Source organism: Acinetobacter sp. TW_SC_4 (assembly GCF_054861205.1).
In genome coordinates, this window is the sequence record NZ_CM142174.1 from 2,475,379 (window position 1) to 2,590,721 (window position 115,343).

106 protein-coding genes, 8 tRNA genes, 3 rRNA genes and 4 pseudogenes (2 of these 121 only partly in view) are annotated in these 115,343 nt (G+C 42.9%); 52 read left to right on the plus strand and 69 right to left on the minus strand.

Annotated elements, in window-relative coordinates; genetic code table 11:
* From upp to ndhC, 14 genes are all read right to left on the minus strand, one after another.
* On the minus strand, positions 1–457 hold the 5' portion of the coding sequence (upp, locus tag ACWM1W_RS12130; protein ID WP_004785068.1) for a uracil phosphoribosyltransferase. Its footprint begins 179 nt before the window's first position; 457 of the gene's 636 nt are visible here — the first part of the coding sequence; its start codon is at positions 455–457; the stop codon falls past the left edge of the window.
* Positions 458–580: 123 nt separating this feature from the next.
* The gene (gene nuoN, locus ACWM1W_RS12135; protein WP_004785070.1) at positions 581–2,125 is read right to left on the minus strand and encodes an NADH-quinone oxidoreductase subunit NuoN; all 1,545 of its coding nucleotides are present in this window, start codon (positions 2,123–2,125) and stop codon (positions 581–583) included.
* A gap of 3 nt (positions 2,126–2,128) precedes the next feature.
* Positions 2,129–3,742, minus strand: coding sequence for an NADH-quinone oxidoreductase subunit M (gene nuoM, locus ACWM1W_RS12140; RefSeq protein ID WP_375725627.1), 1,614 nt, complete (start codon positions 3,740–3,742; stop codon positions 2,129–2,131).
* A 1-nt stretch (position 3,743) separates the two neighbouring features.
* Complete coding sequence (gene nuoL / locus ACWM1W_RS12145; RefSeq protein WP_180105232.1) at positions 3,744–5,633, minus strand: NADH-quinone oxidoreductase subunit L; 1,890 nt, start codon at positions 5,631–5,633, stop codon at positions 3,744–3,746.
* Positions 5,630–5,938: an NADH-quinone oxidoreductase subunit NuoK gene (gene nuoK / locus ACWM1W_RS12150; protein WP_004280769.1), complete on the minus strand. Its 309-nt coding sequence runs from the start codon at positions 5,936–5,938 to the stop codon at positions 5,630–5,632. The genes nuoL and nuoK overlap by 4 nt, the downstream gene beginning before the upstream one ends.
* Positions 5,938–6,456: an NADH-quinone oxidoreductase subunit J gene (gene nuoJ / locus ACWM1W_RS12155; RefSeq protein WP_171056685.1), complete on the minus strand. Its 519-nt coding sequence runs from the start codon at positions 6,454–6,456 to the stop codon at positions 5,938–5,940. Before nuoJ ends, nuoK begins: the two co-directional genes overlap by 1 nt.
* Positions 6,456–6,998 carry an NADH-quinone oxidoreductase subunit NuoI gene (nuoI, locus tag ACWM1W_RS12160; protein WP_004785079.1) on the minus strand — a complete coding sequence of 181 codons (543 nt, stop codon included), beginning with the start codon at positions 6,996–6,998 and terminating at the stop codon, positions 6,456–6,458. Before nuoI ends, nuoJ begins: the two co-directional genes overlap by 1 nt.
* Positions 6,999–7,016: 18 nt before the next feature.
* On the minus strand, positions 7,017–8,027 hold the full coding sequence (gene nuoH, locus ACWM1W_RS12165) for an NADH-quinone oxidoreductase subunit NuoH (protein ID WP_004785081.1): 1,011 nt from the start codon (positions 8,025–8,027) through the stop codon (positions 7,017–7,019).
* Positions 8,028–8,030: 3 nt separating this feature from the next.
* On the minus strand, positions 8,031–10,709 hold the full coding sequence (gene nuoG, locus ACWM1W_RS12170; protein WP_375725628.1) for an NADH-quinone oxidoreductase subunit NuoG: 2,679 nt from the start codon (positions 10,707–10,709) through the stop codon (positions 8,031–8,033).
* An 11-nt stretch (positions 10,710–10,720) separates the two neighbouring features.
* Positions 10,721–12,052 carry an NADH-quinone oxidoreductase subunit NuoF gene (gene nuoF / locus ACWM1W_RS12175; RefSeq protein ID WP_004785084.1) on the minus strand — a complete coding sequence of 444 codons (1,332 nt, stop codon included), beginning with the start codon at positions 12,050–12,052 and terminating at the stop codon, positions 10,721–10,723.
* Positions 12,049–12,558 (minus strand): NADH-quinone oxidoreductase subunit NuoE, encoded by a 510-nt coding sequence (gene nuoE / locus ACWM1W_RS12180; protein WP_004785086.1) that lies wholly within the window; start codon positions 12,556–12,558, stop codon positions 12,049–12,051. The genes nuoF and nuoE overlap by 4 nt, the downstream gene beginning before the upstream one ends.
* 14 nt (positions 12,559–12,572) lie before the next feature.
* Positions 12,573–14,360, minus strand: coding sequence for an NADH-quinone oxidoreductase subunit C/D (nuoC, locus tag ACWM1W_RS12185; RefSeq protein WP_008307459.1), 1,788 nt, complete (start codon positions 14,358–14,360; stop codon positions 12,573–12,575).
* Positions 14,361–14,450: 90 nt separating this feature from the next.
* Positions 14,451–15,131 carry a NuoB/complex I 20 kDa subunit family protein gene (locus tag ACWM1W_RS12190; RefSeq protein ID WP_004785090.1) on the minus strand — a complete coding sequence of 227 codons (681 nt, stop codon included), beginning with the start codon at positions 15,129–15,131 and terminating at the stop codon, positions 14,451–14,453.
* A 6-nt stretch (positions 15,132–15,137) separates the two neighbouring features.
* Positions 15,138–15,683, minus strand: coding sequence for an NADH-quinone oxidoreductase subunit A (gene ndhC / locus ACWM1W_RS12195; RefSeq protein WP_461603261.1), 546 nt, complete (start codon positions 15,681–15,683; stop codon positions 15,138–15,140).
* Between the two features lie 573 nt (positions 15,684–16,256).
* Between ndhC and ACWM1W_RS12200 the strand changes: the two genes are divergently transcribed.
* Entirely contained in the window at positions 16,257–16,613 is a 357-nt protein-coding gene (locus ACWM1W_RS12200) for a hypothetical protein (protein ID WP_004785094.1), read from the plus strand.
* Positions 16,614–16,673: 60 nt separating this feature from the next.
* On the opposite strand, the gene bfmS is transcribed toward ACWM1W_RS12200, so the two are convergent.
* Both bfmS and bfmR read right to left on the minus strand, forming a co-directional pair.
* Entirely contained in the window at positions 16,674–18,350 is a 1,677-nt protein-coding gene (bfmS, locus tag ACWM1W_RS12205; protein ID WP_461603262.1) for a sensor histidine kinase BfmS, read from the minus strand.
* A gap of 41 nt (positions 18,351–18,391) precedes the next feature.
* Entirely contained in the window at positions 18,392–19,108 is a 717-nt protein-coding gene (gene bfmR / locus ACWM1W_RS12210; RefSeq protein WP_004785097.1) for a response regulator transcription factor BfmR, read from the minus strand.
* 569 nt (positions 19,109–19,677) lie between these two features.
* Between bfmR and ACWM1W_RS12215 the strand changes: the two genes are divergently transcribed.
* From ACWM1W_RS12215 to ACWM1W_RS12230, 4 genes are all read left to right on the plus strand, one after another.
* The gene (locus ACWM1W_RS12215; protein WP_375725629.1) at positions 19,678–22,512 is read left to right on the plus strand and encodes a ribonucleoside-diphosphate reductase subunit alpha; all 2,835 of its coding nucleotides are present in this window, start codon (positions 19,678–19,680) and stop codon (positions 22,510–22,512) included.
* A gap of 273 nt (positions 22,513–22,785) precedes the next feature.
* Complete coding sequence (locus tag ACWM1W_RS12220; protein ID WP_255209521.1) at positions 22,786–22,914, plus strand: hypothetical protein; 129 nt, start codon at positions 22,786–22,788, stop codon at positions 22,912–22,914.
* Between the two features lie 60 nt (positions 22,915–22,974).
* Positions 22,975–23,106, plus strand: coding sequence for a hypothetical protein (locus tag ACWM1W_RS12225; protein ID WP_005237071.1), 132 nt, complete (start codon positions 22,975–22,977; stop codon positions 23,104–23,106).
* Between the two features lie 138 nt (positions 23,107–23,244).
* Entirely contained in the window at positions 23,245–24,528 is a 1,284-nt protein-coding gene (locus ACWM1W_RS12230) for a ribonucleotide-diphosphate reductase subunit beta (RefSeq protein ID WP_004785102.1), read from the plus strand.
* Between the two features lie 81 nt (positions 24,529–24,609).
* Here ACWM1W_RS12230 and ACWM1W_RS12235 read toward each other — a convergent pair.
* Positions 24,610–25,213: pseudogene (locus ACWM1W_RS12235) on the minus strand (DUF4142 domain-containing protein).
* Between the two features lie 525 nt (positions 25,214–25,738).
* Between ACWM1W_RS12235 and ACWM1W_RS12240 the strand changes: the two are divergent.
* Both ACWM1W_RS12240 and ACWM1W_RS12245 read left to right on the plus strand, forming a co-directional pair.
* Complete coding sequence (locus ACWM1W_RS12240) at positions 25,739–26,347, plus strand: DUF805 domain-containing protein (protein WP_034170083.1); 609 nt, start codon at positions 25,739–25,741, stop codon at positions 26,345–26,347.
* 82 nt (positions 26,348–26,429) lie between these two features.
* On the plus strand, positions 26,430–26,885 hold the full coding sequence (locus tag ACWM1W_RS12245; protein ID WP_286964219.1) for a hypothetical protein: 456 nt from the start codon (positions 26,430–26,432) through the stop codon (positions 26,883–26,885).
* 103 nt (positions 26,886–26,988) lie between these two features.
* Here ACWM1W_RS12245 and ACWM1W_RS12250 read toward each other — a convergent pair whose 3' ends face one another.
* From ACWM1W_RS12250 to ACWM1W_RS12260, 3 genes are all read right to left on the minus strand, one after another.
* Positions 26,989–29,157: a type I secretion C-terminal target domain-containing protein gene (locus ACWM1W_RS12250; protein ID WP_375725630.1), complete on the minus strand. Its 2,169-nt coding sequence runs from the start codon at positions 29,155–29,157 to the stop codon at positions 26,989–26,991.
* Positions 29,121–29,912, minus strand: coding sequence for a BapA/Bap/LapF family prefix-like domain-containing protein (locus ACWM1W_RS12255; protein ID WP_175968093.1), 792 nt, complete (start codon positions 29,910–29,912; stop codon positions 29,121–29,123). Before ACWM1W_RS12255 ends, ACWM1W_RS12250 begins: the two co-directional genes overlap by 37 nt.
* A 449-nt stretch (positions 29,913–30,361) precedes the next feature.
* Positions 30,362–31,009 (minus strand): HAD-IA family hydrolase, encoded by a 648-nt coding sequence (locus ACWM1W_RS12260; protein ID WP_375725631.1) that lies wholly within the window; start codon positions 31,007–31,009, stop codon positions 30,362–30,364.
* Between the two features lie 257 nt (positions 31,010–31,266).
* Between ACWM1W_RS12260 and ACWM1W_RS12265 the strand changes: the two genes are divergently transcribed.
* The gene (locus ACWM1W_RS12265; protein ID WP_175968225.1) at positions 31,267–32,034 is read left to right on the plus strand and encodes a hydroxymethylpyrimidine/phosphomethylpyrimidine kinase; all 768 of its coding nucleotides are present in this window, start codon (positions 31,267–31,269) and stop codon (positions 32,032–32,034) included.
* A gap of 111 nt (positions 32,035–32,145) precedes the next feature.
* On the opposite strand, the gene ACWM1W_RS12270 is transcribed toward ACWM1W_RS12265, so the two are convergent.
* Positions 32,146–32,589, minus strand: coding sequence for a YybH family protein (locus ACWM1W_RS12270; protein WP_034170078.1), 444 nt, complete (start codon positions 32,587–32,589; stop codon positions 32,146–32,148).
* Between the two features lie 334 nt (positions 32,590–32,923).
* Between ACWM1W_RS12270 and ACWM1W_RS12275 the strand changes: the two genes are divergently transcribed.
* Positions 32,924–33,675, plus strand: a protein-coding gene (locus tag ACWM1W_RS12275) for an IS5 family transposase (RefSeq protein ID WP_375725632.1) whose coding sequence is annotated in 2 segments (ribosomal slippage) — positions 32,924–33,167 and positions 33,167–33,675 — 753 coding nt in all. Because the reading frame shifts where the segments join, the coding sequence is not laid out codon by codon here.
* 145 nt (positions 33,676–33,820) lie between these two features.
* On the opposite strand, the gene ACWM1W_RS12280 is transcribed toward ACWM1W_RS12275, so the two are convergent.
* The 5 genes and pseudogenes from ACWM1W_RS12280 to ACWM1W_RS12300 form a co-directional block, all read right to left on the minus strand.
* Entirely contained in the window at positions 33,821–34,183 is a 363-nt protein-coding gene (locus tag ACWM1W_RS12280) for a 5-carboxymethyl-2-hydroxymuconate Delta-isomerase (RefSeq protein ID WP_034171732.1), read from the minus strand.
* Positions 34,184–34,298: 115 nt separating this feature from the next.
* Positions 34,299–34,637, minus strand: a complete 339-nt coding sequence (locus ACWM1W_RS12285) for a zinc ribbon domain-containing protein YjdM (RefSeq protein ID WP_375725633.1) — start codon at positions 34,635–34,637, stop codon at positions 34,299–34,301.
* A 124-nt stretch (positions 34,638–34,761) separates the two neighbouring features.
* Positions 34,762–35,208 carry an SRPBCC domain-containing protein gene (locus tag ACWM1W_RS12290; RefSeq protein ID WP_262737764.1) on the minus strand — a complete coding sequence of 149 codons (447 nt, stop codon included), beginning with the start codon at positions 35,206–35,208 and terminating at the stop codon, positions 34,762–34,764.
* A 239-nt stretch (positions 35,209–35,447) separates the two neighbouring features.
* Complete coding sequence (locus tag ACWM1W_RS12295) at positions 35,448–35,843, minus strand: ribonuclease E inhibitor RraB (RefSeq protein WP_034171734.1); 396 nt, start codon at positions 35,841–35,843, stop codon at positions 35,448–35,450.
* Positions 35,844–36,093: 250 nt separating this feature from the next.
* Positions 36,094–36,378: pseudogene (locus tag ACWM1W_RS12300) on the minus strand (DUF4041 domain-containing protein); the annotation flags it as partial.
* Between the two features lie 231 nt (positions 36,379–36,609).
* On the opposite strand from ACWM1W_RS12300, the gene ACWM1W_RS12305 reads away from it, so the two are divergent.
* The 3 genes from ACWM1W_RS12305 to ACWM1W_RS12315 are packed head-to-tail and all read left to right on the plus strand — an operon-like array spanning position 36,610 to position 37,423.
* Positions 36,610–37,005, plus strand: a complete 396-nt coding sequence (locus ACWM1W_RS12305) for a transposase family protein (protein ID WP_375725634.1) — start codon at positions 36,610–36,612, stop codon at positions 37,003–37,005.
* On the plus strand, positions 36,953–37,267 hold the full coding sequence (locus ACWM1W_RS12310) for a transposase (RefSeq protein ID WP_375725635.1): 315 nt from the start codon (positions 36,953–36,955) through the stop codon (positions 37,265–37,267). Before ACWM1W_RS12305 ends, ACWM1W_RS12310 begins: the two co-directional genes overlap by 53 nt.
* 60 nt (positions 37,268–37,327) lie before the next feature.
* Complete coding sequence (locus ACWM1W_RS12315) at positions 37,328–37,423, plus strand: hypothetical protein (RefSeq protein WP_461603317.1); 96 nt, start codon at positions 37,328–37,330, stop codon at positions 37,421–37,423.
* A gap of 443 nt (positions 37,424–37,866) precedes the next feature.
* On the opposite strand, the gene ACWM1W_RS12320 is transcribed toward ACWM1W_RS12315, so the two are convergent.
* The 11 genes from ACWM1W_RS12320 to acnD form a co-directional block, all read right to left on the minus strand.
* A complete protein-coding gene (locus tag ACWM1W_RS12320) occupies positions 37,867–38,532 on the minus strand; it encodes a pseudouridine synthase (protein ID WP_034171131.1) in 666 nt (221 codons plus the stop codon).
* An 87-nt stretch (positions 38,533–38,619) separates the two neighbouring features.
* Positions 38,620–39,075 carry a hypothetical protein gene (locus ACWM1W_RS12325; RefSeq protein ID WP_286964380.1) on the minus strand — a complete coding sequence of 152 codons (456 nt, stop codon included), beginning with the start codon at positions 39,073–39,075 and terminating at the stop codon, positions 38,620–38,622.
* Between the two features lie 746 nt (positions 39,076–39,821).
* Positions 39,822–40,535, minus strand: coding sequence for an SIMPL domain-containing protein (locus ACWM1W_RS12330; protein ID WP_005237113.1), 714 nt, complete (start codon positions 40,533–40,535; stop codon positions 39,822–39,824).
* Positions 40,536–40,661: 126 nt separating this feature from the next.
* Positions 40,662–40,910: a DUF6868 family protein gene (locus ACWM1W_RS12335; RefSeq protein ID WP_375725636.1), complete on the minus strand. Its 249-nt coding sequence runs from the start codon at positions 40,908–40,910 to the stop codon at positions 40,662–40,664.
* 149 nt (positions 40,911–41,059) lie between these two features.
* Positions 41,060–41,281, minus strand: a complete 222-nt coding sequence (locus ACWM1W_RS12340) for a hypothetical protein (RefSeq protein WP_004785142.1) — start codon at positions 41,279–41,281, stop codon at positions 41,060–41,062.
* Positions 41,282–41,409: 128 nt separating this feature from the next.
* The gene (locus tag ACWM1W_RS12345; RefSeq protein ID WP_312308747.1) at positions 41,410–41,616 is read right to left on the minus strand and encodes a hypothetical protein; all 207 of its coding nucleotides are present in this window, start codon (positions 41,614–41,616) and stop codon (positions 41,410–41,412) included.
* Between the two features lie 168 nt (positions 41,617–41,784).
* On the minus strand, positions 41,785–42,363 hold the full coding sequence (locus tag ACWM1W_RS12350; RefSeq protein ID WP_375725670.1) for a DUF4126 domain-containing protein: 579 nt from the start codon (positions 42,361–42,363) through the stop codon (positions 41,785–41,787).
* A 119-nt stretch (positions 42,364–42,482) separates the two neighbouring features.
* Positions 42,483–42,626 (minus strand): zinc ribbon-containing protein, encoded by a 144-nt coding sequence (locus tag ACWM1W_RS12355; RefSeq protein WP_175968102.1) that lies wholly within the window; start codon positions 42,624–42,626, stop codon positions 42,483–42,485.
* A gap of 161 nt (positions 42,627–42,787) precedes the next feature.
* Positions 42,788–43,687: an AbiTii domain-containing protein gene (locus ACWM1W_RS12360; protein ID WP_262738383.1), complete on the minus strand. Its 900-nt coding sequence runs from the start codon at positions 43,685–43,687 to the stop codon at positions 42,788–42,790.
* A 157-nt stretch (positions 43,688–43,844) separates the two neighbouring features.
* Positions 43,845–44,381 (minus strand): hypothetical protein, encoded by a 537-nt coding sequence (locus tag ACWM1W_RS12365; RefSeq protein WP_375725637.1) that lies wholly within the window; start codon positions 44,379–44,381, stop codon positions 43,845–43,847.
* Between the two features lie 76 nt (positions 44,382–44,457).
* Positions 44,458–47,064 (minus strand): Fe/S-dependent 2-methylisocitrate dehydratase AcnD, encoded by a 2,607-nt coding sequence (gene acnD / locus ACWM1W_RS12370; RefSeq protein WP_214001965.1) that lies wholly within the window; start codon positions 47,062–47,064, stop codon positions 44,458–44,460.
* A 746-nt stretch (positions 47,065–47,810) separates the two neighbouring features.
* On the opposite strand from acnD, the gene ACWM1W_RS12375 reads away from it, so the two are divergent.
* From ACWM1W_RS12375 to ACWM1W_RS12385, 3 genes are all read left to right on the plus strand, one after another.
* Complete coding sequence (locus ACWM1W_RS12375) at positions 47,811–49,973, plus strand: multicopper oxidase family protein (RefSeq protein WP_461603263.1); 2,163 nt, start codon at positions 47,811–47,813, stop codon at positions 49,971–49,973.
* Positions 49,974–50,088: 115 nt separating this feature from the next.
* Complete coding sequence (gene ygfZ / locus ACWM1W_RS12380; protein ID WP_375725639.1) at positions 50,089–50,814, plus strand: CAF17-like 4Fe-4S cluster assembly/insertion protein YgfZ; 726 nt, start codon at positions 50,089–50,091, stop codon at positions 50,812–50,814.
* Positions 50,815–51,087: 273 nt separating this feature from the next.
* Complete coding sequence (locus ACWM1W_RS12385) at positions 51,088–51,885, plus strand: tetratricopeptide repeat protein (protein WP_375725640.1); 798 nt, start codon at positions 51,088–51,090, stop codon at positions 51,883–51,885.
* Positions 51,886–51,957: 72 nt separating this feature from the next.
* Here ACWM1W_RS12385 and ACWM1W_RS12390 read toward each other — a convergent pair whose 3' ends face one another.
* The 3 genes from ACWM1W_RS12390 to ACWM1W_RS12400 form a co-directional block, all read right to left on the minus strand.
* The gene (locus tag ACWM1W_RS12390) at positions 51,958–52,884 is read right to left on the minus strand and encodes an AEC family transporter (protein WP_375725641.1); all 927 of its coding nucleotides are present in this window, start codon (positions 52,882–52,884) and stop codon (positions 51,958–51,960) included.
* Positions 52,885–52,942: 58 nt separating this feature from the next.
* Positions 52,943–54,052 carry an NADH:flavin oxidoreductase/NADH oxidase gene (locus tag ACWM1W_RS12395; protein ID WP_375725642.1) on the minus strand — a complete coding sequence of 370 codons (1,110 nt, stop codon included), beginning with the start codon at positions 54,050–54,052 and terminating at the stop codon, positions 52,943–52,945.
* Between the two features lie 104 nt (positions 54,053–54,156).
* Positions 54,157–55,428 carry a carbohydrate porin gene (locus ACWM1W_RS12400; protein ID WP_375725643.1) on the minus strand — a complete coding sequence of 424 codons (1,272 nt, stop codon included), beginning with the start codon at positions 55,426–55,428 and terminating at the stop codon, positions 54,157–54,159.
* Between the two features lie 390 nt (positions 55,429–55,818).
* Here ACWM1W_RS12400 and mutM point away from each other — a divergent pair, with 390 nt between their 5' ends.
* Complete coding sequence (gene mutM, locus ACWM1W_RS12405; RefSeq protein ID WP_375725644.1) at positions 55,819–56,679, plus strand: bifunctional DNA-formamidopyrimidine glycosylase/DNA-(apurinic or apyrimidinic site) lyase; 861 nt, start codon at positions 55,819–55,821, stop codon at positions 56,677–56,679.
* On the plus strand, positions 56,676–56,960 hold the full coding sequence (locus ACWM1W_RS12410; RefSeq protein ID WP_375725645.1) for a peptidylprolyl isomerase: 285 nt from the start codon (positions 56,676–56,678) through the stop codon (positions 56,958–56,960). The genes mutM and ACWM1W_RS12410 overlap by 4 nt, the downstream gene beginning before the upstream one ends.
* Before the next feature lie 136 nt (positions 56,961–57,096).
* Here ACWM1W_RS12410 and mscL read toward each other — a convergent pair whose 3' ends face one another.
* Positions 57,097–57,534, minus strand: a complete 438-nt coding sequence (mscL, locus tag ACWM1W_RS12415; protein ID WP_005237137.1) for a large conductance mechanosensitive channel protein MscL — start codon at positions 57,532–57,534, stop codon at positions 57,097–57,099.
* A gap of 152 nt (positions 57,535–57,686) precedes the next feature.
* Positions 57,687–59,522, minus strand: coding sequence for a translational GTPase TypA (gene typA / locus ACWM1W_RS12420; protein ID WP_375725646.1), 1,836 nt, complete (start codon positions 59,520–59,522; stop codon positions 57,687–57,689).
* Positions 59,523–59,684: 162 nt separating this feature from the next.
* Between typA and ACWM1W_RS12425 the strand changes: the two genes are divergently transcribed.
* The 3 genes from ACWM1W_RS12425 to ACWM1W_RS12435 all read left to right on the plus strand — a co-directional run bounded on the left by ACWM1W_RS12425 (position 59,685) and on the right by ACWM1W_RS12435 (position 63,619).
* Positions 59,685–61,055 carry a uracil-xanthine permease family protein gene (locus ACWM1W_RS12425; RefSeq protein WP_461603264.1) on the plus strand — a complete coding sequence of 457 codons (1,371 nt, stop codon included), beginning with the start codon at positions 59,685–59,687 and terminating at the stop codon, positions 61,053–61,055.
* Between the two features lie 66 nt (positions 61,056–61,121).
* Positions 61,122–62,156: a methyltransferase gene (locus ACWM1W_RS12430; protein ID WP_104425799.1), complete on the plus strand. Its 1,035-nt coding sequence runs from the start codon at positions 61,122–61,124 to the stop codon at positions 62,154–62,156.
* A complete protein-coding gene (locus ACWM1W_RS12435) occupies positions 62,156–63,619 on the plus strand; it encodes an amino acid permease (RefSeq protein ID WP_375725648.1) in 1,464 nt (487 codons plus the stop codon). Before ACWM1W_RS12430 ends, ACWM1W_RS12435 begins: the two co-directional genes overlap by 1 nt.
* Before the next feature lie 55 nt (positions 63,620–63,674).
* Here the strand turns inward: ACWM1W_RS12435 and ACWM1W_RS12440 are convergent, their stop codons facing one another.
* Together ACWM1W_RS12440 and omp38 are read right to left on the minus strand one after the other, a co-directional pair.
* The gene (locus tag ACWM1W_RS12440) at positions 63,675–64,208 is read right to left on the minus strand and encodes a cysteine peptidase family C39 domain-containing protein (RefSeq protein ID WP_375725649.1); all 534 of its coding nucleotides are present in this window, start codon (positions 64,206–64,208) and stop codon (positions 63,675–63,677) included.
* Between the two features lie 103 nt (positions 64,209–64,311).
* Complete coding sequence (gene omp38, locus ACWM1W_RS12445; RefSeq protein WP_180034182.1) at positions 64,312–65,373, minus strand: outer membrane protein Omp38; 1,062 nt, start codon at positions 65,371–65,373, stop codon at positions 64,312–64,314.
* Between the two features lie 374 nt (positions 65,374–65,747).
* Between omp38 and ACWM1W_RS12450 the strand changes: the two genes are divergently transcribed.
* From ACWM1W_RS12450 to ACWM1W_RS12460, 3 genes are all read left to right on the plus strand, one after another.
* Positions 65,748–66,269, plus strand: a complete 522-nt coding sequence (locus ACWM1W_RS12450; RefSeq protein ID WP_004785187.1) for a GspH/FimT family protein — start codon at positions 65,748–65,750, stop codon at positions 66,267–66,269.
* Positions 66,270–66,381: 112 nt separating this feature from the next.
* Positions 66,382–67,557 carry a thiolase family protein gene (locus ACWM1W_RS12455; protein WP_166139143.1) on the plus strand — a complete coding sequence of 392 codons (1,176 nt, stop codon included), beginning with the start codon at positions 66,382–66,384 and terminating at the stop codon, positions 67,555–67,557.
* A 186-nt stretch (positions 67,558–67,743) separates the two neighbouring features.
* Positions 67,744–68,199, plus strand: a complete 456-nt coding sequence (locus tag ACWM1W_RS12460) for a VOC family protein (protein WP_312308049.1) — start codon at positions 67,744–67,746, stop codon at positions 68,197–68,199.
* A 51-nt stretch (positions 68,200–68,250) separates the two neighbouring features.
* Here ACWM1W_RS12460 and ACWM1W_RS12465 read toward each other — a convergent pair whose 3' ends face one another.
* From ACWM1W_RS12465 to ACWM1W_RS12475, 3 genes are all read right to left on the minus strand, one after another.
* Positions 68,251–68,736, minus strand: a complete 486-nt coding sequence (locus ACWM1W_RS12465) for a DUF934 domain-containing protein (protein WP_004785193.1) — start codon at positions 68,734–68,736, stop codon at positions 68,251–68,253.
* The gene (locus ACWM1W_RS12470; protein ID WP_104425792.1) at positions 68,729–70,372 is read right to left on the minus strand and encodes a nitrite/sulfite reductase; all 1,644 of its coding nucleotides are present in this window, start codon (positions 70,370–70,372) and stop codon (positions 68,729–68,731) included. The genes ACWM1W_RS12465 and ACWM1W_RS12470 overlap by 8 nt, the downstream gene beginning before the upstream one ends.
* Before the next feature lie 227 nt (positions 70,373–70,599).
* Positions 70,600–71,724 (minus strand): CaiB/BaiF CoA transferase family protein, encoded by a 1,125-nt coding sequence (locus tag ACWM1W_RS12475; protein ID WP_375725650.1) that lies wholly within the window; start codon positions 71,722–71,724, stop codon positions 70,600–70,602.
* 213 nt (positions 71,725–71,937) lie between these two features.
* Here ACWM1W_RS12475 and ACWM1W_RS12480 point away from each other — a divergent pair, with 213 nt between their 5' ends.
* From ACWM1W_RS12480 to ACWM1W_RS12495, 4 genes are all read left to right on the plus strand, one after another.
* Entirely contained in the window at positions 71,938–72,948 is a 1,011-nt protein-coding gene (locus tag ACWM1W_RS12480) for an AraC family transcriptional regulator (protein ID WP_004785199.1), read from the plus strand.
* 224 nt (positions 72,949–73,172) lie between these two features.
* Positions 73,173–74,378, plus strand: coding sequence for an acetyl-CoA C-acetyltransferase (locus tag ACWM1W_RS12485; RefSeq protein WP_175968113.1), 1,206 nt, complete (start codon positions 73,173–73,175; stop codon positions 74,376–74,378).
* A 10-nt stretch (positions 74,379–74,388) separates the two neighbouring features.
* Complete coding sequence (locus tag ACWM1W_RS12490) at positions 74,389–76,521, plus strand: 3-hydroxyacyl-CoA dehydrogenase NAD-binding domain-containing protein (RefSeq protein WP_375725651.1); 2,133 nt, start codon at positions 74,389–74,391, stop codon at positions 76,519–76,521.
* Between the two features lie 163 nt (positions 76,522–76,684).
* Positions 76,685–77,038: a hypothetical protein gene (locus tag ACWM1W_RS12495; RefSeq protein ID WP_171284712.1), complete on the plus strand. Its 354-nt coding sequence runs from the start codon at positions 76,685–76,687 to the stop codon at positions 77,036–77,038.
* 54 nt (positions 77,039–77,092) lie between these two features.
* Here ACWM1W_RS12495 and ACWM1W_RS12500 read toward each other — a convergent pair whose 3' ends face one another.
* Positions 77,093–77,530 (minus strand): GNAT family N-acetyltransferase, encoded by a 438-nt coding sequence (locus ACWM1W_RS12500; protein ID WP_375725652.1) that lies wholly within the window; start codon positions 77,528–77,530, stop codon positions 77,093–77,095.
* Positions 77,524–78,744 (minus strand): class I SAM-dependent methyltransferase, encoded by a 1,221-nt coding sequence (locus ACWM1W_RS12505; RefSeq protein WP_375725653.1) that lies wholly within the window; start codon positions 78,742–78,744, stop codon positions 77,524–77,526. Before ACWM1W_RS12505 ends, ACWM1W_RS12500 begins: the two co-directional genes overlap by 7 nt.
* Positions 78,745–78,846: 102 nt before the next feature.
* Here ACWM1W_RS12505 and trhA point away from each other — a divergent pair, with 102 nt between their 5' ends.
* The 3 genes from trhA to ACWM1W_RS12520 all read left to right on the plus strand — a co-directional run bounded on the left by trhA (position 78,847) and on the right by ACWM1W_RS12520 (position 81,508).
* Positions 78,847–79,491 carry a PAQR family membrane homeostasis protein TrhA gene (gene trhA / locus ACWM1W_RS12510; protein ID WP_461603265.1) on the plus strand — a complete coding sequence of 215 codons (645 nt, stop codon included), beginning with the start codon at positions 78,847–78,849 and terminating at the stop codon, positions 79,489–79,491.
* A gap of 143 nt (positions 79,492–79,634) precedes the next feature.
* Positions 79,635–80,951 carry an MFS transporter gene (locus ACWM1W_RS12515; protein WP_180003873.1) on the plus strand — a complete coding sequence of 439 codons (1,317 nt, stop codon included), beginning with the start codon at positions 79,635–79,637 and terminating at the stop codon, positions 80,949–80,951.
* A 143-nt stretch (positions 80,952–81,094) separates the two neighbouring features.
* Positions 81,095–81,508, plus strand: coding sequence for a hypothetical protein (locus ACWM1W_RS12520; protein WP_375725655.1), 414 nt, complete (start codon positions 81,095–81,097; stop codon positions 81,506–81,508).
* Between the two features lie 22 nt (positions 81,509–81,530).
* On the opposite strand, the gene ACWM1W_RS12525 is transcribed toward ACWM1W_RS12520, so the two are convergent.
* Positions 81,531–82,541 carry a metallophosphoesterase gene (locus ACWM1W_RS12525; protein ID WP_375725656.1) on the minus strand — a complete coding sequence of 337 codons (1,011 nt, stop codon included), beginning with the start codon at positions 82,539–82,541 and terminating at the stop codon, positions 81,531–81,533.
* A 101-nt stretch (positions 82,542–82,642) separates the two neighbouring features.
* Between ACWM1W_RS12525 and ACWM1W_RS12530 the strand changes: the two genes are divergently transcribed.
* The gene (locus tag ACWM1W_RS12530; protein WP_034704143.1) at positions 82,643–84,277 is read left to right on the plus strand and encodes a phospholipase D family protein; all 1,635 of its coding nucleotides are present in this window, start codon (positions 82,643–82,645) and stop codon (positions 84,275–84,277) included.
* Positions 84,278–84,312: 35 nt separating this feature from the next.
* Here ACWM1W_RS12530 and ACWM1W_RS12535 read toward each other — a convergent pair whose 3' ends face one another.
* Positions 84,313–85,122 carry a lysophospholipid acyltransferase family protein gene (locus ACWM1W_RS12535; protein WP_175968124.1) on the minus strand — a complete coding sequence of 270 codons (810 nt, stop codon included), beginning with the start codon at positions 85,120–85,122 and terminating at the stop codon, positions 84,313–84,315.
* Between the two features lie 189 nt (positions 85,123–85,311).
* Between ACWM1W_RS12535 and ACWM1W_RS12540 the strand changes: the two genes are divergently transcribed.
* The 7 genes from ACWM1W_RS12540 to ACWM1W_RS12570 all read left to right on the plus strand — a co-directional run bounded on the left by ACWM1W_RS12540 (position 85,312) and on the right by ACWM1W_RS12570 (position 89,918).
* A complete protein-coding gene (locus ACWM1W_RS12540) occupies positions 85,312–85,443 on the plus strand; it encodes a hypothetical protein (protein ID WP_375725657.1) in 132 nt (43 codons plus the stop codon).
* A gap of 76 nt (positions 85,444–85,519) precedes the next feature.
* On the plus strand, positions 85,520–86,860 hold the full coding sequence (gene hflX, locus ACWM1W_RS12545; RefSeq protein WP_004785226.1) for a ribosome rescue GTPase HflX: 1,341 nt from the start codon (positions 85,520–85,522) through the stop codon (positions 86,858–86,860).
* 34 nt (positions 86,861–86,894) lie between these two features.
* The gene (locus ACWM1W_RS12550; protein ID WP_375725658.1) at positions 86,895–87,266 is read left to right on the plus strand and encodes a hypothetical protein; all 372 of its coding nucleotides are present in this window, start codon (positions 86,895–86,897) and stop codon (positions 87,264–87,266) included.
* A 9-nt stretch (positions 87,267–87,275) separates the two neighbouring features.
* Positions 87,276–87,950, plus strand: coding sequence for an LrgB family protein (locus ACWM1W_RS12555; protein WP_004785229.1), 675 nt, complete (start codon positions 87,276–87,278; stop codon positions 87,948–87,950).
* Between the two features lie 87 nt (positions 87,951–88,037).
* The gene (locus ACWM1W_RS12560; protein WP_375725659.1) at positions 88,038–88,484 is read left to right on the plus strand and encodes a DUF2147 domain-containing protein; all 447 of its coding nucleotides are present in this window, start codon (positions 88,038–88,040) and stop codon (positions 88,482–88,484) included.
* A 397-nt stretch (positions 88,485–88,881) separates the two neighbouring features.
* Positions 88,882–89,331, plus strand: a complete 450-nt coding sequence (locus ACWM1W_RS12565) for a DUF2147 domain-containing protein (protein ID WP_005237150.1) — start codon at positions 88,882–88,884, stop codon at positions 89,329–89,331.
* A 140-nt stretch (positions 89,332–89,471) separates the two neighbouring features.
* Positions 89,472–89,918: a DUF2147 domain-containing protein gene (locus ACWM1W_RS12570; protein ID WP_180034242.1), complete on the plus strand. Its 447-nt coding sequence runs from the start codon at positions 89,472–89,474 to the stop codon at positions 89,916–89,918.
* Positions 89,919–89,974: 56 nt separating this feature from the next.
* Here ACWM1W_RS12570 and ACWM1W_RS12575 read toward each other — a convergent pair whose 3' ends face one another.
* Genes ACWM1W_RS12575 through pdxA form a run of 3 tightly spaced genes read right to left on the minus strand, consistent with a single transcriptional unit; the run spans position 89,975 to position 92,637 of the window.
* Complete coding sequence (locus ACWM1W_RS12575) at positions 89,975–90,820, minus strand: symmetrical bis(5'-nucleosyl)-tetraphosphatase (RefSeq protein WP_375725660.1); 846 nt, start codon at positions 90,818–90,820, stop codon at positions 89,975–89,977.
* A gap of 5 nt (positions 90,821–90,825) precedes the next feature.
* Complete coding sequence (gene rsmA, locus ACWM1W_RS12580; protein WP_375725661.1) at positions 90,826–91,638, minus strand: 16S rRNA (adenine(1518)-N(6)/adenine(1519)-N(6))-dimethyltransferase RsmA; 813 nt, start codon at positions 91,636–91,638, stop codon at positions 90,826–90,828.
* 30 nt (positions 91,639–91,668) lie between these two features.
* Positions 91,669–92,637: a 4-hydroxythreonine-4-phosphate dehydrogenase PdxA gene (gene pdxA / locus ACWM1W_RS12585; protein ID WP_375725662.1), complete on the minus strand. Its 969-nt coding sequence runs from the start codon at positions 92,635–92,637 to the stop codon at positions 91,669–91,671.
* A gap of 535 nt (positions 92,638–93,172) precedes the next feature.
* Here pdxA and rplM point away from each other — a divergent pair.
* The 12 genes and pseudogenes from rplM to ACWM1W_RS12645 all read left to right on the plus strand — a co-directional run bounded on the left by rplM (position 93,173) and on the right by ACWM1W_RS12645 (position 100,871).
* Positions 93,173–93,601 (plus strand): 50S ribosomal protein L13, encoded by a 429-nt coding sequence (gene rplM, locus ACWM1W_RS12590; RefSeq protein ID WP_004785249.1) that lies wholly within the window; start codon positions 93,173–93,175, stop codon positions 93,599–93,601.
* A gap of 12 nt (positions 93,602–93,613) precedes the next feature.
* Positions 93,614–94,000 (plus strand): 30S ribosomal protein S9, encoded by a 387-nt coding sequence (rpsI, locus tag ACWM1W_RS12595; protein ID WP_004785251.1) that lies wholly within the window; start codon positions 93,614–93,616, stop codon positions 93,998–94,000.
* 334 nt (positions 94,001–94,334) lie between these two features.
* Complete coding sequence (locus tag ACWM1W_RS12600; RefSeq protein WP_034171094.1) at positions 94,335–95,003, plus strand: glutathione S-transferase N-terminal domain-containing protein; 669 nt, start codon at positions 94,335–94,337, stop codon at positions 95,001–95,003.
* Complete coding sequence (locus ACWM1W_RS12605; protein ID WP_375725663.1) at positions 94,996–95,424, plus strand: ClpXP protease specificity-enhancing factor; 429 nt, start codon at positions 94,996–94,998, stop codon at positions 95,422–95,424. The genes ACWM1W_RS12600 and ACWM1W_RS12605 overlap by 8 nt, the downstream gene beginning before the upstream one ends.
* A gap of 18 nt (positions 95,425–95,442) precedes the next feature.
* Positions 95,443–96,090, plus strand: a complete 648-nt coding sequence (locus tag ACWM1W_RS12610; RefSeq protein ID WP_005237167.1) for a hypothetical protein — start codon at positions 95,443–95,445, stop codon at positions 96,088–96,090.
* Between the two features lie 410 nt (positions 96,091–96,500).
* Complete coding sequence (locus ACWM1W_RS12615) at positions 96,501–96,842, plus strand: roadblock/LC7 domain-containing protein (protein WP_375725664.1); 342 nt, start codon at positions 96,501–96,503, stop codon at positions 96,840–96,842.
* Between the two features lie 106 nt (positions 96,843–96,948).
* A complete protein-coding gene (locus tag ACWM1W_RS12620; protein ID WP_375725665.1) occupies positions 96,949–97,506 on the plus strand; it encodes a hypothetical protein in 558 nt (185 codons plus the stop codon).
* A 173-nt stretch (positions 97,507–97,679) separates the two neighbouring features.
* The gene (gene istA, locus ACWM1W_RS12625) at positions 97,680–98,699 is read left to right on the plus strand and encodes an IS21 family transposase (RefSeq protein WP_286716026.1); all 1,020 of its coding nucleotides are present in this window, start codon (positions 97,680–97,682) and stop codon (positions 98,697–98,699) included.
* A complete protein-coding gene (gene istB, locus ACWM1W_RS12630) occupies positions 98,699–99,472 on the plus strand; it encodes an IS21-like element ISAba8 family helper ATPase IstB (protein WP_075167882.1) in 774 nt (257 codons plus the stop codon). Before istA ends, istB begins: the two co-directional genes overlap by 1 nt.
* Positions 99,473–99,584: 112 nt before the next feature.
* Entirely contained in the window at positions 99,585–99,917 is a 333-nt protein-coding gene (locus ACWM1W_RS12635; protein WP_375725666.1) for a hypothetical protein, read from the plus strand.
* Positions 99,898–100,442, plus strand: a pseudogene (locus ACWM1W_RS12640) (GTP-binding protein). The gene ACWM1W_RS12635 and the pseudogene ACWM1W_RS12640 overlap by 20 nt, the downstream one beginning before the upstream one ends.
* Positions 100,443–100,452: 10 nt before the next feature.
* A pseudogene (locus tag ACWM1W_RS12645) lies at positions 100,453–100,871 on the plus strand (roadblock/LC7 domain-containing protein).
* Positions 100,872–100,982: 111 nt separating this feature from the next.
* Here the strand turns inward: ACWM1W_RS12645 and rrf are convergent.
* The 15 genes from rrf to secA all read right to left on the minus strand — a co-directional run bounded on the left by rrf (position 100,983) and on the right by secA (position 113,890).
* Positions 100,983–101,097 (minus strand): 5S ribosomal RNA (gene rrf, locus ACWM1W_RS12650).
* A gap of 230 nt (positions 101,098–101,327) precedes the next feature.
* Positions 101,328–104,219, minus strand: a 23S ribosomal RNA gene (locus tag ACWM1W_RS12655).
* A 379-nt stretch (positions 104,220–104,598) separates the two neighbouring features.
* Positions 104,599–104,674: transfer RNA gene (locus tag ACWM1W_RS12660), tRNA-Ala, on the minus strand.
* A 61-nt stretch (positions 104,675–104,735) separates the two neighbouring features.
* A tRNA-Ile gene (locus tag ACWM1W_RS12665) sits at positions 104,736–104,812 on the minus strand.
* Positions 104,813–104,873: 61 nt separating this feature from the next.
* A 16S ribosomal RNA gene (locus tag ACWM1W_RS12670) occupies positions 104,874–106,411 on the minus strand.
* The 16S, 23S and 5S rRNA genes sit together here with 2 tRNA genes alongside, the layout of an rRNA operon.
* 843 nt (positions 106,412–107,254) lie before the next feature.
* Positions 107,255–107,331 (minus strand) — tRNA-Pro (locus tag ACWM1W_RS12675).
* A 19-nt stretch (positions 107,332–107,350) separates the two neighbouring features.
* A tRNA-His gene (locus tag ACWM1W_RS12680) sits at positions 107,351–107,426 on the minus strand.
* Positions 107,427–107,504: 78 nt separating this feature from the next.
* Positions 107,505–107,581, minus strand: a tRNA-Pro gene (locus tag ACWM1W_RS12685).
* 19 nt (positions 107,582–107,600) lie between these two features.
* Positions 107,601–107,676: transfer RNA gene (locus ACWM1W_RS12690), tRNA-His, on the minus strand.
* 36 nt (positions 107,677–107,712) lie between these two features.
* Positions 107,713–107,789: transfer RNA gene (locus ACWM1W_RS12695), tRNA-Arg, on the minus strand.
* Positions 107,790–107,830: 41 nt separating this feature from the next.
* Positions 107,831–107,907, minus strand: a tRNA-Pro gene (locus tag ACWM1W_RS12700).
* A gap of 154 nt (positions 107,908–108,061) precedes the next feature.
* Positions 108,062–109,129, minus strand: coding sequence for a quinolinate synthase NadA (gene nadA / locus ACWM1W_RS12705; protein WP_004782199.1), 1,068 nt, complete (start codon positions 109,127–109,129; stop codon positions 108,062–108,064).
* A gap of 152 nt (positions 109,130–109,281) precedes the next feature.
* Positions 109,282–110,502 (minus strand): bifunctional glutamate N-acetyltransferase/amino-acid acetyltransferase ArgJ, encoded by a 1,221-nt coding sequence (gene argJ, locus ACWM1W_RS12710; protein ID WP_034169947.1) that lies wholly within the window; start codon positions 110,500–110,502, stop codon positions 109,282–109,284.
* 154 nt (positions 110,503–110,656) lie between these two features.
* The gene (locus tag ACWM1W_RS12715; RefSeq protein WP_004782196.1) at positions 110,657–111,010 is read right to left on the minus strand and encodes a hypothetical protein; all 354 of its coding nucleotides are present in this window, start codon (positions 111,008–111,010) and stop codon (positions 110,657–110,659) included.
* Between the two features lie 153 nt (positions 111,011–111,163).
* Positions 111,164–113,890 (minus strand): preprotein translocase subunit SecA, encoded by a 2,727-nt coding sequence (gene secA, locus ACWM1W_RS12720; protein WP_034169946.1) that lies wholly within the window; start codon positions 113,888–113,890, stop codon positions 111,164–111,166.
* 331 nt (positions 113,891–114,221) lie between these two features.
* Here secA and ACWM1W_RS12725 point away from each other — a divergent pair, with 331 nt between their 5' ends.
* Both ACWM1W_RS12725 and ACWM1W_RS12730 read left to right on the plus strand, forming a co-directional pair.
* Entirely contained in the window at positions 114,222–114,863 is a 642-nt protein-coding gene (locus tag ACWM1W_RS12725) for a peroxiredoxin (RefSeq protein ID WP_005232029.1), read from the plus strand.
* Positions 114,864–115,267: 404 nt separating this feature from the next.
* On the plus strand, positions 115,268–115,343 hold the 5' portion of the coding sequence (locus tag ACWM1W_RS12730; RefSeq protein ID WP_034169945.1) for a dual specificity protein phosphatase family protein. The gene runs 515 nt beyond the window's last position; only the first 76 of its 591 coding nucleotides appear in the window; the start codon lies at positions 115,268–115,270; its stop codon lies beyond the right edge, outside the window.

Sequence of the window (115,343 nt, forward strand, 5' to 3'; positions counted from 1 at the left end):
CTTTACAGCCGCTGGCTTTCAATACGTCAATCGCAGCTACCAGAGAAGAACCAGTCGCCAGCATTGGATCAATGATCATCGCAAGACGGTTTTGTACGTCTGGAACCAGTTTTTTATAGTAAGTACGTGCCTGTAGGGTTTCTTCATCACGTTCCAGACCCAGTACAGAGACTTTGGCACTTGGAATCAGATTCAGGAAACCGTCCAGCATACCAATACCTGCACGTAGAATTGGCACAACAGTAATTTTCTTACCTGCAATACGGTCTACAGTCACCGGTCCGTTCCAGCCATCAATCTCATGTTCAACGACAGGAAGATCCTTGGTCGCTTCATAAGTCAAAAGCATAGTCACTTCCTGAGCAAGCTCACGGAAGTTCTTGGTACTAATGTCAGCACGACGCAGTAAACCGAGTTTATGTCGAATTAAAGGATGACGGATTTCATGGATTGCCACGGGAGAACACCTAGAAGGTTAAAGATAAATTTCCGCTATTATAAAGACTTTTCCGGATTTGTTTAACTAAAAAAGCCCCCAATCGTGGAGGCTTTTTTGTAATAACTTCAAACTTGCGCTGAATTAGTTAAAACCACTTTGAACCAAAGTAAAAATAAACTGTTGTAATTCAGGCGACATTGCGAAGAATGCATAGCGAGACAGCGCAATGATTGGATCCGGATAAACACCGATCACCAGTACCAGTAATGCAACGAGCAATACCATGATACCGCCGACTTTTTGACCCCAGTGATTTACAGCGTCAAGACGTGGTGTTTCTGGTGGAGTCATGTACATGACAACCATCACACGCAGGTAATAGTACAGACCAATACCTGAACCCAGGATGACCATCGCAGCAAGGAACCAAGACTCGCCTGCTACTGCAGTTTTCACCACCAGGAACTTACCGATGAAGCCCGCTGTTAATGGAATACCTGCTAGAGACAGCATCATCACAGTTAATACAGCAGTCAATACTGGACGGCGCCAGAATAGACCGCGGTACTCTGCCAGACTACCTGCTTCATCTGTATTGTTATACGGACTAGACATCAGCGTTACCACGCCGAAAGCACCAATCGTAGTCAATACATACGTGATGATATAGACGTTTACACTTTCAAAAGTCGCGAAACCTTGAACCTGTAAAAAGTCAGTATTACGTGCAGATACGATTGCAACCAGTACGTAACCGAAGTGAGCAATTGAAGAGTATGCCAGGATACGTTTCAGGTTCACCTGTTTCACTGCAAGCAAGTTACCTACAATGATGGAAAGTACTGCAATCACGCTGATGATGGTGACGAAGCTATCTGACAAAATTAAGCCTGAAGACAATACATAACGTACGAACAGACCCAACATTGCCACTTTAGACACAGTTGCAAGGAAAGTTGCAACTGGCGCTGGAGCACCTGCATATACGTCTGGTGTCCATTTGTGGAATGGAGCCAGTGACAGTTTAAAGCCAACAGCGAATACAATCAGTGCCAGACCGATCACCACAGCAGGTTGACTAAACGCAGTCAACAGTTTGCCTGGTTCAGCGACAAAACTTAGAGAACCTGTATATGCATAAACATATGCCATACCCATCAACAACATTGCAGATGCAGTTGCTGAAAGCACCAGATATTTTACACCTGCTTCAAGTGATTGAGAACGTTGATGTGTATACGCCAATAAGCCGTATACAGGGATCGACATGAGCTCAAGGCTAATGAAGAAAGATGCATAGTGAGAACTTGCCACCATCAGCATCGCACCTGCAACGGAGGTCAGCATCAGGATATACAGTTCTTCACGGTTATCTTTATAGGTTTCAATATAAGCATGTGACAAGGTACTACACGCCAGTGCAGCCACAATAATCACAAACTGATACAGCATCGTAAACGGATCTACGAGGAACAGGTTCATTACATTAGCAGGTGCAAATTGACCCGCTAACAGAACGAACAGAATGTACAACGCCGCCAGGTTTAAACCAATGACTGTCGTAGTCGCAACTAAGTTATGGTTACGCTTAATTGCAGTAAGCAACATCACGACGATCGCAGTCAATGACACGATCATCACAGGTGCTAGAGGCATAAGCTCAGAAAAAGACATTGTGAAGTTCATGGCTTATTGGATCTCCACATTTTCAGCTGAAACGGCAGCTTGCTGCACAGCATCAGCTGCTTCAGACACAGGAATGTAGCTATTCGCTAACCACGCCATGCTTGAGTTAGAAACGTCAAGGAAGCTTTGTGGGTATAGACCAAGCCATGCTAGACCAAATGCACAGATCAGCAAAATTACCACTTCACGTGCATTTAAATCTTTTAACGGATTTGTGTAGTGCTGTTTTTGCTCTTCGTTTGGAACACCAAACAACGCTTTATGGATCAGAATCAAACCGTACAGACCCGCAAATACCAAGCTGATTGCAGCGAGGATTGTGAATGCAGGGAATTTACCGAATGAACCCATCAGGATCAGGAACTCACCAATGAAGTTACCTAGACCTGGAATACCGACAAGCGCCGCGATGAATAACATCAGGAAGAATGCAAGGTATGGGAACTGACCACGAATACCACCCATCAAACGCATATCACGTGTATGAACACGTTCATACACCTGACCACACATAATGAACAGCGCCGCAGATGACAGACCGTGAGCCAGCATCATGATCATCAGACCTTGGAAGGTCAGGATGTTACCTGCATAAATTGCCAGTAAAACGAAGCCCATGTGTGAAATAGACGTATACGCCAATAAACGTTTCATATCGGTTTGCTGGAAAGCACACCAAGCACCGTAGAAGATACCGATTAAACCGAAAATGATCGCGATGTCTGCAAACTGTGCAGAAGCCGCCGGGAAGAATGGAATTACGAAACGGATCAAACCGTAGGCAGCTGTCTTAATCAAGATACCTGCAAGGTCAACAGAACCCGCTGTCGGTGCTTGTGCATGCGCATCTGGTAACCAGCCGTGTAATGGAAAAACTGGAAGTTTTACCGCAAAACCGATGAATAGGCAGATCATGAATGCATAAGCAACTGCTGGCGCTTGTGTATCCAGCATGTTCGCTACACCCATCAGGTAGTTATAGTCGAAACGGATTTGACCAGTCATGGTGTAGCCTACAGTCACCAGACCGAGGATACCAATCAGCATGACTAAACCAGCCACCTGTGTGTAAATGAAGAACTTGGTTGCAGCGTATACACGGGACTTGCCTTCTGCCCCTTTATGACCCCAAAGTGCGATCAGGAAGTAGATCGGCACCAGCATCATCTCCCAGAAGAAGAAGAACAGGAACAGGTCAATCGCCAGGAATACACCGATTACACCACCCAGAGACCATAAAAGGTTCAGGTGGAAGAAACCCACGTTTTTCTGAATCTCACCCCATGAACAGCCTACTGCCAGCACACCAAGGAGTGCAGTCAAGCCAACCATCAGTAAAGACAAACCATCCACTGCAAGGTGAATGTTAATGCCCAGGGTTTGAATCCAAGGCAATTTGAACTCGGCTGCCCACGTAGGAGCCGCACCGCCAAGTTCATAGTTATAAGTACCCGACTGCCAAAGGACGATGGTCAAGACCAGCGTCACTAACATACCAATCAGCGCGATATAACGCGGAAGGTGTTGGTCGAGTTTATCGACCAACCAGCAAATAAAACCTGCAATGAACGGAATGAGGATCAGAGCCGGCAAAATAATATTGTTTGGAGCTTCCATTTTATTTCCCCACTACCTGAATCACGAGCAAGATCATCAGTAGGACAACGACACCGAGCCCCATACTAGATGCATATTCACGCAGTGAACCTGTTTGACGTGAACTGGTAAAGCTATGACCACCTTTAACCAGTGCAGGCAGCACTAGCCAGAAGCCATCAATTGGATCACGGCCGAACAGTTTCGCGAAGAACAAATAAGGCTTCACAAAAACGATGTCATACAGCTTGTCGAAACCAAGTGCATTACGGCAGATGTTGGCAAGGCCCGCACCCAGAGAAGTTTTCGCAAAAGATTTCACAGCGTTGTAAGCAAAAGCAAACAGCACTACGCCAATTGCAAGACCTACCAGTGCAATACCTACTGCTGTGTACTCTGCAGTATGCATGCCATGTTCAAGTGCTTCCGGAATTTCAAATGCAGGAAGTTTAGCCGCATTCAAAATGCTTTCCACAGGCGCTTTTAATGCCGCACCCACGAAAGTTGAAAGTACTGCAAGAATTGCCAATGGCCCCCAGTAAGTTACACCCTTGATTGCATGGTAAGGTGTGTTTTCTTTACCGAAGAATACAACCCAGATTAGACGGAATGTATAGATCGAAGTCAGGAACGCACCGATTACACCCACCCAGTAAAGTGTGCTGTAAACTGCAATTGATTGGCCTTGTACCCATACCGCACCCAGGATTGCATCTTTTGAGAAGAAGCCCACAGTGATGAATGGAATTGCAGCCAATGCACCGCCACCAATGGCGAAACATGCAAACAGGAACTTGTTCTTGTAGAACAGACCGCCCATTTTGAAGATGTTTTGTTCGTGGTGGTAAGCCAGAATCACTGCACCAGAAGACAAGAATAATAATGCTTTGAAGAATGCGTGAGTCAGCATGTGGAACAGACCCGCTTGGTATGCTTCAGCACCTACAGCCATAAACATGTAGCCCAACTGACTCATAGTTGAGTAAGCCAGAATACGTTTGATGTCTGTTTGTACTAATGCAGCAAAACCAGCTACCAGTAATGTCACTGCACCAGTAATCGAGATGAACATCATCACTTCAGGCGCAAGCTCAAATACTGTGAATAGACGACAGCACAGGTAAACACCTGCTGTTACCATTGTCGCAGCGTGGATCAATGCAGAAACAGGAGTCGGACCTGCCATCGCATCTGCCAACCATGTTTGTAACGGGATCTGCGCAGATTTACCAGCAGCACCTAGGAACAACATTAGTGCAGTCCAGATGGTCAATGATGAGCTTTGAGTCATCACAGTCGCAGCATTTTCTACGATGTACTGAGTATTCAATGTACCGAATTGCTGGAACAGCAAGAACATGGCGATCAACAGGAATACGTCACCAATACGGGTAACGGTAAATGCCTTGATCGCTGCCACACCGTTTGCAGGGTTTTGGTAGTAATAACCAATCAGCAGATAAGAACACAGACCTACACCTTCCCAACCCAGGAATAACAACGCCAGGTTGTCACCCAGTACCAGCAATAACATGCTTGCAACGAACAGGTTGAAGTAAGAGAAGAAACGTGCGAAGTCTTGTTCACCACGCATGTACCATGATGCAAAGATATGGATCAGGAAACCAACGCCTGTCACCATGCCCAGCATCAACAGAGACAAACCGTCCAGGTGCAGGCTAATGCCCGGTGCAAAACCACCGACATTGAACCAGGTCCAAAGAGGTTGTACTACTGCGGTAGAACCATTGTTGACAAAGTCCATACCCGCAATGAGTGCGAACAATGCCGATAACCCCACAGCCCCTACACCAATAATGGCTGCAACTGTTTCAGGAAGCTTATGACGCCCTGCCGCTAAAAGGACGAAGCCAATGAGCGGGAATAAAATTGTTAGATATAAATAACTCATCCGCGCATCTCACTAGCAGCATCCACATCCAGATGATGGAAGCGATGATAGAACTGAAGGACGATCGCAAGACCGATACATGCCTCTGCCGCAGCAAGGGTCAGAATCAGGATAAACATGATTTGACCATCAGGCTGTGCCCATGCACTGCCCGCCAGGACGAATGCCAAAGCAGCAGCATTCATCATGATTTCAAGGCTCATTAAAATGAATAGCAGGTTGCGTCGCACCATTACACCGTAAAAACCCAGTGCAAAAAGAATGGATGCAACGATCAAACCATGCTCTAAAGGGATGTTGCCCATTATTGTTGTTCCTCTTCTGCACCTGGTTCACGTTTACCCAAATGGAATGCTGCAACAAGTGATGCAAGCAATAACATCGCGGCAACTTCTACCAACAATAAGTATTGCGTAAAGAGTGATTGACCTACCGCTTTAGGACCGACCATTTCAGTGCCCATCACCATTGAAGGCTGTACGTAGTCTGATTTAAGTACCCAAACCAGGATCAGACCAATCAGGAAGCTCATCAATGCCGGATAAGCCCAAGCCGATGAAGTCAACCATTTGCGTTCCTGAGCAACAGTCTGTTCGCCCAGGTTCAGCATCATTACCACGAACACGAATAACACCATGATCGCGCCAGCATAAACGATGACTTCAAGTGCGCCCGCAAACGGTGCACCCACGATCAGGAACAGTCCTGCTACAGCAAGGAGTGAAACGATCAGGCTTAATAAAGCATGTACCGGATTCGTGTTAGTTACCACACGAACCGTAGAGACGATGGCCACAAGGGCCATTAAATAAAATGGCCACATCATGGTAATAGACTCCGTACATCAACAGGTGCACTTTCACGCTGTGCCTGACCTTTGTCCTTACCAGCAACTGCCATACCGGTTACACGGTAGAAGTTATAGTCAGGATATTTACCAGGACCAGAAATCAGCAAGTGTTCTTTTTCGTAGACTAGGTCTTGACGAACATATTCACCTAATTCGAAATCTGGTGTCATTTGAATCGCAGTCGTAGGACATGCTTCTTCACACATACCGCAGAAAATACAACGAGAGAAGTTGATACGGAAAAACTCCGGATACCAACGACCATCTTCACGTTCTGCTTTTTGGAGTGAAATACAGCCTACCGGACATGCAACCGCACACAGGTTACATGCCACACAACGCTCTTCGCCATCTGGGTCACGCGTTAATACGATACGACCACGGAAACGTGGTGGCACGATTTCTTCGGCTGGCACTTCCGGATATAAAATGGTGTCACGTTTGCGCGTTGCATGGGTAAATACCATAAACAACGTACGAACGATTGACCCGAATCCAGCTAGAAATTTAAACATTTTGTTCTCCCTGCTGTCTTAGGCCTGATTCAACAGAATCACAGCACCAGTCACCAAAAGGTTAACCAACGCCAATGGCAAGCAAATTTTCCAACCAAAGTTCATCACCTGGTCATAACGTGGACGCATTAAAGAACCACGCGCCAATACAAACATCATTACGAAGAATGCTGTTTTAATAATGAACCAGAATGCTGGTGGAAGGAAATCAAGACCAAATGGTGCTAACCAGCCACCGAAGAACAGGGTTACGATCAATGCAGAGATCAGTACTACGTTCACGTATTCCGCAACGAAGAACATACCCCATTTCATACCGCCATATTCTACGTGGTAACCTTCCGCCAGTTCCTGTTCTGCTTCTGGTTGGTCAAATGGGTGACGGTGAGTTACCGCAACACCTGCAACCACGAAGATCAGGAAGCCTAAGAACTGAGGAATGATAAACCATACATCTTTCTGTGCTTCTACGATTTCACGCATGTTGAATGAACCGGCAATTGCCACTACACCCATCAGGGAAATACCCAAGAACACTTCATAAGAAATAGTTTGTGCTGCTGAACGTAGACCACCAAGCAATGCGTATTTGTTGTTAGAAGACCAACCACCAAACAGTACTGCATATACCGCAATACCTGCCATTGCCATGAAGAACAACAAACCGATACTCATGTCTGCAACACCTAGATAAGGTGACACAGGAATAACCATGAAGGACAGCACCGCAGTTGCCATCGCAACTGCTGGAGCCATACGGAAAGTCAATTTATCAGCAAACTTTGGTGTCCAGTCTTCCTTGAACATGATTTTTAGCATGTCGGCAACAATCTGGAACATACCGCCCGGACCGACACGGTTCGGACCGTAACGGTCTTGCCACAATCCGAGTAAACGACGTTCAATAAAAGACATCAACGCAGCGATCAGTACTACAACCAGTAAGATCACGATCGCTTGAAGTACTGAATAGGCGATTGGCCAGTTTTCAGCCCACAGCGGCGTTTGACGGATTAATTCTTGTTCCATGAATTACGCTCCTACCGCGACTGAAACAGGCTCTGCAAGAGATACCGTTGGTGCAAGACCAATTGGGTAGCCAATATAACCTGTTGGTAAGTATTCAATCACTTGTACAGGAAGAACGATTGAAGCCTCGCCTGCTTTCACAGTGATCTTCTGACCGTCTTGCAGGTTCAAGCGTGTAGCATCCTGTTCGCCCACTGCAAATACTGCATCAGGAATACGTGATTCCATTGCCGGAGTTTTAATGGTGAACTCGCCAGATGCAAAGATGTGATGCATTGGCACCAGACGGAAGCTTTCAGCATTTACAAGCACAGGTGCTGGTGCAACGAAGCTACGCGCTGGACGTTTTGGTAAACGGTCGAATAAACGAACGCCTGAATCACCGCCTTTTAAGTGACCGCCCACTTCATCCTGGTATTTGTTCCAGGCTTGTGGTGAGTTCCAGCCTGCAGCCCAAGCAAATGGTACCAGTGAAGATGGAGTCTCATCACCGACATAACCTTCCATAGAGAATGTTAATGCAGTGTCTTTATCAGTAGGCTGTTTCGGCTCATGTACAGACAATGGCGCACGCATCGAAGTACGACCTGAATAACGACGTGGTTCACGTGCCACTTTCAGACCATGGACACGGAAGCCTGCATCTGGTGCTACATCCAGAATACCTTCAAGTGCAGGAACGTTGCTTGCTACTGACTCGATCACATCATCCAGTACAGTCCAAGAAATCGCTTTGCCTTGTACGCCTGTTTCCAGTGCGTGTAACCAGCGCCAAGATTCTTTGATTGCCAGTTCCGGGTTGTAGTAGTTAGGGTCATACACTTGGTAGAAACGTTGTGCACGGCCTTCTTGAGAAACGACAGTACCATCACCTTCAGCAAATGAAGCAGCAGACAATACGATGTTGGCTTTCTTCACAGTCGCAGTTTCAGAGTGATCCAATACGATCACCTGTTTGCCTGCAAGCGCAGCATCAACCTGAGCTACTGGTAAACGACGGTATAGATCGTTTTCTACAATTAGGACAGTGTCATAGTCTTGTGCAAATGCTTGTTCAAGGCTTTGACCACCGAAGATTGCCAGCCCCATTGAGTTCACTTCAGGAACAGTCAAGGTCAAGCCCGCATTACCTAGGTTTTGTGCTACTTGTGCAGCAGCTTCCATGATGGTTGCGTCTTGTAGACTTGTGCCAGAGATGATCAGTGGCTTCTTCGCAGCTTTTAGCGTATCTGCAATGGTTTGTGCAAATGCCTTCGCATCGTCATCAAGACCAGTGATGATTTCACCTTTCACGCCCGCAGCAATCGCGAAGCCTAAACGTGCGATATCGTTTGGAGAAGCAACTACTTCACCTTCTGCAACGTCAGACAAACGTGTTTGTGTTGCAGCCAGAATGTAAATCGGAGATTTCGCATCTTGGGCAATACGTTGTACAGGTTCAGCCAGCCATTCTTGGGTACGGCGCTCTGCAGCCATTTCCTTGCCTTTATTTTTCGCAGCTTGGCGAACAGATAAAGCCATACGTGGCGCAGTTTGAGTCAGGTCTTCACCCAGAATCAGTACCGCATCATAGCTTTCGATTTCACGCATGTTCGGGTTATAAACACCCTCGGTTTGCATGATCGATGCAGCCAGTTCAACCAGATTTTGCTCTTTTTGAGCCATACCGGTTGAATAGTTATCTTGACCAACTAATTCACGTAGCGCGAAGTTAGCTTCAAGTGATGCACGTGGTGAACCGATCCCCAGAACTTTTTTGCCCTGGATTTTCGCAATCACAGTATCCAATGCTGTATCAACAGAAACTGTTTCTACATTCGTGCCAGTACGGAACTGTGGCTGACGTGGACGGTCTTTACGGTTTACATAACCGGTACCGAAACGGCCTTTATCGCACAGGAAGTATTGGTTAACTTCACCATTGAAACGGTTTTCAACACGGCGAAGCTCGCCATAACGCTCACCTGGAGAGATGTTACAACCTGAAGAACAGCCATGACATACGCTTGGTGCGTACTGCATGTCCCATTTACGGTTATAGCGTTCCGAGTGAGTCTTATCGGTGAATACACCAGTCGGACACACTTCAGTTAGGTTACCTGAGAATTCAGATTCCAAAGTACCTGATTCAGGACGACCGAAATAAACGCGAGAAGCGTTCGCATATACACCGAAATCCGTACCGCCCGCATAGTCTTTGTAGTAACGAACACAACGGTAACATGCGATACAACGGTTCATCTCGTGCGCAATGAACGAACCAAGTTCTTGGTTGTAATGCGTACGTTTGGTGAAACGGTAACGACGACGATCGTGTTGAGTCATTACTGTCATATCTTGCAGGTGACAGTGACCACCCTCTTCACATACTGGACAGTCGTGCGGGTGGTTAGTCATCAAGAATTCAACAACAGAAGCACGGAAATCTTTCGCTTCTTTGTCTTCAATCGAGATGTAGGTATTGTCAGCAGCCGGTGTCATACATGACATGACCAAACGACCACGCGTATCTTCTGGATTCGCGTATTGAGTCACAGCACATTGACGGCAAGAACCGACAGAACCTAAGGATGGATGCCAACAAAAGTATGGGATGTCGATACCAAGACTCAAACATGCTTGCAGCAAGTTTTCCGAGCCGTTGACTTCATACGATTTTCCATCGACATGAATTGTAGCCATAGTCGAATTCCTTAAGCTTGTTCTACGTTGCGGGTTTGAGCGGCAGCATTTACGACTTTCGCTTCAAATTCGCCACGGAAATGTTTGAGTGCGCCCATTAACGGTTCCATAGCACCTGGTGCGTGAGCACAGAAAGTTTTACCAATCCAAAGCTTACGAGTCAGTTCTTGTAAGTGATCGATATCTTCTTTCTTGCCAGTACCATCTTCAAGTGCTTTAAGCGCTTTCACCGCCCAAGGTAAGCCATCCCGGCAAGGTGTACACCAGCCACATGATTCACGCGCAAAGAATTCTTCGAGGTTACGAGTCGCTGAAACCATACATTGGGTTTCATCAACTACCATCAATAGACAGGTACCTAAACGTGAACCTGCTTTCATGATGCTTTCCGCATCCATCGGAAGATCGATATGCTCAGCAGCCAGGAAGTCAGTTGATGCACCACCGGGTAACCATGCTTTCAGCTTCAAGCCGTCACGCATACCACCGGCATGTTCTTCAATTACTTCACGTGCAGTGGTACCGAATGGCAGTTCCCAAAGGCCTGGGAATTTCACCTTACCTGAAGCACCATAAATTTTTGTGCCAGGATCTTTCGATTTGCCTGCAGACAGACCGATGTACCATTCTGGACCACGCAACATGATGGCTGGCAAGTTGTTGTAGGTCTCTACGTTGTTCACGATCGTAGGACGGCCCCAAGCGCCTGCAACTTGCGGGAATGGCGGTTTGGTACGCGGGTTTGCACGGCGACCTTCAAGCGAGTTAATCAATGCAGTTTCTTCACCACAGATATAACGACCTGCACCGGTATGCACGTGTAACTCGAAGCTCCAGCCAGAATCCAGGATGTTGTCACCCAGGTAACCTTTGGCACGAACCTGCTCAAGTGCTTCGTTCAGGTACTTCGCTGCTTCGATGTATTCACCACGGATGAAGATATAACCTTGAGTTGCTTCAAGGGTATAAGCTGCAATCAGCATCCCTTCGATCAGCTGATGCGGAAGATCTTCCATCAACAGACGGTCTTTGAAGGTACCTGGTTCCATCTCATCGGCATTACAAATCAGGTAACGTGGACCTGAATTGTCATTTGGCGCCATCAGCGACCATTTGATCCCTGCCGGGAAGCCTGCACCACCACGACCTTTTACGGTTGCAGCTTTTACGACTTCCAGCACTTCTTTCGGTGTCATAGACAGGGCTTTTTTAAAGCCTGCATAGCCTTCAAGCGCTTCGTAGTCATCAACGTGACGGACATTTGCTTGTTTGCTCAGACGCCAAGTCAGTGGATGCGTTTCCGGGTTACCGTCGCCATAAATTGGTTTTGGTTCGGTATTCATACATACTTCTCCAATAACTGTTTAATTGATGTCACTTCCACGAGACCGTGAGTGTCTTCATCAATCATGAGGGTTGGACCTTTGTCACAGTTACCTAGGCAGCAAATTGGAAGCAAGGTAAAACGGCCATCCGCTGTGGTTTGGCCGAACTGGATACCCAATTCACGCTGGAATGCTTCTGCTAAAGTCTCCGCACCCATCAAGAAACACGCAATAGAGTCACACAGTAAAATTACGTGACGACCCACTGGCTGACGGTAAATACGGTTATAGAACGTTGCAACCCCTTCCAAATCGGCAAGGCTCATGCTGAGCATTTGCGCGATGGCATTCATTTGAGCATCGTCTACCCAGCCATTACGGCGTTGTACACACTTCAGCGCATCAAGACACGCTGCACGTGGGTATGGGTAATGCCCAATGTGATGTTCAATTTCATGGATTTCTTCCGAAGTTAAAATCCCTTCAACATTCACACGTGGCTTTTTATCAGTCAAAATCATCATAATGCGTTTACCCCTTAGCGATCCACGTCAGCCATTACGACGTCGATTGTCGCTAAATAAATGATTAAGTCAGATACAAGACTGCCGTTAATCACAGAAGGCATTTGCTGTAAATGCGTGAAAGTTGGTGTACGAATACGGGTACGGTAACTCATGGTTGACTTGTCTGAAGTCAGATAATAAGTCGACGCCCCTTTTACCACCTCTGCCATCACAGATGATTCACCTGCAGGCATTACAGGACCCCAAGAAACGCTCAAGAAGTGCGTAATCAAGGTTTCAATATCTTGTAATGTTTTGTCTTTTGGTGGTGGAACAGCCAGTGGATGGTCTGCTTTGTACGCACCAGATGGCATATTCTCTAGACACTGCTTAATGATTTTCAGTGACTGTTCGATTTCACGGAAGTGAACAATCACACGAGCATATGCATCGCCTTCGTACTCAACTGGCACTTCGAAGTCATAGTTTTCATAACCACTGTATGGACGATATTTACGAACATCAAAGTCGATACCTGTCGCACGCAGACCAGTACCTGTTACACCCCATGCCAATGCAGATTTCGCATCGTACTGAGCCACATTACGGGTACGACCCATGAATACAGAGTTTTTCAGTGCTGCAGTATAGTATTCGTTCAAACGTTTAGGCATCCAGTCGAGCAAGTCTCGAACCAGTTTTTCCCAACCATTTGGCAAATCATGTGCAGTACCACCGATACGGAACCATGCTGGATGCATACGGTAACCAGTAATCGCTTCCACGATGTCATACACTTTCTGACGGTCAGCGAACATATAGAATACTGGGGTCATACCGCCGGCATCCTGAATCGCAGTACCGATGTACAGCAAGTGGTTATTGATACGGAACAGTTCCGACATCATGACACGAATACATTGTGCGCGGTCTGGCACAGTAATACCTGCCAGTTGTTCCACACCCATCACATACGGCATGTTTTGAGCACAACCACCTAAGTAGTCCACACGGTCAGTATAAGGAATGAATGAATGCCAAGTTTGACGTTCAGCCATCTTTTCCACACCACGGTGGTGATAACCAATATCTGGCACACAGTCTTTCACTTCTTCACCATCCAACTGCAAAATTACACGGAACGCACCGTGCGCAGATGGGTGGTTAGGACCCAAGTTCAGGAACATGAAGTCTTCGTCTTTATTACCACGCTTTAAGCCCCAATCTTCAGGCACAAAGCGAAGGTGTTCTTGCTCGAAGTCTTGTTTGGCTTGGTTCTGCATATACGGTGTATATTCCGTTGCACGTGCAGAATATTCTTTACGTAGCGGGTGACCTTCCCAGTAGGTTGGCAACAAGATACGACGGAGCATTGGATGCCCTTCGAAATTGATGCCGAACATGTCATAAGCTTCACGCTCATACCAGTTCGCATTTGGCCAGATATTCGTTGCGGTCGGAATATTCAGATCGCTGTCGCTTAATGCAACTTTAATACGAATGTCACAGTTACGCTCTAAAGATAATAAATGATAGAACACTGTGAATTCTGACGCAGGCAAACCGTCACGGTGCGTACGTAAACGCTCATCTACTGCAGACAAGTCGAATAGCATCACGTATGGACGTGGCACGGTACGCAAGAACATCAGTACTTCTTGTACACGTGCGCGCTCAACCCAAACTGTCGGGAAATCCTCGAAAGTCGTTTGCACAAAGAAGTTCTCACCAAACTTGGTTTTGAGCTCTTCAATGATGGCAAATGCTGGGCGTGAATCAACTGCTGTTGATTCTGGCATAGCAATGTCAGTTTCAGCCATTGGCTTGGCTTCCTATTTAATACAAATTCAGTCAACCTAAACGACAACTACACCCATAGCGGGTGCACAACAAAAAACCGGTCGTTTAAATTATTTAATTTCATCCATAGAGCGTAAGTTCTTCACAGCCACACGCTGGTCTTTCTTACGGTCACGTTCCGGCATCATCTTTGGCTTATACACTGGCTTAAGATCATCACCGATTACCGCAGACAGCGGACGACGCTCTAATTGAATTTGGTCTTGTAACAGCATTAATGCCTGGATCAATGCTTCAGGACGTGGTGGGCAACCCGGAACGTATACATCTACCGGAATAATCTTATCCACACCTTGTACGACTGAATAAATATCGTACATACCACCTGAGTTCGCACACGCACCCATTGAAATAACCCATTTCGGTTCAAGCATCTGTTCATACAGACGTTGAATTACCGGAGCCATTTTTACGAAGCATGTACCTGCTACGATCATCAAGTCTGCCTGACGCGGTGAAGCACGGATAACTTCGGCACCAAAACGTGACAAGTCATGCACACCGGTCAAAGTCGTTGCATATTCAACGTAGCAGCAAGATGTACCAAAGTTAAATGGCCAAACTGAGTTCTTACGACCCCAGTTCACTGCTGTGTGCATTACATCCTCTAGGCGAGTCATGAACACATTTTTATTCACTTCTTCTTCTAGAAGCGGATCTTCTACAACGATACGCTCTTGAAGTGGATATTCATCAGCATTCGGATTCGCACGGGTTAATGTATATTTCATCCCGAGTTACTCCTTATCAGAGGGTTGAACTTGTGATTTTTTCACAAGACCAGATAATTGAGCTGGGATTTGACCAGTTGGATCCATAACCAATTCTTCAACAGAGTTGAAGCGCGTAATTTCTGCAAGATCCATATTTGGCGAACCAATTTTAGCTTTGTATCCTGCTGCTTTACGTCTGTCTGAAGGTGCCCAGTTCAGTGCGCCTGTCGATAATTCGTAAACCAAACCAACAAGTAAAACCAAAATAAAGATAGCTGCAGTTGCAAAACCAATCCAACCTACTTCACGAACAGAAGATGCCCATGCATACAGGTAAAGTGCTTCGAGGTCGAAGACTACAAAGAAAATTGCAACTAAATAGAATTTCGCAGACAAGCGGATACGAGCTCCACCTGCGCTGACTACGCCTGACTCAAACTGCTCCTGCTTGGCACGGCCCCATGATTTACCCCCGAGGAGTAATGGGACAGTGAGCATAAAGACGCATAAAAATGTAACGCCGATCACGAAGGCAATAATTGCCCATTCGTATGGAGTAATGGCACTCATGCGGGGATAACTCCTGGCAGGCCGATTTATTAACAAAGAATGTATGTATTGGCCTTCAAATACACCAAACACAAAATTAATCCCGCCAATTGTACCTGATTTTGGATTTCACTTGCTAGTTTATAAGCCTTAGTCTTTTGGATGATTTTTTAGACATTCCTAATTTTATTCTGGCTTTAAGCTCAGAGAATCTCAACCGATCGTTTTTTTAAATTAAAGTTTAAATTTCCATTATTTTTTTCTAAAACCAGATAGGCTTTTAAAGCTCTGCTTAATTAAGCCTCAGTCCTTTTACAGTGGCTGGCTACCCACCCAATGAAACGAAACTTATAAAGAATCAATTAAAAACATTTCACCTTTGCATCATGCTCCGGAAAAATAAGTGTGTTTTAAAAGATGTTTAACATGAATGTTGTCATTCAATTAGAAGCCCCCTTTTCTACCCGCTCTCGGTAAGCCTTAAAAGAGCAATTGTGTATTTTTGCAACACGTCCAACAGTTTGATTCAGATTATGATATTTCTATTTTTAAACACACTATGACATTTATAAAGTAACAATAAGGAGTCCATGCATGTCTCTACGATTTACCCATAAACCTGATTATTTTTTCTTTGCTCAATTATTGATGCGACATGTAGAAAGCTATATCCAAAAACATCAGGATGCCAGCAATGCAATCTTTGACTTAGGGGATATTCATAAACTTTTCCAGACAGACTATGCCTCTTCCAGCATTAACCTAGACGGTATTATGAATATTGCCGATGAGTACAAGCTTGAAACCTTATCTGGTGACCAAAAGCTAATCCAAAGCTATCAGGTAGATGTTAAAAATAACAAGCTACTGATCAACTTCAATTCTGATGCCTTAAACAGCCTGAAAGAAGGCAAGCCACTGATTGAACCGGATGCTACCATCCATGAATAATCCCCTTTAAATAGCCATAAAAAAACGATACCTATGTATCGTTTTTTCTCACCTAAACTCTTATTCTGATTGATCTGACACTTCAGCTTTTTCCAGTTTTTCGATCGGTTTTTGCTTGATTTTTTTACCGTAACGGCTGGCTGGCCAAATCATGATAAAGCGTGCACCACCCAGTGTCGGACTTTGATCGACCTGAATCTCTCCACCAAACCAGTAGGCAATCCGGCTGACAATAGACAAGCCCAAACCATACCCCCCTGAAGCACGGGTACGACTATCATCCAGTCGGGCAAAAGCTTCAAAGATACGAGCACGGTCAGCTTCCGGAATCCCCGGCCCATCATCTTCTACACAGATATACGCCATGCCCTTAGCGTCTAGTCCGCCGCTGATCAGGATTTTTTGCTCACAGTAGCGTACTGCATTCCCCACCAGATTTTGTACCACACGATGCAGGTAACGTCGTTCAGCTTCTACGGTCACAGGTACTGGCATCGGCAGTACTTCGACTTCTTTGCCAGTTTTTAAAGCATCTGTTTCGACTGCCACCTGATCCAACACTTCAAACAGATCAATATCTTCAAATTCAATTGAAGGCATGCCCTGTTCCAGTTTGGCATAGGTCATGATTTCATCGATCAAGGTATTTAAGGCTTCAATATCTTTATCGATCTGCTCAACCTGCTGCAAGCGATAATCATAGTCATCTTCATCTGCCATCATTTCCACAGCAAAACGAATACGAGCAACAGGTGTACGCAGCTCATGCGATACGGCACGCATCAATTCACGCTGCGCTTCAATCAGACGCTGAATATGATCCGACATATTGTTATAGCTGGAAGCCAGCGTCGCCATCTCATCACTACCCTCTACCGGAAGACGTAATGACATATTGCCAGTTTTCATCTTGTTCAGGGCATAGCTCACTTCACGCAGTTTACGCTGCATTGGCACCAGCAGACCATAAATCCCCAGACTCAAGACAAACAGACTGAGCAAGGTAATCCCGGCAGCTAACTGGAATGGCATCCAGTTAAATAATGGCACTGGCCCCATTACCAGCACTTCAGACGTCGAGCTAGGAATAGGAGAAATGATCGAAATTGTAGTACCGCGAATTGAGGCACTATCACGATATAGAATAATGCTGTGATCTAGACGCAAACGTCCAATCTGCTCGGAATCTAGTGGCAGGCTCTGGACATTTTCGATCGAGATTGGATAAGAGAAATAGTCCTGAATTCGCTTCAGGTATTCTTTTTCCTGACCTGGGTAGTACACCAGATAATCCAGAATAAAGACCGGTAAAGCCTTCATCTGACGTTCAGTAATATTATCCGCCTTAATATAAAGATAATGACTTGGATCATCACGTAGCCCGATGACAATATAAGCTACCCCGGTTTTGGCATCCCAACGCACGACTGCCTTACGGTCAGCCAGACGTCGACCTTCCGCCCAGGTAATATCCACTTTACTAGCTTCGACATAGTAGATCGGCAATTCCAACAGATCAGACGCATCTGAAACCCAATCCATCTTTTGCTGCAGATTAGGCTGTCTCGCAACCCCCTCACTGATGATATATGCCATACCATCAGTTAGGGATTCACGATACTCCTGCGCACGCTGGTAGTTGATGATCTGTACCAGCAGATAGCTAAATACTGCCACCAGGACCACAAGCATGACCAGGCCTGCGTATATCCGCAAAAATATACTGTGTTTAAACACCTATTAATTATCCTGTTTATTCAGGCGGCTAAAGGCACCGATTAGATACCGTTAGTTTCTTTGACGAATAGATAACCTTTACTACGTACTGTTTTAATACGCTTTGGATTTTCAGGATCGTCACCAATCTTTGGACGAATGCGTGAGATACGCACATCAATTGAACGGTCTTGGCCGTCATATTCGATGCCGCGTAAACGCTCAAAGATATCTTCACGTGACAAGATGCGACCCGCATTTGAAGCCAGCAGCCACAACAGGTCATATTCTGCACTGGTAAAGTCAACCAGCTCACCATTTAAGGTCACTGAACGACCACCATTGTCGATGACCAGGTCATCAAATTCGATTCGCTGAGCCACTTCATCCTCAGGTACTTTGTCGGTACGGCGTAATAAAGCACGAATACGAGCCAGCAGGACACGCGGCTGAACCGGTTTAGCGACATAGTCGTCTGCACCCATTTCCAGACCTAAGACCTGATCCATATCTTCAGTACGTGCAGTCAGCATTAAAATCGGTTGATGATAATGTGGACGAACTTCACGACAGATGGTCAAACCATCAGCACCTGGCAACATGACATCTAGAACCACCATGTCTGGTTGCTCAGCAATAATACGACGAATAGCACGGTTGCCATCCGGCTCTACCCCAACCTCAAGACCATTACGAATGAGGTATTCTTGTGTTAAACGAGCAAGACGCTCATCATCTTCAACAATTAGAATTTTAGGTAACTTTTCTTCTTGGCTCATGTGTTGCCCCTTTATTTGATGGACGTATGCTACGGACGTATCCTTTTGAAATCCAATAGATACGTTTTTAATATGCTTGCAATATACACACGTTTACATTGTAAACAAGATAGCGTTCACCAAACCAATACATCAAAGTAGCATTTTGTAATATTTTATCGTGCACATTTAACTCGAATGTGCATTTAACTACCGTTTATCGGCTTATTTGCATCGATCACAGCTAAATCTGAACAAAATGTGACTAGTTGATTCAGGCCTTTTTAGTTATCCACAATGTTATCTATAAGCACTTTTTGCCAGCTTTGATATGCTATGCCTTGCCGGATAAGGCTTATGCAAGAATCAATAAAAATTGGAATCTTTTTGCAAAAGATTAAGATAAAACTTCAGAAAAATATTTAGCAAAATGTCAATATTGATCTACCCTAAATTTTCCCGTATCTTGTGTTCAATTAATTTTATAACCACTAGGTCTTGTGTTTATTCCTCGAACACTGTGGCACGATTTTTGCCCAGTTCAAACGGTCCATAAACATAAAAATAGATGACAATGGAGCTATGCTAACATGAGCGTAATCACGTCCACTCCGGGTCAACTTCAGGTGATTAAACGCACCGGTGATGTTGCCGCTTTTGATGCAGAAAAAATTTCTGTTGCAATTGGAAAAGCATTTTTGGCAGTAGAAGGCCAGCAAAGTGCAGATTCGAGCCGTATACACGACCGTATCGAACAATTAACGGAAATGGTTCTGAATACATTCAAACGCCGTTTACCATCGGGTGGCACGATCCATATCGAAGAAATTCAGGATCAGGTTGAACTTGCGCTGATGCGTACTGGTGAACAGAAAGTTGCACGTGCCTATGTCATCTACCGTGAACAACGTTCTGAAGCGCGCAAACAGTTAGGTGCCAACCATCACCCTACACTGCAAGTGGCTGATGCAGAAGGCAAGTTAAAACCGCTTGACTTAAGCGAATTGACTGCGACTGTAACTCGCGCTGCTGAAAGCCTTGAAGGGATCGACGTACTGGCGATTGTCGATGAGACCGTAAAAAACCTTTATAACGGCGTAAAAGAGTGTGACATCTCTACAACAATGATGATGGCGACTCGTACTCGTATTGAGCAAGAACCTAACTATACTTATGTGACTGCACGTCTGTTGCGTGATGACCTGGTGGCTACCGGTTTAGAGTTCTTGGGTCTATCCACTGATACCAATGAAGGTGATGCGCTTGAAACCTTCCTGAAAAAAGGGATTGAGTTAGAGCTTCTTTCACCTGAATTGTTAAACTTTGACCTGGCTAAACTGGCTGCAGCGATTCAACCAGAACGTTCAAACCAGTTCACTTACCTAGGTCTGCAAACCCTATTTGACCGTTACTTCATCCACTCAGATGGCGTGCGTTTCGAATTGCCACAATTGTTCTTCATGCGTGTGTCTATGGGTCTTGCCCTGAACGAAGATAACCGTGAAGACCGTGCAATCGAATTCTATAACTTATTGTCTAGCTTCGACTACATGGCGTCTACACCTACCCTGTTCAACTCAGGTACGTTACGTCCACAGTTGTCTAGCTGCTACTTGACTACGATTGATGATGACCTGTTTGACATCTATGGCGCAATGCGTGATAACGCAATGCTGTCTAAATGGGCAGGCGGTTTAGGTAATGACTGGACTCCAGTTCGTGCCCTGAACTCTTACATTAAAGGTACAAATGGTAAGTCTCAAGGTGTGGTGCCATTCCTTAAAGTTGCCAATGATACTGCTGTTGCCGTAAACCAAGGTGGTAAACGTAAAGGTGCAGTATGTGCATACCTGGAAACCTGGCACCTGGATATCGAAGAATTCCTTGAGCTTCGTAAGAACACTGGTGATGACCGTCGTCGTACTCACGACATGAACACTGCCAACTGGGTTCCTGACTTGTTCATGCAACGTGTATTCGAAGATGCAGAATGGACACTGTTCACCCCTTCTGAAACACCTGATCTTCATGATCTGACTGGTGCAGAATTCGCTGAGCGTTATGCTTACTACGAAAGTATTGCCAAAGAAACAAACATGTTGCACAAGAAAATCCGTGCAAAAGATTTGTGGCGCAAAATGCTGTCTATGCTGTTCGAAACAGGTCACCCTTGGATCACATTCAAAGACGTATGTAACCTACGTTCACCACAACAACACGTGGGTGTGGTTCACTCTTCTAACCTGTGTACAGAAATTACCCTGAACACCAGCAAAGAAGAAATCGCAGTATGTAATTTAGGTTCGATCAACCTGGTACAACACGTTCAAGGCGGCAAGCTAGATCGTGAAAAACTGGCTCGTACAGTAAAAACTGCGGTTCGTATGCTCGATAACGTCATCGACATCAACTATTACGCGGTTCCACAAGCACGTAACTCGAACCTGAAACACCGCCCTGTCGGTATGGGTATCATGGGCTTCCAGGATGCGCTTTACGAAATGGGTATGGCTTACGGCTCTGACGCTGCGGTTGAGTTTGCTGATGAATCAATGGAAGTGATTTCTTACTACGCAATTTCAACTTCAAGTGACCTTGCTGTTGAACGCGGTACGTATGAAACATTCAAAGGTTCACTGTGGGATCAAGGTATTTTACCAATCGACTCACTTGACCTGGTTGCGAAAACTCGTCCAGAGCGTATGTTTGAAGTTGACCGTACACAACGTCTGGACTGGGACACTTTACGTGCCAAAGTTCAAAAAGACGGTATGCGCAACTCGAACGTGATGGCGATTGCCCCGACTGCAACCATTTCGAACATTTGTGGTGTATCTCAGTCAATTGAGCCTACATTCCAGAACCTGTATGTGAAATCTAACCTATCTGGTGAATTCACAGTGATTAACCCGTACCTGGTACGTGCGTTGAAAGAACGTGGTCTTTGGGATGCGGTGATGGTGAATGACCTGAAACACTTCGAAGGTTCAGTACAAAAGATTTCTCGTATTCCTGAAGAATTGAAAGCGATCTTTGCGACTGCGTTTGAAGTTGAGCCACGCTGGATTGTAGATGCTGCTTCTCGCCGTCAAAAATGGATCGACCAAGCTCAATCTCTGAACCTGTACATCGCGGGTGCCAACGGTAAAAAACTGGACATCACTTACAAGATGGCTTGGTTACGTGGTCTGAAAACGACTTATTACCTACGTGCATTGGGTGCGACTTCTGCTGAGAAATCAACTATTAATACTGGTGCATTGAACGCAGTTAAACCTGCAACCGTTGCGGCTCCTGTAGTTGCAACGCCAGTGGTTGAAGAGAAAAAACCTGAAGCTCCTGTAGAGGAAGAAGGTTTCACTCAAGCAGCGCCAGTGCCACAAGCATGTTCAATTGATAATCCTGATTGTGAGGCTTGTCAGTAATCTGACAGGTTTTAAATCCTCCCCGGCCCTCCTTTAATAAAGGAGGGAGAAAGTCCCCCTTTTATAAAGGGGGATTTAGGGGGATTACGAAATTTAGGCAATAAAAAAGCCCTCTAGCGTCGACCAAAACTAACTAGAAGGCTTTCAATCTCGAAGTGATACCAAGATGGTCACAACGAGGCTGGCATATGAGAATGCGTGAACGATTCTATCATTGAATTAGTTTATGAGCCAGTAAGAGTCATCTTGATTTTGTATCAAGGAGTACTGAGCATGGCTAATAATCAAAAAGCAGCTCGAAGTGCTATCACTGGTCAATACGTTACTTTGGAATATGCTAAAAAGCACCCAAAGACCACGATTGTTGAAACAGTGAAGCCAGCAAAATCATCTAAAAAATGATTTAAACGTGAATCCTAGTTTCGGCTAGGATTCACAAACTAAAAGTAAAAGGAAACCTCAATGCCCCATATGACTCACAATTACATGTTAGGACTTGTGGCATTGATCCTTTCCTTTGCCGTTACCTTTTACGCACCGATTGCTTATTTCTGGTTTAAAGTTCGCCAGCAACAGCGTAAACAAAATAAGTAGTGGGGATTTATCTCTGAACAAATTCAGAGCATTCATCGACAAAACTTAATTTTGTTTACACAAATTGAGCGTATAGTAAGACATCTCAGCACTGCTGGATGTCTAATAAAAGATATAAAGCAACTAGAGAGAATTGATATGTCTATCCTAAGTTGGGACGATTTCGAAGATGATTCGCAAAAACCGGCTGCACCTGAACAGCAGCCTACGCCCGTCGAGCCGAAAAAAACGGCTAATCCGCAGATGGTATCTGATGCAAGCAACACATCGTCGAATGTGGCAGCTGCACAACCCGCTGCAGCCCCTCGAAGCGCAGGATCAAATTCAACCGATTCACTGGCAAGAGCATCTGCTTCCCTAGACCAGCTAGACGTTGCGCCAGGTCTTGAAGAGCTTGAGATGGGTGCACAGCGTGTACAGGTTGATGATAAACGTATGATCAACTGCCGTGCTGACTTGAACCAGTTAGTACCATTCAAATACGAATGGGCTTGGCAAAAATATCTGGATGGTTGTGCCAACCACTGGATGCCTCAAGAAATCAACATGAACCACGACATCGCGTTGTGGAAGTCTGAAAATGGCTTGACTGAAGATGAACGTACCATCGTGATGCGTTCACTGGGCTTCTTCTCTACTGCGGATTCACTGGTTGCAAACAACCTGGTATTGGCGATCTACCGTCACATCACCAACCCTGAATGCCGTCAGTACATTCTGCGTCAGTCATTTGAAGAAGCGATCCATACGCATGCTTACCAGTATTGTATCGAATCTTTAGGTATGGACGAAGGCGAAGTCTTCAACATGTACCGTGAAGTTCCATCAGTAGCACGTAAAGCAGCTTGGGGCCTGAAATATACCCAGTCTCTAAGTGATCCTACTTTCAAAACCGGTACACCAGAAAACGACCAGATCCTGCTTCGCAACCTGATCGCGTTCTACTGTGTCCTTGAAGGTATCTTCTTCTACTGCGGTTTCACCCAAATTCTGTCTATGGGTCGTCGTAACAAGATGAATGGTGTTGCTGAGCAATTCCAGTACATCCTGCGTGATGAATCTATGCACCTGAACTTCGGTATTGATATGATCAACCAGATCAAGATCGAGAACCCACATCTGTGGACTGCTGAATTCCAGCAAGAAGTGATTCAGATGATCCTTGAAGGCACCATGCTTGAAATCGAATATGCACGTGACACGATGCCACGCGGTGTATTGGGCATGAATGCCGGTATGATGGAAGAATACCTGAAATTTATCTGTAACCGTCGCTTGAGCCAGTTAGGCTTACCTGAACAGTTTACTGGTGTGAACAATCCATTCCAGTGGATGTCAGAAATGATGGACCTGCGTAAAGAGAAGAACTTCTTCGAAACTCGCGTAACAGACTACCAAACTGGTGGTGCGTTAAGCTGGTAAGAAATATCACATGATATATAAAGTATTATGATCAAAAAAACCGCCTAAAATGGCGGTTTTTTTATTGGATGAATGCTTAACTTATTTCATCTTTTCAACGATTTGTTCAGCTTTTTTCAGATGTGTCGCTACCGCAGTACGGGTTTGCGTCAACATGCTTTTTAATTCCGCATTTTTCGCATTTGGAATCAATTGTGTGTCCAAAGTGTTCAGGGCTTTACGATGTACTTCAACTTGGCTCATCATATAGTCTTTATCAGCTGCAGATGGCTTGCTCAGGTCAGTAACAATCTTGTCACTATCACTTTGCAATGCCGTACTGAGACTGCTTGCTTGCGGAGTTAATTTTAAACGGTCTGCCAGAGCCTGACCTTTTTTCTCATTCGCTGTATGTTCGCTAATCATCATTTGCGCATACTTACGTGCGTCATCTGTTTTAAGTTTTGGCAAGGCTGTTTTTGCCTGTTTGATTTCACCGTTATTGACCGTACTTACAACCTTAATCACTTGACTCTATCACTTGACTCTCGGTTAAATGCATTCGGCTGTCATTTGATGCTTTAGAATTTGCTTGAGCAACAGTTGAAGATTGCTGATTCATTGCCATTGTTTGCCCAGCAGTGAATAGCAATACACCACTCATCGCAACACAGTTAATCATCTTCTTCATTTGAATAGCTTTCATCATGGCACCCTTTAATGTTTTATTAATTAAAAATGCCTTTATAAAATAGGTGAATTAGCTTAAAAACAGTGTAATGTTTAAGTTGTTTTATGAGATCAATATATAAGCATTTATTAACTTAAGCAAAGTCTGTTGAGGATTAGTTTCTTATTCAAACTCTACGTAAAAATTCGCAATATATTCATATTGAGTAAAATACTAAAATTAATTAAGTTATTGATTTAAATTATTTTTATAAATCTTAATATATTCTTAGCTTTATTAAATTTACTTCAGTTTTTCTTCCCTTGAATTATTGTTTATTATTCAACAAATTAAGAAAATCTAAATTTAATTAAACTATTCATTATCAGCTAAATCAGCTTCTTATTAATCAGGATTTCTAGCTTTAGATAGTGAAAATTTATTACCTAAATATTTTTATAAAAGCTTGATCTCAAACTAAATTTCCTATGCTACTATCAGCCATATATGAATAATATTTATACAAATCCATAATAGCCAGAAGATAAATAGAGAGGGCTTATGAAAGGTTCCATCCTGGATTTTTCTATTCAAGATAATACGGGTTTTATCACAGGGGATGATCACAACCGCTACAGTTTTAGCGGTGCAGACTGGCGTGGACAACGCCCTCCATCACGCGGTGACCGGGTTGATTTTATTGTTAACTCAACCGGTCAGGCAGCAGATATTTATCTGGCGTTGGGAAGCTCGATTCATCTAGGAGAAAGCATTAGCAATCAGATTAATAAATATTCCAATCTGGATCAGGCTGAAGAGAATTACAGCAGTATCGACTGGTTCGTAAAATGTCTAACCAATTATGCAAATTTTTCAGGTCGTGCACGCCGTAAAGAATTTTGGTTCTTTATGCTGTTTTGTGTAATTTTAGGCATTATTAGTGAAGTCATTGATGCAGTTTTAGGCACTAAACCTTTGGTGAATGGCCTGCTAAATTTAGCTCTTTTACTCCCAAGTCTGGCTGTAGGAGCACGTCGCTTGCATGACATTGGACGCTCTGGATGGTGGCAATTGCTTGTACTTACAGGGATAGGAATAATTTTACTCATCATCTGGTGGGCAAGTGATACCAAAAAAGAAAATAATGAATATGGCGCTCCTGCCAAGTAATGGAACATTACATATCCCGTCTTGATACGGGATATGTTTATAGATTATTTAATTTAATATCAAAGCAATACGTGGGCAATTCATGCTGCAAGATCAGTTATCCAAACTTCCCAATGCAATATGGGTGCAAATTTATAAAGATAAAATGCAACTAATGGACAATGAGGGCACGATTGTGCAAACAATGGTCCCTTCCGTTCCCTATGCTCATGAACGCAGCATCATTGCCGACTTTAAGGCTGCCTCAGAAACCCTAAAACAGCTGGTATCTACTTCAATTGTTCAAAAACTTTGGGGCTCTACAACGCTGCTGCAAGTTATGGATATGCCTGAAGAGGGTCTGACAGCTCTTGAACAGCGTGCCCTGCTAGAGTTAGGTTATGAAAATAGTGCACAAAAGGTGATTCTGTATGATCCTGAAGGTCAGGAAATTACGAAAGCAAGCTTGAGCACAACGTATCCTAAAACCAATCTAAAAATCTTTCTGATTATCTTAATTGTCGTCATTGCTGCTTCTATCTGGTTTTTAACACTTTAAATGCACATGTAAAATTAAAAAATCCCGCATCAAGCGGGATTTTTTAATTGAAGTTCAATGACATTATAAATTTTTATGAATAATCCATTTTAAAAACTTCTGGTTAGATTGGATTATATTTAATGATGTCATCCAGCTGTAAAGTTGCACTGTCTACATTCTGCAATATCAGCAAATCAGCGCGCGCAAAGGTGGTATCGGTATCGGAACCATCACGATCGATCGTCACGACTGTATCATCTCCACGTTGTTCGAGCGTGATATAGTTCCCCAGATTTGATGCATCTACTGCCTGATCACTTAATAATGCAGAGACATCGATGGTATCACCTTCAACTGCATTGAAGTCAGTCCAGGTATCTGTACCATTGCCGCCTGTTGCATCAGCATTATTCAGTAAATAATAGATCGCTGTGTCTGCTCCTGCACCACCCGTCAGGATGTCCTCACCTGCGCCACCCTGTAACAGGTTGTCTGCTGGATCATCAGCATAGTTCAGAATCTGGTTTACGCGATCAATATTAATCACCAGATTTGCTGAAGCACTTTCCTGATCGGCCTGTCCCGCATTACGCGTTACTGTATATTCAAATACCTCACTGAGTAATGGGCTCTGTCCTACTGAACTATTGTATTCATAACTGAAATTACCATTTTCATAGAGTTTGAGCTCACCATACGTCCCTTCGATAATAGTAAAGTTATCTCCCTCATCACTTAAATCGAAAGTTACTGGCTGCCCATTAATCTCAGTTAATACGCCACCCGCCCAATTATCCGCTTGTGTGCCGTCGGCTGAAGTTTCCTGAATATTGCCTGTTGCACGGTAGATTTCTCTATTAACTTCGTAGACTTCAGCAGTGGTTCCACCAAATAGCGTTAATGGATTACTTAAGGCTTCTTGAGCGATCAGGTCTATCAAGCCATCAACAGTAGGCAAAACATCACCCAGCCCTAAAGTACTCAGCAATGTATTTAATGATCCTAGTAAGGTATTTAAACCAGTCGTCAGGCCAGTATCTTCAAGCACGGTATCTAGCAAAATATCGCTAACTAATGGTTCTACCAGGTTATCGAATAATGCCTGACCTGCACCGTCTACCCCTTCTAAAATTCCATTTAGAAGCGCATCTAATGCTGTACCCAATCCTAAGGTAGTTAATAGGAATCCTAATGCCCCGCCTCCATTCCCTGCAAGTAAACTCCCTACGGAGGTATTGTATACATCAGTTAATATTGGGCGAACTAGTATGTTATCCAGAGCCAGTGACAAAACTGAATCAACTGCTGTGGTTAAAGTATTTATAATTGGTACAGAAGAACCTGTAGTTAAATCCAATAACTCACGAAGTGTCAATTGCTCCAGAATTCCACGAGGATCAGCATTTTGGCCAGTCAAGGTAGCTTCCAGTAGACCTAATACGGTATCTGACACCAGATTGTTAACCGTGTTATCCCCTAAACTTGCTAGATCTATAGTGGTTAGGATATCTGCTAATTGTGAAGAATCACCATATACAGAGACTTCATAGATTCCAGCAGACAAGTCATTAATATCTAGCTTCAATCCTTGAGCATCTGCCACTCCACCCAGTAGCTCCAGTCCCAATGCACCAGCAATCAAGCCGCCTTGACTGGTATTTGCTGAAGCGACCTCAAATTCTTCGACAGTGGTTGTATTACGTACTACGAAAGTAAAGGCATTAGCCAAGCCAACCAGATTTTCTTGCTGTACAGCGATCACTACACTAGAAGTATTTTCCTCAATCGTAAAACCGACTACGGCAACTTCCGAAGTGCCATTGAGCACGTCGATACCACTACTATCACTATATGTTGCCACTACAGTCGCATCTTGTGATCCTTCCAAAATTGCGGACACATTATCATCGGTAAGATTCAGTAAACGTTCTGAATTATTTACAACTCCATTGGGTAGATCCGCTGTAGTAAAGCTTGCGGCATCATTCCCTGCCAAGTCCTGAATTGCATTGTCATCATTTCCAGGGGGTGGATCAGTATATTCAACACTAACGCTCTGCCCAGCTGTAATCACTGGATTGGTAATCATCGTGAGGATATTTCCATCGGCAGCAATATTGATCACATCGACTGTAGTCTGATCTGGAGCTGTACCGATTGTAACGACTAGACTATCTAAAGGTGGTAAATTGTCTGCATCTAGAGTTTCGTTAAAACTAAGTTCGATATTGCCATTGGCATTAACTTCGGCAGCTAAAAGTACGGGCCCACTAATATCCGGATTCTGCACTCCCTTACATCATCTGAATCCAGATCTTCTAATACATTCCCTTCTGAATCCTTAATTCCCTGATTATCATCAGGTGTACTATCCTGATATTCAACCGTAACTTCTTGTCCGTCCCGGATCTCTGGTTCCGTAATCAGGATAATCTTATCATCTTGTACAATAATATCGGTGACGGGAATTTCTTCTCCATCCACAACTACTGTGAAATCTTCAGCGCGTGGATTTGAACCATTTATATTTTCATCGAAACTCAGTTCAAGCTGGCCTTCTTCATTCACAATGACGCCGGTTAACTTCGGCGGACTCATATCCCGATTATCCGAACTACTTCCTGAGGATGAGCCTCCACCTGCCGCTGCCGCAATAGCTCCTAGAGCCAGTGCTCCACCCAGCCAAGGTAAAACACCCGCAGCTACGGTTCCACTCTCAGCCAGATCTCCTGTAAGCGAGTGATATTGAATCGTATCGAGCATTACCCCATTTTCATCAGTAAATTCCGCCCAGTACAATTGGCCTTCATGCTCAAAAACGATTCGATTATCATTCACTGCATAATCAAAATAATTTTCGATCGTAATAGTTTCACCATTTTTAAAATGGATAACAGCCGAATTACCTTGACGCTTAATTTTTGCCACTTCATCAATCGTGGCATTTACCTTAATCACTGATTTTTCGGTTAAATTCACAATATTAGTATTAATATACTGAATTAATTCTCCATTCTCTGCAGACAATATCTGTATATTCGCCATATTATTCCCATCCTTTTTTATAATCTATTTATTGCTTAATTAAACGTGAAATACATATCATCAAAATCAAGGGATGAGAATCTGAAAAATGTTATCTTTAACTTGTTACCAAATATTGAAAACATAGTGAAATGAATAAATTAAAAACTTATTATAAAATTAAGATGTTGAATTTTAATATTTTATATAGATTTAAATAAATAGATATTAAAATATGGAAAATATGTTTTTGTGAATTATAATTAAACTATGACATTCACCACATAAAATACATTATTATATTTATGTAAGCCTAAAAAATATTAGAACAAAAGTATACAAATAATTAATCAAGTTAACGCAATAAAATAGATTTCTATTCAAAAGATAAAGTTAAAAATTATTGTTAATAATGAATATAAAAAATGCTCCTAAACATAGAAGCATTTTATTTTAATGAAAATAAAAAATTATTTTAAATAGTTTAATAAATGACTAAAGTTCTCAATCATATACTTAGGCTGTGCCTGCTGTAATTCAATTTCTGAACCATAGCCGTATTTGACTGCAATCGACTCAATCCCGTTATGGCGGGCACCAAAAATATCATGCTCACGGTCCCCCACCATAATGCATTGATCAGCCTGCATGCCTTGTTGTTCCAGAATATACTGAATCAGTTCCCCTTTATTGGTCCGATCACCATTCAGCTCACTGCCATAAATCTCAGTAAAATACTGGGCCAGATTAAAATGTTCCAGAATCTGTTTGGCATAAACGGTTGGTTTTGCTGTTGCGAGAAACAGGCGATAACCACGGCGTTTAAGTTCCGCCAGAGTTTCAGCTACGCCTTCAAAGACGTGATTCTCATATAGACCAGTCACTGCGAAACGCTCGCGGTATGCCATTAGTGCCTGTTCAGCCAGAGTATCATCCGCATCTATATTCAGAATTTTGGCTAGCGAAGCTTTTAGAGGAGGCCCGATAATCCAGTCAATATTCGTGTCTTCACTGATCGGATGACCCACCTTTTCCAGACCGTAGCGGGCAGAAGTCGTAATCCCCACTTTTGGGTCAGTTAATGTACCATCCAAGTCAATTAAAATATTCTCAATCACACCTTGTCCCCTATGTTTGCAGCCGACATCAATTCATATCGTGAGTATAGCCAGATTTCTCTACCCTAAAGCAATTATTAGGCCATAAAAATAAGCCAATAACGCCCGTTTTCAGGGTAATCAACTCTATATTTTGATCAGATAAACATACGAAATTTTGCCTGACAGACAGTTCTTGCAAGTGATATAAATTAATATCGAGAGTTTGAATAAATTTGCCTATACTAAGGCAATTTTAGTGAATGAAGGACATCATTTTGCGACCTACCGTACTTTGCTTTTCAGGTTTAGATCCTTCAGGTGGAGCAGGCCTTCAAGCAGATATTGAAGCCATCGGTCAAAGTGGTGCTCATGCTGCAATTGCCTGTACAGCCCTGACCATCCAGAACTCGCAACAAGTCTTTGGTTTTGAAGCAACTTCAAAGGAATTACTGCTGGCTCAGGCCAATGCCGTGGTAAAGGATCTACCGATCCGCTGTGTTAAATCAGGCATGCTGGGTACTACTGAAAATATTGAGGCGCTGGCAGAATTTCTAACAGCGCATGCAGATTATCAGTATGTACTGGATCCGGTGCTGGTAGCCAACAGTGGTGGCTCACTCGGCAATCAGGCCACACTGGTCAAAGCGTTTAAACAACTGATTCCACTAGCCACGATTTTAACTCCGAATACAGTTGAGTTGCGTGCCCTAACAGGTGAACAGGATTTAGATCAAGCCACGCAGAAACTGTTTGAAATGGGTGCTCACGCGATTCTGGTTAAAGGCGGCCATGAAGATACTCCCGACTATATCCAGAACCGTCTATATATTCAGGGTGAATTGATCAACGAAACCCGTTGCCCGCGTCTGGAGGGTGAATATCACGGCTCAGGCTGTTCATTAGCAAGTTTTATCGCCGGACGTCTAGCCTTGGGTGACCAGTTAAAAACAGCCGTACAACATGCAGAAACCTGGTTATTTGGTGTATTAAAGAATGCGGAAATTCCGGTACCGGATGGTCAGCGGATTCCAAAACGTTTCTAATCTTCCCTAAATAAAAAAGCCTGAACGATTCAGGCTTTTTATGGTGATTTTTTTCAAGAATGGACAAATAGACATGATGATCTTGTTACAATGAAATTTAAAACTTGCGCCTTAACCTGCCAGTTTCACAGGACGCAGTTTTTCAGTTTTCTCCTGAACAGGAACAGAAATATGTTGATAATGCAATTGCCAATGATCTTGCTGTTTGCTCAAGACCATGCTGAAGCGGCACCATTGTAAAGGAAAATATCGTTCCATCGCCGCATAGGCAATCCGGACATACCCATATACGAAAGCCATGTCATTATTGACCTGAATGGTGACCTCCTGCCGTTCAACGCGCATACCATTGTTGCGCATATATGGGCGGTACTGTTGCCATGCAGCCTGATAAGCCTCAATCCCTTTCAGCTCGGAGCTAATATCAATCAGACAGACATCTGGTCGGCAAAGTTGACGAATTTCGCTGAATTCAAGTGAACAAATAGCTTGATCCCATTTTTGTAAAAATGTCCTGACTTCCTGAGCCAGACATTCTTCCCCTATTATTTTCATTGAATACCTCTCTATAAGGTTTTATTCAGACTTGAAAACCGAGATTTCAAGCATCTCATCATTTTTCAGTCTTTCTTGTTTTTCATTATTTTTAATTATGTGGATGGGTTCTGGTTTTACCCATCCCCCATAGATCAGGTCAAAAATGTGACCTAATACCTAAAATTACACCATTTTTTAATCATAGGCAAAATTTTCTGATCAACTACAATCATCAGGTGAATTTTGACTGATTATTTAAATTTTTATGCTCTAGGGCGTGTCATCATTTGAAGAATTGGTTTTAAATACTTAAAATCCTCCTTTAAGCTCTTTTCATTTCTATATGTTTTCAATGGCACGTACTCTTCTCACCGATGATATTTGGCAGCAAATTCAAGATACTATGCGATTACACGGTTGTTATTGTTCAAAAAATAGTAGAAATATCATGGAAGCCATCTTATGGAAACTACGTACGGGTGCGACATGGCGTGATATTCCTCAAGAATTTTGCCCTTGGCAAACTGCTTACAATCGCTTTAATCGCTGGGCAAGTAAAGGATTATGGGATAAATTTTTTTTAGATTACAAGGCATTCTGGATCAGGAATGGGTATTCATTGATGGAAGCTACATACGCGTGCATCAACATGCAAGTGGAGCTCGGCATGGTTTCGAAAGAGCAATTGGACAATCACGCGGTGGACGAACAACAAAAATACATCTTGCAACCGACGCGAATGGATTATCGATTGATTTTAAAATCACTGGGGGTGACGTCCACGACAGTCAAGTTGCAAAACAACTGATTGATATTGTAGGCGAGGCAACTTATCTCATTGCTGACAAGGGGTATGATGCTGAGCACATTAGAATATGTGCCAAGAACAAGAATATGATTCCCATTATTCCATTGAGATCAAACAGTAAGAGATCGAATAAGGAATTTGATAAATATCTATATAAATTAAGACATTTAGTTGAAAATGCTTTTGCGAGATTAAAACATTTCCGTGCTATTGCAACTCGATTTGATAAACTAGCACGCAATTATAAATCTATAATCCGTATAGCCTGCATATTTATTTGGTGCAAAGCCAAATGAGGACACGTCCTAGTTTTATTTATCGTTCTTTATATTTCAAAATTGCTTTGATACTTCTCAATTTTTTATTAAGTTCTTATACATTCAAGATAAAGAGAGGAACTAGGAAAACTTCATTTCTAGTCCTCACTTCAATCTAAAAAATTCAAATAATAGCTTTAGTGTAAGTTTCTTTGTCCATTTCCAGAATTTCAACACAGAGCTGAATCTTTAGCCCTGGCTGCGAGACAATGTGCTGCTGCATGACCTGAAGTACCAGCTTGGAAATTGCTTGACAAATGTCCAGACTACGACCAGTCAGGAGAAAAACTTTAGCATGCACATAAGCCTGATCTGTCTTCTGCTCTAGTCCAATCAGAAAATCTTGCTGTACAATCGCCCGGCTTTTTAAATCATTCGGCTCATTAATATAACCGGCGTTAAATAAGGCCTGATGAATTGCCAACATTAAAGGTTGGGTTTCGAGCTGCTGAATATTATCTGAATATTCAAGATGAAGATGAGGCATAAAGCATAGATCCAGGCATGATATAGTGATCAGAAGAGATTGATCTTCGAGTTTGAGGAAGAAGCATAAACCTTCAAACCCGAAGACCGAAAGCACTCATTCGTATAAGAACGTATTAGGCTTTTTTCACATATTCAGATTTGAGCTTCATGGCGCCAATGCCATCAATTTTACAGTCAATATCATGTCCATCAGTTGCATCGGGTAATAGACGAATATTTTTGACCTTAGTCCCGACTTTAACCACTGAAGAAGACCCTTTAATTTTAAGATCCTTAATCACCGTAACTGTGTCGCCATCAGCCAGCAGATTGCCATGCGCATCCTTGATGACCACAGTTTCCTCAGTTGCTTCCCCTTCTTTCCACTCATATCCACATTCTGGGCAGATCAACAAGTCACCATCTTCATAGATATATTCAGACTGGCATTTTGGGCATTGTGGTAGAGCCATAGCAACCTCGACAAAATAAAAAAATAAAAGAAAAAACAAAAAATTAAAGCTGAATTATAGCATCTTTGGATAGGTTCATGCTCAAGCTTTAAAAGGATCTCCCGCTCAACTTAATTAACTGAACTTAACCATCCAAAATATGTGGATTGACCAGCCAGGATAAAAGCTGCAATGACTCTTGCCAGCTTAAGTGGCATGCAGATGGCGGTACCAGATCCGGATAACCTACCTGAATAATATGCAGGCTGGTGCCTACAGACACTTTTTCAAAGATGAGCATGACTTCAATTTCACCTTTGACTTCAGGTGTAGAAAAGCAATCGGTATAGCGCAGTAGCTGGTTGGGAATAACTTCATGATAGGTTCCATGTAAATGATGCTGGGTACCGGTAGCAAAATTGGTCAAAGTGATTTTATAGCTGCCTCCCGGTTTGACTTCGGCATGCTCAACTCTGGCAGTGAAGCCATGCGGTGCCAGCCATTTTGCAATAGCATCTGGATGAATAAAGGCCCGGTACACCCGTTCCGGTGGCGCACTGAATACGCGATGCATTTTTAGGGTATAACTCATTTCAGCCTACCTTTTTTTCTTGTTCTTACTGAAAGATTATTTTTATTTATTATTCGGACGGATCATCCCGATCTCGTCGGCCTCAGTATTTAAATAACTGCCCAACATACTGTACGGCCTAAATATAATTGTTATCTATCCATTTTATAGGATGTATAACAAAAAACTACAGTTGACCCGACCAATACCGCAGGCGATAAAAAACCCGGCTTAACCGGGCTTGGATAAGGAAATTTTGATTAGCTGCTACGCAGTTTGCTTTCGCCCTCTTCCGGGTCGCCTTCATCATCATAGACATAGGCCATACAGCCCCAGCCGTCATATTCACCCTGAAATTCAGCGGCAATTCTGGTAAACCATTGTTCCAGATCGACAATATTTTCATAGGTAGGCTGCATATAGACATGAATAGTAATTGTCCATTCCAGCGTATCGCTCTCCTCATCCTGATATAGGCTTATCTTTTGTTCTTCTTTAAGCAAGTGCAATGCACAGCGGTCAGCCTGTTCTTCACTATTAAAGGCTATCGAGAATTCAATTTCATGGTCGTCCTGCAGATCATCACCATCCTGATACATTTGCCACAGAACATGACCATTTTCATCGTCAGGGAATTTGTCATAATCGCGTGCCATAGAGATATCCTTATTATGATGTTTTATTATTCGATTCAGCTTAACTTATTTTATTTGAATTATCGAGTACAGAATATGAAAAAAAATTAACTTTCTCTAAATAACCAACTGAATTTTATGAATATAAATTTAATAAATTGAGAAAAAAAGCTGCATTTTCATCTAATTAAAAATACCTACATATCAATCTGCAGATTAAAAAATTTTATCGGTTGATTTGTCTTTTTTAATTGGAGTTAGGAAGCAATCACTGCAGATGGCTCAGACAAATGTACTGTTCAATGTTACAGATATCCTGATATTTTTTATATTTATTCAGTTCAGTTTTGGCGCTCCCCAACTGCATCCGTAGCTGGGTCATTTCATAATTTAATTCATCAACTTGTGTTTCATAATTAGCTAATTTACTGCGTGAATGATCCAGATTTTCCTGTAGAAACCGAATATTGTTTCTTGATAATTTCAGGCTATTGAATACCCGTAGTAATACAATGATTAAAACACTTGCGAGAACAAAGAGCGCGCCACTTAGCATCATCCTGTCCCTTACCTCTTGCACCATATATAGGCACTAAAAAATTAAAAATTTATGATGTTTTAAAGTTATTCTGCATAATTTAATGAGGAGAATCAAAGATAAAAAATGACCATAAATATTTAATATATTTAATCTTTTAAATAGATCTCTTTCATAAATCAAAAAACGATCTTCTTTTTGGTTAATATTTGCCCTCTGGATTTCTTGGCATTCGTGCATAATCTGCGGATGAAATACATCGATTCAAACAAGCTTTCTGATCCTCAGTTCAAGCGATACACAGGCATCTCATGGTCAACTTTCTATTTGATGGTTGAGCAATTGCAGAAGCATGTCTCTGCCAAAGGCAGACCGCCCAAGCTAAGCTTGGAGGATCAGGTTCTGCTCTGTCTGAGCTATTGGCGGGAATACCGAACCTTATTTCACGTTGCGACGAGTTACGGGGTTTCAGAGCCCACAGCCTCAAGAATTGTCCGTCATATTGAAGGCTGCCTGATTCGGTCCAATCTGTTTAATTTACCCAAAGATTTACCCGAGGGCGAAGGCATCGACTGGAATGTTGTGATCGTGGATGCCACGGAAATTCCAATCCAAAGGCCTAAAAAAACAGAAGAAAAGCTATAGCGGCAAGAAAAAGACCCATACCTTTAAAGTACAGGCCATGATTCACTACAAAACTCAGCAAATTCTGAGTTTATGTACCAGTCGCGGTGCAGTGCATGATTTCGAGTTGTTCAAACGCAATTTAAACCAGATTCCTTTTGGGGCTTTTATCCTTGCAGATAAAGGCTATCAGGGGATTTATGTGTTGTATCCGAATAGCCTGTTGCCCTTAAAAGCCAAAAGACACTGTAAATTGGATCCTAAATTGAAAATCTATAATTAAGAAATCAATAAAAGAAGAATCGGAATAGAGCATGTATTTGGCAGCCTGAAAACCTTCAAAATCCTTGCTGAGCGTTATCGAAATAGAGGTAAAAGGCTTGGTTTGAGATTCAATTTAATCGCTGGAATCTACAACTTGGAACTGAGCAAAAAATGATTTATGAAAGAGATCTAATGATCTTCCACCTATAAAACCTTAATATTTTTATGCCTATCAATTTACTTAAAATGAATCTGTTGGTGATAAGCGATTAGAGTGGTTTTTATTTTTATATCAAAAGTTATAAGATCGAATTTTGGATAGGCTGAAAATCTTGAGAAAAACCTAATAAAAATAGACAGATCAAACAGTTAAACTAAAGATAAAGTGATAAATCCCCCTTAAATGATTTCTGAAATTTTTCCGGATACACTTTTTTAATTTCAAAAAATCATTACTTGATAAGACATGATTCCGAACATAATTTTTCTAGAAAACTGCTTAAATTCAACTCCATAATTTTCCGATGATTGAAATAAATTCTGACATTTCTGTTGCAGCTTACTGAAATTCAAATATTTATCAGAATCTATATTCATTTTTTAAATGGTTAAGTCTCACTAAAATGGCGCAGGTGCAAGAATCTCAACTTTATGACCACTCAAGGGTTGAGTAAAAGTCAGTTCACTGGCATGCAAGGCCATGCGATTAAGATGACTACGCGTTGGTTCCGGATGATAGATTTTATCGCCCGTAATCGGATGACCGATATGCAGCATGTGGACTCTGAGCTGATGTGAACGTCCGGTAATTGGCGTCAGTAATACCCGGCTGATGTCTTGCTCAGGCAGATATTCCAGCCGTTGATAGAGTGTTTTGGCAGCTTTACCCAGTTCAAAATGTACCATTTGCCGGGGGCGATTTTCCCAGTCAGTAATTAAAGGCACATCGACACTGCCCTCGGTCTGAATTTCCCCCTGTACCAGCGCAATATAGTGCTTGCTGACTGTACGTGCCTGGAACATTTTACTGACCGCCACTTCGGCTTCGCGATGTTTGGCAAACATCAGTATTCCGGACGTCGCCATATCCAGACGATGGGTAATTTTGGCATTCGGATAACGCTCTAGTACCCGTAGATAAGCACTGTCATGATGCTCAGGCAAACGTCCCGGAACAGACAACAAACCGGCCGGCTTCTCAATGACGACTAGATCATCATCTTCATACAGAATATGCAATGGGTCTTGAGGCGGCGCGTAGACAAAGTTGTCGTTAATAGGCATGTGCTGTAAGCATTCAGGAGAAAACGCGCAAAATAACAATGTCAGGGAATACTGTCAATCCAGCCCTGTTATAGAATCAATGCCCGACTAAGCTTTGGACGCTGCACTGATGGGAGATACTGAATGACCTGACTGATACTGGGTTTTCAGGCTGTCGAGATCTTCATTTAAGAATGTCATAAGATATTGCTGAACCTGTGACATAGTCAGACTGCGAAATGACACATAGTCTTTGTTTTTCAGGCTAAACAGTCCCAGAATTTTATGCTGAGCTTCGACTTCAATATCACTTTCCAGCCTGAACTCAAGCTGACCTGAGGGCGCCAGTTCATTCAGCGTGATCTGGATCGACTGTTCAGCATCGGAGTCTGTTACGGTAAAAGTGGTAATGGCGGCTTGCATCTGTAATTGTAAAATCCGTAACTGTTGCCAATTGATGGACTTAAAATTAGAGAGAATTTCTTCTGCCGATAAGCTGCCTAGCTGCTCTGCTTCGTCTTCTTTCTGATGCGGATAACTGATTTCTAATTCATATTTTTTCATGAGACGTGCCCCTTTCTTATATGCAAAAATTATCATAGCATTCTGTTTTATTTTTCAAGGATATAATTTGTGAGCAAATATTAAACATATTATATTTTAAATTATTTATATCAAATACTTATAAACAACCAGTGACATTAGAATAGTATTTAAATAAAGGATAATTGAAAGCAATAGGCTACAAATAAAATAGATTAGATATGTGATTTGAATAGTATTTGTTTGAATCTCAAATAAATTTAAAGCTATTTGAGGAAGAAGATAAGTGACTGGGTAAGGAAAGTATTAAGCAGTTTGGAGGAGAAGATTTATTATTAGAAGAGAAAATTTTGAGGGTGTTGGGAAAACATCTTGATGGTTTACTTCAACTATCACTCTTTGTAAGAAATGATCTTATAGCCTATAAACTTTTGGTCTATAGCGTCCTAAGCCGAATCGAGACCTTTTGGGTTCGTACTGCACTCGCGTTTTGCGCCACTCACAGCATGCTACTCTTTTCGATCCCATCACACCCTTGAGATATATAGTAGCCAAGCTGCGGTAAAATTAATTTCCTAAGATTTTTTAATTTTCCCAGTTTTTGAAAATATTTTTCTTAGAATATATTTATAGAAGAATTTTTTATCTTTTAGCTCAAAATAAAGATCTTTTATTGCAGAAAGAGCAGAATTACTGGAATTTATCTTCATTTAAAACTTCATTCTGCTCTAAATTTTTCAAACCGCTATTTTTAGTTTTCCAGCCATTTAATCCGCAAGATAATAATCCACTGTAGAAACCACACGAACTTTCTTTAGATAAGGCGTATTGCTGTCACGGTCTTCAATGCTAAACAGACCTTGATTGGCCGTCTTGATTTTCCCGAGACGGCTTTGAGAATCTGCTGCAAACTTTTCTGCCACACTGCGGGCATTTTGTGTGGCCTCTTCAATCATCGCCGGTTTGATGTCATTCAGTTTGGTAAAAATATATTCCGTTCTTTGCCCGGAATCATCACCACCAAAAGCAATACCTTTTTTACCGAGAGCGACCAGACGGGTTTGCGCTGCACGGACTGCATCAATATTGTGGGTATAAACCGTAATGGTCTGATGCGCGGTATAACGTAGCGCGACATTGGCATCACCGCCGTATTGCTGTGCGTATTTATCTGTAGTGACTGGAGAACCTGTGGTAATTTCTTCTGCCTTAAAACCTTCACCTTTTAAGAACGCCTGAATTTGTTGGGTTTGCAGCTCCATGGTGTCATACAGTTCTGTCAGATCCTGACTACCGCCACTAAAACGGATGGGCCAGACTGCGACATCGGCTTTCACTTCACGTTCCGACAGCCCTTTTACGGAAACAATCCGCTCATATTGTTTAATCTTGACCGCACTATTGCCCAGAATGAATCCGGCAATAATCATTCCCAAGCCGATCAATGCACCTAAAATTAAGGCAGGTTTAAACTGATTCATTTAGCCGAACTCCTTTTCTATATTATTTATTCTGTTTCGAGCATTTTAAGCGTTTAAACTGCTCTGTGTAATGCTAATGCGACTATCAATTTTATTTATTCTTGAAACCTGAGAAAGTTTTATCTCCTAAATTTTCCCAATTAAATATATGGCTATCAGCGGAACCAGATTGAATAGGAATATTCCGATTTTATAGAGGGCCATGCCGCCATAATGAACGGCATCAAAAGTCGAATCTGAAAGCTGAAACCATCGACTATGCAATCGTTTTACCCAGTCTCGTAAAAAGACAATGAGCAAGAACCAGAGCATTAAAATGCTGTAATTCAAAGCCAATGTATAAAGTAAAAATCGACACCAGAAATCGAAATCCATAATGATTCCCTGCCTGTAGAGTCATCTATCATTAAGTTAACAGATTGATCAAATCTTCAGGAACTACTGATTTGTATCTGTGATCTAAAGGGAAATGGTTTAAATATTTTGAGCTAAAAGTTTCAGTTTTAACTTCCAGCGATCACTTTTTAGCGTACAAACAGATGACGGGTATGATGATTGATATAGGCATTTAAGCCATCACCATACTGGGCCAGCTGTTTCATATTTTCCACATGCTGATAGCCTGCACTGCTATAACTATAGGTATACACTTTCGAAGTTTTCTTGAATTGAACCCGAATAAACTCATTGCCAATCTCATAATTGGCCACACCCGAGTCATGATTGAGATCAAGATAATGTTGCAATTGAGCAGCCCTAAACATGATAAATCTATAATTTTATATGGGGTCAAATTGATCAATTTTCAAACAGAATAAATGATAAAACCCACTGTATAGCAGGTTTTAAATGACGCCCAATATGTCTATAAATCTCATTCTGTACAGCACTTATGACAGCTCTCTACTTTCTCCCTCGGCCAGTTCATTCTTGCCCGTTTATAAGCCAGATCATAATTAGCAAAATATCCAATCAGAATCTGGTTATCAAATTCTGGCAGGTCTTCACAGCCTCGTGTTGCGTTATGAATATAGTGCACGCCTTGGGCAGACTCTTGTTCATCTACAATAAATTTAATCATTTACAATTCCCCTAATATTGTTTTTATAAAGTTCAACCACAAATAAAACCATACAGAAATTATGTCTTTATTGAATAAAAATCAAGCAATTTCATAAACAAGATAAGGACCTTTCTTTAAGCAAATATTTCATTAAAAATTAGTGATAAATATTTATTTATCTGACTTTTATAAGGCGGAATTTTCTAGCTTGTTTTTCTTTTTTAGACGTATCCAGCGAATTGCCATGATGGCTAGCATTACAACCAGCAAGGCAGCTAGCACTGGCAAAAGCAATGACAGAATGGATAACAGAATAGCCCCGATCCACTCTCCGGTTGAGAGTACCGGATTCGCAACACCGCCCGTGGTGGCAGTTGATAATCCGCGTGCTGCAACACTGCTCAGTTGCACGGCCCCTGCTGTTCCGCCACCGACAATAATCGCTGCGGCCCAAGCTGCAAACTGGGACATTTCTCCACTGCTAGCAGCCATCGTGGTCAGAGTTCCGGCGAGCATGGCTGCAGGCGTTGCAATCGTATCGATGGCATTGTCCACCCAGGGAATATAATACACAGCGATTTCACAGAGGGTCGCGATGGCTAAAGCCAGACAAACTGCCGGCATGGCCAGCCATTCAAAACCGGTCATCGGTTCAAACCAGCCCATCAATGCAGCAATACTCATCACCAGTAAAGGCACAAAAACACGGAAACCACAGGCTGCTCTCAAGCCGATACCGATATATAAACCGAGGATTGTTTCTATGCTGCTTATCCTTGAGATTTAGCTATTTTTATGATGTAAATTATACGCTAACAAAAAAGCCCTATCGGGTGATAGGGCTTTTATTTAAAACAGGATCTTCTGTTTTGAATATCGTGTGCTTAGGCAACCTTATCGTTATATTGGGTGCCGAGGCATTTGGTACACGGTGGTAGTCGGTCTGTACCAATTTCTAAGAAGACGCGATGTCCGCATTGAATACAAAAATAGAAACCTGTTCCCGGTTTTGAGCCAGCTGTAACCATCTTTGTTCTCCGTTGTTTTAGAAAATGGTCTAAGCAGTATAACTCTATTGTGATGAATGTCTATTGTCCATTTTTGTAAATGATAGTGTCGTTAAAGCTAAGCGATATTTTTATTTGTGATTTAATAATATTTCGTCGCTGTGCTTAATCACTTTCACTTTCTATGATAAATAGCTTGATAGCATTGGAATAAATGGAGCTAAAAAAGTATATATAGTGACATGATTAGAGAGAAAACTCATTAGCTCACCATATTGGGAAGTATATTCTGGTGTTCCAATTGAGGTTCCTAATTTTTCAATTCTTAGTTCTAGATCGCTAACTAACTCTTCCTCGATTTCAGATTTTCTCAACGTGCTTAATAAATTTAGAAACTCTTCAGGAATTTGAGAGTTATTAATTTCTTGGTGGATAGTGCTGTGATGATTTCCTGAAGCTAAGTTTTGAACATTGCCAGAAATATTAATATTAAAAATTTGACTAACTTGTTCTTGTGGGATTGGGTTGGAATTTAAAGCAGCTTCACCAGCGTCAGGATCCAGAGCTTCGATTTCTAATACAAAACTCAAGATTCTTGTTTTTACAATATCAAGAACTCCTTCTATCTGAGTTGAAGAAATCGACTTCCATGCTTTAATACACACCATATTTTGATAAATAACATATGCGAACTTAGCTATAAAATCTGGACTCCAAGGTTGCTGCAGTATCTTATTCGTAGAATCTTTATCTATTAGAGATTCTAATTCAGCTATAGGGTCCAGTAAGTATGAAGTTGTTAAATCATTCCTAAATTCAGGTGGAAAACATCCTGATGTGATATCAGCATTCCTAAGCCTAGATCCAAAAGAGCCATTAAAATGTCCCTGAGAGATCACAGACAAAATTCTATATTTAGGCAATATCTCTGTTTCTGCATATCCATTTAGTTCAGAATCCACCCACTTTTTGAAATTTTCATTTCCTAGGCGATAGGCCAAAATTTTACATTTTCGTAGCAAAGCAGAAACTTTAGTTGTAGGACTAACTGCTTCGCTTTGAATTTCTCTTAATAAAGACATCATTTTCTCAGTAAAAGACCCTACTTAACAGTAGGGTCTTTTTCAACCAAATTCAATTATCTTTATCTTTTAATATTAAACAATTAGACCTTTTTAAAAAGCTGTAAAAGCACGATCATACCTCACACTTTTTCATTCTAAATATAAATATTTATACTTAAATAAGAGTAAAACTGAAATTTGTTCCTTTAATAGATTTAGAAAAAACTAATTCTGGATAAATTTCTCTAAATTTATTTTCATTAATTAATTTAGATAAATAATCCTCCTCAACTGTAGGATGTAATCCTAAACACCATAAGGATCTTCCAGTACTAGCTTTAGATTCTTTTATTTTTTCATATTTTTCAATGTCTTTAAGCATATAGCGAATACAATTGGATGCATTCTCATGTTGTTTAATTTCCAATGGAATCGAAGACTGTTTGTATTTTTGACGAATCATAAAATCTATTGAGCAAATATATTTATCTTTTGACCTTCGCTTGTCTAACTCATATCTTTTTTCTCTTTCAATTTCAGAAACATCAGGATGACTAAATAAAAAAATCGCAAACTCTACTTGTAACCATATTTCCCATCCACTAATTTTACTCTCTGAAAACTTATTAAGTTTATACACTATATCCTCTTGTGCAAAAAACTCATTTGCTAATTTAGATAAAAACTCTAGATCATCTTTTAATATTTTCATTGTATATACTTATAAAAAAGCCCCACTCTAAAGTAGGGCTTTTATTGAACAATTACAACAACTTTAGTTTTAAATTTTAAGCAATTGAACCTTCCAAGAAATCCTGTGCAAAACGTTGTAATACTCCACCCGCTTCATAGACAGAAACTTCTTCTTCAGTATCCAGACGGCAAGTTACCGGCACTTCAATGGTCTGTTTCTTACCATCTTCAGTCGCACGCTCAATCACCAGAATTAAAGTCGAACGAGGCGCAATATTACCAATTACGCTATACAGTTCAGTACCATCCAGCTTCAAAGTTTTACGATCTGTACCCGGCTTAAACTCAAGCGGAAGAACACCCATACCGACCAAGTTTGTCCGGTGAATACGCTCAAAACCTTCAGCCACAATCGCTTCTACACCTGCCAGACGCACACCTTTTGCTGCCCAATCACGGCTTGAACCCTGACCATAATCTTTACCTGCAACAATGATGAGCGGTTGCTTACGGTTCATGTAGGTTTCAATCGCTTCCCACATACGCATCACTTCACCTTCCGGCTCTACACGCGCTTTAGAACCTTGTTTGATGGTGCCGTCAGAACGTACCACCATTTCGTTATACAGCTTTGGATTTGCTAGAGTTGCACGCTGTGCAGTCAGGTGATCGCCACGGTGCGTTGCATAAGAGTTGAAGTCTTCCTCAGGCACACCCATTTTCGCCAGATATTGACCCGCTGCTGAATCCAACACAATCGCGTTTGATGGAGATAAATGATCGGTAGTGATGTTATCGCCAAGGATTGCTAAAGGACGCATATTCGCAAGGGTACGTGGTGCAGCCAAAGCTCCTTCCCAATATGGCGGACGGCGGATATAGGTACTTTGCGGACGCCAGTCATACAGCGGACTTGCAGCTTTCTCACGCTCACCTAGATCAAACATCGGAATATAAACTTTCTTGAACTGTTCTGGCTTCACGGACTCTTTCACCAAAGCATCAATTTCTTCATCCGATGGCCAGATGTCTTTCAAGTAAATCGGATTGCCATCTTTGTCTGTGCCTAGGGCATCTTTCTCGATGTCAAAGCGGATCGTACCGGCAATCGCATAAGCCACAACAAGCGGTGGAGATGCCAAGAAGGCTTGCTTCGCATAAGGATGGATACGGCCATCGAAGTTACGGTTACCAGACAATACCGCTGTCGCGTACAGGTCACGGTCTATAATTTCCTGCTGAATTTTCGGATCAAGCGCACCCGACATGCCGTTACAGGTGGTACATGCATACGCCACGATACCAAAGCCTAGTTTTTCCAGATCCTTCAGTACACCTGCCTCTTCCAAGTACAATGCAGCCGCTTTAGAACCCGGAGCAAAAGAAGATTTCACCCAAGGTTTACGCACCAGGCCAAGCTCATTGGCCTTACGTGCCAACAAACCTGCTGCCACGGTATTACGCGGGTTAGACGTATTGGTACACGAGGTAATCGCCGCGATGATGATTGCACCATCTGGCATTAAGCCATCAGTACGGTTTTCTACCACACCTGCAATGCCTTTTTCTTTCAGGTCAGATGTTGATACACGTGCATGCGGATTCGATGGACCCGCTATGTTACGAGTTACGGTAGACAAGTCAAAACGCAGTACACGCGGATATTCTGCCTGCGTCATTTCTGATGACCACAGACCAATCTCTTTCGCATAGGTTTCAACCAGTTTAACCTGTTCAGATTCACGACCAGTCAGAGTCAAATAATCGATGGTGTTTTGATCGATATAGAACATGGCCGCAGTTGCGCCATATTCCGGTGTCATATTGGAAATCGTGGCACGGTCACCGACTGACATGCTGTCTGCGCCTTCACCGAAGAATTCCAGATAAGCACCAACCACACGTTCCTTACGCAGGAATTCAGTTAAAGCCAGTACGATATCGGTTGCGGTAATGCCCGGCTGACGTTGTCCTACCAGTTCGACACCGATAATGTCCGGCAGACGCATCCACGATGCACGGCCCAGCATCACATTTTCAGCTTCCAGACCACCCACACCAACAGAAATCACACCCAATGCATCGGTATGTGGGGTATGAGAGTCTGTGCCGACACAAGTATCTGGGAATGCCACGCCATCACGGTTCTGAATCACCGGTGACATTTTTTCCAGATTGATCTGGTGCATGATGCCATTACCAGCAGGAATCACATCGACATTTTCAAACGCAGTTTTGGTCCATTCAATAAAATGGAAACGGTCTTCATTACGGCGGTCTTCTACTGCACGGTTTTTCTCAAATGCATCTGGGTCAAAGCCGCCGTATTCTACTGCTAATGAGTGATCGACAATCAGCTGGGTTGGAACCACTGGATTAACTTTAGAGGGATCACCGCCCTGATCGGCAATCGCATCACGCAGACCGGCAAGATCGACCAGTGCTGTTTGCCCTAAGATGTCATGACACACTACACGCGCCGGATACCAAGGAAAATCATGTTCCTGTTTACGCTCAATCAATTGGCGTAAAGACTGTTCTAAAATCGTAGGCTCGCAACGGCGTACCAGCTGCTCGGCCAGCACTTTAGATGTATAAGGAAGTTTGGCATATGTGCCTGGCTGAATATCTTCTACGGCTTGTCGCACGTCATAATATTCCAGCTGGGTACCTTGCAGCGGTTTCCGGTAGTTATTGTTCATAGCTTGCCTGCCCTCTTTCATTACTCTTTTTATTCATCAAAATATCTTGATGACTTGTTTTTTAATAAAGGCATTGTACGCTGTCGAAAGTCCATTTCCCAAATCTTATGATTTTCAAAAGCTTAAATACTAAAAATGGTATTTTTACCGAAATTTATAACTCATACTTTAGAATTTTGACTCTAAATTGCATTTTTTCTGAAAAATAGGCCTAAATCTGTCTCATTCTTTAGTATGAGATGTTGATAAAAGTATGAAAAATAATCAATTTCTTGGAATGAGTTTAAGGATAAATTTCATATGAAATTAAAGCTTAGAATCTTTCAATTTTAGAAATAGCTCATTTAATAAAAAGCTGAATCTATGTTTTCTATTTCAGTGTTAAGCGTAGCTCTTAACCAGAAATAGTAAATTTCATTGCAGATATGGCTCGATGAGTTTAGGCGAAAAAATCATTTTTTCAGGTTAAGACATAACCCGAAATAAGTTACATTCTCAATTCCATATATTTTTTAAGACTTTCTTACAATTTTAGAAATACGTTAAATATTTATAAGGCATTTATGCATAAACAGGGGCTTATGAAGTACATTCCTTTCTAAAATACTTTATACACGTCATTTCAGCCTACCATCTGTCGCCCTCCCCCTAATTTGGTGATAACAGTCTGTATCTCAACTTTGTAAATCTACCCTCGAATTACTTCACAACAACACTTATCACAAAAGCACATAAGGGTGATTACAATGATACAACTCGCCATTATTGGTATCGTTGCTGCAGTGATCGCTGTACTGGCAGCAAGCTGGAATGGAGGTAAAAATCCTTCCAATCCTAAACCGCCAACTCCCAATAACCCTAACCCACTAACCACTCCCAATAATCCCAACAACCCACAACCTTCTCCAACAACACCTGATACATTGATTAGCAATCCGCCACTATTGCAAAAAAATTCCAAAGGCACCCATGAACTGATCGTCGCTTATAAAACCGGAAAGATTTACAATCCGAGAAATAGTACCTGGGATCAACTGTTCGTCAGAGGTTATCTCACTAATGCCAGCTTGTTTAACAAGAAAAAAGCTGGAGAGTCTGTTGAAGACCTTTTAGTTGGTCCACAAATCCGGGTCAAACAAGGTGAAACCCTGAAAATTAACCTAAATAACCAGCTTCCACCTGAACAGAAAGCCACCTGCGCAGACAAAGTGGATAATGTGAACGATCCACATTGCTTTAATACTACTAACTTGCATACCCATGGCTTCTGGGTAAGCCCTCAAGGCAACAGCGATAATGTTTTCCTGAAATTTAAACCTCAGGAAAAATTTGACTATCAGTACAAAATGGAGCCGAATCATCCGGCAGGAACCTACTGGTATCATGCCCATCTGCATGGCTCAACGGCTATTCAGGTATCGAGCGGTATGGCAGGCCCATTAATTGTAGAAGGCTCAAGAACGCCAAAAGTAAAAAATGGCAAAGTTACTGAAACAGGCGATATGGACATTTTATGGAAAGAAAAAAATAGCTATCCAAATGAAAAAATCCTGTTGTTCCAGCAAATTCAATATCGATGCTCTAACCCTGACCCGGATGTAAAATTCGATATTCCTAACAATTGCGAAGGTAAAGGCTTAGGATTACTGGAAGATTATACAGATATCGCTAATCCTAGCTCTTGGGCCGGCCAGAACTTTTATACGTCTATCAATGGTAAAGTTTTAGGAGAGATTAAAGTTGAACAGAATGCATTTAATCGCTGGCGCATGATTCATGGTGGTGTACGCGACACCATTGGTTTGATTATTAAAGAACTGCCAAACTCCAGTAAATTTAGCGCCGCAGACACCCTTAAAGCCTGTCTGGCATATCAGGAAGCAGATCCAAAAGAGTTTAATGAGAGTTTAAAAAGCTTACCTGTTTATACGATTGCTCAAGATGGTTTGACCATGACTCAGGTACAGCGCAGAACACTGTCTGTGTTCCAGCCTGGTTATCGTCATGATGCAATGGTCACCTTCCCAACCACCAACAAATACTGCATTTATGACTCCAAATTAAATATTGAGGATGAAGTGAATGCACCGATCCCAACGGGTCAAATTACTCCTCAACTAGCTCCGAACCATCCTTTCAATGCTCAACTACTGGGATGGGTCAATGTACAGGCAAGCAAAACAAAAGCGCAGACTCCTGCCCAGTTCCTGCAAGAGCGTGCAAAAAAAATTGGTTTAAGCAAAGAGATTCAGACTCAGTTATCCAAGCTTGATCTTACTGCCTTTACTGATCATCCATCATTGATGACTCCAGCAATTGACAAGCTGGTTGCCTCCAGACCGAAACAGTACAGTAAATTTGAGCTGGCTTTCGCAAATGGTCTTAAATTTGGCTTCCGCCATAAAGAAGATGGTGACTTGCTCAGTTTTGGAGATGCATTTGATGGCGAAGGATCAGTCGGTCGGACTCATGCCAAAGACCCGGATCGTGAATATGTGCGTCAGTTACAAATTGGACAGACGGATGAATGGGAACTGACGACCGAAGCTTTTGGTGGCCATCCTTTCCATATTCATGTCAATCCATTCCAGATTGTTAAAATCTTAAAAACTGTCACTGGCCCTAATGGCGAATCCAAAGAAGTTGATGTGAGTGAATTAGCGCCTGACAATAATGATAAAGATGATGTCCAATATCGTGGTATGAAAGGACAATTCAAGGATACCCTGTTTATCAAAGCGAACTATAAATTTATTCTTCGAAGCCACTACAAGAAATTTGAAGGCGATTTTGTACAGCACTGTCATATCCTCGATCATGAAGATCAGGGCATGATGGAAACGGTGCGGGTCTGTGGAGGCAAATTCCCTTGTGATTCACCTCTGCCAACCTCATCTCATCATCACTAAATAGCCACTCTTTAAAAGGCCAACGATCCCGATTGTTGGCTTTTTTGTTTGCCTCTATTAAATGCTTGCTGCACAATAGCTTGATTGATTTTGAGTATTCAAACTGAGGCTGATCATGGCAACATCTCCTGCTTTTACCTTATTTACGCTGAATGGAGTAGATGCGCAAAAATTCCTTCAGGGTCAAGTCACTTTAAATGTCGAAACTCTGGCTGAAAACCTGACCCGCTATACAGCGATCTGTAGCTTGAAAGGACGTATCCAGTTCGGTATCTGGTTGAAAAAAATTAATCCGGAAAGTTTTGAAATTGTCAGCCCTGAAGATCAGGCAGCAGAACTGGCCAGCCATATTAAAAAGTTTGGCGCTTTTTCAAAAATGAAACTGGAACAGGTTGGCCCGGTTTATCCAGTTATCAATGATATCCAGACTGATTTTTTTGAAACTGAAACGGATATTATCCTTTGGCAACAGCAAGCCATTACCTCAGGTCAGGCCTGGATTCAGGCAGCTACTGCGACCCTGTTCCAGCCACAGGAATTGCGTCTGCATCAACGTGAAGGCATTCACTATGACAAAGGTTGTTATCTGGGTCAGGAAGTGATTGCTCGCTTATGGTTTAAAGCCAAGCCAAAACACTGGTTGCATGTGATTCAAGGTACAGGCGAAGCACCTGCTGTTGCGACCAAGCTGCACAATGACGTCGAAGTGGTCAATAGCATTGGTACAGATGAAGGTTATCAAGCTTTAGTTGTTGCCAAACCTGAAGCATTGGCTGAGCTAGACGTACAAGTTCTGGAATTACCTGAAGCTTTAAGTGGTGATGTGGCACGTCCACAATAACTAACTGTTCTCTTGATGCAAAAGCCAGAATTCAATTCTGGCTTTTTTATTTTTATTAGGCTAAACAATTAAATAGACAAAGATTGACTGAATAAAACACACCTTAACCCGAGCATGCTTTTATTGATTCATCTCCTATATGATTCTCAAATAATTTGTAATTAGTCACATATTTAGTATTTACAAAGCCTGAAATCGTCTTATGATGTAGATGAAAACGACAAAAATCGCACCATGGAATTAGGTGTTAGAAAAATTAAGGTTATCGGAACAATGAAAAAATTAGTACTTGCTGCAATTCTTGTAGTGTCCAGCCAATTTGTCCTCGCAAACACTTCAAATGCCTCAGTCGATCCTCAATTTGCCAAAATTGAAGAGATGGTGAATGCCAAGAATTTCAAGGGTGCCTACGATGCTTTAAGCAAACTGGCCAGTCAGGGAAATGCACAAGCCATCTATAACTTAGGCTATTTAACGCAAACCGGCCAAGGCACTGCTAAGGATGAAAAAAAAGCCATCCAACTATATGAACAGGCTGCCAGCAAAGGTTATCCGGTGGCCAACTATGTACTGGGCAAGAATTATACTGGTGGTACTTTAGGCCTTAAGCAGGATTTGGGTAAAGCCAAACAATACCTGGAACGCGCATCGGCAGCCAATTTCGATGAAGCAACCGTAGATCTGGCTATACTTTTATTTGCTGAAGGTACAACAGCTTCTGACCAGCAGGCCTTGAAAAAATTACAGCCACTTATTAGCAAGGGTAATATGCCGGCCATTCATGCCAAAGCCTTATATGACATCAGTAATGGCTTTAAAACCAAGAATGAAAAGCCGATCCAGCAAGGGTTAAGCAGTATTCAGGATCTGGCGAAAAAAGGCTATATCCCTGCCCTTATGGCGATTGGCAATATGTTTGCCAACGGTAGTATTGTTCCGCAAAACCTACCTGAAGCTAAAAAGATCTTTGCAGCCCTAGCACAGGAAAATATTCCTAAGGCCAGAGAATCTCTAGCAGCAGTGGATAAAATGATTGCCGAGCAGAAAAAAGCACCTGCCAAAAAAAGTTAATCAAATTTTATCAAAATAAAAAAGCTCCTGTTGGAGCTTTTTTATGGGCTATAGATTTATAAGCCAGCTTGGTTAACTCCACCACAAAGTAATAAGTCCACTGGCAACCACAAAACCTGCAAGGGTACTCATTAATAATGGCGTTAGAGTCCGCTCATTGAGGCCGTACGCCTGCCCTAACATACCAAAAATCGTTGGCATAGGTAGGGCTGCGATCAAGGTACCCGCATAGACCATTTCCTGATTTAAATGAGTCAATCGACTCAGGCCCAGATACATCAAGATCGGCATCAGGATATTGCTGGAAAATACCAAATAGAAGCTTTGCAGATTCACATATTTCAGACTCATGCCCACGATTCCGCCACCAATCGCAAACAGCGCCAAAGGTGAGGCAGTCTGTCCAATCATGGCAAAGACCTGATCCAGATAAATTGGCAGGCGAATTTCAAAAATCGCACAGACCATACCCAGCATCACCCCCATAAATAAAGGGTTTTTGAACAGCATCAGAATAGTACTTTTCACAAGACTCCCCAGATTGGCTTGATGTTGGGTACCGAGTGCGGCCAGGATCAAGACCATCGGAATCAGGATCATGCTTTCAATAATGACCACCAGAGAGGTATAGGTCATTGCATGCTGTCCCACCAATAAAGTGAGTACTGCTGTACCGATCAATCCAGTATTAGACATTGCTGCCCCTAAGGACAGAACAGCACTATGCGAAGAGGTATTCTTGAACTGACGGCGCATCAGCCAAAGGCTGAAACCATAAAGTAATAAAGTGACAGAGGTATAGACCGCAAAGTATTCAAAATACCAGATTTCATGCAGATCTTTAGAGGCTAGAAACTGGAAGAACAGTAACGGTAAGGCCACTTTGATGACAAAGGCCCCTACCATTTCAACCTGTTCTTTTTTTAGAATTTGACATTTCACACTCAGGTAACCTAGTGCCAATAATAAAAATATAGGCACAATTACCGCAATAATCATATGAAATGTCCTGTTGTTTGAGATGCGTTATTATAAGCCTTTCTAAGAAAAAATGGCCTTAAAACGATTCAAACAACTGATTTAAGCCATGCGGTGCAGAACGTAAATATTGTGGAGAAATTGCTATTTTTTCATCCAGCGTTACTGCAGCATGCCAAGGCCAGCGTGGATCATAAAGCAAGGCACGTGCAATCGCGATCGCATCAGCCTGTTTATACTCCAGTATGCCTTCTGCCTGCTGTGCATCGGTAATCAGACCCACTGCAATGACTGGAATATTTACGTCCTTTTTAATCGCTTCAGCAAAAGGGACCTGATAATTTGGATGCACATCAATTTTCTGGTCGACATGTAAACCTGCACTCGACACATGAATATAGACTGCACCCAGTTTCTCCAGAGCTTTGGATAGTTCAACTGAAGATTCTACATCCCAACTTTCTACGCCATCCATCCAGTCCGTTGCTGAGATACGAACACCAATTGGAAAATCTTCTGGTACTGCAGCTTTAATTGCTTCAAATACTTCAAGCGTCAGACGAATACGGTTTTCAAATGAACCGCCATATTGATCCTGACGATGATTCGATAACGGTGACATAAACTGATGCAGCAAATAACCATGTGCTCCATGTAGTTCAATCAGTTCAAAGCCTGCTTCAACCGCTCGCTTTGCACTGGCAGCAAAATCCTGAATCACTTGCTGGATTTCATCAACACTTAAAGACTTAGGTGGATGTTCATGAGCCTGGAAAGGAATATCACTGGCAGAGACAGTTTGCCAACCGAGTGCATGATCTGGGGCGAACTGCCCTTTGCCACCCCAAGGTTTATCTGTAGAAGCTTTACGGCCTGCATGTGCAAGCTGTATGGCAAAAGGCATAGGAGAAATTGACTTGACCTTTTGCAATAAGGTTTTGATCTGACTGGCTTGCTGATCATTCCAAAGCCCTAAATCGGCATAACTGATACGCCCTTCAGGCTGTACAGCGGTGGCTTCCACAATGCAAAGACCTGCACCGGATAAGGCATAATTGGCCCATTGTTGTTCATGCCAGTAAGTGATTTCACCTTGCTCGGTTGCAGAATACTGACACATCGGGGCAATCACAATTTTATTTTTAAGTTGCAATGATCCAAACTGAACCGACTGAAATAGTAGTGACACGCGGTATTCCCTCTTTTTGTGAAGTGGCTTTTCAGAACTTTTTACTAAAAAATAAAAAACAGGCTCTGATGAGCCTGTTTATTTATAACGTGATTAAATTCTTTTTAGAAGATCACTCGTGTAGTCAAACCTAACACCAATGCATTATCCACCTGGTTGCTAGACCCCGGATTTATAACGTATTGCAGGTTTGGGCGTAGCATCAGCCATTTTGTTGCGTTATAGCTGTAGTTGAGTTCGATATTGTATTCGGCACTCGCATCGTAGTCTACTTTAGCTAATGAACCTTCAGCAAAACGATCATTTACATGTACACGATTCACTGCCAGACCCAAAATATCATTCGGCTGGCTATCCATCAGACCAATATATTTCAGACCCAATTGTTGTGAATTATCCACTTTATTGGTATCACGATCATGCCAAGTAAAGTTAGCGAATGAGTGTAAACCCTGACGGCCATTACCCGTTGAAGTCAACTGCTGTTCTACGGCTAACCAGCCTGCAAAGGTACGGTTTTCTCCTTCACCTGTCGCAACATCTTTCTGGTTGGCAACATCATCAGCAGTGTTATACATACCGCCTACACGATAGCTGCCAGGCAAACCATTTACTAATGATTGTGGTGTCCAGATTACTTCTGCAGGAATCGTCATGCCATCAGCATTGTCGGTATCCAGACTCCAGCCCTGACCTTCTTTAGCACCATTGCCGTTATCTGGATTAAATTCATAAACACCGACTTGTACTGCAACTTCACGATTTAACTGCTGTTTTACACGTGCACCCCATTGTGCGACTGGGGTATTCATCCAGATATTGCCTTGCCATTTGCCCATCTGCGCAGCACAAAATGCTGTACTGGCAAAATCACAAGCCATCACGTTAAAGTCCATACCCAGCCCCAGACGACCAGCTTTAATACTCAGGCCTTGTTCCTTATAATTCTTTTCAATTGAAAGTTCGGTTAAACGGCTGTCCTGATTACCACGACCAAATGTTCCTTGAACATTGGCCCATTGAGCTGCATCACCTTGTAAATCACGTACCGATGTACTTTGTCCCTGACGCGCAGTCGCAACTGCACGAACAGTTACGCCATCCCAGCCAGCCAGTTTTTCCATGTCTAACTGTGTACCTAACCATAACTGTGCTGAAGTTAAAGGATCAGCTCCTTCATTACGTCCGCCATCAGCCAGATACGCTGTATCTGTCAGCAAGTTTGCTTCAAACTTGATGCCTTGTTGAGCAAGTTCAGTACGTTTTCCATTCCAGTCGCCTAATAGGTACTGCCCTTGAGAATCAAATGCAGACTCAGCCTGCGCAGAGGTCATGGCTGCCATCAATGGCAATAAAGCTAGACTTAACTTTTTCATATAAAACCTAAACATATGGAGAGAGTAAAGGCAGCCTGATGCATGCCCTGTATGACTTGATACAGAACGTTACATAACTTTTCACTTAAAAACTCAGCATTTTTTTTTATTATTAGTAAAACTTTAAGTTATAAGAAAAGATATTTTATATAACAATAAATTTACATATTTTATATTTTTCAGTAAGTTAAATACTAAAAATCAACCAATATATTTCCTGTTTTCATTATTTGGATCTAAAACCATCTCAATATTAAAGTTTATTTTTTAACCAATTGTTAAAATATTTTTGAATGCCCTACTTATAACTTCTATTCAAACAGGACTTGCATCTTGCATTCAGACTTAAAACGCCCAATATTAGCCTCATGATATTAGCTGCTAAGTGTTATGCCTGAATTACCCGAAGTTGAAACCACCAAAACCAGCCTCCTTCCCCTTCTTAATCAGCAAGTGCTAAAAGTTGAAGTGCGTCAGCCTAGTTTACGTTGGCCAATTCCTGATGATCTCGCGCGTCTGCAAGGACAGCGCCTGCTACAGCTTACGCGTCGTTCCAAATATATTCTGGCGCAATTTGAACAGGATACAATGCTCTGGCATCTGGGTATGTCAGGCAGCTTTCGTTTATGTGAAGCCAACGAAGAGTTGCGCAAGCATGATCATCTGATTATTCAATTTGAAGAGATCCAGCTGCGTTACCATGACCCGCGCCGTTTCGGCTGTATTCTCTGGTTAGATGCTCAATCACAAAGCAAACTGATCGATACGCTTGGACCTGAGCCATTAAGTGAGGCTTTTAATGCCGAATATCTATCTGAAAAATTGAAAAATAAAAACGTTGGCACCAAAGTTGCAATCATGGATAACCATGTCGTGGTTGGTGTAGGCAATATTTATGCGACTGAAAGTCTATTCAATATGGGCATTCATCCAGCACAACCTGCGTCTACATTAAGTTTTGAGCAGATTGAAAAACTGGTGGTTGAGATTAAGCGTATTTTGAAACAGGCGATTGACTTAGGCGGTTCTACTTTACGCGACTATACCAATGCCATGGGAGAAAATGGTTATTTTCAGCAGACGCTGCTGGCTTATGGCCGTGCAGGAGAAATGTGCGTGAACTGCGAAACGACACTAGAAAATATCAAGCTCGGCCAGCGTGCATCAGTTTATTGTCCTGAATGCCAGCCGCTAAAAAAGGTCAAGCTTTCACCTAAGCGTATGGTTGCTGTACGAGGTAAGAAATCATGAAGACCGCGATTGTCCGTCATATTCTGGTTAAGGATAAAGATACTGCTGAACAGCTTAAGAAAAAGATTCTGGCAGGTGCAGATTTTTCCAAAATTGCCAAACAATATTCGACCTGTAACTCTGCCAAACGTGGTGGTGAACTCGGTGAAGTAAAAAAAGGCCAACTCGTTCCAGTGATTGATAAACTGATTTTTACTGCTGCAGAACATGTTCTACATGGCCCAGTCAAAAGTCAGTTTGGTTTTCATTTAGTGGAAATTAAGTTTCGGATGGATTTTTAATTTTATAAATCCCTCCCAACCTCCATTTAAGAAAGGGTGGAGTCCCCCTTTGAAAAAGGTGAGAAGCACTGCTTCGCAAGGAGGGATTCAATAAAAAACGGCGCACTCAGCGCCGTTTTTTATTTACTCGAAAAGCTTAAGCTTCAGGACGTTTTTTTAGCTCGTCACGGATTTCACGTAATAATGCAATATCTTCCGGAGTAGCTTCTGGCTCTGGTTCTGCTTCTTGTTTACGGCGTAGTTTGTTCATCAGTTTCACCAACCAGAACACCACCCATGCCAATAACAGGAAATTAATGAGAATGGTCAGGAAATTACCATAAGCAAAGACATTTAGACCTGCCGCCTGTGCCGCAGCCAGATTGGTCACATTATTTGGATTATCACCTAATACGACAAACCAGTTAGAATAATCAACATCACCACCCAAGATCCAACTCACGACAGGCATGATGATGTCTTTCACCATAGAATCGATAATTTTACCGAAAGCACCGCCAATGATCACGCCCACTGCGAGATCCATGACATTGCCTTTTACCGCAAATTCTTTAAATTCTTGAATAATGCTCATAAAGTCACCAGTATTTTTATGCAATTTTGTGATGGATTATACATTAGTTAGGGATTTCTATTTAAAACTAATTTATTGAGTGTATGTAATTTCTACCCAATAAAAAAGCCGCTGAACTGATTCAGCGGCTTTTTTCGTACGAGTGACCGGTCTTATTTAGAACGGTTACGTTTACGTTCGTTTTCAGTCAGGTAACGCTTACGGATACGGATTGACTTAGGTGTTACTTCAACTAGCTCGTCATCTTCAATGAATTCAAGCGCTTGTTCTAGCGTGTATTCAAGGTTTGGAACAAGAGTCAATGCTTCATCAGTACCAGACGCACGTACGTTAGTTAACTGTTTCGCTTTAGTCGGGTTAACCACCATGTCGTCAGAACGTGAGTTGATACCTACGATCATACCTTCATAAACTTCTAACTGTGGTTTAGCAAACAGTCGACCACGGTCTTGAAGTGTGAACAGTGCATAGCCCAAACAAGTACCTTGAACCATAGAAATCAGTACACCGTTTTGACGTTTCGCAACAGTACCTTGTTTAGCAGGACCGTAGTGCGAGAAGCTTGAAGTCATGATACCAGTACCAGAAGTCATGGTCATGAATTCAGAACGGAAACCGATCAAGCCACGTGAAGGAACAGTTGCTTCAATACGGATACGGCCTTTACCGTCAACTTCCATATTGGTCATTTCGCCTTTACGGTGACCCATTTGTTCCATTACAGAACCTTGGTGCTGTTCTTCAACGTCAAACGTTACGTTTTCATACGGTTCTTGCATTTGACCGTCGATTTCTTTCATGATCACTTGCGGACGTGATACACCAAGCTCGAAGCCTTCACGACGCATGTTTTCGATCAGTACAGAAAGGTGAAGCTCACCACGACCAGATACTTTGAAACGGTCAGGACTGTCAGTATCTTCAACACGAAGTGCTACGTTGTGGATCAATTCTCGGTCAAGACGCTCACGGATATTACGTGAAGTTACGAATTTACCTTCTTTACCAGCGAATGGGGAGTTGTTCACCTGGAAAGTCATAGACACAGTCGGTTCATCTACAGAAAGTGCTGGAAGCGCTTCAACATTTTTAGGATCACAGATTGTATCTGAAATGTTCAGTGCATCGATACCAGTTACACAAACGATATCACCTGCAGAAGCTTCTTCAATGTCAACACGTTCTAGACCATGGTAACCCATGATTTTCAAGATACGGCCGTTACGGGTTTTGCCTTCTTTGTCGATAACAGTCACAGGAGTGTTTAATTTCACTGAACCGCGCTGGATGCGACCAACACCGATTACACCTACGAAGCTGTTATAGTCCAAAGATGAAATTTGCATCTGGAATGAACCGTCAACGTCAACTGCTGGTGGCTCAACGATGTCTACGATTGTTTGGAACAATGGAGTCATGTCATCAGCAAGTTCTTCTGGAGAAGGACCAGCAACACCACGAAGACCAGAAGCATAAACTACTGGGAAGTCTAACTGTTCGTCAGTACCGCCAAGGTTGTCGAACAAATCGAATACTTGATCGATTACCCAGTCTGGACGCGCACTTGGTTTATCAACTTTATTGATAATTACGATTGGTTTCAAACCACGCGCGAACGCTTTTTGCGTTACGAAACGAGTTTGTGGCATAGGACCTTCTTGTGAATCTACAAGAAGCAGTACGCAGTCAACCATCGACATTACACGTTCAACTTCACCACCGAAGTCGGCGTGTCCCGGGGTGTCCACGATGTTAATACGGTATTCTGTATCTGTACGTTTATCTAACCACTTGATTGCAGTGTTTTTTGCAAGAATGGTAATACCACGTTCAGATTCTAACGCATTCGAATCCATGACACGCTCGATCTCACCCGCGCGATCACCGAGAGCACCTGATTGTTGCAAAAGTTTGTCTACAAGAGTGGTTTTACCATGGTCGACGTGCGCGATAATGGCAATGTTACGGAGAGTTTTAATATCTGACATGTAAATTCGATACGTTTTAAATTTGAGGGCAAATTATACAGAAAAATACAAACTTTTGACAGTGACTGTTTGTAGAGAGCGTCAATTTTTTTTCCAATTACTTTTGTAATGACGTGTAACTCGATTAGAATAGCGCCACCCAGCCTTAATTTGCATTGACACATGTCTGATTTTAATCAATCTCCTCCTTCTAAAGATCAACTTGACCTTGTCTACGGCCTTGAAGATCGTCCTAAACCGTTTATCGCATTTTTAGCCGCATTCCAGCATTTATTGGCCATTATTGTCCCAATTGTGACCCCTGGCCTGCTCATTTGTCTGGCGCTGGGGGTCTCCAAAGAAGACACCAACATGATCTTATCCATGTCTTTGGTGATTTCGGGGATTGCGACTTTCTTACAATCCAAGAAAGTAGGTCCCTTTGGTGCAGGCTTGCTGATTGTTCAGGGTACAAGTTTTAACTTTATTGGCCCGATCATCGGGATCGGTTCAGCGATGGTCGCTGCAGGCACACCGATAGAAGCGGTGATGGCTTCGATCTTTGGTGTAGTGATTGCAGGTTCATTTATTGAAATGGGCGTGTCACGCATTTTACCGTGGGTGAAGAAACTCATTACTCCACTAGTAACGGGTATTGTAGTTCTATTGATTGGTTTAACCTTGATTAAAGAAGGTCTGATCAGCATGGGTGGTGGTTATCAAGCCATGGGCGACAAAACTTTCGCCAATGCAGATAACCTGATCATGTCATGTACCGTTCTGGCATTAATTATTTTACTGAACCGTGTACGCATCACTTGGGTAAAAAGCTCAGCAATTCTGATTGCACTAGTTGTGGGTTATATCCTTGCCGGCTTTATGGGTCATCTCAACTTTGACGGTTTAAAAGATGTACCTCTGGTTCAAATCCCAACTCCAATGCATTTTGGTTTAAGCTTCTCATGGAGCTTATTCATTCCAATGGCATTCATTTACTTGGTGACTTCATTAGAAGCGATTGGTGATATTACCGCAACATCAAAATTATCGAATCAGCCAGTGGATGGTCAAACCTGGATGAATCGCATTAAAGGTGGTGTGTTAGTGAATGGTGCTAACTCCCTTCTCGCAGGTTTATTCAATACATTCCCAAGTTCAGTGTTCGCACAAAATAATGGTGTGATTCAATTGACTGGTGTAGCTAGCCGTTATGTCGGGATCTGGATCGCAGCACTCCTTGTGATTCTAGGTCTACTTCCAGCAGTGGCCGGTGTGATTCAGGCCGTTCCTCAGGCTGTGCTTGGTGGCGCAGTGATGGTGATGTTTGGTGCAGTCGCTGCATCTGGGATTAATATCCTGTCTGGTATTCACTTGGATCGTCGTGCCCTGCTGATCATTGCAATTTCGCTTGCACTTGGCTTAGGGGTTGCGCAGGTGCCTCAGATTCTGGAACATCTTCCCGAATTATTCCGTAACATCTTTAGCTCAGGTGTTGCGACAGGCGGTATTGCAGCCCTCATATTGAATATTGTACTTCCTGAAGTAAAAAAGTAATTTCATGTCCAAAGAACACTGTCTGAGTTGGACTCGGACAGTGTTTTTTCTATTGGAGAGAGATCTATGGATCCTAAAAGCGAAGTTTTATTAAGACAATATGATTATTTGTCTGGTCGCGTATTGCTGGTGAATGCACCGACCGATGAGCTTCTTGCTGAATGCGGTGAATCTATCCAGCCCTTTGTTTGGACATGGAATTATAATGATTTTCAATATTTCCAGTCACAGCAGGCCCAAGTTCATTTCGGCGCAGAATTTCCTGATCAAGAATTTGATCAGGCAGTTATTTTCGTACCTAAATCAAAAGAATTATTGAATTATCTGATTCACAATATTGCAGCCCGATTAAAACAAGGCAGCAGTGTCTTCCTAGTGGGTGAAAAGAAAGGTGGTGTAGAGCGTGCAGCAAAGCAGCTACAGGCTTATGGTAAACTCATCAAGCTCGACAGCGCACGACATTGCCAATTGTGGCAATTGACTCTAGACTACACGGTCGAAGCAAAAGCGTTGGCAGATTGGGCACAGACCTATACAGTGGCGACACCAAAAGGTGATTTGCAGATTTGTGCACTTCCAGGTGTATTCAGTCAGGATCATCTGGATGTAGGAACAGCGGTGTTCTTACCCTATTTATCTCAAGTGACTTCAGGCAAGATTGCCGACTTTGGCTGTGGCGCAGGTGTGATCAGTGCTTATTTAGCCAAACTGAATCCTGAGAACCGTATTTTTGCTCTGGACGTAGATGCCTTTGCCTTGGCTTCTACTCAAATGACATTTGAGAAAAATCAGCTCAGTCCTCAGCAGCTGGAAATTAAAGCTGTGTCAGGTATTGAAGATGCACCGCTCTTTTTACATGCCATTGTCAGCAATCCCCCTTTCCATCAGGGAATCCAGACCAACTATGCGGCTAGCGAAACTCTATGTAAGACTTCGCGTCGTCATCTCAAGTCTGGCGGTGAATTGTGGATTGTGGCAAACCGCTTCTTAAATTATCCAATTTTAATTGAACAAAGTTTTGGCCAATGTACAGTCAAAACTGATCAACAAGGTTTTAAAGTGCTCTTCGCCAGCACTCAAAAAAATGCTAAGGAATCATGATGAGCGAAACTCAGAACAGCGTGCAGCTGCAGCGTAAGCTTGGTGCTCGTCATCTCAATATGATCGCGATTGGCGGATCTATCGGTACAGGTTTATTCCTGGCTTCAGGTGCGACCATTGCCAGCGCAGGCCCGGGTGGTGCACTTCTCGCCTATGCGTTGATTGGCGTAATGATTTATTTCTTGATGACCAGTCTGGGAGAACTTGCGACTCATAATCCGACCTCGGGCGCATTCTTTACCTACGGCACCAAATATGTCGAAGGTGGTTTCGGTTTCGCTTTAGGCTGGAACTACTGGTACAACTGGGCGATTACCGTTGCCTTTGAACTGGTTGCCGTACAGTTCATTATGAAATTCTGGTTCCCTGATATTCCCGGCTTTTACTGGAGTGCGATCTTCCTCGCTGTGATCTTTGGGATTAACGCCCTCACAGTAAAAGGTTTTGGTGAATCAGAATTCTTCTTCTCATTGGTGAAAGTACTGGCGATTATTGCCTTTATCATCATCGGGATCTGGATGATTGCCAAGATCATGCTCACACCGGGTGCTTCAGCATTTGCAAACTGGAGCGTAGGTGAAGCGCCTTTTGTCGGTGGTTTCCCGGCCCTTATTGGTGTTGCCATGATTGCCGGATTCTCGTTCCAGGGAACCGAGATGGTTGGTGTAGCCGCTGGTGAATCTAAAGATCCGCAAAAAACCATTCCAGTCGCAATCAAGCAGATCTTCTGGCGAATCCTGCTGTTCTATATCGTGTGTATTTTCATTATCGGTACATTAGTTGCTTATAATGATCCACGTCTATTACAGGCAGCTGCAACAGAAGACGTTGCCCTTTCTCCATTCACTTTATTGTATGAAAAAGCAGGTTTTGCTTTTGCAGCCAGTATGATGAATGCAGTAATTCTGACTGCGATTCTTTCTGCGGGTAACTCAGGTATGTATTCTTCTACCCGTATGCTGTTCGATATGGCGCGTAAAGGCAGTGCGCCTAAGCTGTTTGCCCATCTGGATCCACGCGGTGTACCGATGAATGCCCTGTATGCGACCACAGCGATTGCGGCACTATGTTTCTTGACCACATTCTTCGGTGAGCAAGAAGTGTTTAACTGGTTGCTGAATATGTCAGGTATGTGTGGCTTCATTGTCTGGCTCGGGATTGCGATCTCACATTACCGCTTCCGTAAAGGTTATCTGGCTCAAGGCTATCAACTTGAAGGCCTGGCCTATAGAGCTAAATTCTTCCCGTTCGCGCCTTGGTTTGCCTTCGTCCTTTGCTCAATTGTCGTATTAGGTCAAAACTATCAAGCTGTCCTAGAGGGTGAGTGGTTGGCTGTCCTTTCTACTTATATCGGTATTTTATTATTCTTGGTGATTTGGCTGGGTTATAAGTGGAAATATAAAACCAAACTGGTTTCTTATCAGGAGATGGATGTTCAACCGATGAATATTGAAAAAGACTAATATCTCACCTTTATTAAAAAAGCAGCTCAAGTAGCTGCTTTTTTATATTCTGAAATCAGCTATGACGCATGACAAAATTACGGTCATCAATCACAATGACTTGCTGACAAATACCTTCTACTCGACGCTGCTGTTCGAAAACTTCTTTAGACATAGCATTAAAACTATCAAAGAAACTGATTTCTTTTTCATTGATTTCATAAATTAATGAATGGTTCCCCACCTCTTCCAGCGTGTCGTAGAATACAATTACAAAACGGCCTTTATCCACTAATTTTTGAATATCTGTATAAGAAAGTGGATATTCATGAACATGCAATTTGAGTTCTTGTGCTTTTTGATAAAACTGGATTTCAAGCGGCTGTTTATCGGGATCAGTTTCTGTAAAAAACTCAACATCGAGTCCCAATGTTTTGAGGGCAACAGCGAGCGCAATACTTGAAGTTCCCATCTCATCATTATGCTGTGTCAATTGCACTAGATCAGGAATATGCAGATCCACTCCATAATGATGAAAAATCATCCAGATCGCATAAATACCACTATTAGCTTCCAGACTTTGTAAGTCTTCAGGGAGTTCTATGCTCATGCTTTAAATCAAAATCAGTTTCGAGCAGCAAGTGTATGCAAAAAACGGCCATAAAAAAAGCGACTCAAAGAGTCGCTTTTTTTAATCAGTGTTCAATAACGAATTATTGAGCAACTGGTTGTTCAGCTAGAACAGTACGGCTACCAGTGATTGTCGCGAATACACGACGGTTCATAGCACGACCTTCTTTAGTGTTGTTGTCAGCAATCGGTTGATCCCAAGCGAAACCTTGAGTAGACAAACGAGATGCATCTACGTTGTATTCGTTAACAAGTGCAGATTTAACAGAGTTAGCACGAGCTAGAGATAAACGTTCGTTCAATGCACGTGGACCAGTGCTGTCTGTGTGACCTTCGATACGAGCAGTTGCGTTTGGATATTCAACTAGTTTCTCAGCAACTTTCGCGATTTCTGGTTTGTATTGGTCTTTGATGTTTGATTTATTCGTATCAAAGAACACGCGAAGTTCCATGTTCAGGTCTTCAGTCAACTCTTGTGGAGCTGGAGCTACTGGAGCTACTGGCTCAACTGGAGCAACTTCTACAACGTCAGCAGCTGGTTTCAAGCGGCCACCTAGAACTACATTAAGACCAGCAAGTGCTGTATAGTTCCAGAATTTTTCGTCAAAGTGGTAAGTACCACGAGCTTCAGTACGTAGCGCTAAAGCATCGTTGATGTGCCAGAATGCACCGATACCAGCATTACCTAGTGTACCTTCTTCTTCAAAACCACGACCAGTACGACCTAAAGCAGCTTCTGAAGCACCGTCAAACTCATATTTGTAGTGACCAGCACCTAACAATGCATATGGTTTGATTTTGCTGTCATAGTTGCCAGTGAACACATCAGAAGTTGCATAGAAATTACCTGCAATGTTCTGACCTTTGTATTCAGCACCTGGTAGATCTCGCATATCGCCTTTAACCTGGCTATATTCAGCTTCAAAACCTAACCATGGAGTTAGTTCAACACCAATTGCAGCACCAACAAATAGATCATCTTCCATTTCACCAGAAGTTGTTAGTTCGCCATCGTCACCGCTATTGTTGTGTTGGGTGTCTTGCCAAGTATAACCTAACATTAATGGAGTAACAGTTACGCCTGCGTTTGCAGCAGCAAAAGGAGCAGCTACAAGCATTGCTAAAGCAATACGACTCATTTTCATGGATTTATCCTCCAGAGATAACAATTGTTGTTCAAGCTCAAGCCTTCTAATAGGCCATTCTGAGATAGGCTTTTTTACCCCAGTGTTATTTTTAAGCTATTCACTGCGCATCATACAAACACTTTATTATTTTTCCAAGTGCTTGATTAATCTAATCAAGTAAATTATTGACAAAATTACTTACAATTTCCGTTGTAATTCAGTAATTTTTTACTCAATTTTTTGTTGTGAATCGCCTATTGTCATTGCCAATTTATTTTTAAGCGCCTTTTTGAATTTTGAGTAAGGCATTTCTTACTCGCTCAATTAAGCATAAAAATCGCACAATTAATAGCATGTTTCAAATAAAAATAATATATAAATCAGGTAACTCTATGTATAAAAAGATAACAAGAGCGTTCACTATTGTTGAGTTAATTATCTGTATTGCCCTTATCGCAATTGTGGTCACAATTGCCTTGCCTTACTTTCATGATTATCTATCCAAGCAGGAAGCTAAAAATATTCCGATGAAAATTACAGCAACCAATCGTTATGCACGCAGCCAGGCAGCTGTGTTTCACCAGAATATTGTGATTTGTCCCAGTCAAGATTCATTAACCTGTCAAGCAAACCAATGGAATAAAAATTTGCTGGTATTTATTGATAAAAACCGTAATCGTCAAGTCGACAATGACGAACAAATTTTACACATTGAACAACTTAATCTTAAATACGGTAACCTGAGTTGGCGAGGTGCCTTGAGTATACCGAACGTAACTTATCAAGCCCAGACGGCTTTACCTATTGGATCGAATGGCAGCTTTTATTATTGTTCTACTCACCTTGCATCCCAACAACGTATTGTCTTGAATAAAATGGGGCATATCCGAATCGAACATCTGGCCTCCTGTTAATAAAACCCTAGAGTCTATGATTTATCCAGATTAGGACTTTAATCCTGTACTTTTTTCAATATACTGCTTAGGTTCGAGAAAAAATGATCAAAACCTATAGGGAGATATAACAATGACTGACATCGTAATTGTCAATGGTGCACGTACAGCGATGGGCGGCTTTCAAGGCAGCTTGGCTAGCGTTACTGCACCTGAACTAGGCGCTGCCACCATCAAAGAGGCGATTGCTCGTTCAGGCTTGCAGCCAACCGATATTGAAGAAGTCATTATGGGTTGTGTACTCCCGGCAGGTTTAAAACAAGGCCCCGCCCGTCAAGCGATGCGTAAAGCAGGTCTGCCTGATTCTACCGGTGCTGTCACCATCAACAAATTATGTGGTTCAGGCATGAAAGCAGTCATGCAAGCGGCAGATATGATTAAGGCAGGTTCTGCAACTTATGTGGTTGCAGGTGGTATGGAATCCATGACCAATGCCCCATACGTATTGCCAAAAGCGCGTGGCGGTTTCCGTATGGGTCATGGTGAAATCAAGGATCATATGTTCCTGGATGGCCTGGAAGATGCCGAAACTGGTCGCCTGATGGGTTCATTTGCTCAAGATATGGCAAATAGCAAAGGTTATACACGTGAACAAATGGATGAATTTGCAATCCGTTCACTGAAACGTGCTCAAACTGCAGTCAATGAAGGCTACTTTGCTGATGAAATCGTGCCAGTCACTGTTTCCACCCGTAAAGGTGATGTGGTCGTTGATAAGGATGAGCAACCTTTCAATGCCAATATTGACAAGATTCCAACTTTACGTCCTGCTTTTGCAAAAGACGGGACGATCACTGCAGCAAATGCCAGCTCAATTTCAGATGGTGCCTCTGCCCTTGTTCTGACTTCAAGCGACAATGCAGCAGCTAAAGGTTTAGCACCTTTGGCTAAAATCATTGCTTATGCTTCAAACTCCCAGCATCCATCTGAATTCACGATTGCTCCTGTTGGCGCTATTCAGAAAGTTCTGGATAAAACTGGTTGGAAAGCTGAGGAAGTTGACCTTTGGGAAATCAACGAAGCCTTTGCCATGGTCACCATGTGCCCAATGGATGAGTTCAAGCTTGATCCTGAAAAAGTCAACATTAACGGTGGTGCATGTGCACTCGGTCACCCGGTTGGTTCTACAGGTTCACGTATTATCCTAACCTTGATTCATGCATTGAAACGTACAGGCGGTAAACGTGGTATCGCTGCGCTATGTATTGGCGGTGGTGAAGCAACTGCGGTCGCAATCGAACTAATCTAATTCTTTTATAATCAAGTAGTAGAGAGGGCTTTTATAGCCCTCTTTTTATTTTATAAATATTTCATTTTTTTATTATCTGTCCATAAATTAAATTCTTTTACTTACATTTTCATAAAGCTTCTTTATCAATCAAATTCAATTCAGGGCGTAAATTAAAGGGATTCAGAACAAGAAAAGGAATCCTACATGCGACTTAATCATTACCTTAATTTCCAAGGTGAGAGCGAAGCTGCCTTTACCTTTTATCGTTCGGTATTTGGTGGCGAATTTTCCAGTCTAACCCGTTATGGAGATACGCCTGGGCAGCAAGGAATTGATTTATCAAATGAAGAAAAAAATCTGATTTTACATATCTCACTTCCAATTAATGAATACACAGAACTCATGGGTTCTGATATCAATGACAAACTATGTACTGAAAATACACCAGCATTTAGTAAGGGTACTAATCACTATATTGCGATTATTTTAAGTGCCAATGAACAGGATGAAGCCAAACGACTCTATGAAGCTTTATCGGTGAATGGTCAAATCGAAATGCCTTTAGAAAAAACATTTTGGGGTGCACTTTATAGTGCCTTTACGGATCAATTCGGAGTGCAATGGATGATTAATTGCCTACTTGAAGAACGTGCAACCTAAGGTTTAAATACAAAAAAGCCTCCAGATGGAGGCTTTTTAGTTGAAGGCGAATTAAGCCCCAGTTTGATAATTCGGTGTTGGTACGGCAGTTGAAGCTTGGTACGGATTAGTGAAATCACCCAAGCCTGCAGCTGCTTCCTGAATATCTTTACCTTCTTTAATGACAAAAGTATCGAAACCAGAACGCTTCATGTAGTTCAAGACATCTTTGAACACATCACCAGTCGCACGCAGCTCACCCTGGAAACCTTGACGGCGAAGCAATGCAGCAAATGAATAACCACGGCCATCATTAAAACCTGCAAACTCAATAAAAATCGCATCAAGTTGCTCAAGCGGAAATTCATTAGTTTCAGGTGAAGCATCAACCGTTAAGTACAATGCTTTTTTACCAGTAATATTGGCAATCTGGTCTAACTGCTCTACAGTCAGAACTACATCACCCTGTGGCAATACACCATCTTCACCAATTAGCTGGTAAGTGTTATCTGCAATTGTGCCATCTTTAGAGAGCACTTGTAGTGCGGTATTAAGCATATGCGCGCTCCTTGAATGGTTGAATGCCGACACGACGATAAGTATCGATAAACTCTTCACCATCCTGACGCAAGTCAAGATAAGTATTCAGAATTTCTTCTACGATATCCGGCACCACTTCTGCAGCAAATGATGGCCCAAGAATGTCACCAATAGAGGCATCATGATCCGCATTACCACCTAAAGTGATCTGATAGAATTCAGCGCCTTTTTTATCTACACCCAGGATACCGATGTTACCCACGTGATGATGACCACAGGCATTCATACAACCTGAAATGTTCAGGTCCAGTTTACCCAAGTTGTAAATAGTATCCAGATCATCAAAACGGCGTGAAATCGCTTCAGAAATTGGAATGGATTTCGCATTCGCTAGTGAACAAAAATCACCGCCTGGGCAGCAAATAATATCAGTCAAGAAACCGATATGCGCACGTGCCAGGTTATGCTGATCCAGCGTCTGCCACAATTCAAATAAGTCTTTTTGTGGTACATCTACCAGCGCAATATTTTGCTCGTGAGTTGTACGCAGTTCACCGAAGGTGTATTTGTCTGCAAGGTCTGCAATCAGGTTCATTTCTTCAGTGGTCATATCACCCGGTGCAATACCCGCACGTTTCAGTGAAATCGTGACAATACGATAACCTTTCACTTTATGTGCATTGGTATTGATATTGAACCATTGCTTGAACTTCGGATACTGGGCAAACAGTTCAGTGAAGTCTTCATCCGCATAATCTTGGTAGTCAAATGGAGTGAAGTTTTCATCCATTTTCGCCAGTGTTTCAGCATCAATCTTTAATGTCTTGACAGTATGTACAAATTCGGCTTCAACTTTTTCAGCAAAAACTTCTGGCGTTAATGCTTTTACCAGAATCTTGATACGTGCTTTGTATTTGTTGTCGCGGCGGCCGTGCAGGTTATACACACGTAGTACCGCTTCAAGATAAGCAATCAGGTCTTCACGTGGCAGGAAGTCACGAATAAAACTGCCAATTACTGGCGTACGGCCCAAGCCGCCACCCACTTTAATTTTATAGCCGATCTCGCCTGCTTCATTTTTCACGATATAGACACCGATATCGTGGAATGAAGTTGCTGCACGGTCAATCTCTTCCAGCGCAGATACCGCAATCTTGAACTTACGTGGCAAGAAAGCAAATTCCGGGTGGAAAGTTGACCATTGACGGATCAATTCACAAGTTGGACGTGGATCTGCAATTTCACCTGCCACGACACCTGCATACTGGTCAGTGGTAGTATTACGGATACAGTTCCCTGAAGTCTGGATCGCGTGCATTTGCACGGTTGCCAGTTCAGCCAGCATATCAGGCACGTTCTCTAGTGCAGGCCAGTTAAACTGGATATTCTGACGGGTTGAAACGTGCGCATAGCCACGATCATACTCTTTCGCCAGATCAGCCACTTTACGAAGTTGTTTAGAGTTCATCAGGCCATAAGGTACCGCAATACGCAACATTGGCGCATAACGTTGTACATAAAGACCATTTTGAAGGCGGAGCGGACGGTATTCATCTTCCGTCAATTTGCCCGCTAAATAACGTTCCGTCTGGTCACGGAACTGTGCAACACGTTCATTAATCAGTTGCTGATCGAAATCAGTATATAAATACATGGCGTACAGCTAGTAGTTTCTATTATATCGTCGGCAAGGATAACGACATTGAATCTATCAATAAAATGCTTTTTATACATATTTCATAGCGATTTTATTGATAAGCCTAGCAAACTTTCAATGATATAAAGCTTTAGATCAGCTTCCTCTGATTTTTAATGTGAATGATTTATTTTTTAAATCTTTAGCAGTTTTTTTTCATAAACCAAAATGAGAAGGTCGCTCAATTACCACTCTTCGGTTTCGCCTAAAGCCTGACCAATAAATTGATATCGCATAGTTGATCTTGAAAACTTGATCGGGCAAGCCAGTTGAGCTTCGGTTTGCTCCCGCTGATCCGCTTTAACTGGCACCTGCACCACCCATTCACGTTGCTGCGCCAGCTCAGAATGCAGGGCTTCAGCAAGCTTTAGTACAGGTTCGACACAGAAATCTGCCTGAGAAAATAAGGCTTGCCAGTGAGATAGAGGTTGGGAACTGATTTTATCGCGAATCGCCTGTTTCACTAAAGCATGATCTTCAGGTGCCAAAGAAGCACCTTTTTCCAGAATAATCGGTAAATCCAGCAATTGTGCCAGACCTTGCATGAATTGAGGCTCCAGACTGCCTATTGATAGATAGCGATCATCCTGAGTCTGATAATAGTCATAAAAGGTACCGCCATTTAAGTAACCTGATTCTATCTGCTGATGCTGATTACCCGCCAGACTGGCAGAAGCTGCCATATTATTTAATGTCGCCGCGCAATCGGTCATGGAAATATCAATATATTGTCCCTGACCACTGCTCTGCCGCTCAATCACCGCTGCCAGAATGGCAACCAGCGCATGCATAGAGCCGCCCGCGACATCAGCAATCTGGATTCCCATTGCCGGTGGTCCGCTTTCAAGCCGGCCACTATGCCCGGCAATCCCAGATAAAGCCAAATAGTTAATATCATGCCCTGCCCGATCTATATAAGGGCCGGTCTGACCATAACCAGTAATCGAGCAATAGATTAAGCGCGGATTGAGCGCACTGAGTGTTGGATAATCCAGGCCAAGCCGTTGCATCACACCTGGGCGAAATTGTTCGACCACAATGTCATAATCTGCAATTCGGGATTTGATCTGCTTAATATGTTGAGGATTCTTTAAATCCAGTGCGACAGAATGTTTGTTTCGGTTCAGATAATTATGCGTTGTGGCTTGTCCATGTGCAAAAGGTGGCATTAAACGCACCAGATCAGGACGTGCGGGTGATTCAATATGCACAACTTCTGCACCCATGTCTGCAAGATATAACGTGGCAAATGGACCGGGTAATAATGTAGAAAAATCTAATATTTTCAAACCTTTTAATGCATATGACATTGGAGTTATTACTCTATTTATATTGCTTTTTGCCTCATCATAAGAACATAAATGCCCAAAAACAATGTCATGTTCAGCCATTTACCTTGATAGTTTCGGCAATTTAATATGTAAGAAAATGGTAATTGCATTCTTGTAAATTGCCATTGATTTTTTATTTTTTGTCATTTAGGTCAAATATTAGTGAACATTAAAGAGACTGAAGGATTAAACATGAGTCGTGATACGATCAGTATCCATTTCGTCAATGCAGCCTTATACGGCGTTAAGCGCCTGGGCATGGATGTCGATACTTTATTGTCTCACGTTGGGATTGAAGCCGAGCTTCTGCATCAGCCGAAGGCCCGTATTTCGCCTGAACAATATACCCGTTTTATCAAGATGCTCTGGATGGTAACCCAGGACGAACATGTCGGTTTTGACAAACAGCCGCGTCGTCTGGGCACTTTCGCGATTATGTGCCAGTTGATCATCCATGCCAAAACGCTAGGCGATGCACTCGAGCTTTCTTCACAATTTTACAAACTCTTTGGTGATGACTGGTCTGTAACCCTGGAACGTGACAAGCACGAAGCGCGTCTGGTTCCCCTGATTCCAAATTCGATGGATCCGGAACACTTTATTACCGAAAGTATGCTGATGATCTGGCATGGTCTGGCATCGTGGTTAATTGAACGTCGTCTGCCGCTGGAACGTGTACATTTCAGCTACCCGCGTCCTGCTCATGCAGATGAATACGATGCGCTGTTCTTTGCACCTGTGATGCAGTTCGATATGCCGCGTACTGAAATTACCTTTGCAGCGGATTATCTGGATTTGCCAATTCGCCAGAATGAAGAAACGCTGGAAGAATTCCTCAAAGCAGCTCCGGCTCAACTTCTAGTCAAATTTAAAAATACCAACTCGCTGACTTCTCGGATCCGTGATGTATTAAAGAGCCAGATTGGTGAAGAAATGCCGACCTTGAACGATGTCGCATCGATGCTCTACCTGTCTCCGCAAACCCTGCGTCGCCGTCTGGCTGCTGAAGGCAAGAGCTATCAGGGCGTAAAAGATGCACTGCGCCGTGATGCTGCAATTCACTTATTACTTAACCCAGATCTGACTCTGGAAGATGTTGCACAACAGGTTGGCTTTAGTGAAACCAGTACTTTCCACCGTGCTTTCAAAAAATGGACAGGGGTAACACCAGGCCTATACCGTCAGTTACACGGTTACCATTAAAAACCTTGCTATAAAATTGTATACTTGAAAAGTATCGTTTATTAAGCGCTACAAGCCCCTAGCCCAAGCTCCAGACTTGGGCTTTTTTATGCCCGCTTTTTAATCCATCAAGACTGACCAAATTGCTCAAATGATCTGGTCCGTTCTCGTCATTGCACTTCAAGATTTAATCATTACACTCGAAGCATTAGAACAATTTCAGTAAAGCAAGAAAAGGATATTGTATGAGCGAGGCCTATATTATTGATGCCATTCGCACGCCACGCGGAAAGGGGAAAAAAGACGGATCATTATATGAAGTTAAACCAATTAGTTTACTGACTACGCTCTTAAATGAACTGAAAGAACGCCATAACCTGGATACATCTCAGGTGGATGATATTGTGCTGGGCTGTGTGACTCCAATCGGTGATCAGGGTGCAGACATTGCCAAAACTGCTGCAATTGCCGCAGGCTGGGACAATGATGTGGCTGGCGTTCAGATCAACCGTTTCTGTGCTTCGGGCCTGGAAGCTGTAAATCTGGCAGCACAAAAAGTTCGTTCAGGCTGGGAAGATCTGGTCGTTGCGGGTGGCGTTGAATCCATGTCTCGTGTTCCGATGGGTTCTGATGGCGGCCCGTGGGCTTTAGATCCTGAAACCAATATGGCTTGCGATTTTATTCCACAAGGCATCGGGGCTGACCTGATCGCGACCATTGATGGTTATAGTCGTGCAGATGTAGATCAATTCGCCGAGCAATCACAAAAGAAAGCGGCAGCAGCCCAAGCGAATGGTTATTTTGATAAATCCATTATTCCAGTGAAAGATAAAGCTGGCGTCGTGATTCTAAACAAAGATGAATTTATTAAACCGACAACAACTGCAGAAGGCTTAAGTGCATTAAAGCCAAGTTTTGCAACGATGGGCCAGATAGGCTTTGATGCCATCGCTCTACAGAAATATCCGGAAGTAGGCTCTGTAAACCATGTACACCATGCGGGTAATTCTTCAGGCATTGTGGATGGTGCAGCAATCGTATTACTTGCCTCCGAACAGGCAGTGCAACAGCAAAATCTCAAGCCACGCGCCAAAGTACTGGCAACGGCGCTAGTCGGTGCCGATCCAACCATTATGCTGACCGGCCCTGCCCCGGCTGCACGTAAGGCTTTAGCCAAAGCCGGACTCATCATTGATGATATTGATCTGTTTGAAGTCAATGAAGCTTTCGCTGCTGTGGTGATGCACTTTATCAATGAAATGAAGGTTGATCCTGCCAAAGTCAATGTCAATGGTGGTGCCATTGCCATGGGACATCCACTCGGTGCGACCGGTGCCATGATTCTAGGCACTTTACTGGATGAACTGGAACGTCAAGGTAAGAAACGTGGACTGGCCACCCTGTGTGTGGGTGGTGGTATGGGCATCGCAACCATTATTGAGTTGGTATAAGGAGATCAGCATGAGCGCAATTCAATATCAAAAAACTGAAGATCATATTGTCATTCTGACCTTTGATTCTCCAAACCAGTCCGCCAATACCATGAATGCCGACTTTCGCACGGCTCTGGAAGAAGTCGCTGCCCAGTTACAGGCAGATGAACAGATCGCCGGAATTATTTTCCGATCAGCTAAAAAGACATTCTTTGCTGGCGGTGATCTGGATGAGCTGATTCAGGCGACGCCTGAACATGCCACTGAATTCTTCAATATGATTGAAGACATGAAAGCCAAATTACGCTATATCGAAACGCGTGGCATTCCTGTGGTGGCAGCTTTAAATGGCACCGCACTCGGTGGTGGTTGGGAAATCGCTTTATGTGCCCATCATCGTATTGCCCTCAATGATGCCAAAATCAAGTTTGGTTTACCTGAAGTCACTTTAGGCTTGCTACCAGGCGGTGGTGGTATTGTCCGTATGGTTCGTCTGCTAGGCCTGCAAAATGCCTTACCTTTGCTGATGGAAGGCAAACAGTTCGGTGTAGAAAAAGCCAAGTCTTTGGGACTGGTACATGACACAGCCGACTCACTGGATGAGTTACTAGATAAATCTATAGCCTGGATTAAACAACATCCGCAATCCCAACAGCCTTTCGATGTAAAAGGTTACAAAATTCCGGGAGGCTCTCCTTCTTCGCCTGCCGTTGCACAGATGCTGGCCATTGCTCCTGCGATGCTGCGTGATAAAACCAAGGGCTGCTATCCAGCTCCTGAAGCCATTTTATCCGCTGCGGTTGAAGGCGCTCAGGTTGATGTTGATACCGCACTGAGAATTGAGTCGCGTTATTTCACCTATCTCGCTACCGGCCAGATTTCCAAAAACATGATCGGTACATTCTGGCATGGCATGAATGCCATTAAATCAGGTGCCAGTCGTCCTAAAGACTTTGCGCCATGGAAAGCCACTAAAGTAGGTATTTTGGGTGCAGGTATGATGGGTGCAGGTATTGCCTATGTCACTGCCAGCAAAGGCATTCAGGTGGTACTAAAAGATATTTCGGTCGAAGCTGCTGAAAAAGGCAAAGCCTATAGCCAGAAATTACTTGATAAAAAAGTAGCCCAAGGCCGCTTAACAGCTGAAAAACGTGACCAGATTTTAAGTCTGATTCACACCACGACAGAAGCAGCAGATTTTCAAGGCTGTGACCTGATCATTGAAGCAGTATTTGAAAATCAGGGACTCAAAGCCAAAGTTACTCAGGAAGCAGAGCAATATTTAGCATCCAACGGTGTAATGGCATCCAATACCTCGACTCTACCCATCAGTGACTTGGCTCAAGCCTCTCAAAATCAGGTGAATTTTATCGGTCTGCATTTCTTTAGCCCAGTCGACAAGATGCAACTGGTCGAGATTATTAAGGGGAAAAATACTTCAGCAGAAACACTGGCCAAGGCATTTGACTTTGTGCAGCAGATTGGCAAGCTACCGATTGTAGTGAATGACAGCCGTGGCTTCTTTACCAGCCGTGTCTTTGGAACCTTTGTACAGGAAGGTTTACGTTTGCTCGCCGAAGGGGTGCATCCAGCCCGTATTGAAATGGCTGCGCTGAAAGCAGGTATGCCGGTCGGACCACTTGCTATTCAAGATGAAGTCTCTCTGACACTTTCTGAGCATGTAGCTGCAGAAACCCGTAAGGCTCTGGCAGCACAAGGCAAAGAACGCCCAAGCACCGATGCAGATGCCGTGATTCAAACCATGATTCATGAGTTTAACCGTAAAGGCAAAGCTGCTGGTGCAGGTTTTTATGATTATCCTGAAGGTGGCAAAAAGCAGCTGTGGTCTGGCTTGGAGCATTGGTATAAAGAAGTGGATATTTCTGAACAGGAAATGATAGACCGCTTCCTGTTTGTTCAAGCGCTGGATACCGTACGCTGTCTGGAAGAAGGTGTGCTGGAGTCAGTGGTCGATGCCAATATTGGTTCAATCTTTGGAATTGGTTTTGCCGCTTGGACGGGAGGTGCAGTGCAGTTCTTGAACCAGTATGGTTTAACCAAGGCCTTAAATCGTGCTGAGATATTAGAACGTAAATATGGCGAACGTTTCAAAGCGCCACAGTTACTCAAACAGAAAGTTGCTGAAGGTCAGCGCTTTTAAAAACTGGGTCTAAAAATGAGGAGCTTGACTCCTCTTTTTTTATTTCGACGCGATAAACTCTCGAAGTCTATTGCATTCAATCAATGACAGATTTTGATCTGCTTTCCAGACAATTTATGTTATAAAGTTACATGAGTTAGACATCCACGATGGGTATATGCATATGACTGATCACAGTTCACCTGAAAAATCACCTTGGGGTTGGAAAGCACTGATTATCTTCTGTATTTTAGGTGGATTATTTATGTTGTTTTTCTGGCTTGCGGTCAGCAATGAACCAGACTACATGCCAAGCCAGCAAAAGAAAGAAAATACCCAGCAGCATGCATTTAAGAATGCACCTGCAATGTCTCCAGAAGCTTTAGCCAAAGCACAGGCTGACCGTGAAGCTCGTCAGGCTACCTCTTCATCTCATCAGACTCATGAGATGAGCGCGGAAGAGCATAATATGTCTGCTGAAGAACATGCACAGATGGACAGTGCTAGCCATGACGAAAATACGGCTCATGGTCACTAGACAGTTCCAAGATCAAATTTAAAAAAGCGAGGTTTTCCTCGCTTTTTTATTTTTTTAGTCTTTTAAGCTGAGATACATATCTATATGTGGAATGCCGCAATCCAGATATTCTTCACCCCGCACGTCAAAACCCAAGTTCTGATAAAAGCCAATCGCATGTACCTGTGAAGAAAGCTTTACGAATTTACGTTGCTCTGCCTTGGCCTGATCAATCACAGCCCGCATGGTCTTGTAGCCGATGCCCGTACCACGTGCCGACTGTAATACAGCTACGCGACCAATACTGTGATTCTTTAATAAGCGTGCAGTCGCCACGGCTTGATCCTGTAAATAAGCCACAAAATGCGTAGAGATTGTATCCTCCGCATCCCATTCATCTTCAGGAGCAATTTGCTGTTCCTGAATAAAAACGGCTTCACGTATCACTCTGGCGTCTTGGGCTAACTCATCCCAGCTGCCTGACACGATTTTAAGATTTTTATCATCTAGCATTTAGAACCAATTCCCTGCTGATCCCACTGGTCATTCAATAACAATTCCAGTGAATGTTTTTGAATCCCATACATCTCTTTCAATGCCTGAATCTGGGCGAGAACAGCCTGATCGGGCTGTTCATAATCCTTACGTTTGGTCGCCAGAATCATTTTATTTTTACTGGTGTGTTCTAGGGCCACAAATTCAAAGACCTTGGTTTCATAACCATAAGCCTTCAGCAATAAGGCACGAATGGTATCCGTCAGCATTTCGGCTTGCTGCCCAGCGTGAATGCCAAACTGCAACATTGGCGATAGCACTTTCGGACTCTGTAATTGCGATCTTAACTCTTTATGACAACATGGAGCACACATGATGATTTGTGCATTCAGGCGTATACCGCTATGGATCGCAAAATCGGTCGCCACATCACAGGCATGCAGAGCGATCATCACATCCAGACGTTCCGGTTCATAGGTACGCACATCACCCTGGAAGAAATCCAATTGATTAAAACCGGATTGCTGCGCGACATTCTGACAGAATTCGACCATTTTCGGATTCAGCTCTACGCCGGTGACATAGGGCGTCTGACCATGTTTTTGCATATAGTCATACAGTGCACAGGTTAAATATCCCTTACCTGAACCGAAATCGACGATACGTAATCCTCGTTCCTGTGACTGGATTTGTGCCAGTGCGCCTGAGAAAATCTCGACAAATTTATTAATCTGTTTCCACTTACGCGCCATGCTCGGAATGATCTGGCCTTGCTGATCGGTAATTCCTAAATGCTGTAGGAATACACTGTCCTGATCGACATAACGCTGCTTGATCCGGTCATGGCCTTGCTCGACTTTTGCCTTTGTGGAGGCAGGTATAGCTTTACTTCGTGTCAGCATGGTCTTTTTCTTGTTTTTCTTCAGCTGTAACTCTTCCTGATCAGTAAACAGGTTAGCTTGCTTACAACAGGTCAATAATTCCGTTACTTGAGTAAAGGCTTCATTCAAAGGATAATTTTTAGTGACATCCTGAGTCTTGTATCGATAGACACAGCTCAAAACCTTCTGCTCATTGAGCGAAATGACTCTAAAGGTCATTTTCTCCAATTGTTCAAGTTCACCTTTATATTGACTCAAAATCAGACGATCAAAATGATCAGTTTCAAAGGCTTGCTGAAAAGCCTCCAAGAATTGTTGTTCCTGAACCGAGAGAGAAGTCGATGTCGACATAAGAAAAACCTGATATGAATTGCTGATCAAGTTTAATTGTTCTTAACTTAAAAGCAAAATTGAATTATTATACAAGTGTATATTTAAACAAGAATGACAATCATGCAGAATGCTCCCCTAGTTCCAGATTATGATCACAATGAGGAACGGATTAATTACATTAGTCATGGCCTCGGTGCTGCGCTGGCTTTGATTGCCGGTATTTTATTGATTATTAAAGGCTCTTATTTGAGTACCGGACAATGGATTGGCCTTTGGGTCTATGCTTTCAGCATGACTCTGCTGTTTTCCGCTTCGATGCTCTACCATATGTCTACTGCTGCTGACCGACGCTATTTTTACAAAAAAGTTGATCATACGGCAATTTACTACCTGATTGCAGGTACCTATACCCCGTTTCTATCGATTGCGATTCCAACAGCCAAAGCCCAGTATTTACTGATTGCCTTGTGGGTGATTGCTGTACTTGGAACACTATTCAAGTTCATTTTCATCAACCGTTTCCAGAAACTTTCTTTAGTTGCTTATCTGGTCATGGGATGGCTTGCACTACTGGTTATGGACGATATGCAGGATTACTTAAGTGCTCAATCTTTAACCTTTCTGATCATTGGTGGCTTAGCATACACTGTAGGTGCATTGTTTTACGCTTTAAAAAGAGTAAGATATACCCACGCTATCTGGCACATTTTTGTATTGATAGGCGCAGGATCACATTTTCTGTCTATCTATCTTTACGTGATTTAATCATCTCATTTCTTCATTTCAGTGACCCTGAGCGAGTTGAAACGAGAAGATTGCAGTTGTTTTTTTAAAAAATTACGCCTTTTTTTAAAAAGATTACGCTTTTAAAACTAAGTTTTTTATTTTTAGTAAGTGTAAGGTTATTCATGGCGTCTTCAGATTCTATCGCTGTAACAGAAACTACAGCAACCAATTCAAAATTTCGTGTTTTAACAGCAAGTTTAGTAGGCACTACAATCGAGTTCTTCGATTTCTATATTTATGCCACAGCTGCCGTTATTATTTTCCCTTATCTGTTCTTCCCTACAAGTACAGATCCTATGACTGCGACTATTCAGTCGCTGGCAACCTTTGCGATTGCCTTTATTGCCCGCCCAATCGGTGCTGCACTCTTTGGTCACCTGGGAGACCGGATTGGACGTAAAGCGACACTGGTCGCGGCCTTATTGACCATGGGCCTTTCTACCGTTGCCATTGGTTTATTGCCAACTTATGCACAAATCGGTATTGCTGCGCCATTATTGCTGGCTCTTTGTCGTTTAGGTCAAGGCTTAGGCTTGGGTGGTGAATGGTCAGGTGCGGTTCTACTGGCAACTGAAAATGCGCCAGAAGGCAAACGTGCCTGGTATGGTATGTTCCCGCAACTTGGTGCACCAATTGGCTTCATTCTGGCAACAGGCTCATTCTTGACGCTTGGCGCATTCATGTCTGAAGCAGAGTTCATGCAATGGGGCTGGCGTATTCCATTTATCTCTAGTGCGCTACTGGTGATTATGGGTTTATGGATTCGCTTGAAATTGCATGAAACTCCTGCATTCCAGAACGTGTTGAAAAAGCAGAAAGAAGTGAATGTACCCTTCTTCGAAGTATTCAAAAAGCATTCTAAAATGCTGGTATTGGGTACTATCGCAGCGATCTGTACATTCGTAGTGTTCTACCTGACTACTGTATTCGCATTGCAATGGGGTACCAAACAGCTCGGCTATACACGTGAAGAATTCCTTCAGTTGCAGTTAGTTGCAACTCTGTGCTTTGCTGCGTTCATTCCACTTTCAGCAGTTCTTGCAGAAAAATTCGGTCGTAAGACAACTTCAATCGCGGTATGTGTGGTCTCTGCTATTTTCGGTATCTTCTTTGCCGATATGCTTGAATCAGGCAGTACGCTGGTGGTGTTCTTCTTCTTATGTATCGGCCTAGCGATCATGGGTCTAACTTATGGCCCGATTGGTACCGTATTGTCTGAAATCTTCCCGACTTCAGTACGTTATACCGGTTCTGCCCTGACCTTTAACCTGGCAGGTATTTTTGGTGCATCTTTCGCGCCATTGATTGCAACAAAACTGGCAACAACTTATGGCTTGTCTGCAGTAGGTTATTACCTCACAGCAGCTTCTATCCTGTCATTGCTTGCATTCTTGCTGATCCGTGAAACTAAAAATGATGATGTAAACAATCAGATCTAAGGATCTTGACAAATTAAGCCATCTCAATCAAAGCCAGCAGTTCATGCTGGCTTTTTTTATGATTTCACAACAAAAACTTGCTACTTCTTTGCGGATATTTCGGGAACAATCAAATAAATAAAGCCAGAGAATGAGGCAGAGTGATGCAGGATCTTATTGAGCAACTTACTCAAGAACAGCTGGTGGATATTGTGATTCTGCTAGAAGATGATAAAAAACTGGACGCCATTCGCTATATCCGGACGCATACAGCTTTAGATGAATCACAGGCGATACAGGTCATTGATGAAATTGTCCGCGAGCATGATCTGGCGCTGAATCGGAACAATAAAGGCAACATTGGCCCACGCTTTACAGATGATGCAGATGAAAATATTTCAGTGGTAACTACACCTTTGGAAGTTCCAGATCATCCCAACCTGAGCATCGCTAAAGATACTGAGGTGGCTGCACAGCAAGTCGGCAAACGTGTACCCGGCCGTGAGATTGAAAAGAAAATCTGGATCACCGCAGCTGTGATTTTACTGACTATTATTGTGCTCTGGTTGCTGCTTTAGCAGCAGTGAATGAATCAGTTTTTTAGACCAATTCGATAATATCAATGGTTGGTGGTACGCGAAAACGAAATGGCACGCCCACCATACCCGTTCCCACAGTCACAAATACATCTGCATGTTCATGCCGGTATAGACCTTTTTTATGGCCCAGAATGGAGACCTTTTTCATCACATAATCCGTCAGCCAAGGTAACTGGACCTGCCCGCCATGCGTATGTCCAGAAAGCATCAGTGGCCGTGTGGGCAATTTCGGCACCATATCCACGGTATCTGGATTGTGCGACAGAATCACCCAAGGTTTGTCTTGAGGCAGATCCGGCATTGCACGCATATCGGTTTTTCCAGCCCAAAGATCTCCTACGCCTAACAGACGAAATTCATCAAACTCGACAATCTGCCCTTCAATGTCCATAACCTGATTCACTTCCAGCGCATAGCGGAGCAGTTCCTGAATCGGAGGGCCAGGATACTGTTCATCATGATTCCCTGTCACCGAATATACCGGCGCATGAATTTCTTTCAAGACCGCCAGCTCCTGTGCCAGTTTATTTTCAGGTTCATAGGTCCAGTCCCCTGCAACCACCACCAAGTCCGGTTTCAGATGATTCAGCTTATGCACAATCTGTCTTAACTGACGTTCATGTCCGGAAAACAGACCAATATGTAAATCTGCAATCAGGGCAATCCGTACCGGCTTTTTAAGTTTCTGTTGAGGATTGATTTGATAAGGCGTGGTTTCAACCCGAATCAAATGCGGCTCGATAAAACGTGCATAACTGAGTACGGCACTAATCACGAAAATAAAAATAGACTCATGAATCGAATAGTAGCCTATCCATCCTGCATAAATACTGAAGAACACCAGCGGAATCAGCAAATAGGTCAGATAGAAAGCCAGCAGGTGACAAAACGCTTTAAAGGGATGAATGGTTTCTGTACGCGACTGACTCGACCAGGCCTGATACACTGCCCAAACGGCAAGAATGGCCATGCCTAGATAAAAATAAAAAAGTACGGAACTTGTATCCCACATAGATTTGCCTTGTCGAGTCGAGGAGCTGATTAGTGGCTTTATATTTATCTTTTCATAGCTGGCAATTATACTCAATCCAAATTTTTCAGTCTTTGATGTTTATGGTAAATGCTCCCCACGCTTCCGCTCACTCAAAACCTTCTGGCTTATCAAAAGCTTACCGCTATAAAGCTGGCATTTTACTGAGCTGCAGCCTGGTACTCGGCATTCCTGCTTGCAGTACGCTGCCTCCGCAAACTGAACAACCTAGCCGAATGGCATTTGAAACGGATACCTCACAAACCAGTCTGGCCCAGATTGTTGAGCCTTTACGTCGGCAGAATATTGGCCTGACCGGTTATCACGTGCTGCCAGATCCGCTTGAAGCACTCGCTGCACGTATCCAGCTGATTAATAAAGCAGAACGTAGTCTGGACCTCCAATACTACATTTGGGACAATGACCGTATTGGTGCATTGGCCTTGCATGCCCTCATTCAGGCAGCAGACCGTGGCGTAAAAGTCCGTTTATTGATGGACGACAACAATGCCAAGAAAATGGAAGGTATTTATCTGGCGCTGGATCAGCACCAGAATATTGAGGTCAAACTGTATAACCCCTACCGTTTCCGTAAATACCGTGCCATGGATATGCTGCTGGATCTAAAACGGATCAACCGCCGCATGCATAACAAAAGCTTTATTGCCGATAATCAGATTGCCCTGATTGGCGGCCGTAATATGAGTAACCAGTATTATAACGTCAGTGACAGTTATCAGTTTTCTGATGTAGATGTGATGTTAGTCGGTGCCGCTTCTGATGAAATCATTCATTCTTTTGATGAATACTGGAATGATGATTATGCCTATCCAGTTCGGCAGATTGTTAATCCTCGCCATCACACGCTACGCTTCCCGAGCCTGAAACAGCAGCTGGAAGAATATAGTCATGATACTGCAATCCAGAACTACCTGAATCTGGCCAATCGCTCACAGGCTTTCGATAAATGGCTGGAACACAACATTCAGCTTGATTGGGTAGAAGCTGAAGTCGTTAAAGACCCACCAAGTAAAATCAAGTCAAAGGCTAAAACTGAGGATCACTTGAACTTCCAGTTACTACAGCATCTGGAAAAACCGGAAGAAAGTGTAGATATCGTATCAGCCTATTTTGTACCGGAAAAACAGGGGGCAGAACGTCTCAAAAAACTGGCTTCAGAAGATGTCAAAGTCCGAGTACTGACCAACTCTTATAAGGCCAATGACGTGCCGCTGGTCCATGCCTTTTATGCCAAATATCGTCAGGAACTGCTAGAAAATGATGTAAAACTTTATGAGTTTTTGGCCGCGCCAGATGCCGACAACCTGAATGCCAATACTGAAGAGCTGGCACAAAAAGCGAAGGTCAGCTTAAAAGGCCTGAGCCGTTCCAGCCTGCATGCTAAACTGATGGCCATTGATCAGAAACAGGTATTTATCGGCTCTTTTAATTTCGATCCGCGTTCGGCTTATTTGAATACTGAAATTGGCGTATTGCTAAATAGTCCTAATCTGGCCCGTGCGGTACATGAAACCATGGACAAAAACTTAAGCAAGTATGCCTATAAGTTGGTTCTGGATGCCAACCAGAACATTAACTGGAAAATTCGCAATGCCAAAGGTGAAACAAAGACCTTTAAAAAAGAGCCGGGAATGAAGTGGTATCAAAAAGCCTCAATAAAATTCCTGTCGATACTCCCAATCGAAGGTTTTATGTAATGAATATCTCTGAGTATTTCTATTAAAAAAGCCTCTTAATGAGGCTTTTTTAATACTTTGGCTTGCAACCTTTGCAAACCCTCCAGCATATTTTCATGCACTAGTGCAGTCAGGCTTTCTACTGTATGCCCTTCGGTCGCAATTGCCGGCAAGGCCATCAGATGAGCTGTTACTTTAGGCATTTCCAGAACATTCTGTACATGTTTGGCAAAACTGATATTCCCAATAAAAGGCGCCACCATATCCAGCTCACCCTGCTGATTTACATAACAGATCAGACAGATTTGTACCGGACGTTGCGCTTCGATTGCTGCACCGAGAATACGACCATAAATTTTTTTAATTGAGCGTCCATCAGATGTGGTTGCTTCAGGAAAAAACAGGACTGGAATATTCTGCTTTAGAAAATCGGTAATCTGTTCACGGATTCTGACCGAATCTCCTGAACCACGCTTGATAAATAAGGTGCCACCGCCTTTAGCCAGCTTGCCCAAAATTGGCCAATTTTCAATTTCAGCTTTGGCCAGAAAAAACACTCGCGCGCCTGAACCCAAAACGGCGATATCCAGCCAGGATACATGATTGCTCACCCATAATGCAGGCTCACGTGGAATCACACCATGGACCTGAACCTCGATATTAAACACCTTGCACAACTGGCGACAGAAATACTGCACATATCGGGTATTGTTCGGGTTATTCGGGTCTTTATATAAACCATGACGGTAAACCAGATAAAATCCTTGGCTGATGGCTGCTAATGCAGAAGTCGTTTTTCTTGTATAAAGAAAGAATTTTGCAAAACCTTGTATCTCAGGTGATTGATTTTGTACAGTCGAGTTCATAAAAAGATCACTAAATCCTAAACAAGATACAGGGAATATCCACGAATTAAACCCATTTTATACTGTTCATGTCCAACTTGCATTGATAATAAAAAACGACCAAGTACATCTATATTTTCAATTTAAATTCATTAAATGAATTAAATAAAATAAATCAATCGAAATATTAGATTAAAAAGGATGCTCATCATGCAAGATGAAACAGTGAAATCAGCTGAGATGATTCGACCCTTAAAAGTATTAAGCTATATCTTGGTTGGTACCTTGTTATATACAGTTTTGCTCGTAACACTTACACAACTGTTTGTCACGGCACTCTAAAACAAAGCCCGCTATTTCAGTATCTGTAAAGTTCATTTTCAACTAAAATGAAGTTTTCAACTGGAGATTGGCCTGAGTGGAATATTTTGAGCAACATCAGGGAAAAGAACGCGTCATACTGGTCAGTGTGAGTGTACAAATGCTGGATGACCTTGATGCTGAAGAGTTTCATCTGTTAGCTCAATCTGCAAATGCCGAAATTCTGGAACATCTTTTTGTTCAACGCTTAAAACCGGATGCCAAATTCTTTGTGGGTTCAGGAAAAGCAGAAGAAATTGCTGAACGGGTCAAAGAACTGGATGCCAATCTGGTTATTTTCGATCATGCGCTGACACCTGCTCAAGCACGTAACCTGGAAAATGTGGTACATTGCCGGGTAGTAGACCGTACCGAACTCATCCTCGATATCTTTGCGCAGCGTGCCCGTACCTATGAAGGGAAACTGCAAGTTGAACTGGCACAGTTACAGCATCTGTCTTCACGACTAGTTCGTAGCCGCACCAATCTGGATAGCCAGAAAGGCGGGATCGGTCTGCGTGGGCCGGGTGAAACCCTGCTAGAAACAGATCGCCGTTTATTGCGTATCCGCATGGGACAGCTTAAAGCCAAAATAGAAAAAGTCCGTCAAACCCGTATTCAGGGCCGTGTTGCACGCCAAAAAGCGGCTGTTCCAACCGTGTCTTTAGTAGGTTATACCAATGCGGGGAAATCTACCTTGTTCAATATTCTGGCCGATAGCGATGTTTATGCAGCTGACCAACTATTTGCGACTCTGGACCCAACTTTAAGACGCCTGCAATGGGACGGCGTCGGCAATCTGGTACTGGCAGATACGGTAGGTTTTGTACGTAATCTTTCACACTCACTTGTTGAATCTTTTAAAGCAACTTTGGAAGAAACCGTTGAAGCCACTCTGCTTTTACATGTGATCGATTCCAGCAGTCTGGAAATGCTTGAACAAATTGAAGCCGTTGAAAAGGTGCTCAAGGAAATTGGCGCTGACGTTCCAGTTTTAAGGGTTTATAATAAAATTGACTGTAGCGGTGAGGATGCCAAAATCATTTACCGCCAGCCCGGTCAGCCTGAACGGGTCTATGTTTCAGCACATAGCGGTGAAGGTCTGGATCTATTACGCAAAGCTGTGCATGAAGCATTAATGGGTCAGATTCAACACTTTGAACTGGTATTGAAACCTGCCTATGGCAAACTGCGCAATCAACTTTATGCGTTGAATGTGATTCAGTCCGAACATTATGACGATGAAGGTCAATTGCATATCAATGTAAGGATTGCACCTCCGAAGCTGGAACAGCTGATCAAACAGGCCCATTTACCGATAGAAGAAATTCTGGGATCTCAAGCACTTCAATTCCAGCGTCCACTTGAAGAGTTTGAAATTCGACCTAAGATCGAGTAAAACTTGATAAGTAAACTTTTAAATGACATCACCAATGAACTGGATAAAACATATTGACTGGCCAGCATGGATCGGCACTCTCCTCTTAATTATTGTATTTCGTGAAGCTTCAGTCTGGCTAATGACCCAGCTAGCTCACCCTGAACTGGGCAACCTGGTCGGACTCATCAGCTTGCTAGTCACCTTATTTGCCTGGCGCTATTTTGGCAAAATTCCAGCGCGTCTGGTGGATACCAATAACAAGATAATGAAAGAAAGCGCCTTCGCTTTTTTACCAATTAGTGCAGGCGCGCTGATTATGCTGATGCATATGGGACAAAAAATTCCGGCCTTTATGCTGGTGTTATGCCTGAGCACTCTGCTCCCTCTTTGGATCTACGCCAAAATGGCAAAACGCTGGTTATAGGAGTCGCACATGTTTTCTGTTCTTTATGGTTTTGCGATTACCTTAATTGCTTATTTGCTTGCTAAACCCTGCAATCGTGTTATTCCGCAAATTCCTGTGATTGTGTTTAGCATGTTCTTGGTGCTGGTGATTTTATTGGTGCTCGGTATTCCTTATGAGCATTATATGGATGAAGTCAATCCACTGTTTAACCATTTGCTCGGTTATGTCACGGTTGCACTGGCGATTCCACTAGCGGCCATGCGTTATGATGACCTGCCGCTGAAAGCCATTATTGGGATTCTCGTTTTTGCCAGTATCAGTGCGGTTGCCTTACCGATGGGCCTCGCCTATTTGCTACATATGTCTTCTGGTGACATTATGGCCTTTGCCACCCGTGCAGTCACAACACCAATTGCAATTAATATTGCGACCTTACTGGAGGCACCTGTTAGTCTGGCCATTCTGATCGTCATTCTGTCTGGCGTAATTGGTGCAGCATTTTCACCATTTATTTTACGACATATCAATGATGAGCGTGCTTCAGGTCTGGCTCTAGGTCTAGCAGCACATGCGATTGGTACAGCTCAAGCCTGGCAGCGTGGCAGTGTTGCCGGACGTTATGCTGCGTTTGGCATGGCAGTGAATGCCGTTTTTACTGCGATCTGGTTGCCAACTTTTATACTTTATCTGCAAAAAATGTGACTCATCAATCAATATTTAACGTTTGTTTCTGAATGAAACTATTCTTACTATAGGGAAATAAAGAATTTTTCACTCAGGAACAGACCTATGAAAAAGGTTCAATTATTATCCGTTTTAGCCCTGACCTTTTTCAGTCATCTGGCTTTTGCTTCTGATATTTCAGGTACTTGGAGAAGTATTGACGATAAAACAGGATCCGCCAAAGCGATTCTGGAAATTCGTGAAACTTCAAATGGTGTTTATACCGCCAAAATTATCAAGATCACGCCTCGTCCTGGCTACACACCACGCGAAACCTGTGTTTCCTGCCCTTCACCTTATACCAATAAACCAATTCTTGGTCTGGATGTACTCACCGGCTTAAAGGATGCAGGCAATAATAATTTCTCTCAGGGCAAACTGATTGACCCTTTATCTGGCAATATTTATAACATCAAAGCTAAATTAAGTGCTAATGGCAAACGTATAACCCTACGTGGTTATGTGGGTGTTTCAGCCTTAGGACGTAGCCAGACTTGGATTAAACAAGATTAATTCATGACTTAGTGCACAGAAGCTTGCATTTTCATGCATTAAGTTGTATCAATATTAGACAGATGCTTTTTTTATACAATATAAAACATGCATATAAATATTAGATTCATTTGCCTTAACAGGCTTAGCATCAAACGGATTTTGATGGGCAATATAAGGAGATAGAATGCAAGACATTACCATGTTAAAGATCTTATTGAATTTCTCTGTTTTTACTGAAAATTCAGCCACAAAGCAATTAACATCGGCATATTTCTGTCATGGGGAATCAACAGGGTTAAAGCAGATTGATCGAGCAATCTGCAACGCTCATTACTCTAAAATCAACCAAAATTAAAAAACCACACGCTTGTGTTTGGGATAGTTTGTTTCATCTATGAAAAAAGGATAAATATAAATGAATAAATCTAAATTAGGATTAATGCTCATTGCTACATTCATGACTGGGACCATTTATGCACAAGACTTGACCGGGACATGGCAACAAATCGATGATAAGACTGGTTCACCCAAAGCACTGATTGAAATCCGTCAGGACAGCAATGGTACTTATGCCGGCAAAATTGTCAAAGTAACGCCTCGTCCAGGTTATACCCCACAAAAAACCTGTAATAAATGTCCTGCTCCTTATACCAATCAGCCGATCCTGGGGATGGACGTACTGACAGGTTTAAAACAGGTCGGTGATAGCGTGAATTATGAAAAAGGTCGTGTGATTGATCCATTGACAGGTAAAATTTACGATGCCAAGGTTCGTCTGAGCAGCAACGGCAAACGTTTAACCCTACGCGGTTATGTGGGTGTATCTGCTCTGGGTCGTAGCCAAACCTGGATTCGTCAGGAATAAGTTCACACTTTTTCTCAAAGCTGCCAAACAGGCAGCTTTTTTTATAAATTTAATTCCATGTTTTTAATTATTTATTGACTATTTGTGCAATCTTCCTAACATGTGCGGGTAATAATGAAAAGTTCTTTGGAATGATGGATATGTTAAAGAAGATATTCCTTGCCACATTGACTACAGGATTCATGATGAACCTGTGGGCTCAAGATATTAGCGGAACCTGGCAACAAATTGATGATAAAACTGGAGCAGCAAAAGCCATCATTGTCATCGAAAAAGAAGCAAATAATACTTACTCAGGCAAGATTGCGAAAATCACGCCACGTCCAGGTTATACACCACGCGAAAAATGTAATAAATGTCCAGCCCCTTATACCGATCAACCGATTTTAGGCATGACTATTCTAAAAGGCCTGAAACACGTTGAAGGCACCAAAAATTATGAAAAAGGTCGTGTCATTGATCCATTGGCAGGTAAAATTTATGATGCCAAGGTTCGTCTAAACAATACCGGCAAGCGTTTAACGCTACGTGCCAGTATGGGTGTTTCAGTTCTGGGCCGCAACCAGACCTGGATTCGCGCAGACTAATCATCAGCACAATAAAAAAGCCACGTTCAACGTGGCTTTTTTGAGCTTTAAATATTTTAAAATACCGGATTATCGACGGCAAACATTTGCTGGTCTTCCAGTCGATAAGCCATCAACTGATTACCCCAGACACAGCCGCCATCGACATTCTGAATTCGCCCAGAAATGGTTTTACCCTGTAAAGCGGCCCAGTGTCCAAATACAATTTGATGGGTTGCTGCAGTTTTCGATTCAAATTCAAACCAAGGCTTAAAACCTTCTGGCATCGGATCATCCAGTGAATCTTTAAAACTATATTCCAGACACCCTTCTGCATCAGTTAAACGCATCCGGGTCAGGTAATTCACGATACAGCGTGTACGCTCATGACCTTCTAATTCATCTGACCAGAGTGTAGGCTCTTTCCCAAACATTTCCTTTAAGAAAGTATCCACCACCTCAAAATCATCATGGGCAATAATGGCTTCTACTTCTTTAGCCAATTCAGCCGTCTTGGCTGCATCCCAGATATTGGGAATACCGGCATGGGTCAGTACCGTCTGTTCATTCGGAAACAGACACATCGGCTGTTTACGGATCCAGTCAATTAACTCATCACTGTCGATCGCATCAATCACATCACGGACATTATCCTTGTCTTTAATCGGCTTAATACCGCGTGCATAAGCCAGCAAAGTCAGGTCATGATTACCCAGCACTGTTGCCGCCACGCCATTATCGACAAGCTTTTTAATGAAGCGTAATGCACCCAGCGAGTTTTCCCCTCGAGCCACCAGATCACCAGCAAACCAGACAAAGTCCTGATCAGGATCAAAACGGATTTCTTTCAGGAGTGCCTTCAAGGCTTCAAAACAGCCTTGTACATCACCAATCACATAATTGTATCGAACAGTGCGGGTCATTATTCTTAAGCTACCATTTGATCAGATAAAGCCACAAATTGGGCAAGGGTTAGAGTCTCCGGACGTGCCATTGGATCCACACCTGCCTTTTCAAAACCATCTTCAACCAGCATCCCTTTTAGGCTATTACGCAACGTTTTACGGCGCTGGGTAAATACATGCGATACCAGACGAGCCAAAGCTTTTTCATTTCTTGCCACGATCGGTTTTACATCATATGGCTCCAAACGGAACACGGCAGATGTCACTTTTGGTGGCGGATTAAAAGAACCTGGCGGCACTTCAAACAGAAAAGTCGGTTTGCAGTAATACTGGATCATCACTGACAAACGACCATATTCTTTGGTGTTCGGTGAAGCTGTAATACGATCGACCACTTCTTTTTGCAGCATGAAGTGCATGTCTTTCACTTTGTCACCAAATTCCAGGAGATGGAACAATAGTGGTGTTGAAATGTTATAAGGCAGGTTTCCGACTATACGTAGCGGACGACCTTCTTCAAACAAATTAGTGAAATCGTATTTCAGTGCGTCTGTTTCAATAATGGTTAAACGTTCAGGATGTGGCACACGACTCGGCAAACCAGCGGCCAAGTCACGGTCCAGCTCAAGTACGGTCAAGGCATCACATTCACCAATTAAAGGAGATGTCAAAGCTGCCAGACCCGGGCCAATTTCAACAATATTTTCGCCTGCACGCGGATTTACGGAACGCACAATTTTGGCAATGACACGTTGGTCATGTAAGAAGTTTTGACCAAAACGCTTGCGCGTGTGATGCCCTTCATCTTTTGGGTTTAAGGCATTAATCTGATACATAGACATTTCCAACGTGTAATAAAGACGAGATCATTGACGCGCTAAATCCAGCGCCAAGTCCACAGCCACATGTAAGCTTGAGCTTTTCGCAAGGCCTGTACCTGCGAGGGAGAGTGCTGTGCCGTGATCGACAGAAGTTCGGATAAACGGTAAGCCCAAAGTAATATTGATGGCTTCACCAAAGCCCTGAGATTTTAACACAGGTAAACCCTGATCGTGATACATCGCCAGAACAGCATCGGCATCTTTCAAATTTTCAGCGGTAAATAAAGTATCTGCAGGCAGGCTCAGACTCATATTGATACCTTGAGTACGGTAAGTCTCCAGTACTGGATTGATGACTTCAATCTCTTCCATACCCAAATAACCGCCCTCACCTGCATGTGGATTTAAACCACAGACCAGAATATGCGGATGCTCGATTTTAAACTTCGATTTTAAGTCATGAATCAGGATATCAATCACCTGATGCAAGCGTTCCGGAGTAATGGCATCGGCAACTGCACGAAGTGGCAGATGGGTAGTTGCTAAAGCAACACGTAAAGTTTTAGTCGCTAGCATCATCACCACACGCGGTACACCAGCAAATTCCTGGTAATACTCGGTATGACCACTGAAATGGATGTCTGCATCATTAATGACTGACTTCTGCACTGGCGCTGTAGCCACTCCGACACTTTTGCCTGACATGGCATATTTGGCTGAACGACGCAGCTGTTCCAGTACATAAGCGGCATTGTGGCTATTTAGCTGACCTAGTACTACCGGTTCTTTTAAAGGCACATGCTCAACATAAAGCTGACCTTTTTCTGAAGAAGTTGTTTGCCCTGTGTATTCAATCAGTTCAACCAGAAGTTTTAACTGCTGCGCCCGTTGACGGAGCATATACAGATCGGCAAGTACCACCAATGGACGCTCATCAATACGATCCGCCAGACTCAAGCAGATATCTGGACCAATTCCGGCAGGTTCACCACTGGTAATATATAAAGGCAGCATGACTTTCTTCTGTATTATCAATTGTCCTTATTTTAGTACAAATTTCACAGGGAAAGTTTTAGATAAAGGTTTAGATGATGTTTATTCAAATAATACTGTACATTTCTCATTATATTAAAGAAAGATAAAACCGTGCTGACGTCAATAAACCCTATAAAGAGTTTCAGGCAATCCTCTCAACACTCGACATGTTTAGCTTTTGGCATTTTCAAGGAGGATTGTCTCAAGTTTAGAAAGCAAACCTAGGCAGACTCGAAGACAGGCCATTTGCTAAAGAAATACATATTAAAAAACAGGTGAATCCATTCTCACAAAGACGTGCCCCTAGTCTTAGGTCCGTTCTATTATTTAATGATTAATCATATGTGTTTATAGGCTAAAAATCCTACTGGTCATTCATTGAAAGACGTTGTAAAATACAGCGCTTGAAATTTTATATTTTCATTGTGGTTCTCCCGGCTTTCGGGTAGAATTCGGTCTCCTTTTGTTTGGACAGCTTCCATAGTCCAAACCAACTATAATAGGTAGTGGTTTAATGAAAACTCTCAGCGCTAAGCCAGCTGAAGTTCAACACGACTGGTACGTTGTTGATGCTTCTGGCAAAACTTTAGGTCGTCTCGCGACTGAAATCGCTCGTCGTTTACGCGGTAAGCATAAAACTTCTTATACTCCTCACGTTGACACTGGTGATTACATCGTTGTTATCAATGCTGAGCAAGTTCAAGTGACTGGTAACAAATCACTTGACAAGAAATACTATCGCCATACTGGTTTCCCTGGTGGTATTCGTGAAACTAATTTTGAAAAATTAGTTGCTCACAAACCAGAAGAAATTTTCCAACGCGCTGTAAAAGGCATGTTGCCAAAAGGTCCTCTTGGTTATGCAATGATCAAAAAAATGAAAGTGTACGCTGGTACTGAGCATCCACATACTGCTCAACAGCCACAAGTTTTGGACATCTAAGGGATACAGCACATGGCTACTAACTATGGTACAGGTCGCCGTAAGACCGCAACTGCACGTGTTTTCCTATCTGCTGGTACTGGTAAACTCGTAATCAACAACCGTTCTTTAGAACAATACTTCGGTCGTGAGACTGCTCGTATGGTTGTTCGTCAACCTCTAGAGCTTCTTGAAGCGACTGAGAAATATGACCTTTACATCACTGTTGCTGGTGGTGGTATCGGTGGTCAAGCAGGCGCTATCCGTCACGGTATTACTCGTGCACTGATCGCTTCTGACGAAACTCTTAAACCTGCTCTTCGTCAAGCTGGTTTCGTTACTCGTGATGCTCGTGAAGTTGAACGTAAGAAACTTGGTTTACGTAAAGCTCGTAAACGTCCTCAATTCTCTAAACGTTAATTCGTTTACCGGATCGGACAAAAAACCCTGGTTTATTCCAGGGTTTTTTTATGGTTTTAAAATGACCACTTAATATTATTTTTATTGTCATTGTTCATGCACATCCTTACCCCACACTCCTTCATGGCACCAGAAGGATTTGGTCAGATAATAATTCGCAACACCGATAATAATAAACAGAATGATTAAGCCAAAATTCATGATCATGTTGTTCTGCTCCTTTCATTTTTTTCTCTACTCTACCCTGCCTTAGTCCAATTGGCTTTTTATGCTTCGTGCTTTTTGGGTTGATTTTTAGTATCCTAGTCTATTCATTAGAACTTAATCAGGATTTATGTCAGTCGAAAGCGCGCCACTTCAAGGACTCACCTTATATAGCCATGCCGATGACTTTCGTTCCCATTGGATTCGCTACGTACTTGCCGAAAAGCAGATTAAATATAACCTGATTCTGGTCGATAGCGATGATGAAGATCTGGCCAGCCTCAATCCTTATAACCAGCTGCCCATGCTGATTGAAAATGATTTAAAATTGTTCAATACCAGCATCATTTCAGAATATATAGACGATCGTTACCGCCAGAACAAGCTCTATGCAGATGCCCCTATGCCACGTGCGGAACAGCGGCAATATATCTGGCGTTTTGAAAATGACTGGCTCAAACTGGCCGATATCATGTTATGCCACCCAGATACCTTGGATGCTGTAGCTAAAGTGAAAGCTCAAAAACAGTTGCATGATATCCTGATTTCATTAACTCCCCTGTTCCAGCATTTTCCTTATTTTATGTCGGAACAATTCAGCATCTTAGATTGCATGCTGGCTCCCATTTTCATTCGACTCAAAAGCATGGGAGTAGAATTACCTCGACAACAATGTCGTCCATTTTATTTATATTGCCAACGAGTTTTTAGCCGTCCTGCATTTGCAAAATCCATGACATTGCAGGAAAAAAACCGCTACCAAGAGCAAATCAAATCTGTAGAGAAACATCATGTCTGAACAAGAATTCAACTTAAGTCCTACCCGTCCCTATATGGCACGTGCAATCTATGAGTGGATTTGCGATAACAATATGACGCCTTATCTGCTGGTCGATGCTACACGTCCAAATACCATGGTACCTGAACAGTTTATTAAAGATGGCCAGATTGTCCTGAATATTGTGCCGCATGCAATTCATGCGCTGAATATGGATAATGAAGCCATCACCTTCTCAGCACGTTTTGGCGGTGTATCACGTGATATCTATGTACCGATGGCAGCAGTCCTCGGGATCTATGCACGTGAGAACGGTCAGGGATTATTCTTTGATCCAAATGAATATGAGCATACACAAAATGATGAAGATGCTTTAAAATCAAGCACTGAAGAACAGCCTGAACCCGCAAAGAAAAAACCAACCCTAAGGTTATTAGATTAAAAATAATGGAGTAAGTGAATGGCTTTTGATTTAGTACAATATTTTGTTGAACAGATAGAAACTCAAAAGCCTGAGCTTCTACAAAGCTATACAAAAGAAGAAAGACGTAAATATATTTCAGAAATCAATGCTCTCACTTTAGGCAAACTGATTAGCGAATGGCGCAATAACCCGCAAAAAATTTATAATGAAATCAAACACCCAGATGAACTTTATATCCTGGAAATCGCCCGTCACCTGACTACCCGAGTGGAAAACCAGTCAACTTTACCAAAACCCGAGCTGGAACAGCTCACGTCTGAAATTTTCCATTTTCAGCTGACTGAATTAAAGCAGTTACATGATACTGGCAATCATAATCAGACCAGTATCCAAGAGCTGCTAAAAGGACAAATTGAACATTTGTCTGGCCAGGCAGATGATTGGGTTTGGACAACAAATAACCTAACAGAACTCAAAGGCTCTAAACCAATTCATGAAGAAGAGCTATCATTAGAAGCATCAATGAAGGAGTTTAGCCAAATGGTTCATCAAAATAGCCAGCATCATGATGTTGAAGAAGTTGCTGTTGTAGAAACACCAACCTGGGCAAAAATCGTTGAGCCAGTGGTTGCGCTTGCGATTCTTTGGGTATTGATTGATGCAGTATTACGCGTATTTGCATAAATACTTCAACCTCAAAAATTCAGTTTTACTAAAAGCCAATGAGATATTGGCTTTTTTTATTCTTTAGATTTATCAGGGAATGAAGTGAATCTATTTTTTTAACTGAAATTTTCACCTAATTAGCTCCATAATACATTTAAAATATTTTATTACATCTTTTAGATTAAGCTGAGATTATAGATCACAAAATTGTTTCACATATCCTTAAATAAAAAGATAAACGCATCACATAATTACAAAGTAGAAGTTAAAAATTAAAATCTAAAGTAAACCATTAAATTTTATATGGTTTTTATTTCAATTGTAATTTACTTACCCATTTTTATAATGAATTTGAATGAAAAAGATAATATTAGAACTTCATCAAATACAAATAACGCATCAACTATTTTTATAACAGGGAAATAATTGTGGCTAAGGTAACCTTAGATACACTTACAGACATTGATGGTTTCGTTGCTGTAGCATTAGCTGATGGTGAAAGCGGCTTGGCTTTAGCAACCCAAGGTGGTGGCAATATCGATCGTAAACTTGCAGCAGCTGGCAATACAGAAGTGGTTCGCGCTAAACGCCGTGTAGCGAATTCATTAAACCTGAATGACTCGATTGAAGATATTCTGATTACGCTGGGCAAGCAATATCATCTCATTCGCCCACTCGAAAAGAATAATAATGTATTCCTGTATCTTGTACTGGATCGCTCTAAAGCAAACCGGGCTATGGCTCGTCATGAGCTTAAATCTTTTGAATAAGGTTTAGACTTCAGCTAATACACAGTTTTCCCCTTTATTTCATGCGATAAAGGGGATTTCTTATGCGCTTCACCCAATAAAATATAAAGTTTAATCGAGACTTAAAATGCATAGGCATTATATTCATATTGGAATAGCAGGTTTAAGTATTCACGATGCTGATGAACTAAAAAAGACTTTACAACACATCACTCCTGACCATTTTATCCTGCAATGGAACACTGCTTCCGATCCTCATCTCGATTGCCTGTTGGTGTATGAATACTTTCTTGAAACAGAGGGTATTCAACGTGTTCTCAAAAACCAAAAATGTCCTTATTTATGCATCTCTAAAAATGCTCAATATTCGAACCAGATTATAAATAACACGCTCGCTTTACCCCTGCAAAACACACAAATTCTCAAGCACTGGTTTGAGCAAAATGTTCTTAATTCAGAAATTAAACCAGAAATAGAAGAACCTATATTTTCAACGCTAGTTCACTCCCAGCAATCTTCTGACCCTCCCTATACCATCAACTTTTTTAAAGAGATGCTGCATCCTGAAAAAGGCAAATTACATCTCTATGATCAGCATGGCACTATTGCCATCATTGACTCAGCAAAAAACTTGGTTTGGTTAAACAAAGACCGGGCTGAAACAGGTACAGACTTTTCATTTTAATACGACTTCGCTTACTAGCGACCTATTAAAAGTGACACGTAGAGAAACGCAGATTCTGCAGGACTGGTTATTGAATTTTTTCTGGTGTTAGCGGCAGTGTAAAAATGACCCCCTAACGGCATTTAAAAACTGACCCCCTTGGTTAATATAGCGGTCATTTTGGACTGCTCAACATGTTAACTTTGGAGCAAGCAGTGACAATCCAAATACTTCATCAGCAAGGTAAATCCATTAAAGCCATTAGTCGTGAACTGGGGGTGTCCCGAAATACCGTACGTAAATATTTACGGCAGAAGGAAACACCTCAGTATCGGCGTACACAACCTAGAACAAGTATTCTTGATCCATATAAACCCTATTTACTCAAACGTGTAAACGCAGCTCATCCTGAATGGATTCCTGCTGTTGTGCTCTACCAGGAAATTTTAAGGTTGGGATATCCAGGAAAGATCAGGATCTTGAGGGAATATCTCGCAACATTAAAACCAGTTGCTAAACCGGAACCGATCATTCGTTTTGAAACCCAACCTGGCCAACAAATGCAGGTGGATTTCACCACGATTCGACGCAACAACACGACTTTGAAAGCCTTTGTCGCAACATTAGGGTATTCCAGAGCGACTTTCGTGAAATTTTATGATCATGAACGTACCGATGCATGGATCGATGGTCTAGAAAATGCATTTCAGTTCTTTGCAGGAGTACCTCAAGAAATCCTGTTTGATAACGCTAAAACGATCATGATTGAACGGGATGCCTATCAGGAGGGGCAGCATAAATGGAACCCCAAACTGCTCGACTGCGCCAAGAAATACAGCTTTCGTCCTCGCGTATGTAAGCCCTACCGTGCACAGACCAAAGGCAAAGTTGAACGCTTTAATGGATACCTCAAATCAAGCTTTATTGTGCCATTGAAAGCAAGCCTGAAGACTTCGGGTTTACTGTTAAATGTTGATGTCGCCAATGCCCACATTGGCCGGTGGCTGCATGAAACCGCCAATCAGCGGATTCATGCCACCACGCAAGAAAAACCGGCTGTTCGACTGCAACAGGAGCAGCAAAAATTTACGCCATTACCGCAATCAGATACAGGTTCTGGCACTGTACCTGTTGCAGCAGCACAGCATATCATGCCCTACGAGAGTTTGCAGCATCCCTTATCGGTATATGATCAGTTGCTAGGAGTTTCCTGATGAATCTGCAATACGACCGTATAGAGCAGCTTTGCCAAAAGCTCAATCTGCCTGCCATCGCATCACAATGGTCACATCATGCACAACAAACATTAGGTCAGGATGGAAGTTATGCCGACTTTGTTGAAGCAATCTTGACGCATGAATATGCTGCCAGGCAACAGCGCAGTCAGCAGGTACTGATGAAACTCTCAGGCCTGCCTCAAGTCAAAACCCTGGAAGACTATGATTTTAATTATGCCCTAGGGGCCCCTAAATCACAGGTGATTGAACTGTTCAATCTGAGCTTTATTGCTAGAGCAGAAAATGTGGTGTTTCTGGGGGCTAGCGGAGTAGGAAAAACGCACTTATCTATGGCATTAGGCTATAAGGCCATCATGAACAACATTAAGATCAAGTTCATTACCGCAGCGGATTTAATGCTGCAACTGAGTACAGCCTATCAGCAAGGTAAATTGAAAACCTATATGCAGCGTGCGGTACTGGGACCAAAGTTACTGATTATCGATGAAATTGGTTATTTACCATTTGGACGTGAAGAAGCGAATCTGTTCTTTAACGTGATTGCCAAGCGTTATGAAAAAGGCAGTACGATATTGACGAGTAACTTACCCTTTAGCCAATGGTCTAAGTCATTTGCGGATGATGTCACGTTGACCGCTGCGATGTTAGATCGGCTATTACATCACTGTCATGTGGTACAAATATCGGGTGAGAGTTATCGTTTGAAGGGTAAAAAAAGAATTGGGATTCAGCCCCAGGTTGAAACTTAATACGAGATCAAAGGGGTCAATTTTACTTTGCCATTTGTAAGGTAAAAGGGGTCAATTTTAGAATGCCGTTGACACTGGGACTCGCCTAATTTTGCTCAGATCGCACCTGAAGATGGTCACTACAAAATTCATTACTGGCCAAAGTCAGCTCATCCGCTACATAAAAAACGTATTTTTCAGATATCTGCCTGCTTTATTTAAGGCGCTAAGATTTCAAAAATTGCTGAGCAACATGCAATTTCTTTATTCACACTTCGACAATTTATTGCAGCCAGTATGGCTTCCGGAAATATTGAAAAAATTAATGCTTGGGAAAGTCGTTATCGCACCACTGCGCCAGTTGAAAGAACAGAACAGCAAAGTTTCATTAAAAGCTTTTTTGGAAAGCTACGATTTAAATTTGGATTTAAATAAAGTAAATACTTATGATTTTACAACAATATAAAATCGTTTTTGCGGGCTCCATGGGCGCAGGTAAAACAGCCGCGATACGTTCCTTATCTAATATATACCAGTGTTACTCACTGAGGCACTGAATACTGACGACCGCAGTCATTCAAAAATGGAAACCACGGTAGGAATCGATTATGGTGAAATCACCTTAGAAGATGGAACCAAAATTGGACTATATGGGACGCCAAGACAAAGCCGCTTTGACTTTATCTAGCCTGCCATCTGTCAAGGCGCACTAAGTGCTATTATTCTCATCGATCATACAGTGAATGATCCGATCCAGGAACTGAAAAGCTATATCGAAGTATTCCAGGAATATACCAATAATATTGCCGTTGGGATTACGCATAGTGATCTTGAAAGCCCTCATTTTACCCAGATTTATAAGGACTGGCTAATCCAGCAGGACCTTTATACTCCTCTCTTTTTTGTAGATGCACGTCAAAAAGATGACGTCTTACTTCTCTTAGAAGCCCTCATTACTTCAATCGAAGTCAACCATAACCTCATGAGCTAAGGATTAAAGCATGCTTACTATACAAGAAAGACGTCAAGCCCCGGAAGCCCTCGTTCAGCATGCCAAACAGCAAATTCAGGAGATCATTAGTGATGTATGTTCGTGGCATATATTATGTAATGGTCTGCTCAACAGATGGGTTTGAATTGGCAATAATTCATAAGAAAGACAACTATAACAACAGCAAACTGGCTGCGGTGAGCAGTTCGATTTTAGTGATGGTTTCTGCATTTACTAAGGAAATCCATCTTACTGGCTGTCAGAACATCACTTTGGATGCAGAAAATGGTAAAGCTATTTTGACAGCAGTTGCAGCACCGAAGCACCCTCTTATTCTGGTTACTTTGGCTGAAAAAGACATTTTTATTGGGTCAGGCCCTGTATATGCTAAAGCATGCAACACAATCCATTATCGCGGCAGATCAATAAATAGATAGATTCAAAAAGGCTTAAATTTATTTAAGTCTTTTTCTATTTCATCTTTATTTCACGCATAAAAAAAAGCCCCCTGCGTAAGCAGAGGGCTTTTTAGGAATAATGAGCTGGCGATGACTTACTCTCACATGGGAGACCCCACACTACCATCAGCGCTAAGAGGTTTCACTTCTGAGTTCGGGAAGGGATCAGGTGGTTCACTCTTGCTATGGTCGCCAGCACAACTGTTTATGGATACTTGCTTTGGTCTTATGTCTCACTTTTCAGTGTATGCCAATGCTTTTTCCAAATGAGTTATTAACAGAATATCTGAGTTCTTGCGAGTAGAACTAAGCAGTGCTTAATTATACTCTCATTTGTTCGATTAGCTTAACTAAATCAAGTTTTCGTCTGATCGTTAGATCAATATGAAATCAATTGACGCTTTATATACAACTGCTTGGGTGTTGTATAGTCAAGCCTCACGAGCAATTAGTATTGGTCAGCTTCACATATCGCTATGCTTCCACATCCAACCTATCAACGTCGTAGTCTTCAACGGCTCTTTAGGAGACATAAAGTCTCGGGGAAATCTTATCTTGAGGTAGGCTTCCCGCTTAGATGCTTTCAGCGGTTATCCCTTCCGAACATAGCTACCCGGCGATGCGACTGGCGTCACAACCGGTACACCAGAGGTTCGTCCACTCTGGTCCTCTCGTACTAGGAGCAGATCCTCTCAAATTTCCAGCGCCCACGGTAGATAGGGACCGAACTGTCTCACGACGTTCTAAACCCAGCTCGCGTACCTCTTTAAATGGCGAACAGCCATACCCTTGGGACCTGCTTCAGCCCCAGGATGAGATGAGCCGACATCGAGGTGCCAAACACCGCCGTCGATATGAACTCTTGGGCGGTATCAGCCTGTTATCCCCAGAGTACCTTTTATCCGTTGAGCGATGGCCCTTCCATACAGAACCACCGGATCACTAAGACCTACTTTCGTACCTGCTCGACTTGTGGGTCTCGCAGTTAAGCGCGCTTTTGCCTTTATACTCTACGCGTGATTTCCGACCACGCTGAGCGCACCTTCGTACTCCTCCGTTACTCTTTAGGAGGAGACCGCCCCAGTCAAACTACCCACCAGACATGGTCCTCGCTCCCGATCAGGGAGCAGAGTTAGAACCTCAATATTACCAGGGTGGTATTTCAAGGACGGCTCCATGGCAACTAGCGTCACCACTTCAAAGCCTCCCACCTATCCTACACAAGTAAGATCAAAGTTCAATGTCAAGCTGCAGTAAAGGTTCACGGGGTCTTTCCGTCTAGCCGCGGGTACACCGCATCTTCACGGCGAATTCGATTTCACTGAGCCTCTGCTGGAGACAGCGCCGCCATCATTATGCCATTCGTGCAGGTCGGAACTTACCCGACAAGGAATTTCGCTACCTTAGGACCGTTATAGTTACGGCCGCCGTTTACTGGGGCTTCGATCAAGAGCTTCGCTTACGCTAACCCCATCAATTAACCTTCCAGCACCGGGCAGGCATCACACCCTATACGTCCACTTTCGTGTTTGCAGAGTGCTATGTTTTTAATAAACAGTTGCAGCGGCCTGGTTTCTGAGGCTGCCAACAGCTCAAGGAGCAAGTCCTATCACCGCCGGCAGCGTACCTTCTCCCGAAGTTACGGTACCATTTTGCCTAGTTCCTTCAGCAGAGTTCTCTCAAGCGCTTTGGTCTACTCGACCTGACCACCTGTGTCGGTTTCGGGTACGATTCCAGTGTAACTGAAGCTTAGAGACTTTTCCTGGAAGTATGGTATCAGCCACTTCACCAGTAAACTGGCTTGCTATCAACTCTCAGCATAGAGCACCCCGGATTTGCCTAAGATGCATGCCTACTGTCTTCCACCTGGACAACCAACGCCAGGCTGACTTAACCTTCTCCGTCCTCTCATCGCATTACACTGAAGTATTGGAATATTAACCAATTTCCCATCGACTACGCCTCTCGGCCTCGCCTTAGGGGTCGACTCACCCAGCCCCGATTAACGTTGGACTGGAACCCTTGGTCTTTCAGCGAACGGGTTTTTCACCCGTTTTGTCGTTACTCACGTCAGCATTCGCACTTCTGATACCTCCAGCAGACTTCTCAATCCACCTTCATCGGCTTACAGAACGCTCCCCTACCACTTGCAATAAATTGCAAATCCGCAGCTTCGGTACATAGTTTTAGCCCCGTTACATCTTCCGCGCAGGCCGACTCGACTAGTGAGCTATTACGCTTTCTTTAAAGGGTGGCTGCTTCTAAGCCAACCTCCTAGCTGTCTATGCCTTCCCACATCGTTTCCCACTTAACTATGATTTAGGGACCTTAGCTGGCGGTCTGGATTGTTTTCCTCTTGACTACGGACGTTAGCACCCGCAGTCTGTCTCCCGGATAGTACTCATTGGTATTCGGAGTTTGCATCGGTTTGGTAAGTCGGGATGACCCCCTAGCCGAAACAGTGCTCTACCCCCAATGGTATTCGTCCGAGGCGCTACCTAAATAGCTTTCGGGGAGAACCAGCTATCACCGAGTTTGATTAGCCTTTCACCCCTATCCACAAGTCATCCCCTGGCTTTTCAACGACAGTGGGTTCGGTCCTCCAGTTAGTGTTACCCAACCTTCAACCTGCTCATGGATAGATCACCCGGTTTCGGGTCTATACCCAGCAACTAAACGCCCTATTAAGACTCGATTTCTCTACGGCTCCCCTATGCGGTTAACCTCGCTACTGAATATAAGTCGCTGACCCATTATACAAAAGGTACGCAGTCACCACACAAAGTGGCTCCCACTGCTTGTATGCATGCGGTTTCAGGATCTATTTCACTCCCCTCACAGGGGTTCTTTTCGCCTTTCCCTCACGGTACTGGTTCACTATCGGTCAGTCAGGAGTATTTAGCCTTAGAGGATGGTCCCCCTATATTCAGACAAGGTTTCACGTGCCTCGCCCTACTCGACATCATCATATCAGCCCTTTCGTGTACAGGACTATCACCCACTATGGTTGCACTTCCCAGAGCATTCCACTAAAACTGATATGACTTAATGGGCTGTTCCCCTTTCGCTCGCCGCTACTGAGGGAATCTCAATTGATTTCTTTTCCTACGGATACTGAGATGTTTCACTTCTCCGCGTTCGCCTCATAAACCTATGTATTCAGTTTATGATACCGACCTTATAGCCGGTGGGTTTCCCCATTCAGACATCTCCGGATCACAGGATATTTGCCGCCTCCCCGGAGCTTTTCGCAGGCTATCACGTCTTTCTTCGCCTCTGACTGCCAAGGCATCCACCACATGCACTTAATTACTTGACTATACAACCCCAAACAGTCGTTACACCTACAAGTCAGTGTAGCAACGTAGTTGTTTGCGATCTTGTGAACTTAATCACTGTACAGCTTCAATTAGATTCATATACCAAAACGCTTGATTCAGTTAATTTCGCTAGTTCTCATTCAATCACTTCAACAATCAATCTTGCGATCTCCTGTTTCCGCTCTTGTATGAGTATGAACAAATTATTTCAACTCAAATATATTCTGTTAATGATTTAATGCATCCTCGTCGGACTGCATTACTGTGATAAATCACAGAGATTAATAACAATGCCGCGCATTATACGCCGCTTTCTTACTAAGCTCTATAAGCTATCAAACCGTTTGCTTAATGTTTAACTCATTGCATCGCAATGAGTGGTGGAGACTAGGAGAGTCGAACTCCTGACCTCCTGCGTGCAAAGCAGGCGCTCTACCAACTAAGCTAAGTCCCCAGCTTATCAATAAGTCAATGTCTCTGATTTCTTCACTCTGCAATTGCTTGCTTGTCGTTAGTGGTGGGTCTGACAAGACTTGAACTTGTGACCCCACGCTTATCAAGCGTGTGCTCTAACCAACTGAGCTACAGACCCTCAGATACATCGTCATGAAGAACAACTTGTTGTGGATTCTTACCAATCGTCAATCTTTCGTTAAGGAGGTGATCCAGCCGCAGGTTCCCCTACGGCTACCTTGTTACGACTTCACCCCAGTCATCGGCCACACCGTGGTAACCGCCCTCTTTGCAGTTAGGCTAGCTACTTCTGGTGCAACAAACTCCCATGGTGTGACGGGCGGTGTGTACAAGGCCCGGGAACGTATTCACCGCGGCATTCTGATCCGCGATTACTAGCGATTCCGACTTCACGCAGTCGAGTTGCAGACTGCGATCCGGACTACGATCGGCTTTTTGAGATTAGCATCTGCTCGCGCAGTAGCAACCCTTTGTACCGACCATTGTAGCACGTGTGTAGCCCTGGCCGTAAGGGCCATGATGACTTGACGTCGTCCCCGCCTTCCTCCAGTTTGTCACTGGCAGTATCCTTAAAGTTCCCACCCAAAGTGCTGGCAAATAAGGAAAAGGGTTGCGCTCGTTGCGGGACTTAACCCAACATCTCACGACACGAGCTGACGACAGCCATGCAGCACCTGTATCAGAGTTCCCGAAGGCACCAATCCATCTCTGGAAAGTTCTCTGTATGTCAAGGCCAGGTAAGGTTCTTCGCGTTGCATCGAATTAAACCACATGCTCCACCGCTTGTGCGGGCCCCCGTCAATTCATTTGAGTTTTAGTCTTGCGACCGTACTCCCCAGGCGGTCTACTTATCGCGTTAGCTGCGCCACTAAAGCCTCAAGGGCCCCAACGGCTAGTAGACATCGTTTACGGCATGGACTACCAGGGTATCTAATCCTGTTTGCTCCCCATGCTTTCGCACCTCAGTGTCAGTATTAGGCCAGATGGCTGCCTTCGCCATCGGTATTCCTCCAGATCTCTACGCATTTCACCGCTACACCTGGAATTCTACCATCCTCTCCCATACTCTAGCTAACCAGTATCGAATGCAATTCCCAAGTTAAGCTCGGGGATTTCACATTTGACTTAATTAGCCACCTACGCGCGCTTTACGCCCAGTAAATCCGATTAACGCTTGCACCCTCTGTATTACCGCGGCTGCTGGCACAGAGTTAGCCGGTGCTTATTCTGCGAGTAACGTCCACTTATCCCAGGTATTAACCAGGTAAGCCTCCTCCTCGCTTAAAGTGCTTTACAACCAAAAGGCCTTCTTCACACACGCGGCATGGCTGGATCAGGGTTCCCCCCATTGTCCAATATTCCCCACTGCTGCCTCCCGTAGGAGTCTGGGCCGTGTCTCAGTCCCAGTGTGGCGGATCATCCTCTCAGACCCGCTACAGATCGTCGCCTTGGTAGGCCTTTACCCCACCAACTAGCTAATCCGACTTAGGCTCATCTATTAGCGCAAGGTCCGAAGATCCCCTGCTTTCTCCCGTAGGACGTATGCGGTATTAGCGTCCCTTTCGGAACGTTGTCCCCCACTAATAGGCAGATTCCTAAGCATTACTCACCCGTCCGCCGCTAGGAATCAGGTGCAAGCACCCTATCCCCGCTCGACTTGCATGTGTTAAGCCTGCCGCCAGCGTTCAATCTGAGCCATGATCAAACTCTTCAGTTAAAATCATTTCGAGTTTTATAAGTAAAACTCTTAAACTTGGCTCATCAATTTCCTGACTTAAATTTCGCTCAAATAAACTTCGAGTAATTCAAACCAATCAATCAATGAAAATAATTTCGATCAATCAACCAGTAAAAATCCACACAAGTTGTTCTTCATAATCTCTTAATGATCTTCTTACTACTTCGTCAGTAGCAAGCTAGGTCGGCTATATTACTCTCTATCTCTAGAAAGTCAACCAGTAATGAAAATTATTTTTAACCCCCCTTTCTAAAACCCAACTTAACTATTTCATGCTAAGTTACTGTTTTATCAGAAGTTTTAATCTTCATCACCGCCGATGGATGTGCATTATAGACCAATCCCAAACAAGCGCAACCCCTATTTTTAAGAAAATACTTCAGTTGATTATTATTTCTACAAAATAGCCCCATATGCATATTCTTTAATCTAAAAACCCTATTTTTAGATATCTTTTTACTATTTCCATTTTTTAATTTAAAAAACAGGGGCTATTTCGTTTCAGCTTAATAAAGTGCAATTTAGTCTTTTATTCCTATAACTACTCTTGCTTAAAATATTCTTCCAACTCACTCGAATAAATACTTTTCTTATTTTCACAATCCCTATGGACCTACCAATAAATGCGACTCACTCATAAAAAGATCTAGGTACATTTAGCTCGACTTATTAAAAACATAATTCTGGAATGAAGAATGAACTTAATCAATAACCAGTTTCCAATCTATTTTTATTTTGATTGATAAATTTAGTTTGTACTTAAATTTTAGACATAAAAAAACCGCCTAATGCGGTATCCATATAATTAATCATTTTTATAGATGGTCGGAGCAGTAGGATTCGAACCTACGACCCCCTGGTCCCAAACCAGGTGCACTACCAGGCTGTGCTATGCTCCGATATTCAACTCAAAAGAGTTGGGGTGAATGATGGGATTCGAACCCACGACAACCGGAATCACAATCCGGGGCTCTACCAACTGAGCTACATCCACCATCACGGTGTCTTCATTATTTAGACATAAAAAAACCGCTTGACGCGGTATCATTAATCCTAACCACCATGAAGAAGATGGTCGGAGCAGTAGGATTCGAACCTACGACCCCCTGGTCCCAAACCAGGTGCACTACCAGGCTGTGCTATGCTCCGATATTCAACTCAAAAGAGTTGGGGTGAATGATGGGATTCGAACCCACGACAACCGGAATCACAATCCGGGGCTCTACCAACTGAGCTACATCCACCATTGCCTTGGTTCTTAAATATCAAGCCACCAAAAATGGCGCGCCTGACAGGATTCGAACCTGTGACCATCCGCTTAGAAGGCGGATGCTCTATCCAACTGAGCTACAAGCGCTTTACTGATGATTTTGATTTTCACCATCCGCCTTGAAGAATTGGTCGGAGCAGTAGGATTCGAACCTACGACCCCCTGGTCCCAAACCAGGTGCACTACCAGGCTGTGCTATGCTCCGATTCATCTCAGCTTTCGTATCAAGCTTATCGCTTGGTACGGTGTGCATTCTAGGCGTGACGCCATAAGACGTCAACACCTATATTTAAAAAAAATCAAAAAAACACTTCAAGCGTTTATTTATCAAGCATTTTAGACATTTTTTATACAAAATTCTAGCGTTTCAAGCTGGCACTAAAATCCAGCATACGATCCAGAGGCAGTTTGGCTCGCTGAGCTAATGCGGGTTCAACATGAATCTCCTGATCACGATGTTGTAGAACATGCAAGATTCCATCTAGCTCGTTCATGGCCATCCAAGGACAGTGTGCACATGAACGGCAGGTTGCTCCTTCTCCAGCGGTTGGAGCTTCAATCAGAATCTTATCTGGCACAGCCTGCTGCATTTTATAGAAAATACCGCGATCTGTTGCCACGATCAAACGCTGATTTGGCAAGGTTTGAGCTGCCTTGATTAACTGAGAAGTACTTCCGACTGCATCAGCAATTTCTACCACAGACATCGGTGATTCTGGATGGACCAGCACTGCCGCATCTGGATACAAGGCTTTCATATTAGCAATTCCGCGCGAACGGAATTCTTCGTGGACGATACACGCGCCATCCCACAGTAACATGTCAGCGCCAGTTTTATTCTGGATATAGCGCCCCAAATGCTGATCCGGTGCCCAGATAATTTTCTCGCCCAAACTATCGAGGTGTTCAATAATCTCCACTGCACAACTTGAAGTCACGACCCAGTCAGCGCGGGCTTTAACTGCAGCCGAAGTATTGGCGTAAACGACTACAGTATGATCAGGATGCGCATCACAGAATTTGGTAAATTCCTCTACCGGGCAGCCCAAATCCAGTGAACAGGTCGCTTCAAGAGTTGGCATCAGGACAGTTTTTTCTGGTGAAAGTATTTTTGAAGTTTCACCCATGAACTTAACCCCAGCTACCACTAAGGTCGACGCAGGATGGTCACGTCCAAAACGCGCCATTTCCAATGAATCGGACACACAGCCACCAGTCAATTCTGCCAGTTCCTGTACTTCAGGATCACAATAATAGTGTGCAACTAGCACTGCATTCTGCTTTTCTAGTTCGGCTTGAATCTGTGTAAATTTTTCCTGTTTGGCCTGTGCACTGATCTGATGCTCTTTGGGTTCTCCTAAACGATCTAAATGCGCCTGCACAATCGATTTGGCTTCATTGGCTATTAATTTGGTCGCATCATTCATAATAACTCTTACTCTACCCTCATAGTTCATTATTCAATGAACCTTTCACTCTACATCCCGGTCATCTCTGGCGAAATGCTTTTTTGACCAGTCATTAAAAATCATAAGATATAAAAAAAGCCCCACAACGGAGGCTTTAGAAACAATCTGAATTATGAACGATAATCAGCATTGATTTTCACATAATCATAGGACAGGTCACAGGTATAGACCGTATCTTTTGCTTCACCACGTCCAAGATCAACACGAATCGTCATTTCAGCTTGTGCCATCACACGTGCACCTGCTTCTTCAGTATAGTCTGCTGCTGCACCACCATCCTTGCAGATTTGTACATCATCTAACCAAACCTGAATTTTTGCAACGTCTAAATTCGCCACACCTGCATAACCGATTGCAGCCAAAATACGTCCCCAGTTTGGATCAGAAGCAAAGATTGCAGTTTTCACCAATGGAGAATGCGCGATACTATAGGCCACGTCACAGCACTCCTGAGTATTGGCACCGCCTTCTACGGCCACAGTAATGAATTTGGTTGCGCCTTCACCATCACGCACAATCAGTTGTGCAAGACGCTTCATGGTACGCATCAATACTTCAAGTACAGCAGCATAACGCGGATCTTCAACTGATGAAATTTCTGTTCCACCGGCCTGACCTGTGGCAATAAAAATACAAGAGTCATTGGTAGAGGTATCACCATCAATGGTAATGCGGTTGAATGACTGATTCACTGTCTCAGATAAAAGCTGTTGAACCAGTTCACGGCTGATTGGTACATCAGTCGCCATATAACCCAACATAGTCGCCATATTTGGGCGAATCATGCCGGCACCTTTGGAAATCCCGGTCATGGTATAAGTAATACCATCCAGCTCGAACTGTTCAGATGCACCTTTCGGCATAGTATCTGTGGTCATAATACCCGTTGCAGCATCGATCCAGGCATCATCACGCAATGAGTCTAATGCAGGCTGCAAGCCACTGAGCAGACGCTCCATTGGTAATTGTTCACCAATTACCCCTGTTGAAAATGGCAATACTTCTTCAGCTTTCACGCCTGCAAGTTCAGCCAGTTTGGCACAAGTGGCTTCAGCATTCGCCATACCTGTAGCACCTGTACCCGCATTGGCATTTCCGGTATTTATCACTAAATAACGTGGATTACCTACCGCCAGATGTGCTTTAGAAACATGTACAGGGGCAGCACAAAAAGCATTCTGGGTAAATACGCCTGCAACATTGGAGCCTTCAGCCAGTTCAAATATCACCAGGTCACGTCGGTTCTGATAGCGCACATACGCTTCTGCCGAACCAATTCTCACCCCTTTTACCACATGCATCTGTGGCATAGATACGTCACCAACTGCCATTTTTAAATGTCCAATATTGAAGTTTCAGAAAAATACAGCTTAGTTGATCTTCATTAAAAAATCGAGCCAAAGCCAGATGAACACTCACTTTTCTTATGGTTTTTCACAATAAAAAACCAGTCATAGTGACTGGTTTTATTAAACTAGATCAAACTTAGTTTTTAGCCAACTGGGTTGATTCATTCAATAAAGCCTGTTTCGCCTGTTGCTGACTTGCCACAGAAAGCGCAGGGTTAGAAGCAACAATACGGTCAGCATTGGCTGCATTGGCTGCTGCAATCGCTGCAGTCTGCAAAACGATTGGACGGTTTGAATTATTAAAGGTATAGCGAATGCCAGTACGCGGACTTGCAATGGTTACCTGACCATCTGCACCCGTCTGAACCTGAGCCGTAGTTGGACCAATGGCCTGCTGAACTTTAGCAGGTGTCGTTGTTGCTGTTTCTGCAAAACTTAAAGCCGGGATTGCCAAAGCAGCAACCATCATCGTTTTTAATACTTTTGTCATTGTTTCTTCCACTTTGCGGTGTTCAATCTGCCATTAAATACCATTTAATCCCGCACAGTGCAAACTGTATTCACCAGCTGAAAAGTCCATATACATAAAAAGATCAGGACTAAATAGCCCTGATCTTTTTATAGTTTAGAAACTTAGCAGAAATTAGATCTTGCCATGACACTGTTTGTATTTTAGACCTGAACCACATGGACAAGGTGCATTACGGCTTGCCGGTGCTTCAAAGACTGGTGCAACAGGATTAGTCTGCGCACTTCGTTCAGTGGTGATTTCATCTTCTTCAGCCAGTAATCCATCAAATTCCTGATGAGATAACTGCAAACGCATCGCTTCAGCCTGTGCCTGCTGCTGTGCTTCCATTTCAGCCAGTTCTTCAGGTGTTGGCACATGGATGCGTGACAGATCAGTAATGACGTCAGATTTAATCACCCCCAGCATGTTTACAAACAGGTTGTAGGCTTCTTTTTTGTATTCCTGCTCTGGGTTTTTCTGTGCATAACCGCGTAAATGAATTCCTTGACGCAGGTAATCCATCGCAGCCAGATGTTCTTTCCAGTGACGGTCCAGAGAGTTCAACATGAAATGACGTTCGAGTGATGCTGCAGATTCAGCGCCCATTTGTTCACGACGTGAACGGTAACGATTTACCACTTCTTCAGTAATTCGTTCAACCAGTGCTTCTTCGTCTAAACGACGATCTTGCTCTAACCATTGTGCGACTGGCAGATCAATCGATAAGTCTTCACGTAGTGCAAGTTCCAGACCTTCAATATCCCACTGATCGTGAATCGATTCAGGCGGAATATAGTTGGCGATCATGCCCTGCATCACTTCACGGATCATCTCTTCGATATAATCTTGCAATGAGCTTTCAGCCAGAATCTCATCACGCTGACTATAGATGATTTTACGCTGTTCGTTATTCACGTCATCGTATTTCAACAGGTTCTTACGAATGTCGAAGTTACGTGCTTCTACTTTGCGTTGCGCATTTTCGATTGAGCGTGACACCATTTTGTGTTCAATCGCTTCATCTTCTTTTAAGCCCATCGCACGCATCATGGCAACCACACGGTCACCCGCAAAGATACGCATCAAGTCATCTTCAAGAGACAGGTAGAAACGCGATACACCCGGGTCACCCTGACGGCCCGCACGACCACGCAACTGGTTATCGATACGGCGAGATTCATGACGCTCAGAACCGATAATATGCAAACCACCAGAAGCGAGAACTGCTTCATGATTCGCCTCCCATTCTGCTTTCAGACGTGCTTCATCTTCAGGGGTTGGGTTTTCAATTTTGGCCAGTAGCGCTTTCCAGTTACCACCCAGCAAAATATCGGTACCACGACCTGCCATGTTGGTCGCAATGGTTACTGCACGCGGTGCACCTGCTTGGGCAATAATATCCGCTTCACGTTCATGCTGTTTGGCATTCAGGACTTCATGTTCAATACCAGCTTCTTTAAGCTTGTCAGAAAGAATTTCCGACGCTTCAATAGTGGCCGTACCAATCAGGATTGGCGCAACACCAGCTTCGTGAACACGTTGAATTTCCTGAATAATCGCGTTGTACTTACCTTCACGATTCAGGTAGATCAAATCGTTCTGGTCATTACGGATCATTGGACGGTGAGTTGGAATAATCACCACATCCAGACCGTAGATTTCTTTCATTTCCGCAGCTTCAGTATCTGCTGTACCGGTCATACCGGATAATTTTTTATACAGACGGAAATAGTTCTGGAATGTGGTGGTTGCAAGGGTTTGGTTTTCCGGCTGGATTTCCAGACCTTCTTTTGCTTCAACCGCTTGGTGCAGACCTTCAGACCAGCGACGGCCCGGCATGGTACGACCGGTATTTTCATCAACAATGATCACTTCACCTTCATGGATGATGTAATGCACGTTACGTTGATACAGATAGTGCGCACGAATCGCAGCAGTCACATGATGCAGCAAATTCAGATTAGAGGCTGAATACAGGCTTTCCCCTTCAGCCAATAAGCCCATTGCAATCAATTCACTTTCAATGGTTTCAAAACCGGTTTCTGTAATTTCTACGGAACGCTGTTTTTCATCAATCCAGAAATGACCGCCATCCGGTACTTTTTCTTCTTTCTGTGTTTTTAACTTCGGTGGAATGTTATTGATTGCTGCATAAAGTTGGGAAGAGTCTTCACTTTGGCCAGAGATAATCAGTGGTGTACGCGCTTCATCAATCAGGATCGAATCAACCTCATCGATAATGGCATAGGTCAGACCACGCTGTTTTTTCTCAGCCAGCGAGAACACCATGTTGTCACGAAGATAATCGAAACCGAATTCGTTATTGGTACCGTAAGTGATATCTGCTTTGTAGGCTTCAGATTTTTCTATCGGATTCTGCATGGAATAGATAATCCCAATGCTTAAACCCAAGAATTCGAACAATGGACGGTTTAACTCGGCATCACGTTGTGCCAAATAGTCGTTCACCGTGATGACATGGACACCCTGCCCGCTCAATGCATTGAGGTAACAGGCCAATGTCCCCATCAAGGTTTTACCTTCACCGGTACGCATCTCAGCAATCTTGCCTTCATGCAGGGTAATACCACCAATCAACTGTACGTCATAGTGACGCATTCCCATGACACGTTTTGCAGCTTCACGACAGACTGCGAATGCTTCAGGAAGTAACTTATCTAGGCTTTCACCCTTATTATATCGTTGTTTGAATTCTTCAGTTTTTGCAGATAAGTCTGCATCGCTTAAGGCTGATATCGTCGGCTCGAGCGCATTAATCTTGTCTACGATTTTACGCATGCGTTTGAGTTCGCGCTCATTTTTGGTACCGAAGATTCCTCCGATCAGACTTGCCAACATGAATAGACTCTCTAAATCTTGCTTGTCAAATAAATATGTTCTTAGTCGTTATTATGGTGCTAGAAATTTGAACTACAAGGGTTTTGCCAGAAAACCAATGAAAAAAACTCATCCTTCGTTCTAGCCCTGAGACCTAAGGCAAAGTAATGTAGCAAATTTTACCCATGCAACATAGTTAATTAGACGACTGATTTGTCTGATTCTGAATTAACAGCCTATTTCTTTATTTGGTTTATTCATAAGAAATTCTAAAAACACTATTTTTAATCATAAAAAAATTGGTTCATATTTATTCTCATCGACACATTACAAGATCAATTGAGGCAAGAAAATGAGTTTACGTTTAGGCGATACCGCACCGAATTTTGAACAGCAATCTAGCGAAGGCTTAATTAACTTTTATGACTTTCTAGGCGATAGCTGGGGCATTCTGTTCTCCCATCCAGCGGACTACACGCCAGTATGCACCACTGAACTTGGATTTACCGCAAAGCTGAAAGATGAGTTTACAAAACGCGGCGTGAAAGCAATTGCCCTTTCTGTAGATGATGTTGAATCGCATCATGGCTGGATCAAAGACATTAATGAAACTCAAGATACCACCGTTAACTTCCCGATCATTGCAGATCAGGACCGTAAAGTCTCTACGCTGTATGATTTCATTCACCCAAATGCCAGCGAAACTTTAACTGTACGCTCTCTGGTAATCATTGATCCAAATAAGAAAGTGCGTCTGATTATTACCTACCCTGCATCAACAGGCCGCAACTTCCATGAAGTACTACGTGTAGTCGACTCTCTACAATTAACTGACAACCATAAAGTCGCAACCCCGGCTAACTGGCAACATGGCGATGATGTGGTGATTGTACCTTCACTGAAAGATGAGGAAGAAATCAAACAACGTTTTCCGAAAGGTTATAAAGCTGTAACTCCATACCTACGTCTGACACCACAGCCTGAGCAAAATTAAAAGGACTCCTTTTTAATTTTGCGCAAGGCAAACGAAGTGCGCAGTATTTGAAACGCTGCCTTAATTTGTCGCAAGACAAGCGCAGCGCGTAATTCAAGATAAAGCGGAGCACTGCTCCGCCCTGAGGAATATATTTCGCAAGAAGACCCATGGCTATGCCGTGAGTACAAGAGGATAAGCTAAATGCTGTTCTATCCTTTTTAAATATTAAAAACCGCAATCAACTCCCCACAATGAAAATGATAGTCGTCATGCATCAATCATCATTTTCATGTTTAGTTTGATACCTACCGACGAGCCGGGTTTTCGAACTTTTCCCATCAAGCCTGTCTTCGGACAGGTTTTTTTTTGAAAAAGCCGATATGCTATTGAAGAAAATGATTAAAAAGGTGAGTTAGGTTGCAATGAAAAATAATTATGTACTTCTTCTGGTTTCTACGCTTGTTTTATCTGGCTGTACTCCAGCGCTGCCTGAACAGG

Excerpts from the sequence above, each read along its gene's own strand:
- ACWM1W_RS12570 (WP_180034242.1), top strand. The coding sequence starts at position 89,472 with ATGTTAAAGAAGATATTCCTTGCCACATTGACTACAGGATTCATGATG.
- ACWM1W_RS12220 (WP_255209521.1), top strand. The coding sequence starts at position 22,786 with ATGGCTAATAATCAAAAAGCAGCTCGAAGTGCTATCACTGGTCAATAC.
- ygfZ (WP_375725639.1), top strand. The coding sequence starts at position 50,089 with ATGGCAACATCTCCTGCTTTTACCTTATTTACGCTGAATGGAGTAGAT.
- ACWM1W_RS12460 (WP_312308049.1), top strand. The coding sequence starts at position 67,744 with ATGCGACTTAATCATTACCTTAATTTCCAAGGTGAGAGCGAAGCTGCC.
- ACWM1W_RS12600 (WP_034171094.1), top strand. The coding sequence starts at position 94,335 with ATGTCAGTCGAAAGCGCGCCACTTCAAGGACTCACCTTATATAGCCAT.
- ACWM1W_RS12365 (WP_375725637.1), bottom strand. The coding sequence starts at position 44,381 with ATGAAAATATTAAAAGATGATCTAGAGTTTTTATCTAAATTAGCAAAT.
- ACWM1W_RS12535 (WP_175968124.1), bottom strand. The coding sequence starts at position 85,122 with ATGAACTCGACTGTACAAAATCAATCACCTGAGATACAAGGTTTTGCA.
- nuoL (WP_180105232.1), bottom strand. The coding sequence starts at position 5,633 with ATGAGTTATTTATATCTAACAATTTTATTCCCGCTCATTGGCTTCGTC.
- ACWM1W_RS12280 (WP_034171732.1), bottom strand. The coding sequence starts at position 34,183 with ATGCCTCATCTTCATCTTGAATATTCAGATAATATTCAGCAGCTCGAA.
- ACWM1W_RS12435 (WP_375725648.1), top strand. The coding sequence starts at position 62,156 with ATGAGCGAAACTCAGAACAGCGTGCAGCTGCAGCGTAAGCTTGGTGCT.
- mscL (WP_005237137.1), bottom strand. The coding sequence starts at position 57,534 with ATGAGCATTATTCAAGAATTTAAAGAATTTGCGGTAAAAGGCAATGTC.
- ACWM1W_RS12410 (WP_375725645.1), top strand. The coding sequence starts at position 56,676 with ATGAAGACCGCGATTGTCCGTCATATTCTGGTTAAGGATAAAGATACT.
- ACWM1W_RS12450 (WP_004785187.1), top strand. The coding sequence starts at position 65,748 with ATGTATAAAAAGATAACAAGAGCGTTCACTATTGTTGAGTTAATTATC.
- ACWM1W_RS12530 (WP_034704143.1), top strand. The coding sequence starts at position 82,643 with ATGGTAAATGCTCCCCACGCTTCCGCTCACTCAAAACCTTCTGGCTTA.
- bfmR (WP_004785097.1), bottom strand. The coding sequence starts at position 19,108 with ATGAGCCAAGAAGAAAAGTTACCTAAAATTCTAATTGTTGAAGATGAT.
- nuoJ (WP_171056685.1), bottom strand. The coding sequence starts at position 6,456 with ATGTGGCCATTTTATTTAATGGCCCTTGTGGCCATCGTCTCTACGGTT.
- ACWM1W_RS12330 (WP_005237113.1), bottom strand. The coding sequence starts at position 40,535 with ATGAATCAGTTTAAACCTGCCTTAATTTTAGGTGCATTGATCGGCTTG.
- nuoF (WP_004785084.1), bottom strand. The coding sequence starts at position 12,052 with ATGAATACCGAACCAAAACCAATTTATGGCGACGGTAACCCGGAAACG.
- ACWM1W_RS12325 (WP_286964380.1), bottom strand. The coding sequence starts at position 39,075 with ATGAAAAAATATGAATTAGAAATCAGTTATCCGCATCAGAAAGAAGAC.
- ACWM1W_RS12515 (WP_180003873.1), top strand. The coding sequence starts at position 79,635 with ATGGCGTCTTCAGATTCTATCGCTGTAACAGAAACTACAGCAACCAAT.
- rplM (WP_004785249.1), top strand. The coding sequence starts at position 93,173 with ATGAAAACTCTCAGCGCTAAGCCAGCTGAAGTTCAACACGACTGGTAC.
- ACWM1W_RS12200 (WP_004785094.1), top strand. The coding sequence starts at position 16,257 with ATGTCTCTACGATTTACCCATAAACCTGATTATTTTTTCTTTGCTCAA.
- omp38 (WP_180034182.1), bottom strand. The coding sequence starts at position 65,373 with ATGAAAATGAGTCGTATTGCTTTAGCAATGCTTGTAGCTGCTCCTTTT.
- ACWM1W_RS12475 (WP_375725650.1), bottom strand. The coding sequence starts at position 71,724 with ATGTCATATGCATTAAAAGGTTTGAAAATATTAGATTTTTCTACATTA.
- ACWM1W_RS12520 (WP_375725655.1), top strand. The coding sequence starts at position 81,095 with ATGCAGGATCTTATTGAGCAACTTACTCAAGAACAGCTGGTGGATATT.
- ACWM1W_RS12335 (WP_375725636.1), bottom strand. The coding sequence starts at position 40,910 with ATGGATTTCGATTTCTGGTGTCGATTTTTACTTTATACATTGGCTTTG.
- ACWM1W_RS12305 (WP_375725634.1), top strand. The coding sequence starts at position 36,610 with ATGAAATACATCGATTCAAACAAGCTTTCTGATCCTCAGTTCAAGCGA.
- ndhC (WP_461603261.1), bottom strand. The coding sequence starts at position 15,683 with ATGAGTGCCATTACTCCATACGAATGGGCAATTATTGCCTTCGTGATC.
- secA (WP_034169946.1), bottom strand. The coding sequence starts at position 113,890 with ATGTTGGCAAGTCTGATCGGAGGAATCTTCGGTACCAAAAATGAGCGC.
- ACWM1W_RS12255 (WP_175968093.1), bottom strand. The coding sequence starts at position 29,912 with ATGGCGAATATACAGATATTGTCTGCAGAGAATGGAGAATTAATTCAG.
- ACWM1W_RS12400 (WP_375725643.1), bottom strand. The coding sequence starts at position 55,428 with ATGAAAAAGTTAAGTCTAGCTTTATTGCCATTGATGGCAGCCATGACC.
- nuoM (WP_375725627.1), bottom strand. The coding sequence starts at position 3,742 with ATGGAAGCTCCAAACAATATTATTTTGCCGGCTCTGATCCTCATTCCG.
- ACWM1W_RS12455 (WP_166139143.1), top strand. The coding sequence starts at position 66,382 with ATGACTGACATCGTAATTGTCAATGGTGCACGTACAGCGATGGGCGGC.
- ACWM1W_RS12480 (WP_004785199.1), top strand. The coding sequence starts at position 71,938 with ATGAGTCGTGATACGATCAGTATCCATTTCGTCAATGCAGCCTTATAC.
- trhA (WP_461603265.1), top strand. The coding sequence starts at position 78,847 with ATGCAGAATGCTCCCCTAGTTCCAGATTATGATCACAATGAGGAACGG.
- ACWM1W_RS12385 (WP_375725640.1), top strand. The coding sequence starts at position 51,088 with ATGAAAAAATTAGTACTTGCTGCAATTCTTGTAGTGTCCAGCCAATTT.
- ACWM1W_RS12565 (WP_005237150.1), top strand. The coding sequence starts at position 88,882 with ATGAATAAATCTAAATTAGGATTAATGCTCATTGCTACATTCATGACT.
- nuoG (WP_375725628.1), bottom strand. The coding sequence starts at position 10,709 with ATGGCTACAATTCATGTCGATGGAAAATCGTATGAAGTCAACGGCTCG.
- ACWM1W_RS12320 (WP_034171131.1), bottom strand. The coding sequence starts at position 38,532 with ATGCCTATTAACGACAACTTTGTCTACGCGCCGCCTCAAGACCCATTG.
- nadA (WP_004782199.1), bottom strand. The coding sequence starts at position 109,129 with ATGAATGATGCGACCAAATTAATAGCCAATGAAGCCAAATCGATTGTG.
- ACWM1W_RS12485 (WP_175968113.1), top strand. The coding sequence starts at position 73,173 with ATGAGCGAGGCCTATATTATTGATGCCATTCGCACGCCACGCGGAAAG.
- ACWM1W_RS12240 (WP_034170083.1), top strand. The coding sequence starts at position 25,739 with ATGAAAGGTTCCATCCTGGATTTTTCTATTCAAGATAATACGGGTTTT.
- ACWM1W_RS12725 (WP_005232029.1), top strand. The coding sequence starts at position 114,222 with ATGAGTTTACGTTTAGGCGATACCGCACCGAATTTTGAACAGCAATCT.
- mutM (WP_375725644.1), top strand. The coding sequence starts at position 55,819 with ATGCCTGAATTACCCGAAGTTGAAACCACCAAAACCAGCCTCCTTCCC.
- ACWM1W_RS12620 (WP_375725665.1), top strand. The coding sequence starts at position 96,949 with ATGCATAGGCATTATATTCATATTGGAATAGCAGGTTTAAGTATTCAC.
- nuoI (WP_004785079.1), bottom strand. The coding sequence starts at position 6,998 with ATGTTTAAATTTCTAGCTGGATTCGGGTCAATCGTTCGTACGTTGTTT.
- ACWM1W_RS12490 (WP_375725651.1), top strand. The coding sequence starts at position 74,389 with ATGAGCGCAATTCAATATCAAAAAACTGAAGATCATATTGTCATTCTG.
- ACWM1W_RS12550 (WP_375725658.1), top strand. The coding sequence starts at position 86,895 with ATGAACTGGATAAAACATATTGACTGGCCAGCATGGATCGGCACTCTC.
- rpsI (WP_004785251.1), top strand. The coding sequence starts at position 93,614 with ATGGCTACTAACTATGGTACAGGTCGCCGTAAGACCGCAACTGCACGT.
- ACWM1W_RS12290 (WP_262737764.1), bottom strand. The coding sequence starts at position 35,208 with ATGAGTTATACCCTAAAAATGCATCGCGTATTCAGTGCGCCACCGGAA.
- ACWM1W_RS12440 (WP_375725649.1), bottom strand. The coding sequence starts at position 64,208 with ATGAGCATAGAACTCCCTGAAGACTTACAAAGTCTGGAAGCTAATAGT.
- ACWM1W_RS12495 (WP_171284712.1), top strand. The coding sequence starts at position 76,685 with ATGACTGATCACAGTTCACCTGAAAAATCACCTTGGGGTTGGAAAGCA.
- ACWM1W_RS12430 (WP_104425799.1), top strand. The coding sequence starts at position 61,122 with ATGGATCCTAAAAGCGAAGTTTTATTAAGACAATATGATTATTTGTCT.
- ACWM1W_RS12540 (WP_375725657.1), top strand. The coding sequence starts at position 85,312 with ATGCAAGATGAAACAGTGAAATCAGCTGAGATGATTCGACCCTTAAAA.
- ACWM1W_RS12525 (WP_375725656.1), bottom strand. The coding sequence starts at position 82,541 with ATGTGGGATACAAGTTCCGTACTTTTTTATTTTTATCTAGGCATGGCC.
- nuoE (WP_004785086.1), bottom strand. The coding sequence starts at position 12,558 with ATGATGATTTTGACTGATAAAAAGCCACGTGTGAATGTTGAAGGGATT.
- ACWM1W_RS12555 (WP_004785229.1), top strand. The coding sequence starts at position 87,276 with ATGTTTTCTGTTCTTTATGGTTTTGCGATTACCTTAATTGCTTATTTG.
- ACWM1W_RS12605 (WP_375725663.1), top strand. The coding sequence starts at position 94,996 with ATGTCTGAACAAGAATTCAACTTAAGTCCTACCCGTCCCTATATGGCA.
- istB (WP_075167882.1), top strand. The coding sequence starts at position 98,699 with ATGAATCTGCAATACGACCGTATAGAGCAGCTTTGCCAAAAGCTCAAT.
- pdxA (WP_375725662.1), bottom strand. The coding sequence starts at position 92,637 with ATGCTGCCTTTATATATTACCAGTGGTGAACCTGCCGGAATTGGTCCA.
- ACWM1W_RS12500 (WP_375725652.1), bottom strand. The coding sequence starts at position 77,530 with ATGCTAGATGATAAAAATCTTAAAATCGTGTCAGGCAGCTGGGATGAG.
- ACWM1W_RS12270 (WP_034170078.1), bottom strand. The coding sequence starts at position 32,589 with ATGAAAATAATAGGGGAAGAATGTCTGGCTCAGGAAGTCAGGACATTT.
- argJ (WP_034169947.1), bottom strand. The coding sequence starts at position 110,502 with ATGGCAGTTGGTGACGTATCTATGCCACAGATGCATGTGGTAAAAGGG.
- nuoH (WP_004785081.1), bottom strand. The coding sequence starts at position 8,027 with ATGGAACAAGAATTAATCCGTCAAACGCCGCTGTGGGCTGAAAACTGG.
- ACWM1W_RS12390 (WP_375725641.1), bottom strand. The coding sequence starts at position 52,884 with ATGATTATTGCGGTAATTGTGCCTATATTTTTATTATTGGCACTAGGT.
- ACWM1W_RS12355 (WP_175968102.1), bottom strand. The coding sequence starts at position 42,626 with ATGGTTACAGCTGGCTCAAAACCGGGAACAGGTTTCTATTTTTGTATT.
- ACWM1W_RS12425 (WP_461603264.1), top strand. The coding sequence starts at position 59,685 with ATGTCTGATTTTAATCAATCTCCTCCTTCTAAAGATCAACTTGACCTT.
- ACWM1W_RS12470 (WP_104425792.1), bottom strand. The coding sequence starts at position 70,372 with ATGTATTTATATACTGATTTCGATCAGCAACTGATTAATGAACGTGTT.
- ACWM1W_RS12505 (WP_375725653.1), bottom strand. The coding sequence starts at position 78,744 with ATGTCGACATCGACTTCTCTCTCGGTTCAGGAACAACAATTCTTGGAG.
- ACWM1W_RS12575 (WP_375725660.1), bottom strand. The coding sequence starts at position 90,820 with ATGACCCGCACTGTTCGATACAATTATGTGATTGGTGATGTACAAGGC.
- rsmA (WP_375725661.1), bottom strand. The coding sequence starts at position 91,638 with ATGTATCAGATTAATGCCTTAAACCCAAAAGATGAAGGGCATCACACG.
- ACWM1W_RS12560 (WP_375725659.1), top strand. The coding sequence starts at position 88,038 with ATGAAAAAGGTTCAATTATTATCCGTTTTAGCCCTGACCTTTTTCAGT.
- ACWM1W_RS12190 (WP_004785090.1), bottom strand. The coding sequence starts at position 15,131 with ATGAAATATACATTAACCCGTGCGAATCCGAATGCTGATGAATATCCA.
- ACWM1W_RS12465 (WP_004785193.1), bottom strand. The coding sequence starts at position 68,736 with ATGCTTAATACCGCACTACAAGTGCTCTCTAAAGATGGCACAATTGCA.
- ACWM1W_RS12360 (WP_262738383.1), bottom strand. The coding sequence starts at position 43,687 with ATGTCTTTATTAAGAGAAATTCAAAGCGAAGCAGTTAGTCCTACAACT.
- ACWM1W_RS12345 (WP_312308747.1), bottom strand. The coding sequence starts at position 41,616 with ATGATTAAATTTATTGTAGATGAACAAGAGTCTGCCCAAGGCGTGCAC.
- nuoC (WP_008307459.1), bottom strand. The coding sequence starts at position 14,360 with ATGGCTGAAACTGACATTGCTATGCCAGAATCAACAGCAGTTGATTCA.
- ACWM1W_RS12375 (WP_461603263.1), top strand. The coding sequence starts at position 47,811 with ATGATACAACTCGCCATTATTGGTATCGTTGCTGCAGTGATCGCTGTA.
- ACWM1W_RS12310 (WP_375725635.1), top strand. The coding sequence starts at position 36,953 with ATGCCACGGAAATTCCAATCCAAAGGCCTAAAAAAACAGAAGAAAAGC.
- nuoK (WP_004280769.1), bottom strand. The coding sequence starts at position 5,938 with ATGGGCAACATCCCTTTAGAGCATGGTTTGATCGTTGCATCCATTCTT.
- istA (WP_286716026.1), top strand. The coding sequence starts at position 97,680 with ATGTTAACTTTGGAGCAAGCAGTGACAATCCAAATACTTCATCAGCAA.
- nuoN (WP_004785070.1), bottom strand. The coding sequence starts at position 2,125 with ATGAACTTCACAATGTCTTTTTCTGAGCTTATGCCTCTAGCACCTGTG.
- ACWM1W_RS12225 (WP_005237071.1), top strand. The coding sequence starts at position 22,975 with ATGCCCCATATGACTCACAATTACATGTTAGGACTTGTGGCATTGATC.
- ACWM1W_RS12635 (WP_375725666.1), top strand. The coding sequence starts at position 99,585 with ATGGTCACTACAAAATTCATTACTGGCCAAAGTCAGCTCATCCGCTAC.
- ACWM1W_RS12245 (WP_286964219.1), top strand. The coding sequence starts at position 26,430 with ATGCTGCAAGATCAGTTATCCAAACTTCCCAATGCAATATGGGTGCAA.
- acnD (WP_214001965.1), bottom strand. The coding sequence starts at position 47,064 with ATGAACAATAACTACCGGAAACCGCTGCAAGGTACCCAGCTGGAATAT.
- ACWM1W_RS12295 (WP_034171734.1), bottom strand. The coding sequence starts at position 35,843 with ATGGCACGCGATTATGACAAATTCCCTGACGATGAAAATGGTCATGTT.
- ACWM1W_RS12715 (WP_004782196.1), bottom strand. The coding sequence starts at position 111,010 with ATGACAAAAGTATTAAAAACGATGATGGTTGCTGCTTTGGCAATCCCG.
- ACWM1W_RS12285 (WP_375725633.1), bottom strand. The coding sequence starts at position 34,637 with ATGGCTCTACCACAATGCCCAAAATGCCAGTCTGAATATATCTATGAA.
- ACWM1W_RS12610 (WP_005237167.1), top strand. The coding sequence starts at position 95,443 with ATGGCTTTTGATTTAGTACAATATTTTGTTGAACAGATAGAAACTCAA.
- ACWM1W_RS12215 (WP_375725629.1), top strand. The coding sequence starts at position 19,678 with ATGAGCGTAATCACGTCCACTCCGGGTCAACTTCAGGTGATTAAACGC.
- ACWM1W_RS12230 (WP_004785102.1), top strand. The coding sequence starts at position 23,245 with ATGTCTATCCTAAGTTGGGACGATTTCGAAGATGATTCGCAAAAACCG.
- typA (WP_375725646.1), bottom strand. The coding sequence starts at position 59,522 with ATGTCAGATATTAAAACTCTCCGTAACATTGCCATTATCGCGCACGTC.